Below are 115343 nucleotides of genomic sequence, written 5' to 3'. Positions count from 1 at the left end.
TCGCATCAGTGTCTTGCACAACCAAGCCCACACCTAAATAACTAGGTAATCGCATCAAAATATCACGTTTTAAATCAAGGTTAAGCAACTCATTTTCAATATGGTAGTGCCCCATCCCAGCATCAATATCAATATGCGACTCTGATAAATATTGCTCAGTTGTAATGGTGTCACCCGTTAATCGTGGATGATCCTTAGCTGCAATCACCACATAATATTGCTCAAACAGTTTTTGTTGATAAAAACCGCTTTCCAAATGTGGTAAAAACCCCAATGCTAAATCAATTTCACCATTCGCCATTTGATAACTGGTTTCAGTGGTAATCGGGCGTACATTCAGACGTATTTGTGGCGCGTGTTTTTTTAGATATTGGCTGATTTTAGGCAATAAAACCAAATGCGAAACATCGGTCATGGCCAAAGTAAATTGTTGATCTGAAATGGCTTGATCAAAATTAATCGTAAAATTATTAATGGCTTCGACTTTACTCAAGGCTTCGCTAACTAAAGGAAATAATTGACGCGATAACTCCGTAGGCACCATTTCATTGCCGATACGTAAAAATAAGGGGTCGTTATAATGCTGTCGTATTTTATTTAAAATATTACTGACTGTAGGCTGACTCATCTGCAAGTGTTCAGCAGCTTGTGACACATTTTTGTACTTATAAACATGAAAAAAAATGCTAAGAAGTTTACAGTCCAATTCAAACACGAAAGATTTAATCCCTAATTAAATATTGCAAGTTATGCTGTGCATCATCTGCTGAATTATACAAAAAGCCAATAACGAAATATTACTTTTATTGCAGATGAAACGCCAGTTTAGCCTGCTCAGTTGCATTTGGCTTTTCAACACTCCAATCCGTCCGCATAATAGACACAGCTCGAATTTGGATATCAACATGCTTCAAGGAAAAAAACTGGTTTGTTTTGATTTAGATGGCACACTTATCGACTCTGTTGGCGTGTGGAATCAGGTCGACGCAGATTTGATTCAACAGTTAACTGGACAAACCATCCAACTGGGTTTAATTCAACGTGAACGTGACATTCAGCTGCAATTATTTAAAAATACACCAGACCCTTACTTAATGTACTGTAACTATCTAAAAGATACTTACAGCATTGAACAGCACACAGCAGATCAAATCAAACAGCAACGATATGCCATTTCACAGCATTTTTTAGAACATATCATCTTGCTTAAACCACATGCAGCGTTATTTGTTCAACAGCTTATTCAGCAAGGCATTCAGGTGGCAATTACCACCACGACCAGCCTGCAAAATATTTATCGATATCAAAAAAATATCAACATTTATCCAAAGCTGCATTTTGAAAATAGTTTTGATCTGATCCTGACCCGTGAAAGTGTCAAAAATATTAAGCCGCATCCTGAAGTCTATTTACAGGCGATTGAACATTTTGCAGTTCGACCTGAAGAATGTTTAATTTTTGAAGATTCACTCATTGGTGTAGAAGCTGCAAATGCAGCAGGCATTGAAGTGGTTGCCGTGTATGATGCATATTCAGAGCACGAAATTGAGCAAATCAAAAATAAAGCGGATTATTTTATCCATGATTTCTCTTCGGTTCTGAACTAAGTTAAAGTAAATAAGCGTTCGCTTAAAAGTTAAAAAGCAGCCCAACTTAGAGGCTGCTTTTGATATTTTTGCATCAATAGATAATTGATCTATTTTACTTTTTTATAAATGGATCCAGACCCGACTAAATTTCCCGTTTTTTCGTCAATCGCAAATTCAACAGCACCTGTCCCAGAGTTTACAGCCAGTAACCCAGATTCAGCGACAGATGCAGGTACAGGATTTTTCTTTTCAGATTTACCACTTTTTTTATCTTTTAAAGTATTGGTAATGAAATAGTTTTCACCATTTTTACTAATAATCAACGCATTTTCAAGTTGCGGATCTACTGCGGTATTTTGCCATGTTCCAGCATAATCAGGCGCTGGACTTTGTTTACATGCAGTGAGGAGAACTGCGAACAACATCGCAGAAAATAATTGAATCTTTTTCAAAATACTGACCTTCTTTGTCAATGAGTTTTGCATTATAGAAAGCCTTGAAGAGAACTTAAGACCGTTCATGTTGTGCAAAAGTTGCAAACCAAGTCCTGCTGTTTTTCTTTTGTCATGTTTTGAAACATTTGTAGTCTTTCATAATAAATAAGCCCACTTGATCGTGGGCTTATTTAAATATTTTCAATCTTTAGATTTATACGATTTGACGCATTGAACCGGTTTCTTCAAAAGTGGCATGCCAAGACAAAGCCTCTTTTAAAATATGCGGCGTTTGACCACCAAGCTCACATGCGCGTTCAAAGTAGCTCAACAATGCTGCGCGATAATCTGGATGTGCGCAGATTTCAATGACTTTACGTGCACGCTCACGTGGTGAAAGACCACGTAAATCTGCCAAGCCCTGCTCTGTAACCACGATGTCAACGTCGTGGTCAGTGTGGTCGGTATGACTCACCATTGGCACGACAGATGAAATCGCACCGCCTTTTGCAATCGACTTGGTTACAAAAATGGCAATGTGCGCATGACGAGTAAAATCTCCTGAACCACCGATACCGTTCATCATTTTGGTACCCGTCACATGGGTCGAATTTACGTTTCCGTAAATATCAAACTCAAGCGCAGTATTAATCGCAATAATGCCTAAACGTCGAATGATTTCAGGGTTATTGGATAGCTCTTGTGGACGTAACACAATTTTGTCTTTGTACTGATCAAAATTGTTCATCACGTGCTGTGCACAAGGCTCAGATAACGTCATTGAACAGCCTGAGGCAAATTTCATTTTTCCAGAATCAATTAGCTGGAAAGTACAGTCTTGTAGTACTTCTGAATACATTTCCAAATCATGGAAATTAGAATGCTCGAAACCAGCAAATACAGCATTGGCAATCGAACCCACACCTGACTGTAGCGGGCCTAAATTTTCAGGCAAACGCCCTGCTGCTACTTCACCTTCAAAGAAATCAATCAGGTGCTGAGCAATCGCTAGGGTTTCAGCATCAGGTTCATCCATTTTAAACTGGGTATCTGGCAGATCATTCAACACAATAGCTGAAATCTTATCGGGGCTGACATTGATCCCAATCGTACCAATACGTTCACCGACCTGAGTCAGTGGAATTGGCCCACGGTTTGGTCGCGCTTTCGGCACATAAATATCATGTACACCTTCAAGCACTGGGTTAATCGTATTATCAATTTCAATAATCACATGATCTGCCATTTCAATGAAATTGGCTGAGTTACCACATGAACCTGTCGGAATAACTTGACCATCTTCTGTAATTGCAGTCGCTGCAATAACGGCCACATTAATGCGCGGTAAATTATGATGACGAATATTATCGGCCATTTCAGACAAGTGTTGGTCAATATACATGACCTCGCCAGCGTTAATGGCTTTACGTAAACCAGGATCTGCCTGATACGGATAACGACGTTCTATCGCATGCGCCGCATTGAGGCGACCATCGATACTATTTCCTAAACTAGCACCCGTTGCCAACGTGATACGAAGAGGATGTGAAACTGCATGATCTGCAAGTGCCAATGGAACCGTCTTTGCCTCACCTGCACCACCAAAACCACTTAAACCAACCACTGAACCATCTTGAATTAACTCAATCGCTTTTTCAGCAGACATTACTTTGTCGCGAAGGGAGAGTAAGCGAATGCGATCTAAACCATTCATAATTAAATCTCAAAAAATAAATATCTCAAAATAAACATCTTTTTTCGCCATCCCAGCGAACTGAGATAGCGTTTGTTATTGCTTATCTAAAAACGTACTTATCTAAAAGCTTACTTATATAAATTGAGGCAAATTAAATCAGTTCAACCGCAATTGCAGTTGCTTCACCGCCACCAATACACAGTGCTGCGACACCTTTTTTACCGCCAGTGCGTTTTAAGGCATGAATCAGCGTCACAATAATACGTGAACCAGATGAACCTAGTGGGTGACCAAGTGAGCAAGCACCACCATGAATGTTCACTTTTGCTTCATCTAAGTTAAATCCATCAATCGCCAGCATTGTAACCATGGCAAATGCTTCATTGACTTCCCACAGGTCAACTTCTTGTGCATCCCAACCGGCTTGTGCAAGTACTTTCTCAATAGCACCGACTGGAGCAATCGTGAACTCTGACGGATGCTGTGAATTTGTAGCATAAGCAACGACTTTCGCCAGTGGCGTTAAACCACGTGCTTGAGCCGTTTCTTCTGATGTAACCACCAAAGCTGATGCACCGTCAGAAATTGAGCTGGCATTGGCAGCTGTGATCGTGCCGTCTTTTTTGAATGCAGGACGCAGTGTTGGGATTTTTTCAGGCTTAGCACTTAATGGCTGTTCATCTGTGTCAACAACGACGTCACCTTTACGGCTTTTAACAGTAACTGGCACGATTTCATTTTTGAAGAAACCGCCTTGAATCGCTGCAACGGCTTTATTGAGTGAGTTGATGGCAAAAGCATCTTGCTGTTCACGGGTATAGCCTTTTTTATCTGCCATATCTTGTGCCAGAATACCCATCGATAAACCTGTCTCAGCATCTTCTAAGCCTTCTTGGAACATGTGGTCTGTGGTTTTACCATGACCCATACGATAGCCTGAACGCGCTTTTTCAAGTAAATATGGCGCATTTGACATCGATTCCATACCACCAGCAACCACAATATTAGCAGAACCAGCTTTAATCGCATCGGCTGCTTGCATCACCGCCTTCATGCCTGAACCACAAATTTTATTAATTGTGGTGGCACCCGTTGTATCTGGTAAACCTGCTTGACGCATCGCTTGGCGTGCAGGACCTTGTTTAAGACCAGCCGGTAATACACAGCCAAAAATAACTTCGTCAATATCTGTAGGTTCTAAACCTGCACGTGCAACAACAGCTTGAATCGCTGCAGCACCTAAGTCTGGGGCTGTACAAGATGAAAGTGAACCCTGAAAACCACCCATCGCTGTACGTACGCCATCTACAATTACAATCATTTCTTATTTCATCCTGTTTTAAATCTTTTAACCCCAAGGAACCATGACTGGTTCCTCAGATTTTCCATCTTAATGTTTTTCACAGTGGTTTCGATGAAACTTTAAGATTGAGCGGTGAAGTATTCTTCAGATAGCTGCATGATAAGTTCAGAACCTGCTTTAATGCGTTGAGCACGGGCAGCAAGGTCAGGTAGAACTTTCTCAACATAGAAATCTGCGAGTACCAGTTTGTTTTGGAAGAAGCTCTCTGGTTTTGCAGCCGCAGCTTTGCTAATACGTGCAAACATATAAACAAAGCTGAGTAAACCAACTGCATGCAGATAATCGACTGCAACCGAACTGCTAAAGTCTGGTGTAGTTTTAGATTGTTCAATAATGAATTGCGTTAATGCTTCAACTTCGTCAGAAACTTGCAATGCTGCAGATTTAACTTTTGAATCTGCCATGGTTGCAGCAAAATCACGAATTTCAGTAATGTATTCGGCAATAAATGCACCATTACATTTCGTGGTTTTGCGTCCAATTAAATCAATCGCTTGTACGCCATTTGTGCCTTCGTAAATCTGTGAAATACGTAAGTCACGAATGCATTGCTCCATACCCCATTCACGGATATAGCCATGACCACCAAAGCACATTTGCGCTTCTAAAGTAGCTTGTAGGGCTGTATCTGTTAGGTAGGCTTTTGCAATAGGTGTCAATAAAGCCACGCGGTCATTGGCTTTTTTCACAGCAGCTTCGTCAGTTGAATATTTTGTAATATCCAGTTGCTGGCCAACATACACAGCAAATGCACGAGATGCTTCGTTGTTGGCGCGTACATTCAACAACATACGACGTACATCACCATGTACTAAAATAGAGTCTGCTGGTTTTTCAGGAGATTTCACACCTGTCGCAGAACGACCTTGTAGACGATCAGTCGCATACTGTGCAGCATTTTGGTAAGCAAATTCTGCAGCGCCAATCCCTTGGATACCCATCGATAAACGTTCATAGTTCATCATGACAAACATCGCCGCAAGACCTTCGTTTTCTTTACCAACGATATAACCTTTGGCACCATCAAAGTTCATAACACACGTTGCAGAACCTTTAATACCCATCTTGTGTTCAATTGAACCCGCTGAAACAGCATTACGTTCACCGACTGAGCCATCGGCATTGACATGGAATTTTGGAACGATAAACAATGAAATACCACGTGAACCCGCAGGTGCATTTGGCGTTTTTGCTAACACAAGATGGATGATGTTTTCACACAGATCATGTTCACCACTGGTGATGAAAATTTTCGTGCCTGTAATGTTAAATGAACCATCTTCATTCGGCTCTGCTTTGGTTTTAATGATCCCCAAATCAGTCCCTGAATGTGGTTCAGTTAAACACATAGTGCCTGACCATTCACCCGTATAAAATTTTGGAAGATAGGTTTCTTTTTGCTCTTGCGAAGCACGGTCATTAATCGCCATACCTGCACCCACAGTCAGTAGTGGATACAACATAAATGATGGATTGGTACTCCAAATCATTTCGTCAGCAAGTACTGTCAACATTTTCGGCATGTTTTGGCCGCCCCATTCTTCAGAAGCGCCTAAACCAACCCAACCACCTTCAGCGAATTGTTTAAAAGCGTCTTTAAACCCTGTAGGCGTAGTAACAACACCATTACTAAACTGCGCACCACCTTCTTCATCTGCAGTACGGTTCAAGTCTAGAATAACGTTTTTAGAAAACTTAGCCATTTCTTCTAAAATGGCATTTGCAGTCGCCATATCAATATGAGCTAAGTTTTCATTTGACTGCCAGAACTCATCTGCATTGAATACATCATTTAAGATGAAGTCCATGTCCTTTAACGGCGCATTGTATATTGGCATTGTACTTTCCTTTTCTACAGGCTTTGTCAGCGTCTTTGACAAAGTACTTTTTTAAAGTTGCACGCTCCCGCACAAAATCATCAAATCAATTTTGTGTGGATTTTTTAAAGATCTGTTTTTTCAGATAGATATCTAAAATGGATATAGATAACGTGTTTTTACCGACAAGTGGAAAATAACCACCTGATATTTTGAGCAGCATTATTTTATTACAATTAAATAAATTTATTGAATTGACTAAATTTATAATTGGTAATTGATTAAAACCAAACATAATAGTACCTATAATCATGTTTAATTTAGGTTGTATTAATAACATAACAACCAAGACCGTTTTGTTAAATGCTGCTTTTGTTGTAAAAGCGAAAAGACAATAAATTAAAAAAAATAAAAATGGAATTTTATTTCAAAAAAATGACCTCAAGGGTTCAGTTTTATTGACATTAATTTTATGCTATGAATTCTATATGTTTTACGCACTCTACTAATGTGTTTATTTTTAAACCAATTTATGTAATATTTGAGACCATAGTGGAATGTAAGATTCACAAGATTTAGCTTAAGCTAGGCTTGTTCACCCTCAAGATGTTTATGGAACAGTTATCATGAGTTCAGTACGCCAACAAAATTTTATCCTTCGCAAGGAAAAAATTTTAGCCATGGCAGAAACCCTGCTATTAGATAATAATCAAGACATCACCTTAAGTGAGTTAGCTTGTGAACTAGATATTGCCAAAGGCACGATTTATAAACATTTTAAAAGTAAAAACCAATTATATTTAGAACTGATTATCTTAAATGAAAAACGATTATTAGAAATTTCAAAAAAATATAATCATGATATTAAAACTTATGTTTCACAATATATGCTTTATAATATGTTGAATTCTAACAGAACTATATTATTACATGTCATTGAAGAACGCTTAACCAATAATGAACGTAAATTAAAAGAGTTATTTGAAGAGCTCTATCGTGTTCGTGAAGAACGTATTATTGAAATTAAGGACATGACCAGTGATTATCTAAAATCACTTGAAAGCGCAATGTCGATACGTGATTATTTATCTTATATTTGGACGGTCACTTATGGTGCATCCCTACTCCTCAATTCAACGCATTATCAAAAATCAATCGGTTCACGTGAACGCTTAATCAAGCTATATATTAATCAGGCGCTGATGACGCCAGATAAAATTTCAGCCGTATAGAATTGATTTATAAATAAAAAAGCCGAACAATTGTTCGGCTTTTTTTTCATTAAACAATATCTAGGTTATGCAATCACAGGTGGGAAGCCATCTTCGGTTAAAGCGCTAATCAATTGCTCTGCACTGGCACTAGATTCAACGTCAACTAATTTTGTAGCTACATCAATAGTGACCGTTGCATTTTCGTCTAAGTCTTTAATCGTTGCTGTTACGCTACGGGCACAACCACCGCATGTCATATTATCAATACGAAATTTCATGATATTCATCCTTCTTTTCTAATAACAACACTATAAACCTTGCCGCGATTGTAAGGTCAAGCGGATTTAAATCTTTGCTGTATGGCAGCACTCAGCCATGCCCGTTTCGATTTGATTTAAAATCGTACAATCGGCTTGATCATTACCGGCACAGCCATCGACGGACTGTTGCAAGATCTCAACCATGGCCTGTAAGTCTGCGATTTTTTGATTTAAGGTCTGGATATGTTTTAACGCCAATGCTTTAACTTCTACACTTTGCCGACTTTGATTTTTCCAAAGCCCAAGTAAATCTTTCATTTGTTCAGAAGAAAAACCTAAATCACGCGCATGTCTTAAGAAACTCAAGGTTTTAATATCGGCTTCCGAGTAAACTCGATAGCCGGCATCGGTGCGCTGCGCATTATTTAACAGCCCAATCGATTCATAATAGCGGATCATTTTTGCAGAAATGCCCGATGCTTTCGCTGCTTGTCCAATATTCATCTCAAGACTCCTGAAAAACTGGCCCTTTAAATGCTTTTAAACGCAAGGCATTTGACACAACAAACACCGATGAAAGTGCCATTGCACCTGCGGCGAACATAGGTGAAAGCAATATGCCAAAGAATGGATATAACACACCTGCAGCGACAGGAATCAATGCTGCATTGTAAATAAATGCCCAAAATAGGTTTTGGCGAATATTATTCATCGTCGCAGTACTCAGTGCGATCGCTGTCGGTACCATTTGTAAATTACCCGACATAAGCACAACGTCCGCGGCCTCTATCGCCACATCTGTCCCTGTACCAATAGCCATGCCGACATCTGCTTGCGCAAGTGCAGGCGCATCATTAATGCCATCGCCGACAAAACAAACAACACCATGTTCTTTTTGCAATTGTTGTACAGATTGCACTTTTTGGTCTGGCATTACTTCAGCGATCACATGATCAATTTTCAACTGTCGTGCTATGGCAGTTGCAGTATGTCGGTTGTCGCCTGTAATCATGGCCACTTTCAGTCCTAAATCATGCAAAGCTTGAATGGCTGTAAAGGTTGTGGCTTTGATCGGGTCGGCTACAGCCACAATGGCAGCAAGCTGTTGATCGATCGATACATAGAGCGGGGTTTTCCCTTCATTTCCCATGCGTTCTGCAAGTACTGAAAAGATTTGTGTATCTAAACCAAGTTTATGCATCAAATGATCTGCACCGATAAAAATGCTTTGTCCTTCAACAACGGCCTGAATCCCAGCACCAGTCACGGAATCAAAATGCTCAACCTCTAAAAGTTGCACTTGCATCTCTTTTGCAGCTTGAACAATGGCATATGCAATCGGATGCTCAGATTTCTGCTCTACAGAGACCAATAACTGAAATACGCGATCTTTATCAAAATCTTCAGTGACTTCAAAATCAGTTAATTTCGGTTTACCTTCCGTCAATGTCCCTGTTTTATCGACTGCAACCACTTGCGTATTTTTGAGTTGTTGTAAGGCTTCACCTTTACGGAACAAAACTCCAAGTTCTGCACCTCGCCCTGTACCGACCATAATAGATGTTGGCGTTGCCAAACCCATTGCACATGGACATGCGATGATCAGAACTGCTACAGCATTGACTAAGGCATAGGTTAAACTCGGTTCAGGTCCTACAACATACCAAACTAAAAAGGTGATCAAGGCCAACGCCATCACCACCGGTACAAACCATAACGTGACTTTATCCACCAAAGCTTGAATCGGTAATTTTGAACCCTGAGCTTGTTCGACCATATGGATAATTTGTGCCAAAACAGAATCTTGACCTACCGCAGTGGCTTGTATTTTCAATGCCCCATTTTGGTTAATGGTTCCGCCGACAACTTGATCACCGGCTTTTTTCTCGACAGGAATTGGCTCTCCACTGATCATGGATTCATCAATATAACTGTTCCCAGACACTACAGCACCATCGACTGGGCAACGTTCACCAGGCCGAATTTCAATCAACATACCTGTTTTAACATCACTAATCGGCAAATCTATATAGCTACCAGATTGCTCTACACGTGCTGTTTTGGGTTGCATACCGACTAAGTATTGAATAGCTTGCGATGTTTTACCTTTGGCTTTCGCCTCCATAAAACGACCCAAAAGAATCAACGCCACAATTACTGCGGCTGCTTCAAAGTACACATGAACCGTACCTTGCGGTAATAATTGCGGAGCAAATGTTGCAACACAAGAAAAACTATAAGCAGATAAAGTCCCGACTGCGACCAAAGAATTCATATCCGGGGCAAGTCGCGCAAGTGCTGGTATGCCGTGCTGATAAAAGCGTCTTCCGGGTAGGATTAACACCAAAGTGGTTAATATAAACTGAATATACCAACTATTTTGTGTCCCTAAATTATGCGCAATAAAATGATGAAACGCTGGAATCATGTGTGATCCCATCTCCAAGATAAAAACAGGAACAGCGAGTACCAATGCGATGATTAAATCACGTTTGAGTAACCGAGCCTCATCGGCTTTTTTTTCTGCCATTGTCGGTTGTTGCTGCGTAGCAATGCTAGCACTGTATCCCGCTTTTTTAACTGCCGCGATCAATTCTTGTGTTTTTGAAGCGGGAGCCTGAACAAAAGCTTTTTCACTGGCTAAATTTACAGTTGCTTTACTAACACCGTCTACAGCGTTTAAAGCTTTTTCGACTCGTGCTACACATGAAGCACAGGTCATACCGTCAATATTTAATTCAATATTAGGCTGTGCAATATGAAAACCTGCTTTTTCTACGGACTTCGCCAATGCAGAATTTTCAACAGATGCCAATGCCGTAATCGTGGCTTTTTCAGTTGCCAAATTCACTTTTGCATCAATGACCTCTGGAACTGTCTTTAAGGCTTTTTCAACACGTGCAACACACGATGCGCAAGTCATCCCTTCAATTTCAAGTTCAAGCTGCTTTTGTGCAACGCCAAAACCGGCCTTTTCAACGGCCTGAATCACCGCCGGATAATCCACACTTTTATCACTCTGAACATGTGCTGTTTCAGTGGCTAAATTCACTTGAGCATCAGTGATGCCATCGACTTTTTTTAAGGCTTTTTCCACCCGTGCCACACAAGAAGCACAGGTCATCCCTTCAATAGCAAGTGTGCCATCAAAAAGTTTGTGTTCTGTCGAATCTGTCATGGCAACATCCCAATCATATGTGCTTGTTTTAGGCTATAGCTTAAACTTTACCACAATGGGAAGGTCAAGTTTTTCTGACTCACAGCAAGGCTTTTTTTTACGATATAAAAAATTGCGAATATTCAAAAATATAATCAATAATATTGAATAATCATTATTCAATTAGTTTGTTTTTCTGATATTAAAACTACACCTTTCCTCATTATTCAGTAAGATAAAGATTCGTGACCACCAAACGAATTACTCTCTTTCGCATGTACAAACTGTCGAACATTTGCTTTAACTGCGCATATTTGTGTGCTTTTTTATTTTTAATTTTAAGTTGGAGTCTAGATCATATTGATGTTTGGGTCACTCAAGTGGTTATCCCTGCTGTCACGATATGCATACTCTTAGGCTTCCTGTTTAAATACATCGCTCGAAAGTTAGGACATGAACCGCCTAAACGAAAAATAAAACAACAGAATGCCAAAAACGATGATCAAGACGCGGCTTAAGACACTTATAAATAACAAAATCATCAATAAAAAAGCCCATTCAATTGAACGGGCTTTTTTTCATGTCAGACCTATTAGTCAGCACTAATATCTTCAAATAAAACTGAAGAAAGGTAACGTTCACCACCATCCGGTAAAATGACCACAATGGTTTTGCCTGCATTCTCAGGACGTGCAGCAAGTTTTGCCGCCGCAGCCATAGCAGCACCGCTAGAGATACCCACTAAAATACCGTCATGAGTAGCCGTTTTACGCGCCCACTCAATTGCTTCAGCACTTTCAATACCGATCACTTCATCAACAAGGTCTAGATCTAAGTTACCCGGAATAAAGTTAGCGCCAATCCCCTGAATTTTATGCGGCCCAGGAGTCAGTGTTTCGCCTTTTTTCGCTTGGGCGATAATCGGAGATTCAGCCGGTTCTACCGCAACAGAATAAAGCGGCTGATTTTTCACTTTTTCAAAATAACTTGAAATGCCAGAAATCGTACCACCTGTACCTACACCCGATACTAAAATATCCACTTTACCACCAGTTGCTTCCCAAATTTCTGGGCCAGTAGTCAATTCATGAATTTTAGGGTTTGCAGGGTTTTCAAACTGTTGTGGTAAATAATACGTTTCAGGATGTTCGGCAACGAGGCGCTGTGCTTCTTCGACTGCACCTTTCATGCCTTTAGCAGGTTCAGTCAATACGAGATTTGCACCAAAAGATTTCAACACCTTACGGCGTTCGATACTCATACTTGCTGGCATGGTTAATGTAATTGCATAACCTTTCGCTGCTGCAACAAATGCCAAAGCAATGCCTGTATTGCCACTTGTAGGTTCTACAATATGCATACCCGGTTTTAATAAACCTTTTTCTTCTGCATCTGCAATGAGAGCTGCACCTACACGACATTTCACTGAAAATGCTGGGTTACGGCTTTCAACTTTAGCCAAGACCGTTGCTTCTGACTGAATCGCACGATTAATACGAACTAAAGGTGTATTACCAATCGCTTCAGCGTTATTACTATATACTGCGATACCTAAATTACTCGTTGCTGGAAAAGCTGAATCTGTTGTCATGACTATTTATCCCTTGTGTATTTATTGAATACGATCTTTAGATGATACAATTATTTTCAAAGTGTGCATGATTTTTTAAGCTAATGTCTTATATTTATGTGCATTTTGTGAAAGCTTGCACTAAAATCAAGCAATAAATTTAACTGATTAACTAAATTTAAACTTATAAAAATTAATGATATTTGATTTCATAAAAAACCATAGAAATTGTCTTATTTATTCAATGTATTAAGCCGTGATATCCGTATACTTGAGCTGTTGTTAATCGTATGGACATATCCAATGAATACCGATCTGGAAATCACTACTATGCGTGATTCTGCCGAATTAGTCGTGGGCGTTTTAAAGTCGCTGGCAAATACGGATCGTCTACTAATTTTATGTCATCTAGCACAGCAAGAATTGAATGTGTCTCAGATTGAAGAAATCACTGATATTAAACAGCCAACCCTCTCACAACAACTGATGATGTTACGCAAAAGTGATGTTGTGACCACGCGTCGTGATGGAAAGCAAATTTATTATTCAATTAAAGATGCAAATTTAGTTCAAGTTCTCAATACTCTTTACCAATTGTATTGCAACCAATCTTATAAATAACACTCAGTTATTTTAAAATTTCAAGCCAGACATGCTGTTCTTGCACCACTATAGATGAATTATCGCAATGGACAGCAATTCAATACCTTAATTTACCCTCCACACTTCTTTTAAATATCAATAATTATTTCGAATATCCTAAGCTTTAAATCAGCTCATACTTTTCATTAATTCATTTAGAATGATGGTTTCTTATATATCCCACAAATGTACTGCAATATTGTACGGTCAAATTTATTGCACAAGACTTCTTAGCATTTTTTGTGCATAATATATATGAAATTGTGATTTAGATAAGTTTATGTCAGATTTAAAACCTCATTTCTTACAGAAATTTCCAGCTTGGCAGTGGTTACAGCACTACAGCCCCGTGAAATTTAAATCTGATGTACTTGCTTCGCTGATCGTGATTGCCATGTTAGTCCCTCAAGGTATGGCGTATTCCATGCTTGCAGGTTTACCTCCAATCATGGGTTTATATGCCAGTATTTTACCGATGATTGTCTACGCCCTCATTGGTGGAAGTTCAACCTTATCGATTGGCCCTGTGGCAATCATTTCGATGATGACTTTCGCCACGCTCAATCCGCTATTTGAAGTTGGTTCGCCTGTTTATATTGAAGCAGCGACACTTTTGGCCTTAATGGTCGGCCTGATTTCTCTGCTGCTAGGTGTACTACGTTTTGGTTTTTTAATTCAGCTGATCAGTCATCCTGTCATTAAAAGCTTCATTATTGCCTCGGCTCTGCTCATTGCGCTCGGTCAGTTTAAGTTTCTCGTCGATGTCCCGCTAAAAGCCAACAACATCCCTGAGTTTGTTTTAAGTCTGTGGGAATACCTGAGTTTAACTCACTTTGCTTCACTCATCTTTGGTGTGCTGGCCATACTGTTTTTAATCTATGTACCAAAAATGTTGGCCACTCAATCAATTCAATCTCGATTCGGCTCTACTGCCTTTCTAAGTAAAGCACTTCCATTGATACTAGTGGTGATCTCAATTGCATCGGTGATGTTATTTGACCTGCAAAATGTCGGCATTAAAACCGTCGGTGAAATTCCTTCAGGATTTCCACCCTTAAGCTTTCCACATTGGAACTGGGAACTGGTACAAACCTTACTGCCCGGTGCAACAATGATTGCCATGATCAGTTTTGTTGAGTCACTGTCTATTGCCCAAGCCACTGCCTTACAACAACGAAGCCAACTCAACAGTAACCAAGAGTTGGTCGCTCTAGGTTTAGCCAATCTAAGCGCTGGGGTTAGCTCTGCCTTTCCAGTGACGGGTAGCTTATCTCGTACAGTGGTTAATGCAGATGCAGGTGCAAAAACCCCGATGGCAGGTGTGTTATCGTCATTGCTGATTATCGTTGTCAGTCTCTACTTCACTGGTTTTTTCCAAGACTTACCTTTAGTGATCTTGGCGGCCACAATTATTGTTTCCATTTGGAAATTAGTCGACTTTAAACCTTTTGTGGATACATGGCGTTATTCAAAAGCTGATGGTATAGCGATGTGGGTGACCTTTTTCGGTGTGGTGTGTATCGACATTTCTACAGGTCTCATTATTGGCATTATTTCTACCTTTATTCTGTTGTTATGGCGCATCAGTCGTCCACATATTGCGGTGATCGGTTTAGTCGAGGGCACACAGCACTTCCGCAATGTACAGCGCCATCATGTCTATACCGCACCACATATTCTCTCGCTCCGTATAGATGAAAATATCTCGTTTTTAAATGCCAATACGCTTAAAGGTTTCCTGATTAATGAAGTCAGTGAAAATATTGACCTAGAACATGTTGTTATCAACTGCTCAAGCGTCAGTTCAATTGACCTCAGTGCCTTAGAAATGTTGGAAGATTTAAATGCTGAATTATCAAAATTAGATATTCGACTGCATTTTTCCGAGGTCAAAGGCCCTGTCATGGACAAATTGCAGCACTCAAAACTACTCACGCATTTGAGTGGTCAAATTTTTCTCACCCACTATCAAGCCGTTACAGAGCTTGCGACAGCCAGTTCTGAGTACCAAATTTAAAGGCCTATTAGCTCACTGTTTAATCAATGCGAATTTGATAAACAGTGAGTTTTGAAGGGTTTACATTTTAATACACAAAAATAGATTATAAAAAACAAAGGTTTATTTTTAAATTAAATTATTTTTTAAGCATTCCACATTTTCGTATAAAATACAGGGCTAATTTTCATCATTTTGTCATTGTAATTCTGACAAGGCTCTCCTATGTTTTCAGCATTTACACGCTTGAGTTTAGTAACCCGAATTATTATCGCCATTATTTTAGGTGTATTGGTTGCTGTTGTTGCTCCAGGCGTTGCACCCTATTTAAGTTTGCTTGGTGATTTATTCATTAAGGCATTAAAATCCGTAGCACCGATACTGGTCTTTGTACTTGTGCTGTCATCCATTGCAAATTTCAAAGTGGGTAGCAGTAATGCATATATTAAACCAATTATATTGATGTACGCTATTGGTATGTTCCTTGCTGCTTTAAGTTCAGTAGTAGCAAGCCTTTTATTCCCTAGTACATTAATTCTTGATGTTGCTGCAGAAAACCTTGTGCCGCCAGGCAGTCTTGCTGAAATATTGAAAAACTTATTATTAAGTTTTGTCGCAAACCCTGTTACAGCAATTTCTGAAGCAAATTTCATTGGTATTTTGGCTTGGGCTGTTGCCTTAGGTATTGCATTTCGTCATGCATCAGAGAACACCAAAGTCTTTTTATCTGACGCTGCTGATGCAGTGAATAAAGTGATCCGTTTAGTGATTAACTTTGCACCTATTGGTATCTTCGGTTTGGTTGCTGTTACATTTGCCGACTCAGGTCTAAAAACGCTTGTTAGTTATGCGCACTTACTTGCGGTATTACTCGGTACCATGTTCTTTGTAGCTTTGGTCATTAACCCACTAATGGTGGCATTTATGACTCGCTCAAACCCGTTCCCATTGGTTTTCCAATGTCTACGTGAAAGTGGTATCACTGCATTCTTTACACGTAGTTCCGCTGCAAACATTCCAGTTAACTTAGACCTTGCAAAGCGTCTTGGTGTACCAGAGTCAACTGCAAGCGTAGCGATTCCTTTAGGTGCAACTGTCAATATGGCAGGTGCATCGGTCACAATTACAGTCCTCACACTAGCAGCAGTTCATACTTTGGGCATTTCTGTTGATTTCAGCACAATGTTGATTTTATCAGTCGTTGCTACCGTTTCTGCATGTGGTGCTTCAGGTGTTGCTGGTGGTTCATTGCTGCTTATTCCAGTGGCTTGTGGCCTGTTTGGTATTTCAAGTGATATCGCGATGCAAGTTGTAGCCATTGGTATGGTTATTAGCGTTCTCCAAGATTCAACTGAAACCGCTTTAAACTCTTCGACTGACGTATTATTTACAGCTGCAGTAGACCGTGGTTTAAGATAATATCCTGATATTGGGTACTTTTTAAGGCGAGGCCATGCCTTTACAGACTTTACCGCTTTGGATACAACTGGGTGCTTTTTTCCTCGCAGTGAATGCAGGAATGATTAATGTACTTGGACTGGTGACCATCTTGCACCAGTCAGTATCTCACATGACCGGTAATGTCAGTATGTTAGCCATGGCCTTCATTGCATGGCAGCCAAATACGATTATTTATTTGATTTTAGTCTTACTCTGTTATGTGATTGGCTCATTTTATAGTGGGCTTATTCTTGGAAATAGTCACTTTAGCTTAACCAGACGTTATGGCGTCCCATTAAGCTTGGTGGCTTTTTTTATTGTCCTGTGTTGGCTACTATTGCCCTATTTTCCACGTTACGCTTTGCTTTGGGCATGTGTGGCTATGGGTATACAAAATGCAATGGTTAGCCACTATAAAGGTACCATTATTCGTACCACACACCTTTCTGGTGTTTTGACGGACTTAGGTTTGGCTTTGGGTTATAAAGCCCGTGGACTTCCGGTTGAGTCTAAACGTGTGGTCTTACATTTATTAATTTTGGCGGGATTTATCGTTGGTGGCATACTTGCCAGTTGGCTTTATCCTTATTTAAAATTAAACGCATTCCTGATTCCTGCCGCACTCAGTTCAGTCATGAGCGCAGTATATTGGATCATCTATTTTCATTATCGACATATACACGATTAGTTGGAACGTATTATGGTTAAAAATGCATTACAGGCGCAACTGCTTAAAGCAGGTCTGGTCGATAATAAAAAGGCAAAAAAATTGTCTAAACAAGCCGTACATGAAAAACGTACTGGTGAAAGTAAAGATGCTGAAATCAAGGCGAAAATTGAGCAAGATCAGCAGCAGAAAATGGCCAAAGATCATGCTTTAGAGCAAGATCGTAAAGCAGTTTTGCAAGAAAAAGAATTAAAAGCTGCCATCATGCAAATGATTAATCAGCATAAAATTCGTGATACCGATGGCGAATCGACCTATCAATTTATCGATGATGCCAAAATCAAAAAGCTTTATATCAATCAGCAAATTTATAATGCCCTTGTTGCTGGCAGTCTTGTTATTGCACGGGAAAATAGCAACTATGCTTTTTTACCAAAAGAATTAGCCGACCGTATTAATGCGAAAATGGAAGGCTTTATTATTGTGAATAATTCTGAAGTGAATGAGCAAACCACGGATGAAGAAGATCCATATGCAGCTTATGTAATTCCTGATGATTTAATGTGGTAAGCATTTCATATCGCTAATGAAGCTCCTAATTAGGGGGCTTTTTTTAGCTCAACATTTATTTATTTTAGTTCATCAATTAGGTTATACCTTCAAAAAATCATTTTTAGCACAAAATAAGTAACATTATGGACTATACATGTCGTAACTCCGTAAAGTTTACGAGTATAAAATTGCTTATATAATCATCATAATTACAATAGTTTGATCATTAAGCCTTTCATTTACTTCAATAAGAGTAGGATAATTTTGGAAAAATTTCAGTTCATTAAAAATATTCAAGATTGGTCAGATCAATACCCTTGGTTAGAAATGCTGACATCGCTCAGTCTCATTATTATTTTTGCCATCATTGCAAATTTTATCGCCAAGCAAATCGTGGTGCGTGGAATTCGTAAGCTCGTTTCTAAAATGGCCTTTAGCCATAGTCAAATTTTGTCAGAACATAGTGTGATTAAACGCTTTGCTAACATTGTTCCAGCAATTGTGATCTTAAATGGCATAACCACAGTCCCACATTTATCTGTGAAATTTATTTCAATCGTTCAGATGGCTTGTCAGGCTTTTATCTTCTTGACCATTGCTTTGGCAATTTCTGAATTACTGAATATTTTTAATCTGATTTACCAACGTAATCCAAAATCTAGAAACAAACCGATTAAAGGCTATTTGCAGTTGGTCAAATTGATTATTTTTTTGGTCTGTGGCCTGATGATTTTAGGTACTTTCTTGAAAAAAGATGTATTTACATTACTCGCAGGCTTTGGTGCTATGGCGGCCGTGCTCATGTTGGTTTTTCAGAACACCATTTTGTCACTGGTGGCTTCGGTACAAATTTCTTCTTATGACATGGTGCGAATTGGTGACTGGATTGAGATGCCGTCGCTTAATGCAGATGGCGATGTCATTGATATGTCATTACATACCATTACCGTGCAGAACTTTGATAAGACTTTTACCACGATTCCAACCAATAAACTGGTGACTGACACCTTTAAAAACTGGCGTGGTATGGCTCAGTCAGGTGTTCGTCGTATCAAACGCTCACTTTATATTGATCAAAGCTCTATTCATTTCATGACACAGGATGAGCAAAACAAACTCAAAGAATTTTTATTGCTAGATCAATATCTTGATCATAAGCATGAAGAGCTTGTTCAGTTTAATCAGCAACTCTCAAATCAATCGAAATATAATCAGCGCCGTTTAACCAATCTTGGGACCTTTCGTGCCTATGTAGAATTCTACTTACAACAGCATTCAGGCATTGCCCAACACCAAACGATTTTGGTACGTCAGTTACAACCCACGAGTGAAGGCATACCTTTAGAGATTTATGCTTTTAGTAAAACAATAGCATGGAAAGATTATGAAGCGATTCAATCTGATATCTTTGACCATCTGATTGCAATCACACCCGAGTTTGGACTTAAAATCTATCAAGCCCCTTCTAGTGCCGATTTTAAAGCCCTCGTTCAACCAAATGCCGATAAAAGCTAAGAGCTAAACTTTCCTCTCCCCATGTATATTCAAAGAAGAAATTCTGCAAATTTAAAAAGTCACAATGGCTTTTGAATATACATGGGGCTATCGGTTACCCCCCCTCTACTTCCGCAATTACTTTAGATCATGCGATATAAGGAATAAAAGCGAATCAGATAAATGCGCTAATCGCTCGATTCCTTAAAAATATAATTCATCCGAAACAACTAAATATAATTAAAAAATCAGAACAAATACTATACAAATGTAGACAATTTTAGATACTATTTGTTAACAGTTGCATAAAAACGCTTCTAAAATAGGAGCTTGGTCATGGAAGGCCCCAAGAAACCTTCTCAGAAATCAGTTAAAAACGAATCACAATTACTCATAGAATCGATGAATCGCACTTCTGCCAAACATACGCTCATACAGGCAGAAGCATGTGATTTAGAGAATCGTGTCCGTATTGAGCGTGCTTTATCCGACCCGATTGCACGTATTCCAACACAGTTTAAAAATGCTTATTACAAATTTTTGTACTACAACCAAAAAGACTATTTAAAGCAGGTCAACTACTTCGCCCAATTGGCATTTTTAATCTATTTTTGGGCAGATCGCTATGTGCTGCCAGACGTAGAAATGCTTTCAGGTGTGATTCGTATCATTGCTATTATTGGTGCATTTAGCCTGAACTATGTTCTGTTTAAATATATCAAACAGATTAAATTGCTGGATTTGATTTTGCCACTCGCCACTTGCCTTTCAGCAATTCTCTGGTTTGAGATATTACTTCAGTCGAAAAATGAACTGGTTCATAGCTATCAATATGCCGCCATTATTTTGATCGTATTGGGTAATTTAAGTATTCATGTGCATTTTCGCCCTTCGATCATCACCTCTGCCATGATCACGGCAGCGATCCTTTTTGGCGCATGGCGCATTAATGATTTTGGTGATTTTACAATATTTTTATTGGTGTACGTTCCTGTGCTGCTGTTCAGTATGTATATCTGCTGGAACTCTACGCTCAACTCTCGTAAAACGTTTCTAAGAGCGCTGCTAGATGACTGGAACTTTCATACCCTGCGCAAAATTGCCCATACGGATGAATTAACCCAGTTAAGCAATCGTCGCCAATTTGTACATGCTGCAAATAAAAAAATCCAAGAAACCCCAATGACGGTCTGTACCAGTCTTTTGATTTTTGATGTCGATCATTTTAAAGCGATTAATGATCAATACGGACATGATGTAGGCGATCAAGTGTTATGCCAAATTGCTGAAATTGCACGGAAAGAAATGCGTTTTTACGATATATTGGCGCGTTTCGGGGGTGAAGAATTTATTGTACTTTTGCCTTATACCGCCCCAGAAGATGCATTAAAAATTGCTGAACGGTTAAGACATAAAATGGAACAACATCAATTTCATATGGATGGTCAATTGGTGAAATTTTCGATCTCCATTGGTGTTTCCAAAATTGACCCTGATCACGCCAAACTTGATCAGTTAATTAAACAGGCCGATATTGCTCTATACGAAGCAAAACGCCAAGGTCGTAATCGGGTTGTACATTTTAATTCTATGAACTTTTGCAGCCAAACTTTTAAGTAAATAAACAAATCAAAATGGAGAAAAACCAGCGAATCCATTACACTCAGAGCTGAAGAAAGAAAGATTAATTACAGTAAAATCTCAGGTTATCTGCATGCTTAAATGGTTTGAAAATTTAGTTGACGCTTATCCTGAACAGGACTTGAATAAACCATTGCCGACAAAATTTTTCCCCTTTGTATGGCAAGCTGCGACTGGCGTAAAAAAATACCTATTGTTATTGGTACTCTGTACAGCTGGTGTAGCGAGTTTTGAAGCATTGCTTTATTCCAAAATTGGCGATTTAGTCAATTGGATCAGTAAGTCTCAACCTGAAACCTTTTTACAGCAGCACCAGACCAATCTGACCATTTTGAGCTTTATTTTATTGGCAAATATCTTCTTTTCTTGCCTTCAAACCATTATTAAACATCAGATTCTATATAGCACCTTTCCAATGCGCCTACGTTGGAGATTTCATAACTTATTACTGAAACAAAGTTTAGATTTCTTCCACAACGACTTTGCAGGTCGTTTATCTGCCAAAGTCATGCAAACTTCACTGGCTGTACGTGAGTTTTGGATTATTCTTGGTGACATGTTGGCCTATGTCTTCATTTACCTGATTTCGATCACCGTGATTTTAGGTGCTATATCGCCACTGTTGATTGTTCCATTATTACTTTGGCTGGCTTTATTTATTGGTTCTGCATGCTATTTCATCCCCAAATTAAGCAAAATTTCAAATGAACAAGCCAATGCACGCGCAGTAATGACTGGTCGTGTCACCGATGCCTACACCAATATTCAAACGGTGAAATTGTTTGCCCATGCAGGCCGTGAAAGCCAATATGCCAAAGCCTCAATGAAAGAATTTATGGTGACGGTGTATAAGCAAATGCGACTTGCTGCAAAATACAACATCGCGACGAATTTGCTGATCATTGTTTTATATGGTGGCGTACTTGGAACAGCCGTTTGGCTCTGGATGGATGGTCAAGCTGAGCTTGGGGTCATTGCAGCAGCGACCGCCATGATTTTAAAACTCAGTAGTATTTCCGAGTTTATGATGTGGCAAACGTCTGCCCTTTTTGAAAATGTCGGGACAATTCAAGATGGGATGAAAACTATGGGCCGCCCAATTCATATTCAAGATAAAGCTGATGCAACCGACTTAAAAGTACAGCAAGGCGAAATTAAATTTGAAGATGTCAGTTTTGCTTATAATGATAAAAAGGTCATCAATCAATTTAATTTAACCATTCGACCAGGTGAAAAAATCGGTATAGTCGGGCGTTCAGGTGCCGGAAAATCGACATTAATTCAACTTTTACTCCACTTTTACGATATCAACCATGGTCGTATTTCGATTGATGGCCAAAATATAGAAGATATTACCCAAGATAGCTTGAGAAAAAATATTGCTTTGGTGACCCAAGACACCTCGTTATTGCATCGCACGGTTGAAGAAAATATTAAATATGGCCGTCCGAATGCGACTGATGAAGAAATGTATGATGCAGTACGCAAAGCGAAAGCTGATGAATTCATTCCTCAATTGATTGATTTACGTGGTCAACGTGGCTATGACGCATTTGTTGGTGAACGTGGTGTTAAATTATCTGGCGGTCAGCGTCAACGTATTGCAATTGCTCGAGTATTTTTAAAAGACGCACCAATTTTAATTTTAGATGAAGCCACAAGTGCGCTCGATTCAGAAGTCGAAGCTGCGATTCAATCGAGTTTAGATGATTTGATGCAAGGCAAAACTGTGATTGCCATTGCGCATCGACTTTCAACCATTGCGCAAATGGATCGATTGATTGTCTTGGATCAAGGACGTATTGCTGAGCAAGGCACCCATGAAGAGCTTGTCGCTTTGAATGGTATTTATGCACACTTGTGGCAGCGTCAAACCGGTGGCTTTTTAATAGAACAACATAAAGTAGAATCAAAGGAAGATGAAAATGCTGTATCTGGAAGACCTTAAAGTTGGTGATCACTTTAGCAGTCGTGAATATGAAATGACTGTTGAAGAAATAAAAAAATTTGCCATCGCTTATGATCCTCAGGAATTTCATACAGATGAAGTCAAAGCCCAACAACACCCGATCTTTCAAGGGCTAGCGGCAAGTGGTTGGCATACTGCTGCTGTAACAATGCGCTTATGGACTGAATGTTTCCCTGTGGCTTATGGCTTAATTGGCTCAGAGTCAAGTCTGCGTTGGCCGCGCCCAACACGTCCGGGGGATAAAATTCGTGTAGAAGTTGAAATATCAGCAATTACTCCATCGAAAAGTAAGACAGACCGCGGCATTGTGACCTATGTTACGCAAGCGCTCAATCAGCACAATGACGTTCTGTATATGTCTACGACCAAAATTGTGGTCTTTTCCAAAGATTTTAAACCGAATTAATCCTTAACGGCCTACTTTACAACGCTAAGGTAGGCCGCTATAAATAGTTGAGCCTAGTCAGTTTGTCCAACAATTTTTGTGGGATACAACACAGAATCATGCCAATATAAGCTTGAACAGAAGAAAAACCCGCATTGCAACGGAACGCTATGAAAACAATTAATTCCCGTCAGGATCAGGGTATTCCCGGAGTATATGGATTGCTCCTATTAGATGTGGTCTCTCGATGGGGCTACACTGCAGAGACATTATTTAGTCCCTTCGGATTAAACAGCGAACAATTGGCTGAACCAGATTTCCGTATTCCAACACCGATCGCCAATCAATTGGTAGAGCACGCACTACGTTTAACTGGTGAGCCAACATTAGGTTTTCATTTAGGCAACCAAATGCGCATCTCGATTCATGGTTTTATTGGCTATGCCATCATGACGGCGAAGGACATAACCGATGCCTTAGTCTTGGCAAACCGTTTTATTCAGTTACGCATGCCCTTTTTACAGCTTTTTTTCTCGACATTTGGAACCAAAGCTACTGTTCAACTACAAACCGACGTTACGATTGAGCCTTTACGTACCGAAATTTCAATTGCCTTAATTTTTGGCATGATCAGCATGGGCAAAGCAATTACCGGTGTGGATTATTCTGCTGGTGAAATTGATTTTGATTTTCCTCAACCTGAAGGTTTTGAGCGGTTTATTGCCAAATATCCAAGGCACCAATTTAGATTTGATCAGCCACATCTCTTACTTAGTTTTGATAAGCAATATTTAACCAATAAATTGGTCCATGCAGACCCGATTGCTAGTCAAATTGCGATTAACCAATGTGAAGCTGAACTCTCCGCTTTGGGCGAACGTCACCGTATTGCCATGCGCGTTCGTGATATTTTAACCAACTCCGAACAGCACTATCTAAGTATCGAAAGTGTTGCTGAACGGCTACACATGTCCGATCGAACTCTTAAACGCCAACTTGCTGCCGAAGGGACTTCATTTTCAACATTGGTTGACGAAGTTCGCTACCGTCATGCTACTTCGCTCCTGTCACGAACTGATTTTACCTTAGAGCAAATTGCTGATGAATTGGGCTATAGCGATGTCGCCAATTTTAGCCGTGCTTTTAAGCGTTGGAGTGGTCGTAGCCCAAGCAATTGGCGTAAAGATCCGTACTTATAAGTCTTTTGTTTTACCTAAAAAGCATGTATAACTCATGCCAAAAATGAATTTAATGGATTTAAGGAGTTATCAATGAATCATCCTTCAGATTTAAAGTACGCAAGTACACATGAATGGGTGCGAATTGAAGGTGACCTTGTTGTTACAGGCATTTCCGATCATGCACAAGACGCATTGGGTGATTTAGTTTATGTTGAAGCACCAGATGTTGGTCAACATATCACTGCTGGCGAACAAGCAGGTGTGGTTGAGTCGGTAAAAACCGCTTCTGATATTCATGCACCGGTTTCTGGTGTGGTTGTTGAAGTCAATCCAGACCTTGAAGATGATCCAGATTTTGTAAACGATGCGCCTTATAGCAAAGGCTGGATTTATAAAATTAAACCAGACAATATGGCTGATGTAGATGCTTTATTGACCAGTGAACAATATGAAGCTGGCCTGTAAATATTTCTAATATCTAAAAAAATCAGCCCTGAGGCTGATTTTTTATTTCAATATGATGGCTGAATTGGCTTATATACTATTTGCATGAATATGCAGCTTATATTTCTTCAGAAGCTTCGGTACTTTCGGGTTCTTCTTTCTTTTCTTCAACCATACTAAAAGATTGTGCTGCCGATGAAGTACCATTTGCACGTGAACTTTTCAGTTTAATTTGCAAACGTAATTCATTGGTTGAATCGGCATTTCTTAAGGCCTCTTCATAAGAAATTGCGCCGTCATTATATAAATCAAATAAAGCTTGGTCGAAAGTTTGCATCCCAAGTTCACGAGATTTAGCCATGATCGCTTTTAATTCATGAAACTCACCTTTCAAAATCAAATCTGAAATAAGCGGCGTGTTTAACATGATTTCAACGGCTGCACGGCGTCCTTTACCATCTTTAGTCCGGATTAAACGCTGCGAAACAATCGCTTTCATATTGCTCGATAGATCCATAAGCAATTGATTTCTTCGCTCTTCTGGGAAAAAGTTAATGATTCGATCTAGGGTTTGATTGGCATTATTTGAATGTAGCGTACCTAAACATAAATGCCCTGTTTCAGCAAAGGCAATCGCATGTTCCATCGTCTCGGTGTCACGAATTTCACCGATTAAAATCACATCTGGCGCTTGTCGTAGTGTATTTTTTAAGGCGTTATGCCACGAATGACTATCTACACCAACTTCACGATGCGTAATCATGGATTTTTTATGTTTATGGACATATTCCACTGGGTCTTCAACAGTGATGATATGGCCTGCACTATTTTCATTTCGATAATCAATCAGCGCCGCTAAAGAGGTTGATTTCCCCGAACCTGTACCGCCAACCACTAAAACCAAACCACGTTTTTCCATAATCACGTGCTTAAGCGAAGCCGGTAATTTAAGCTTTTCAAAATTTGGAATTTCTGCGGTAATGGTACGAATGACCATACCTACATGTAACTGTTGCTGAAATACATTGACACGAAAACGCGAAACGTTTGGCACACTAATCGCAAAGTTACATTCTAATTCTTTCTCAAATTCTTTGCGCTGCTTCTCATTCATCAAACTATAGGCAAAAAGCTTTGTTTTCTCAGCATCAAGCGCTTGCTGCCCAAAGGGTTTCATCATGCCTTGATGTTTAATACTTGGTGGAAAATCTGCCGTAATAAATAAATCAGAACCACCATATTCAACCACTTTTGTTAACATGTGGAACATAAAACGGCGTGCTTCTTCCAACAATTCAGCAGTGTACATCAACTTCCCCAATATAAAATTTCAAACACCCAAGCACAGATTTTGATTATTTCTGGCGCTGTATTGGGCTTAGACATTATTGTGCATAAAAAGTGTGACTCACTCAAACATAAAATACTGAATTATCAGTATATATTTTAAAATATAAGCTATATTTTAATTTTTATATCACAGTAAACAACAAAGGATTTTTCAAAATAAAAGCCTTAGAACAATCAATGTTCTAAGGCTTTGGGCTAAATCAATTCAGACTGAGTATGCTCTGGATTGTTAAGCACTACGTTTGATTTGTGATGCACGAAGTTCATTCGCAACCTGTTGAATCAAATCAATGGTTTTGTCCCAACCTAAGCATCCATCTGTTACAGACTGACCATAAGTCATGTCACAACTAATTTTTTGATTACCATCCACTAAATGACTTTCTAACATCACACCACGCACTTGGGTATGCTCACGCTCTGCTACAATTGTACGTAATACTTCAGGTTGCTTCATTGGGTCTTTATGGCTATTGCCATGACTACAATCGATCACTAAAGCTGGTAAATCGCCTTTTACTTTTCTGCGAATTTTGTCTATTTCAGCCAAACTATAATTTGGACCTGTATTTGAGCCACGTAAAATTAAATGTGCTTGCGGGTTACCAACAGATTCTAAAATACACGGTAAGCCAGTTTGACTCATACCTAAAAACTGGTGTGGATGCGAAGCAGATTGAATGGCATCTAAAGCAATTTGGATTGAGCCATCTGTTCCGTTTTTGAAACCAATACTGTATGGCATATGACTCGAGATTTCACGATGAATTTGTGATTCGCTGGTACGCGCACCGATTGCACCCCAAGCCAAAAGGTCATCAAAATAACCCGTCGCCATTGGGCTTAAAATTTCAGAGGCAATTGGCAAACCCATTTCAATAATTTGTAAGTACAGCTCACGTGATTTTTCTAAGCCCAACTGCATATTAGATGAACCATTTAAACTTGGGTCATACATATAGCCTTTCCAGCCCACTGTAGTACGTGGTTTCTCAATGTATGCGCGCATCACAAGAAAAATTTGATCTGAAACCTGTGCCTGTAATTGTTTTAATTTTTCAGCATATTCCAACGCAGCAATCGGATCATGGATTGAACATGGACCTGTAATAATCATTAGACGCGGGTCTTGACCCGTCAAAATATTTTGAATAGTTGCACGATGTGCAGCAATTTGTTCTGCAGCATGAACTGATAAAGGTAATTGTTGTTTCAGTTGATGTGGCAAGCTCAAAAGCGTTTCTTTTGGCTGTGTAGATTTCTGAATTTCTGAATTTTGAGTTTTTTGTAAAGCTGTATTTAGCGCATTCATTGGTTCTATTCCTTTGGACTGTACGTATAAACAGTCCGATCTTTTATCTGAGCGTTATGGGACTTTGGGACTTCAAGGCTTTAGACATAGAATGACTAAAGTAAAACCAATAACCGTTGCTAAAATATGAATTATTTACTGTAAACATGAGATTTCTCCAAAAATATTATAAAAATCAAGACATAAAAAAACCTGATCAGGGTTGCCGATCAGGTATAAACTTGGTGGGCAACCTTTTTCATGCCCGAACGCGTTCAGGCAATTATCTAAACTGCCAGAAGTAATAATATGCGTTTGAGATTAAAGGTTGCTTTAACATCTTGATTTCATCAAAAAGTATCTGTCTGAAAATTAAAATACGCTGTATTCATCGGTTTGACAATAGTTTTTTGCTATTTTGTTGTATTAAATAACTCTGCTGTCAATAATTGCGACCTATTTTTAAAATTTGATGTATTGATTAATAAATAAACATTTATTAGACTGCACAACATTAGGCTGTTTAAAGCTTTTTTCCATTTATTTTTAATTCGAGTATTTGCCAATGAAGTAAGCCCTGTTTTTTTCATCATCAAATCCATTTTTTTGATGTGCAAACACATGGCTAATGACTTCGACTGCATTTTCTCAAATATTGTCTTTTTATAGAATAAAATTAGTTATTTGTATTGCGCATCTTTGCTATCGCAAGGTGCATCTATGACTCAAACGGCTTGTACAATTTCCAAATTAAGCTTGGAATTTCCATCCAAAACACTTTTTAAAAACCTGAAATTTAACCTCAATCAACAACAACTTTCGGCATGTGTTGGTCGCAATGGTTTAGGAAAATCCTGCATCCTTAAAATCTTACATGAGCAAAATCTGAAAGATCTCCCCTATGAAGGTGAAATTTCATGGAATGTACCACATGCCTATTTATCACAATTTTCTCGACTAGAAGCTGACACGATTGCTTCTGCACTCGGTGTTGAAGATTTATATGACTCATTTCAACGTATCGAAATAGGCAATGCCAGTTTTGAAGACTTTGAGCTGACTGAAAACCAATGGCACCGTCCTGCACTATGGCAGCAACAACTTAAGCAGGCTTCACTTCCAACAGATTTAAATTTCCCAGTCGCTCAGCTGAGTGAAGGTCAAAAAACCAAATTGGCTTTGTGTGCATTATTTTTAAAAACTGACCATTATTTACTTTTGGATGAGCCAAGTAACCATTTAGATGCATCCTCACATTTCTGGCTCATTGATCGCTTAAAAAACCATCCTGCGGGTGCATTCGTCGTCAGTCATGATCGAGGATTGCTGCAACATGTAGAGCATATCTATGCTTTAAATGAGTTTGGACTCAGTCATGTTACTGGAAACTATGAAGACTACGTTCAACAAAATGATCTGCAAAATAAAGCCTTACAGCGTAATGCTTTACAGCAGCAGCGTGAGTTAAAACAACTCAAATTACAACAACACGAAACACAGATGAAAGCGCAAAAACGAGAACAACAAGGGCGTGTCCTACGCAAGTCAAGCACCCAAGCCAAAGTGTTACTCGATTTTAAAAAGGAACAAGCCGGTCAAAGCCTCGCTTCAGTTCAAACGCAACAGCAGAAGCAATTGGAAGAAAAGAGATCTCAACTGATTCAGTCACAGCAACAACTTGAGCATGTCAAAGAGCAGCAATTCGTTTTTCAACATCACGCTGAAAAAACAGGAGAAATCTTAAGAGTTAAACATTTTCATCGCAAAACATCTCAGCACCAGCCTTTCGACTTGGCCTTACAGGCAGGTGAAAAAATTCATTTAAAAGGAAAAAATGGTATTGGTAAATCTACATTTCTAAAGTATCTGAGTCAGGTCACATCACAGTCTAGCCATGAATTATTTTTGTCTGTGCATACCCTGTATTTAGACCAAAACTTGAGTGATTTATCACCAGAACTGAGTGTTTTGGATAATTTGGCAAAGTTTAATCCTGAGGTTTCATCAACGGAATGGCGTAATCAACTCGGTCAACTTAGAATCCGTGGTCAAAAAGCGGAACTGCCATTTCACTGTTTAAGTGGTGGTGAGCGTTTAAAAGTGACCTTGTTGGGCTTAAATTATTTAACACCGAATATTGAGCTTTTATTGTTAGATGAACCTGAAAATCACTTAGATATAGAGTCTAGAATGTTATTGGCTCAAGCCATTCAGCATTATACAGGTGTGGTGATCCTCGTTTCACATGATGCATATTTTGTAGAATCTTGTGGCATTCAGAATAGCGTGCAATTAGTTGAATAACTCTCGCTCGCTAGATATATCTAAAAAAGCCAAAGTAGATGAACGCTACTTTGGCGAATTTAATGCTTTAGAAATCATCCATTGGAAGCATTAAGGGCAATATTGCTAAACAATACTGCATTTTAACACCCGATTTTCTTCATGATTTTTTGTTTAAGGCGCTGCTGAAGTGAAGCTGAACGTTCCTTAAGCTCGGCACGCCAGTCATTTGGCACTGAACATTTCGCGAGTCGAACCCAAACGCTGGCAAACTGTTTGATAAAACTGGCTTCGTTGTAGTGAATACCATATTCCTCACAGAGTGCTTTAATTTTAGGTGCGGCTTCTGCATAGCGGTTTGCAGGCATATCTGGGAATAAATGGTGTTCAATTTGGTGACTCAAATTACCACTGAGTATATGCAACCATTGTGTTCCACTAAAATTACTTGAGCCACGAATTTGACGGAGATACCACTCTGCTCGAGTTTCATTTTCGGTATTATCCATCTCAAAGTTTTCCGCATCTTCTGTAAAATGGCCATTAAAGATGACAGCGGAAGCCCATAAGCTACGAATCACGTTGGCTACAGCATTTCCTGCAAATACCGGAATCGCATTGGGACCTGCAATAAGCGGGAAAAACACATAATCTTTAATCACTTGGCGCTTAATTTTCTGACGTACATCGGCCGCTTCATGCCATACATCTTTCCAAGTTTTGGTTTTATACGCAATAACATCTTCTAAATGTAAACGTTGAATGCCGACATACCACTCAAAGAAAACCATGAGTTGGGCAGCCAGTGGAATATTGAAAAGAAAACGTGGCTCCCACTTTTGCGATTCACTCACACGAATTAAGCCATAGCCGACATCATGGTCCATACCGACAATATTGGTATAGGTGTGATGCACATAGTTATGGGTATATTTCCAGTCTTGACCTGTGGCAATGGTATCCCAATCATAATTAGCACCATTTAAACTCGGGTCATTTAACCAATCAAACTGACCATGCATCACATTATGACCGAGTTCCATGTTCTCTACGATTTTAGAAATACCCAATAAACCCGTACTCATTAACCAAACTGGTGGAATCCAACCTGCAAACATCAACATGCCACGAGAAGCAATCTCGCTATAACGGACAAAATTGCGAATTTTATAAATATACGCTGCATCTTTTTCACCTACACTCTGCATGATTTCACGTCGAATTTGCTCAACTTTTTCGCCAAATTCAGCAGTTTGTTCTGGTGATAAATAACGTGACTTACTATTCGGACGAATATATATCGATTGATTCATGTTGATGCCCCTGATTTGTTTTTATGCGGCTTGGATTAGAGTTGAATACGTACAGGTGAAATGGCCTGAGAGACACATAACTTGATTTGCGTGTTATTCGCATGATCAATTGCGCCAGTAAGTAAGTTTTTCACTGAACCCTGCAATTTCGTACACGAACAAGTATTACAAATGCCCATCCGACAGCCGTGCGCAGGTTTTAAACCAGCTTTTTCAGCACTTTCCAGTAAATTACCCTCTGCCAAAAAATCTTGCTGGGCTACACTAAAAGTGACAGGTTGAGCAGGTACTGAATCATCAGCAATCATCTGAAAATATTCAGTATTTAAATACTCTGAAAGCTTGAATTCACGATACAGTTGTTCAATGCTTTGCATCATTGGCGCTGCACCACAGGCATAGCAATCTCGCTTTTTAAAATCGGGCACCATGTGATTTAGCACCTCTGGTGAGATATGCAATTTGGTTTTCAGCGTATTAATCCCATGTAAATGTGCATGGTTAGATTGCTTCGCCAGTTGAATCAATTCATCCAAATAAGCATCATCTCGATTGAAATAAATCAGGTCAACCGTACGCCCAAGCTGAATTGCTTGTTTAAACAAAGCCATGATTGAGGTAATGCCACTACCAGAAGCAAGCAGTAAAATTGGTCGATCCGAATTTAGCTTTAGGCCAAACTCACCTTGCGGTTGCGATAATTCAACAACCTCACCTGTTTTTAATTGCGTCAGACAGTTGGACACTTTGCCTTGTTGTTTGACTGCGATTACTACATGACCAGATGTATTGATTTCGACGATGCTATAGCTACGTTGATGCCGTACACCATCCTTTACAACTGTCACCAGAACACATTGGCCTGGTCGATAATTTTCTGCTTTAAAGTTGTGATTCGCTAAAAAACTCAGTTCATAAAACCCGATTCCCACACAACGTGATTTAACCAATTGTGCTTTTACACGTTTGTAGGCCCAAATTGCATCAAATTTTTCTGTAATAAAATCAATAAAATCTTCCCGAATCCACTCAGGCTTGTAACTTGTAGTTGTCATTTTTTGCCTCGGATAATGCATTAATATACATTTGTTTTTAAATTATGCTTACCTTATGTTTAGTGCTAATTTCCCACCATGTGAATTCGGGACAAAATCTATCATTTGGCATTTTTATCATTTTATGTCTAACAATCTGTCACTTTTTGCAAATCCTAATTTGAAGTTTTGATTTGTTATAACGACACAAAAAAAAAACTAGGCCAAAGCCTAGTTTTTAAAACAGTGAAAATTAACGCATTAATATTTAAATGATTAGTCGTTTAATCAAAAATATTTAAATCAATATTAGTCTTCAAAATGTACAACAGAGCGAATTGATTTACCTTCATGCATTAAATCAAAGGCTTCATTGATTTTATCCAGCCCCATAGTATGGGTCACGAATGGTTCAAGTTTGATCTCACCTGACATGGCCTCTTCTACCATACCCGGTAATTGTGAACGACCTTTAACACCACCGAAAGCAGTGCCTTTCCAAGTACGACCAGTAACCAATTGGAATGGGCGCGTTGAAATTTCTTGACCTGCACCAGCTACACCAATAATCACAGATTGGCCCCAACCACGGTGAGCACATTCCAAAGCAGAGCGCATCACATTGGTATTGCCAATACATTCAAATGAATGGTCGACGCCCCAGCCGGTCATTTCTATAATTACTTCTTGAACTGGACGATCATAATCTTTTGGATTAACAAAATCTGTAGCGCCAAATTCTTCAGCCAGTTTGAATTTGTCAGGATTGGTATCTACCGCAATGATACGACCTGCTTTGGCTTTTTTAGCACCTTGTACCACAGCCAAACCAATTCCGCCTAAACCAAAGACTGCAACTGAGTCACCTTCCTGAACTTTAGCGGTATTTTTAACTGCACCAAGGCCTGTTGTTACGCCGCAACCCAACAAACACACATGCTCATGGTTCGCTTCAGGGTTAATTTTTGCCAAAGACACTTCTGCTACCACAGTATATTCAGAGAATGTTGAACAGCCCATATAGTGATAAATCGGCTGACCATTATAAGAAAAACGTGTTGTGCCATCAGGCATTAAACCTTTCCCTTGTGTTGCTCGTACAGATACACAAAGATTTGTTTTACCCGATTTACAGAATAAACATTCACCACATTCTGCGGTATAAAGCGGAATTACATGATCACCCGGTTGCACTGAAGTCACACCTTCACCGACTTCAACCACAACACCTGCACCTTCATGCCCTAAAATTGCTGGAAATACGCCTTCAGGATCATCACCCGACAATGTAAATGCATCTGTATGACACACACCTGTATGGCTAATTTTGACTAAAACCTCACCTGCTTTAGGTGGTGCCACATCAATTTCAACAATTTCTAAAGGCTGACCCGGTCCAAAAGCAACGGCTGCACGTGATTTCATGTCTAAAAACATCCTGTATGGCTTATATTAACAGATGAGTTACAGTAACCTCTTTTTAAGCCTAGATACAACCTTAAAACATGATGTTATGATGAATTTTTCAAGGAATGATTAATGCGATTCGAATGATACAATTACGTGAAATAAGTTGTACTGTCGGTTTAACTGTTTCGATCAGCCTATTAACTGGATGCAGCTTACCTAGCAATCAGTCAAAAAAAGATGTCCCTATACAATCACATGCAGAAAAATGGATTACGTCTGCTACGGATTTAGAAAAATTAGAACAAAAACAAACGGCTTATTTAGCATTAGATGATGCCTTCTTAAGCATTGCTTCTCGCCTACATTTGATTCGAAATGCAAAATACACCATCGATTTGCAATATTATATTTGGGAAAATGATGCTATTGGGCATCTGATGTTTCAAGAATTACTGCATGCCGCTGACCGCGGAGTAAAAGTAAGGCTACTAATTGATGATCAAAACGGGACGAAACTCGATCCGACCTTACAATCCCTTTCAGCTCATCCCAACATTTCAATCAAACTATTTAATCCCTATAAATTCAGAAAATTACGTGTCATTGATTATGCATTTCGCTTAAAGCATATTAACCATCGTATGCATAATAAATTAATTATTGCTGATGGTTTTATGGGCGTAACTGGCGGTCGTAACATCAGTAATGAATATTTTGATGCCAGTGAAAGTTTTCAATTTACAGATTTGGACATCCTTTTCTATGGGGAAGCCATTCAGCAAGCCAATCAGGTGTTTTTGAACTTTTGGAATGATGATTTAAGTTATTCTGTTCAGCAATGGATTGGTGCAGGTACAAAAGAAGACTTAAATCAATTAAGACAAACGTACCAAGAAAACTCTACAACGTTGACTAAAGATCAACAGCGCATTAACTATGCACAGCAACAACTGGCGGCTCAGCTTAAACTAAGACCGGTGAATTGGGCCGAAGCACATTTCATTGCGGATAGTCCGAATAAAATTCGTGGTGAGGCTAAAGAGCAAGAATTAATTTATAACCAATTTTCTACTTTGATGGGACAGCCCAAAGAACGCATGGAATTGGTTTCGGCTTATTTTGTTCCTACGCAACAAGGCACTGACTTTCTGACGGGTCTTGCAGGTAAAAATGTAGAAGTCCGTGTGTTAACCAATTCATTTTTAGCCAATGACGTCGCTGTCGTTCATGCGTTTTATCAGAAATATCGCAAAGACTTACTCGAAAATGGCGTGAAACTATATGAATTTAAACCTTATATAGAGCGTTCAAAACGCACATGGTATGAGGTCATAACTGGAAATATCATCCCCGCAAAAGGCAAAAATGCCTCTAGTTTGCATGCAAAATTTTTCGATATCGACGGAATGGTGTTTATTGGATCATTTAACTTTGATCCACGTTCCGCAAATTTAAATTCGGAAGTTGGCCTTGTCGTTAAGTCTGATCGATTACAAAACGATATTTCTGCCGCATTAAACCAATATTTACCGCAAATTGCGTATGAATTAAAATTGGATAAAAATGGCGAAATCATTTGGTTAGAGCATAAAAAAAATGGAATAATTAAAACCTATACTCATGAACCAGAAACAACAAGATTCCAACGATTTAGTATAAAAGCAGTGTCATACCTCCCGATTGAATGGATGATGTAATGACAATGTACTGCTAATTGGTTAAGTTTTTTCTCATCGATAAGATCTAATAGGAACGATTTAAGCAGTTTCAAGCAACTCAATAATGCTCTTGTTCAGTCTCGTTCATATGAGTGCTGGCTTTTGAAAATAACCAAACCATTGACTTCACCAATGAATTCCACACGCCCATAATTGGCTGCTTTCAGCGCTGCTAAATGTTCCTCAACTGACATATACAACTCATGATTTTGCTGAGCATGTGGTGCATATAAATGATCACATACAAAATACACGCCTTGTGTATTTAACAACCTTTTTACATTCCGATGAAACTCTGCTGCATACGCCTTATGTCTCAATTCATGTAAAGCTTGATGAATAACAATCACATCAAAGGTGCTGTTTTGATTAAACTGAAGTGATTCTTCCCAAGCAGATTGTTTGAAATTCCCAGTTATAAAATTGCATTTTAAGCGTTGCGCTGCACTTAGTTTTCCTTTTGCCAAGTCATGCATAGCTTCGGAAAAATCAAATGCTGTGTAATCTATATTTGGACAATGATTGATTAAAAACTCAGCCAAATAGCCTGGGCCTGAACCGAGTTCAAGCACGTGCGCATTCGGGTTTAAAGCCAAAATAGAGTCGACATACATTTGAAAGATGTCATAACGCCACGGACATTTAAGATTGACTTCAGTCAGCAGCCCATTGTTTAGCTTCGATTGGATCTTTTAAGTCTATGGGGCTGTGCACATCATTTATGTGAATATTATTTTCGCAATTCATTTTCTTAGACTTAATTTAGATAGATTGAATGCTATTTATACATAAAATATCTCAATAAAAGCAAAGGTTTTACTCACACTTGATGATGCTTTAACATCCACCTCTTATTTTGTTTTATCTCCTCCTAAAGTTTTCTAATGCAATTTTTTGATTTAAGCCGCCAATTTAATTTAAGTGATATTTTAACGCCTTTTACGACACTTCCTGAACTTGGTCATCAAGAATGGTTTTTGTCGAAAGTTCGGGTTGAGCATGACTGCTTATCTGACAATGACATGATTGAAGGCCAAGCTGTGCTTAAATCTAATCACAATATCCAAATTGAGTTGGAATGGTTAATTCAAGATACAGGTCATGAATTACAGCTTTTATTTAAAGGCATTGAAACTGCAGCTAGCGAAGAAACTTTGGTGATCGTGAAAGGCGCACAAATTGTAGATGATGCAAACAAAAAAGTTTCATCTCAGACACTGAGTTTATGGATCGATGGCACTTTACTACCTATGCTGCCGAATATTCGCAAAGAAATTAAAGCGCGTTTAAACCTTTGGGATTATGTTGAATATGATGTCTAAGGAATTGATGTTTATCCATAAGATGCCACCTTTTAATCATTGAATGTTTGCCTGTTTAAATGAGACATAAATTTCAAGGTATCTCACAATAACGCAAACTTCCCTAAAGTAATCCTATATCTTTAAATAAGCTTTGATAGGCTTCGGCTTTTTTTTCCAGTGCTAGTGGATAAGCTCTAGATGATGATGGCATACGGTATAAAGTCAAATCTCTGCCTGCAAATTCGGTATGAACAGCATGCCCAATGTGTGGTTTTTCCGTATTTTCTGGCATAGAGAGCATTAAAGTATCAGTCGCTTTGTCTCCTGTCGTCATAATACTATGGCAATTAGGCATCTGCGTAAGAAGCTTCGCAATATCGGTTTGCTGATGGATCTGTAAAAACTTGTCTGACGCATTGCCTTTCAAACGAATCACTTGATAGGCCGTATCAAAAATGCCTATGCCTATTTCATTTAAAAAATCTCGAATGAGCTGTTCTTTAAAAGTTTTGCTCTCTAGATTGAGAAAATGATTTTTATCCTGAAAAAAACATAGGCCAAAGATTTTCCACATGTCATTTTGAAAATTTGGATAATAAAAATCCATTTTCCAGCGTGTTTTGGGTGGCGGAAAACTCCCTAGCATCAATAGTTTCCCATTTGATGGCAAAAATGGTGCTAAAGGATGCGTTTCGATTTGCGGATTCGCGTCGGAAATGTCTTTGCTCATATAAATTTAACTTCGCCCAGTGGTTGAATCATAAAATGTCTATGAAAATTGTTCAGTGATTTGTTTCGCTATTTTTTCAGCCCATAACTGATAAATTTCTTTACTCGGGTGAAAGCCATCTTTGGCCATTTGTAAGTTTTTCTCACGATATTCTTGTAAATCGTATTCAATTAACCGCATATTCGCTTGAGTGTTAACATAATTTTTTAACAGCGCATTCATCTTTTGTGAATATTGTCCAAACAACCATGACAATGGAAACGGTAAAGCTGGAAACGCATCCATTGGTGGCACACCTGAAATGATCAATAGCTGTGGATGAAACTTTTCCTCGACAGCTTGATATAAGCGCTGCTGGAGCTTCAACCACTGGTCTGGCTGTTTTAATGTTGTAACATCATTAACACCAACAGAACTGATCACGACATCAAAGTTCTGCTTTGCGACATTATCCAAAGCATTGATGATTTGCTGGCTGTTATTCCCCGTTGTGGCTTCAAGGCAAAAGTGAACTTGATAATCAGGCGATAAAATTTTAAGCAATTGTCCCAATAACGCATCCGACTGATGCTCGACGCCGACACCTGCTGCCGCTGAGTCACCAAGGATCAATACCGATAATGGCCGATTACCCTGACCAAGAATTCCACAACGCTCTCCAACTGGTTCTGCTAAACGTGGAGTATTTTTTTTCACACGGTAACCTTGGATCAGTAATGCAGGTAACAGCAGCAGTGTCGATACTTTGAGTAGCATAATATTTGGGTAATGAATTAAAGCTTGTCGACTGCATTATTTTAATTAGTTTAAAAAACAAAGCATTGACTCTATTGTTATTTTTCTACATTTTCTTTTTTTAAAAGCACCATTCTGCGGCATATTGCTAGTTTTTTATATTAATAATGATTATCATTTATCTGATTTCATTCTACCTATTTTATTATTTCAATGAAAAAACTTTCCCTACTTTTTTTGGCTTGTTCTATGAGCTTTGCTGTTTCTTCTGCTTTTGCCCAAACTCAAAACTTACCCGCTTTAACCGATACAACAGAAAAAAAACATTTCCCTTATGCTGCTGCATGTGAAGATGTCAAAGCGCAAAGCCAAATATTATTAAACCTACAACATCAGTTAAATCAAAATCCAAAACAACATGCTCAAATTCTTGAAGATTTTTGGAAGCGTGTAGAGCTTATAGGTACACCAATCATTGAAAACTATGATGAAAAACATGACCGTATAATTTTTTTATGGAAAGGTGCGCAGCATAATGTACGCCTTATTGGTGGGCCGAGTAATGACCATGAATGGTTAACACGCCTACCAAATACCGATATTTGGTTTAAAGAATCGATTATTGATCATCGTTATATTGGCAGTTATAGCTTTGCTGTCGACTTACCGAACTTAGAAGGTTATCTGTCAAATTATTGTCCGCATCTGAATCCTAAACTTAAAGAATCAAGAACGCAGCGTCGTGCTGTGATACAAGTACAACGCATCGATCCTTTCAACAAAAACACTTATCTCGCAAGTGATGACACATCAGGCTTACGTAATGAAAATTTTGTGGCGCTTAAAGATGCCCCGCCATTTATTGATCCAAAACAATATCCAAATGTAAAACAACCCCAATTACAAGAGTTTGTTCTACACAGCAAAATTTTGAATAACTCACGTAAAATCCAAATTTACCAATCTAAAGCCAAGAAAAATCAAAGCTATATCACCGCTATATTTTTTGATGGTCAGCAATATAACGAGTTGCTGAATGTTCCAAAGGCATTAGATATATTAGTTGAGCAAGGTCAACTGCCGCCAATTCAAGCCATTTTTGTTTCTCCACCGAATGATCAGGAACGACCTAAAGAATTAACACCCAATGCAAAATTTTCAGCATTTTTTAGTGATGAACTGATGCCTTGGATTCAAAAAAATGCACCTGCAAAAGTCGATTCGAAGAAAACGGTACTACTTGGGTCAAGTCTTGGCGGTTTAAGTTCAGCTTATTTAGCCTTAGAAAATCCAAATCAAATTAGTCACGTCGTACCTTTATCTGGATCATTTTGGTGGCAAAATGAAGCGACAGACCTCCCAAATGGCATGAGTAAAATCATTCGTGATAAAACCTCGCAACCTAAACAGCATTGGTTTATTACTGCCAATAGTTATGAAAGCTCACGCAATAATAATGAACTGAGTATTTTAGAGACTTCGCCTATTGTTGCAGCCGACTTAAAAAATAAAGGTCATGATGTACATTACAAATCGTATATAGGCGGACATTCCTACGCGGTATGGCAAGTTGCCTTGCAAGATGCACTCAAACATTTTTTTGCGCAAAAGTAGTTTATAAACGTTTAGATCATAAAAAAGCCCTCAATTGAGGGCTTTTTTTGAAGCTAGTACTGATTTAATTCCAGCGGTTTATGCGTTTAAAGGTTCCAAAATCATTGAAACGTACACCAACCTCACGCATGACTTGGTGTGCAGTTTTTGCGGTTAGATGACGAATATAAAACGGCTCTTTGACCACAAAATGGTGGATGGCATGGGTCGAACCAAAGTTAAAGCAAAATAATTGCATTGGGAACAACCACCACGGATTTAACACCTGAGTTTGTTTAATGACATCGCGTGGGTCAATATCACCATAATAATGCATATTTGAGCTGATAAATTGTAAGCAGAAAGAACGTATAAAGTTCGGAATAATCCAAATCACAGCTAAAAAATTAATCGTTGGAATTAATTTCACTAAATTGACTGACCAACTAATACTTTGTCCTAACATTGGAGCAATACCATTCACCACATGATAAATGACAAATACATACCAAATGCCGTAATAAACAAAACTTAAAGGGAAAAATCCAGTCAATTGAGAGAACAATGCCGTTTTACGTTCTTTTTCAGGTTGTTTTTCAATGAATGTCCTAATCATCTTGAACATTTGAAATGGGCGCAAATAAACCGTCATCAATTGATCGCTAATGACCAATATACGACGTAAACCCCACGGCATGCCATTACTAATGCCCCGTTCTTCCAAATCGTATTCTGAACCTGAATATTTATGGTGGTTGAGATGCAAACGACGACGTGCCCAAGGACTAATGGTATTCGGACGTGCTAACCACACCAAGGCTAACATGAGATGGTGAGCCCACGGCGTCTTTTTAAAGTACATATAATGAATCAGGTCATGTTCTAATTCATGTGTCAGTGAAGCAAACATCGCCACCAAAATCACACAAGCCCATGCCGGTAAAATGCCAACAGCAAACGCCCAAGCTGAACCCAACATTCCTAGTAGCGCAAAAATAAGGATGGCTGCGCCTATAAAGTTTTGATGTTTTAAAATGGGATATTGCTGACGTAAGTCTTCACCAGCTTTCGTTACGACAGTTCTGACTTTGTTAATTCGCTGTTGATCTGTCATATCGGAAGACATAGACATAGTACAAACCTAAAAATTAATGAACAGTTGTACATTAAAGCAAATTAAAAAAAAGGAAATCGCTATTTTGAGAACAAATCATCGTCTGTTCAAATATTCAACATTTTATTTATTTTCAATATCTTATTTATAAATAATCTGAGTATTTACTCCATTTTTCTTTGCAAAATCGGCTGCTTTTTATGTCTTTTCATCACAGGTTTTATGTATTCCTTTTTAACCTACAGAGGATGACGAATATCATTTGAGAATAATAAAGCCCCAAAATTGGAGCTTTATTATTGCATAAAGGTTTAACCCAATTTATTCACGATCTTCAACGGCAATACTTTCATCGCAAGACCTAAAGGCAACCAAGGCCATTGTGGTACATAAGCTTTAACTGGTGCTTTCTCAATGGCTTTTGCTAAAAGATGTGAACCAGTTTTTTCATCGACTTCAAATGGTAGTTTTTTCGCACCTTCATTGATCTCCGTACGAATATAACCAGGGAAAATAGTCGTCACTTTAATTGGGGTCTCAATCAGCTCTGCACGAATACCTTCAGCTAGAGCAGCAACACCTGCTTTACTTGCACCATAAGCCGTTAAATGTTTAGGCATACCACGCATAGCACTCATCGACGAAATCACCACCAAATGCCCTGCATTTTGGCTACGGAAAATTTCAACCGCAGCTTCGCATTGCGCCAAAGCAGAGATAAAGTTGGTTTCAACTGTCGCACGGTTAATTTCAAAATTACCTTTACCAATACGACGACCTTCACCGACACCTGCGTTGACAATAACACGGTCAATACTGCCAAAATCTGCTTTAAAGGCACGGAACACTTCAAACACTTGATCGTAATTTGTGACATCGAGGGTTTTCGCAATCACTTTGATGCCATATTGGCTTTCCAGTTCATTTTTTAGCGTTTCTAGACGCTCTAAACGACGTGCACAAATGGCTAAGTTGTAGCCTTTTTGTGCAAACTCGCGTGCCATTCCTGCACCAATCCCTGAGCTTGCACCTGTAATTAAAATTGTTTTAGCCATGATAATTCCTTTGTTTATCTTAGATCCAAGTCAATAAATTTGGATCAACTGCTTTTATAAAATGGTGTTCATTTAAACTGAGTAATTGCGGTTCATTTCCAACCAAACGCAGTGTTGTCATACTGGTATTGGCAATGGCCCAATTAAGTGCAAATGTTTTTTCAGGACTCAGCCCTAAAATTTTACCGACTGCAACGGAGATCACTCCACCTGAACTAAACACAACGGCATAACGCGGTTTGGTTTCAGCCAGTTGAGTGCATAACTTTTCTAGCGCTGTTTCGACTCGACTTTTAAAATGTGGCCAAGATTCATCATATTCATGATGAAATTCTCCGCCTGTCCAACGTTCAATGGCACCTTCAAAAATTTTAGATAAATAAGCACGCGGGTTTTCATGCTTAGATACATCTTCTTTTAATAAATGCGGTTGGTTAAAACGAGGTTCATATTGAGCAAAAACTTGCTGATGATTAAATTCATTCCACGCGTTATCTGTATCAACTTGTGCTTCTGGAAAGCATTCAGCCAATGCAAGATTGGCTGTTTGTTGATGACGTTGCATGGAGCCCGCAACCACATAAGGACTTTCTTTTAAAATACGGTCGAAATACTGTCCCAGCACCTTAGCCTGTAGCTCACCGTTGGGAGAAAGCTTGTCATAGCTTTCTGCACCAAAAGAAGCCTGACCGTGCCGAATTAAATATATCGTGGTCATTTCCCTAAAATATCCTTCATTTTTTCAATATATTTTTGTGCCACGTCATTGGCTTCAAGTTTTTGCAAACCAATAAGTTTTAATGCACGAATATGTAAAGCATGGATCACAATCCAAAAATCTTTAAATGCCGGATTATTGGTTTGTTTATGGTAGTAGCGGTAATAAATTTGCTGTGCAATTACTGCTAAACGGAAAATGCCGAACACTTCATAAAATGTCCAGTTGTCTGTTTGTAGACCAGTTTTTTCTAAGTAATATTCAACGACTTCTTTACGGCTAAACATACCTTTCAAGTTAGTCGGCTGTCGTCGAGTCGCTTTAAAAATTGCGTTATCGCCACTTTCAACCCAATACGCTAAAGCTGAACCTAAGTCCATCAGCGGATCGCCAAGCGTTGCCATTTCCCAATCCAATACACCAATCACTTGGGTAGGATCATTTGGATCTAATATCACGTTATCAAAACGCCAATCGTTATGAATTACACAGGTTTTAGAGTCAGCAGGAATATTGTCTTTGAGCCAATTACGGACATATTTAAAAGAAGGAACATTTAAGGTTTTGGCTTTTTCATAGCGTGCGTCCCAACCTTCCACTTGACGACGACAGTATCCGTCGCCCTTGCCTATTTTTTCTAAATCTGTGCCTTGGTATGGCACTTGATGCAGCTCAACGAGTTTATCAATCACATTGATGCATAATTCGCGAACTTGGCTTTCATCAAAATTTAATTCTTTGGGTAAGTTTGCACGTGGAATGATACCTTCTACGCGTTTCATTACATAGAAATCACAGCCAATCACTGATTCATCCTGACATAGTGCCACCATCTCAGGGAGTACAGGATAAAATTCAGATAATGCCTTCTGAACGTTATACTCACGTGCCATATCATGTGCAGACTTGGCTTTGGTGCCTTTCGGTGGACGACGTAAAATTAAATCAGCATTGTCGTATTTTAAGCGATAAGTCCAATTTGATGCACCACCTGAATATTGAGTGACTTCTACAGGCCCTTCTATTTCAACGCCATGTTCAATCAACCAATTTCCTACAGCACGTACATCCAGTTCTTCACCCTCACGAACTGAACCGCCTACATCGATCACTGACATGCTTTTCTTCCTAAATTTGAATCTATCATGATGATAAAAATATAATTTTCTATAGATTTATAGCATGGACAACTCGGGGTTGCCATGCCAAATATGTGACTACAACTTGTTTATTTTTTACGGCGGCTGCTATAACCGCGCTTTGCCAATTCTAATTTAGCAATCATACCTTTATGCACTTCATCAGGGCCATCAGCTAGACGTAGTGAACGTGCTTGCGCAAAGAAACCTGTGAGCGGTGTATCTCGAGAAACCCCAGCACCACCGTGAATTTGAATCGCCATATCGACAACTTTTTCTAAGACACTCGGCGCAACTACTTTAATTGCAGAAATCTCGGTTAATGCAGCCATATTCCCTAGAGTATCCATTTTATATGCTGCATAAAGGGTCAGTAAACGTGCCTGATCAATCGCAACACGTGCTTCTGCTACGCGTTCTAAATTGCCACCGAGTTTTAAAATTTCTTTACCAAAAGCAGTACGGCTCATACCGCGGTCAATCATCAGTTCTAGCGATTTTTCGGCAGCACCAATACAACGCATACAATGATGAATACGGCCTGGGCCTAAACGACCTTGTGCAATTTCAAAACCTTGACCAGCGCCGCCAATGAAGTTTGCAACAGGAACACGAACATTTGTGAAACTAATTTCACCATGTCCATGTGGCGCATCATAGTCGCCAAACACAGGTAACATACGTTCGATTTTGACTCCAGCAGTTTCAACAGGTACTAAAACCATAGAATGCTGATGATGACGGTCTTTGCTTTCATCTGGTGTATGCGCCATAAAAATAATGATTTTGGCATTAGGATCACCTAAACCTGAAGACCACCACTTACGGCCATTCAATACAATTTCGTCGCCTTCAACGACAGCCGTAGCTTCCATATTTGTGGCATCACTTGAAGCAACAGCAGGTTCTGTCATACAAAATACCGAACGGATTTTGCCGTCTAGTAATGGTGTTAACCATTGCTGCTTTTGTTCTTCGGTACCATAACGCCAAATCACTTCCATATTGCCGCTGTCTGGTGCATTGCAATTGAATACCGTGGGTGCAAGTAAACTACGACCTGAAAGTTCTGCGATGTGTGCATATTCTTGTACAGATAAGCCTTGCCCAAGTTCAGGACAAGGTAAGAACATATTCCATAAGCCTGCAGCTTTGGCTTTATCCTTTAAAACCTCTAACTGTGCTGGCCATTGCCATTTGGTCCAATCACCACCTTGGTTCAACTCATGAACTTCTGCCCAAAACTCAGTTTCTACAGGCTCAATTTCATCTTTAATAAATTTTTTTGTTCTTTCAATATAATCTTGTGCACGTGCTGAAAGTTCAAACATGACAACATCCTTTAAATATTATGTTCTTTACGCTTTACAACACCATAACCTGAAATCTAATATGAACAAAATGATTTAATTCAATAGATGAACATGAATAGTATTCATAAAAACACCGTCATCGATATGGGTGTGTTTCACCGTATGGATATCAATTTATATCCACTTTATATCGCGATTTATGAACAAAAAAGCATTTCAAAAGCTGCAAAAATTTTGTGTATTACTCAGTCTGCAGCGAGTCATGCACTTCAACGGTTAAGACAACATTTACAAGATGACTTATTTGTACGTGCTGGAGCAAAAATGCTTCCGACGCCATTTGCCGAGCAGATTTATCCTGTAATTAAAAATGCGCTTATTGCGATTCAAAGTATTTCTATCCAAAAACAACAATTTACTCCTTCAATGGTACAGAGCTTAAAAATCGCGGTACATGATGAAATTGAGCCGATCATTTTTCCCAAGTTAGTTGAACACTTTCAACAGCAGCAGTTTCAGATCCAATTTTCCAGTATTAAATTAGATCGTAAAACCATTGTGGCTGATCTAGCTGCACAGCAAATCGATTTTGCGATTGACCTTGAGCAAAACTTTGGTGAAAAAATAAATTTTCAAACCTTAGTTGAGGACCAATTCGTGGTTTGTAGTCAACATCCTAAGATGGATGAACATATTTACCTATCTGCTCCTCATATTGGGGTTTCTTCCCGACGTGCAGGTGTATTAGTTGAAGATATTTATTTAAATCGTAAAAAACACTCTAGAGAGATTTTTTTACGCTGTCAGCATTACTCTACTGCGCTACAAATTTTGGCACAGCAACCCAAGGCGATATTGACGATTCCACAAAATATTTTGACGCATTTACAGGTTGCTCCCGAACTGAATATTTTTGATGTACCTGTAAACTTGCCTAAAATTAAACTAGGGATGTATTGGCATAATGATTTGGAATTAAATTCGCGGCATGTTTTTTTGCGAAGCGAAATTTCTAAAATATTTGCTTAGGCTATTTTAATGAAATATCACTTTGCTTAGGCTATTTACATGGATGTAGATTGAATTTCGCGTGATGAAACTTGCTGTATATTTATAGATCAAATACTGATTATTTAGGGTATTTTTAACTGACCGTCGGTTTATTCGACAGCCATAAATCATGAGTTCTTATAAAATCTAAACTCCTGTTTTTATGCGATATGACTCGTTCATATCATTGTGTATGCTTTCAAATCTCTCCGCGAATTGGCTCATGGCTTTAGGTGCAGTACTGTGCCTGATCACAGTCTATGTTCTCTATAAAGTCACTATATTCTTAAAGGATTTTTTTCAACCTTTTAAGAAAGGAAAATCTTACCTCTGCCGTGTATCCGATATTAGTGATGGCGATACCCTCACCTGCTATCGGATGAATCTAAGACGTTCTAAAACCAAACTTCGCTTTGCTTATGTGGATGCGCCAGAATCGACACAAGCCTACGGTAAAGAGTCAGCCCGCCTGATCAAATCCATGGTTTATAAGAAATTTGTCCGCGTAAAAATAACTGATGTAGACCGTTATGGCCGCTGCGTTGGGGTTATTTATCGCTATCGTAAATGCATGAATGAAGAAATGGTAAAACGTGGTGCTGCGTGGGTGTACGAAGAATACATCCGTGACCAAAAGCATTTGCACTATATGATGAATTTACAAAGTAAAGCACGTAAACAAAAGAAAGGTTTGTGGAAAGCCAGTCGTCCAATGCGCCCTAAAGAGTATCGTAAATTACATAAATAACAGACCACATTACAGCATGGCTAAGGAATATTTGATGACTTAGCCATGTCTAATATTTGACCTTTTTTTACTTCGCTATACAATAATGCTGCCCTTTTGGGCATAGAAAATACATTAGATAATTAAAATTGGAATAATAATGACTGAACTTACTTCAAGCGAATTGAATCCGTTTCAACAAGATCAAAATATTCAGCCTCAAATTCAAAAAGCCGATCATCCCCTGTCTCCTGAGGGACGTTTTGGCCGCCTGTCTTATTTAGCGTGGCTATTTATCATTAGTATGATTTATACCTGCCTATTGGGCATCAGCGTCGCGCTAGGTCTTTTTGCATTTTTCAATTCAGCAGAACGTAGTATTGAAGCACTTTTTAATTCATTTTTAGGACTCAGTGCGATCGCTCTCATTGTCGCTTCCATTATTGCAATGTTTGTCGCAATGATCTGCATTACGATTCGTCGTTTACATGATCTAAATAAAAGCGGTTGGCTCTGTTTAATTTTTCTCATCCCACTGGTCGGAACCATCTTTAGCATTTATGTGATGGCTGCAAAAGGCACCGAAGGTGAAAATAAATATGGCATAAAACGTCCAACGGAACAAACAGAGAAAGTTATTGGGTCATTGTATCTAATCCTGATGATTGTTTATTTATTGGTCATGATCCCATTGATGTTCAATATGCAAAGTATGATGAACAATTTAGAACAAGCGCAATTACAAGAACAAGCGATGATGTCTGAAGGTGAACCTGAATTAACGGATGAACAACTTGCGGCTTATTTAGAGCAAGCTGAATCAGAAGGTGAAGAACTTGCTTATGCAGATGGTGAAAGTGTAGAAATTTCAGAAAATGCAGACAGCTCAGCAGAAGATGCTGCAATTGCTGCTGCAGAAGCTTCTGTAGAATAAACTCGCATTGTTTAAGTTATCAATTCAACGATATGCATTGAACGATAAGCTTTAAATGAAATGTTATACAAGAAAACCTGTGTGCGCGCAGGTTTTTTTATACCTGTTTTTTATGCTTTGAGTTGTTCACTTGAATTGAAAATAAATTAGGCGTACAGTTGCGATAATTTAGTTACCCTAGTTAACTATCATGAATACCTCATTAGGTTTCCGCTCTTCACTTCTGCGCTGTGCGCGTCTCATAAGTGATGAAACCAACACGATTTTATTGCCCTATCAATTGAACTATTCGCTTTGGCAAGTCATGTTTGTCATCCGTGAAAAAACCGCTTGTACATCTATTGAAATGGCTGAATATTTAAACGTATCCAAGCCATCCATCACTAAGCGTGTCAAAATTCTTGCGCAGATGGATATTTTGAGTCATGTACAAACTAACGATAAACGTCAAAAGAAAATGATGCTCAGCGAGACTGGACGTGAGTTATTTCAGCAATGTGCAAAAGACATAGATGCCTTTGAGCAGCGCCTGATCGCGCCATTAGCAAGCCAAGATATCCAACACTCCATTCAAATTTTACACCGTGTCATGCAAGAACTTGAACAAAACACTGTAGGTGATGATCATGCAAGATAACGCACCACTTTGGACTCGAAATTTTATTTTAGTCAGCGCCATTAACTTCCAATTGGTTTTAACCTTTTATCTCTTGGTTGTGGTGATCGTGGGCTATGCGGTGGCTGAATTGGGTGCGACTACAGCCCAAGCAGGTTTAGTTTCAGGCTTGTTCATTGTCGGCACATTGGTCGGGCGTTTATTGGTAGGCAAGTTCCTAGAACGCTTTGGACGTAAAACGACACTGATCGTTGGTTTAATTGGCTTTTTAATTTTTTCTGGTTTTTACTTCATTCAGTCTGGCGTCGGCATGTTGCTCTTCATACGCTTTATGCATGGCTTTATGATGGGTATGGCATCAACAGTGCTGGGTACCTTAATTGCCCAAATCTTACCAGCGACACGTCGCGGTGAAGGCATTGGCTACTACAGCATGAGTAGTACGTTAGGTACGGCTATTGGGCCATTTCTTGCAATTTGGATGATGTTACACATTGGTTATCACGCGATTTTTATCGTTTCTACGATTATCGCATTGAGCTGCCTATTGGTTGCCTTACTGATTCAAGTGCCCGATTTACCCAAAATCAATAAACCCCTCGATACTGTTGAAGCCGTCAAAAAACCAAGTTGGATTGCTCAATTTGTAGAGCCTAAAGCATTACCGATATCATTCATCATGCTTTTCGCTTCAATCTGCTATTCAGGCGTTTTGTCTTTCATTAACTTTTATGCCAAAGAAATCGATTTGGTTGAAACAGCCTCGTTTTTCTTTTTGATGTATGCCATTGCGATTTTAATTTCTCGCCCATTTACTGGCCCTTTGATGGATCGTAAAGGTGAAAATATTGTGATCTACCCTGCTTTTGTGATTATGGGCGTAGCATTGGTACTGCTCAGCATCACTCAGAGTTCATGGATGCTTTTACTTTGTGCCGGCTTACTTGGACTCGGTTATGGCAATATTCAGTCGGTCTGCCAAACAGTTGCCGTGAAAAGTGCACCGCTTGAACGTATGGGCTTTGCCACTTCGACTTTCTTTATCTTTTTGGATGCAGGCTTAGGCTTTGGACCATACTTTATCGGTAAATTGCTCGACCATATTGGTTACTCACAATTGTATTTGTATAGCGCATTTGCTGCCTTTGCATGTATGGGTGCCTACTACATTTTACATGGTCGTTATGCCGTTCGAACCGCTTAAACTGTATTTAAACATCAAATCGTCGGCTGAAACGTCGACGATATTCTAAGGGGCTCAGCCCAGTTTTTTTCTGAAATAACCGTCGAAATGAGCTTGGGTCACTATAGCCAACATCTCGCATAATCAGATCTAAAGCATGTCCCGTTTCTTCTAAACGCTTTCGTGCAGCTTCAATCCGTATCGATTGTAAGTATTGATTGGGAGGAATATCCAAAGCCGCTTTAAAATGTCGAATCAATGTCCTCGTTGTCACATTAAACTGCGCTGCAAGTTCATCTAAGACAATATTTTCATAATAATGCTGTTCTAACCAATCTTGAACTTTTTGCACCAAACCATCCTGATGCGGTTTAGATATTTTCAATAATGAATAAGACAACTGACTATCACGACGATAATCCAATACAAATGATTTTGCCGTATGGATTGCCGTTTCAAAACCATAAAAACGTTCTATTAGGTGTAGTCCCAAATCAAACCATGCTAAGCCGCCGCCTGCACAATAGATATTTTGATCATGGCTAATCAGCTGATCTGCATTCAGTTTCACCAAAGGATAGCGTTCACGAAACATTTGCTGAAAGCCCCAATGCGTCGTTGCCTGCTTACCATCTAAAAGCCCTGCTTCTGCCAGAAAAAAATTACCCGTACAATTTCCTGCGATCAGTCCGCTCTGCAATTGCCGAGTTTTTAATAACTCGATTAGTGCTGAATTTTGCGCTAAAACATCTAAGATCGGCGCGCCTATCGTTGGAACAATGATGATATCTGCATCTGTTATTTCAGAAAATGCTAAATCTGCATAAAGCTTGATGCCATTGATACATTGCACTGCTTGACCATGTTGTGAGGAAATTTTGACCTGAAATAGCCGCTGCACATTTTGTTTTTGAATCCGGTTCCAACTGACTCCCGCCATTGCAAATAGATCAACAACCCCTGTTATCGCAGAAGCCAAAGCACCATCAAATGCTAAAATTATGATTTTCTTCATTTAAATTTCAAATTATCAAAATGTCATTTTTGACTTATTAAGTGTCATTATTGACAATTCTATATCTAAAAATCAACTGCTAGGCTTAAGCCATAAAATTCGACCCGATTAGAGATTGATCAATGGCGCAGTTAATCAATGACAAAGATTTAAATTTTTTGCTATTTGACGTGTTTAAAGCGCAAGACTTAACGCATTACCCACGTTTTGCTGAGCATGATGCTGAAACCTTCAAAAGCATCCTAGAAACTGCACAAGGTATTGCTCAAGACTTTTTTGCACCCCATAACGCAACAGCCGATCAAAACGAACCTACGTTTGATGGTCAACAGGTTAAAACCATTGCTGAAGTCAAAACGGCATGGAAGCAATTTGCAGATGCCGGCTTGCTTTGTGCGCAGCATGATTATGATGCAGGCGGTATGCAACTTCCGACTTTGATCAACATGGCTGCAAATGCTTATTTCATGTCAGCAAATCCTTCATCAGTGGCTTATTCATTTCTAACCGCTGCGGCTGCAAATGTGATTCAAGCTTTCGGTACGACTGAACAAAAAGATAGGTTTGTACCGCATATGTTCAGTGGTCGCTTTGCAGGAACGATGGCTATGACTGAACCTGATGTGGGTTCATCTTTAGGTGATTTGACCACAAAAGCTATACCGCAAGCCGATGGTACCTACCTCATCAAAGGCCAAAAGATGTTTATTTCAGGGGGTGACCAAGACATCACTGAAAATATCGTGCATTTGGTCCTTGCTCGCATCCAAGATGCACCTCAGGGCGTAAAAGGTATATCTCTGTTTATTGTTCCGAAGTTTAAAACCCTGAGCGATGGTTCACTTGCAGGCGCCAATGACGTTCAACTGACTGGCTTATTACATAAAATGGGCTACAGAGGTACAACATCGACAGTACTGAGCTTTGGTGAAAAAGACCAATGTACAGGCTATCTGATTGGTGAAGCAGGTGCTGGTCTTAAATATATGTTTAAGATGATGAATGAAGCACGAGTCGGTGTCGGCTTAGGTGCAGCCATGATTGGATACCGTGGCTATTTAGAGTCACTCGAATATGCCAAAAACCGTCCACAAGGTCGCTTAGTATCAGATAAAAATCCTGCCTCAAAACCTGTCAATATTATTCAACATACAGATGTTAAACGGATGCTTTTGGCACAAAAATCCTATGTGGAAGGCGCACTCGCATTATGCCTATTTGCTGCACGATTAATTGATGAACATCAAGCCGCTAACAATGAAGACAGTGCGCTGTTATTAGATTTAATTATCCCTGTCGTCAAATCATTCCCTTCTGCCTATGGACCAAAAGCCAATGATTTAGCCATCCAAGTTTTAGGTGGTGCGGGCTATACCCGTGAATATCCACTTGAACAATGCTATCGCGACAATCGCTTAAATCCGATCCATGAAGGTACATTTGGGATTCAATCTTTGGATTTGTTGGGTCGTAAGCTTTGGCAGCACAACAGCAGAGGTTTGATGCTGTTATTACAACGTATGCAAAATACGATTGATCAAGCTCAACATCCAAAAACGGAAGCGCTTGCAGCGATTTTTTCAGGGCATTTAAACACGGTGAAGAAAACCACACAAAGTTTGGGACAAGTCCTCGCACAAGGTCGTGTCGATCAGGTACTGGGTAATTCTGCCTTGTATCTAGACATGATGGGCAAAGTCATCATTTCATGGCTATGGCTTGAAATGGCTAATCAAGCTCTTGTGAAATTTGAACATTCAGATTTAGCTGAAGATCAACAATTCTTAGCCGGTAAATTACAAGCCGCGCAATATTTTATCCGCTGGGAATTACCTGAAATAGAGCACCAAGCCAAGTTATTGCTAGAACTTGATGATACTTGCCTCAACATGCAAGAAAGTTGGTTCTAGTCACCCGTTTAGCTCAGTCCTCAATGGGCTAATCTGGACAAGGTTTTCACGGATGAAAATCTTGTCCAACCCTATCTATTCCAATAAAAACTGCTATAAAAAGAGGAACTTATTTTTCGTTCCTTTTTTATCAAAATTGAGTGCTATACGTTGCAATTATTGAAAGACTTTAAAACGAGCTGCATCATCCATATAACCTTTTTCTTTCGCTTCACCTTCCACTGAACCAAAAACCAATTGAGCACGAAGTTTCCAATGCGCAGGAATGTCCCATTCAGCATGCACTTGTTCATCCACAATTGGGTTGTAATGCTGTAGTGATGCGCCTAAACCTTCGGTGTGTAACGCAGTCCAAGTCGCAAATTGGGCAATGGCAGTTGAGTGTTCTGCCCAAATTGGAAAGTTTTCTGCATAAGATGGAAACTGTGCTTGTAGACCACTGACCACATCTAAATCTTCAAAGAACAAAACCGTACCTAAACCTGCTGCAAAACTTGCCATTTTCGCGATCGTCTTCGCAGCACTTTCTTCATCTTTTGCATAAGATTTTAATTTGTCAGCGACTAAACCCCAAAATTTTTCGCTTTCACCATTAAATAAAATAACAGCACGAGAAGATTGTGAATTAAATGAAGACGGGCTTTGTTTAATCGCTGTTTGGATCAAATCAGTTAAATATTCTGTGCTTAGGCTTACATTGTCCCCAATAGCATAAATAGTGCGACGTTTGCTTATCAGGTCAATAAACTGATTTGACATATAAAATGATCCTTTAGAATATAATGTGCAGATGAGTCAGAAACATTTGGAATGATAAGTATCGCGACTTTCCAAATGTTGGAATGCTTCTCTTGCTTGATGGGTCACTATGAAACAGTCACTTGTCGAAGTAAATCTGAAGTTCTGCTGTACATATAAAAAATCCTCCTAAGCGGAGGATTTTTCGACTAAAACCTTATGAAGTTTAGAATTTTGCTTCTAGCACATTCGCTGACACTTTGTTTTTCCAAAGCTCACGTAAAATCGGTAGATAGAATTTTTCACCTAGCTCGACCAACTCTGCATCAATCAAACCATGAACTTCGTGCATGAATAGATAATCCAGTTCAACAGTTTGTAATTTTGACTGTGCTTTTTTATATTCTTTGCGCTTTTGCTGTGCTTTTTTTACCAAGTTATCTGCATAAGCACGGTCTTTATATTGGGCAATAGCATTCAAACGTAGTTCAATTACGCCCCAACCACTGAGTAGTAATTTAAATTTTTCAAAATCTGTCGTTGTCGATTCCCAGCTCATTTCTTCTAGATTTTCATTTTCAGGCAAAACTGGTAGCAAAAGCTCCATAACACTTGGGAAAATCTTTTTAAAATTCAAAACAAATTTAACAGGATGCTCGCCCGGATAGTCTTTAAATTGAACGTTCTTTTGGACATCTGTCAAATAGATGGTGAGCATTAGGGGAAATCCTTAAATAAAACACTGTCTTGCAAATATTTATTCAAACAAATGTCAAATAGCAACGAAAACAGAAAAAGAAAGGCATTTTAACAAGTGTGCCAATGAATTCAAAGCCCAATCCAATGAATTGCTCGCTTAATCATCAGGCCTTTCTTCATTTTGTTCGTTCCCCTATTTTTAATAAATCGTCTGGTTTCTATACATACATTTCAAGATGAATATGAATCCAAAGAATCTGTATTAGGTAGGATCCAGCTGAAAAATAATTCAATCATATATCCAATAAAAAGAGAGGCTGAATATGAATCAGCCCCTCTTTTTATTTTCAAACACTCTAGATGAATGATCTCAAACCAATTTATTTGGTATTGGGTGAAACCATTTGCTCAGGACGAACCACTTCATCAAATTGCTCTGCAGTGACTAAACCGAGTTCTACCGCAACTTGCTTTAGAGTTTTACCTTCTTTATATGCAGTTTTAGCAACTTTTGCAGCATTTTCATAACCAATTACAGGGTTGAGCGCCGTAACTAACATTAATGAATCATGTAAGAAATGGTCGATTTTTTCACGGTTTGGCTCAATGCCTACTGCACAGTGGTCATTAAAGCTATTACATGCATCACCGAGGAGTTGAATAGATTGCAATAAGTTAAAGGCAATAACAGGCATAAACACGTTTAATTCAAAGTTACCCGATGCCCCCGCAACATTAATAGTTGTGTCATTTCCAAGTACTTGAGCAACCACCATTGTCATGGCTTCACTTTGAGTTGGATTGACCTTACCTGGCATGATGCTTGAGCCTGGCTCATTTTCTGGAATGCGTAGCTCACCAAAACCACAGCGTGGGCCACTGGCTAACCAGCGCACATCATTGGCGATTTTATTTAAACTTACAGCAAGTGTTTTTAATGCTCCTGATGCAAATACAGCAGCATCACGTCCTGCAAGTGCTTCAAATTTATTTGGCGCAGTGACGAATGGCAGACCCGTTTGTTTCGCAAGTTCTGCTGCTGCTTTTACAGCATATTCAGGATGTGCATTCAGACCTGTACCGACCGCTGTACCACCTAGTGGTAATTCATACAGTCCTTCTAAAGCTTGATTTAAACGCTTCAAACCATGATCTAGCTGTGAAACATAGCCGCTAAACTCTTGGCCTAATGTTAAAGGCGTTGCATCCTGTAAATGTGTACGGCCAATTTTAACAATATCTTTAAAATCGTTAGATTTTGCTTCTAAAGTATTACGCAGTTTCGTTACTGCAGGAATTAAAAGCTCATTGATTTGTAGACTTGCAGCCACATGAATTGCGGTTGGGAATGAATCGTTGGTCGATTGAGCACGATTGACATGATCATTGGGATGGACAGGTTTTTGTGAGCCCAACGGATTACCCAGTTTTTGATTGGCAATATTGGCAATTACCTCATTACAGTTCATGTTACTTTGCGTACCTGAACCCGTTTGCCAAACTACCAGTGGAAATTGTGCATCCCACTGCCCTGAGATCACTTCTTCGGCTGCATTGACGATATAACCAGAAAGTTCCTGAGGGATTTGACCCAATGCTGCGTTGGTGATCGCAGCTGATTTTTTCACGAGACCCATTGCACGAATCATTGGACGTGGTAAACGTTCACCACCAATTTTAAAGTTTTGCAAACTACGCTGTGTTTGTGCACCCCACATCGCATCGCTAGGTACTTCAACATCGCCCATTGTGTCATGTTCAATACGTGTTTGCATAAATGACCTCATATCCTTATCTATAAAACTTGAACGTCTGTGCAGAATCAAATTTTGCTGATAAATACAGTTTAGGTAACTTGCTTAGACTTGTAAATAATAACCATTATCAATTACAAGTGGTTTATTTGATAATCTTTATCGTGATTTTATAAAGAAAAATCATGCACGACGATTAAATTTACCGAAAACAAGACGAGTTAATTACCTCTTAATGTTTGTTGATAGAAACGCCATTCATCTTCTAGCATTTTCTTTAAATCTTGTTCAGGCTGCCAATCAAAAGTACTTTTCGCTTTCTGTGTACTTGCCCCAAGCTGGTCATATTCATGGCTTGGGTAAAAACTAGATTCGACCGTCTTAATCTCCGCCTGTGTCACTTCTGAAAGCGTATCCAACAGTTGCTGTATCGAAACCAATTCACCTGAAATATTAAAGGCCTCGCAAGTAAATTGTTGCTGCGACAACCATTGCAAACATTGCCACACCGCCTTACAGCAGTCGAGTACATGCAAGAAACTCCTTTCCACAGTACCATCTTCAGTTTTGGCTTGTTTGCGAAGTTCAATAAAGTCTCGTTGTAAAGCCCCGACTTGCATCGCTAGTGGTACGATATTTTTTGGCAATGGCGCTACAAACTCACCTAAAACTGCATGCTCGAAAGCACCTGCGACGTTTCCTAAACGCAAAATCGCAATTTTCCACTCATTATCAGTACGTGCCGTATCCCGTATAATTTCTTCCACCATTTGTTGAGATTTCACATAGGGATTTGGATAGGTAAAATTGATTTCTGTGTCTTCTGTTAATTCTGCCGACGACTGTCCATATACCGCTAAACTTGATAAATGGATCAGTGTTCGTACACCTGTTCGCTGCATAGCACGCAGCAAACTCATGATACAACTGACATTATCATTATAATATTCAAGTGGTTTAAGGACGGATTCTTCCAATGACTTAAAGCCTGCCGTATGAATGACAGCATCGACGGTATATTGTTCAAATACTTTATTGAGTGCGGGAGTATTGCGAATATCGAGTTTGACAAAAGGCACATACATGCCTGAAATAAATTCTAGTCGTTCAAGTGTTTGTAAATTTGCATTGGATAAATTATCCACAATAATGACTTCTTGACCTTGAGCCATTAAACTCAAGGCTATATGTGAGCCTATAAAGCCTAAACCACCAGTCACTAAAATCATTGTTTAGATACTCCTTATAGTTATCAAGCTTTTACAAATCTTTGGCATCATCTTGGTGTCGTCACCAACTTATCTACAGATCTAAATTTTGAAACTTCGCCTCAGCATTTTTCATGAGCCGAACAATCTGCAAGAGCATTCTTGTTTTATCTTACTGCTTTAGAATTTTGACTGTGTTGCAGTTATGGATATTAACTGTATTTGATTTACGACAAATGACCTCGCTAGCGATCCAATTTGAAGACATCACAATTATTCGTGGCATTTGAGTGAACGCGTTTAGAAGAAGATATTTAAAAATAGTCGCACGGCAAACATATTACACAGCAACAAAATATTAGAGATGATCTTATCGAATGAGCAAATTGAATTGAGCAGTCTGACTATTTTTGAGGTGGAGAAGCAGGATGTGAACGCCAGATGAATTATCAGAAATATTCATCTGGCAGGATGTTGGCAATGTAACTATAGCAGCAGCAAAAGTTTGAAATCGCAAATATCTAGCAAACTTAATTTAGCGGATATAGCCTTTTTTAATCATGGCTGAGAATAGAAACTCGTAAACTTTTAAGATCATGCTCACCAAATAAGACCCATATTTTCGCCATAAAGACAGTCCAACAAAATTCAGCAAAACCGCAATGATCAGCGCTCCCGCCATATCCATTGGATAATGCACACCTAAATAGACTCTCGACCACGCCACAAGAAAAGCGAAAGCTAGAAATACATAGCCGACAGCTTTTTGCTTTGAAAAAATATAAGAAAATGCAATCGTACTAAAAAACAGCATGTGATCACTCGGGAATGATCCATTCGGTGAATGTTCTATAATCGTGCGTCCAACATCCAAGACAAATGGTCTAGGATAGTAAAAGAAACTTGAAATCACTTGGCTGATTAGAAATGCGACAATTGTAAAAACAGTGGCTTTAACGATTTGTTTTTTAGTGTCAAAACTGCCTTTAAACCAAACCAAAAACATCAAAAGAATCACGATATAAAATAGATCATTGGCTATAAATATGGCAAAAGAAATAGTGAAATCTAAAGCATTGTCCGATGCATTGATTGAATTAAATAAACTTAAATTAAATTTCTCTATATTCATGAGATGGTTTAAAAAATGAAAAGATCATAACACTCTGTAAAATCAAAAATTGCGTTTTATTCATATAAAGATTTTTCAGTATGTAACCGCACAGTTTATTTATGAAAAAGTGATGGCTCGAGGCTGAATCCAAAATAAACCCAAGGTATACCTATAGCTATATTTGAAGAAAAATTGGCAATGACTTCGCTGCCTAAATAAGCAAAACTTTGCAAATATTCAGATCATTGAGTAAATCATTGTATACTAGCTTTTTCTTCTGAACTCAGAACAAACTGTCGATCTAGACCGTTTATTCATTTAGTGAATTTCGATGAGTACTTTATTACTAATTACCTCCTCACCTACTTCGATATTGGCTTGGCATGCTTTAGGTCTTGCACAAGCGTTGAAGCAAAAAGGCGAAAACTTTCGGGTTTTTTTCTATCAAGATGGTGTAAATGTGGCAAATGCTCTGCAATGGGTGCCAGATGATCAACGCAAACTCAGCAGTGAATGGCAAAAACTCGGCATTCGTTTACCTGTTTGCGTAAGTGCAGCGCTCGCACGTGGGATCACAGATCAGGAAAATGCACAGCGTCACAATATTCAGCAACATAATCTAGCTGAGCAATTTGAACTTGTAGGCCTAGGCGAACTTGCTGATGCCGTACAAGCTGCTGACCGTTTATTGCAATTCTAAGTATTTTGATTGCCGCGCATTTGTAGCATTGAAAAGGAAAATTACATGAAATCTGTACTGGTTGTTTTAACCCATGCAAATCTTGCAAGCTTACAAGTACATGAAAGTCTTTCTGCGACCATGGTGCTTGCAACCTTCGATTGTGACGTAAAAGTGTTGCTCAAAGATGCTGCGCTGAGCTTACTTCAAGCAGAACAAGAGTTTAGTCAGCTCAAGCATGCATTTAAACTCGCATCCAACATGGTTGATAGCTTTGAATTTTATGATCTCACCCCGATTTATATTGAACAAAAAAATTCACAGCATCCATTTGTGATCAACAGTGAACAAGAACTAGAGTTTGTTCAATTCAATACTGAATTAATTCAACAATTTGATCATGTGTTGTATTGGTAAAAGAGGAATGATGATGTCAAATTCTACGCTGTATTTAGTCCAAGCCAGCTATGCCAATACCCTACAGCACATCCAGCAGTTAGCCAGTTTAATCAATCCTGAAGATGCAATTATCTTGATGGGTGAAGCAGTCTTACATATTGCAGATGAACAAATTCAGCAATTTGGCACATGTTATGTACTTGAAAATGATGCTGAGATTTTAGGTAAGAGTATGAATTATAGTCATATGAAAGTAATCGACTATGCCGCTTTTGCTGATCTATGCCTTAGATTTAAAAGATGTATTTCACTCAAATAATTTGAGTAAAAGCGATCCATTTCTACAATCTTCTCTTTTGGAATGAATATGAATCTTGAATTAGACCAAGATGGCCATTTGGTGGATTACACTATTTGGAATGAAGCTGTTGCCCAAGAACTGGCTAAAAGTTTAGAGCTTGAGTTAAGCCCTTGGCATTTTGAAGTTTTACAAGCTGTACGACAGTTTTATCAACAGTTTGGTCACTCACCGGCAACTCGCCCACTCATTAAATTTTTAATGAAAACGGTGAGCGCTGATATTAATAATGCGGTGTTACAAGACAAATTTAACACGGGTTTGGTCGCTCGGCATTTAAGTCGTTTAGCGGGAATCCCTAAGCCTGCAAATTGTTTGTAATTTTAAAGCAATCTAAATACCGCTTAGGCTATTTTGGCTAAATAGATGCAAATCAGCATCTTGAAGAAAGCCATAAAACAGCTTAGGCAGGTTTTAATTGGTTGAGAGCGATGTAATAGGCTTGGGTAAATATCGGTTTGACCTGTTTGGCTTGGATCGGTTCAGCACAACATGAGCACACCAAAACCGGTTTAAATTTTTGCCCACATGCCTGATGGACATATTCAACAGGTGATCCTAAGCCCTGATCCATATATTGATCGGCCCAATGGGTCATAGCTAAAAGGATTGGATACAAGTCTAAGCCTTTTTGAGTCAGTCGATATTCAAAACGTTCCTGACGCTCGACATAAGCAACTTTGGTTAAAATACCTTCTTCAACCAAACGCTTTAATCGGTCAGATAACACATGACGCGTCACACCGAGATTTTGTTGAAAGTCATCAAAACGTCGAATGCCCATAAATGCATTACGGATAATCAACATGGTCCAACGATCCCCTAGCACTGAAAGTGCACGAGCGATTGAACACGGTTGTTGACCTATATCATCCCATTTCATTTTATGAACCATCAAAAATAACGACCGACACCCAATTTAATTCATGCCTGTTGATTTTGCAAAATCCTTTTCAATAATCTTTGATGTACAAATCGTAAAATCCACCATCGTTTCAACGCATTCATTTTATCTGCTTGATCTGTAAATGAACTAAAAATGTATTTTGTCTTTATTGTCCTCAATTATTTCTAGCCATGCACGCGTTGCGGGACTCATGGCAACAGTGGTATTCCAGGCCATACTGAGTTTCCAGTCTAGGTTTGGATTTTCTAATTCAGCCATATGGTATTTTGCCGCATCAAGTTGTTCACAATAAATTTTAGGCAGGAGTGCAATCCCGACATTTGAATCTACCATTTTGGCGATGAAGTCCCACTGGCTACTTTTACACACTACATTGGGCTCAAATCCGACGTAATTTGCCGCCTGTATAATGATGTCATTGAGTGTGAAAGTATCGTCATACAATAAAAAAGATTCTTCTTTTAATTCAATTAACGAAACGGTTTTTCGCTTACGCCACTGTGAGTTTTTTTTGGACAATAGACACAAAGGTGACTCCATCACTGGAATACCGCTCAACACCGGTTTCAAGTGACCCAAAATGATCCCGACATCGACCTGTTTTTTTAAAATGGCATTTTCAATACCCGTCGCCCCTACCTCAAAAAAGCTCAGTTCAATATTGGGGTATTTTTTATGAAACAGCGCAATTAACTGACTGAACAATACCGATGCCAATGGCGGTAAACCTAGAGTCAATTTACCTTGTTTTAAGGCGCGAACTTGGGTGACAGTATCAAGCATCCGTTGTTGTTCATTCAAAATCACTAAAGCATGCTGATAAATCTGCTCTCCCATATAGGTGAGCTGTGCTTCCCTTTTTCGACCTGCTTCTCCTTTATGAAATAAAGGCACGCCGATCTCGTCTTCTAACTGACGAATTAATTTGCTAATGGTCGGCTGAGTGACAAAAAGCGCTTCAGCTGCATGACTGAAACTCTGTTTTTGCACGATGGTCACAAAGACTTTTAAGCTTTTAATGTCCATTATTATTCCATTTAAGCATAATTAATAATTAATTATTCATAATTATACAGGGTATGCACTTTTAAAATAGCGTCATCTCCTATTCTGCTGTTGTCTCATGGATACGTTTCCACAATCTACTTCCAAATTTACCCAGTTTCTTAAAACTTTAGCGCAGCTAAGTTTATTGATATTGATCTGGTGGATTGGCTCTTGCATTCAATCTTGGTTTAACTTGCCGATCTCTGCTGGCGTGATTGGTTTATTGCTCCTTTTAGCCGCATTGTTGAGTGGTTTATTTAAAATGCAGTGGGTCAAACAAGGCTCAGAATTTATTTTGGCTGAACTGGTTCTATTCTTTATCCCCTGTGTAGTTGGATTAATTAAATATCAAGATTTATTACTCAGCTCTGGCTGGCAGTTAATTTTAGCCGTGGTACTGGGTACTGTCTGTGTCATGGTGTTTACAGCATTTACGGTTTATTGGGGCTTTAAACTCGAGGCAAAACTTAAAGCTAAACACCAAACTGCGACAGATCATGATGTCAACACAGCAGGAAAAACCTTATGAACGATTTTGGGTTGAACAGCATCTCTGTATTATTTTTCGTCCTGACCCTAATCGGTTATATTTTGGCGAAAAAGCTACATCGTAAGTTACCGTATATGGTTCTTTCCCCTGCACTATTCGTCCCGTTTGTGCTGATTATACTCATGCTTTGCTTTCATATTTCATATGACACCTATATGCAAGAAAGCCAATGGATTGTATGGATGCTCGGCCCTGCCACTGTGGCTTTTGCTATTCCCATCTATGAATATCGACAAATTATCCGTCAGCATGCGCTGAGCATTAGTTTAGGCATCGTGATTGGCATGTTAGCTGGGATTATTAGTGCTTTTTATTTGGCACAGTTGTTTCAGTTTGACCAAGAAACGTCTTATAGCTTAATGGCACGTTCCATTTCTACGCCCTTTGCCATGGAACTTACCTCGAATATTGGAGGTTCAGTAGAATTGGTGATTCTATTTACCATGATTACTGGGATTGCCGGCGTGGCTATGGCTGACCTAGTTTTGGCTGGGCTTAAATTGCATTCACGCTTTGCACAAGGTGCGGCTCTTGGCAATGCTGCACACGGATTTGGTACAAGTAAAGCATTATCACGTCATAAAGAAGAAGGTGTTGCAGCCTGCTTGAGCATGGTACTTGCTGGGGTCTTTATGGTATTGCTTGGGCCATCACTTATTCATTTGATTATTTATCTATTGGGATAAAAGAAAAGCCCAGTGCATTAGCTGGGCTTTTTAAATGATGATTTAAACTGTTTCATCTGTAAAACTATGCAGCTAAATAATGTAGTGCTATGACAAACGCTAAAAGACTCGACACCTCTGTGATTTCAATCGCAGCACCAATTGTATCTCCAGTCACACCACCTATACGCTGAATAAATTTCCATCGTAAATACAATAAAGTACAAATAAATGTAAGAATACTGACCACTCCAAGCCAGCTAAAATACAAACATGTACTTAGGCAGAGTATAAAGACCATATATGCCGACTTACGTGGAATAGTTTCTGCTATCGATGAGCCTAAGCCTTTTTCGCGAACATACTGAGTTGTTAAAAACAAAAATAAAGGGGCTAAACGACCCAAGACTGGAAATACAATTAATGCCAAATACATTTGCTGTTGTAGCAAAACATAAAGTGCCGACCATTTGAGTAAGCAAATCATGACGAGGCTCAAAACACCGATCGGCCCACATGCAGGGTCTTTCATGATGTTAAGTGTACGCTCGGCATCACCAAAGCCACCGACCCATGCATCTGCCGTATCGGCTAAACCATCTAGATGTAATCCACCTGTGAGCCAAATCCAGACTACAAGCAAAATACTAGTGAGTAAGACGATCGGCAGACTATGCAATGTAAAAGCAAGCAAGGCAAGAATGCAACCGATCAACAATCCCACCGCTGGATAAAACAGTAAAGATTGTCCATTTTGCTGTTTCGATGGCATCGCTTTAAGGTGAATCGGAAACGTCGTGAGAAACTGTAGAGCAATCCAAAAAGGTGTCATTCACTTTGCTCCAAAAGACGAATATTTGCACGATTTTGCACAATGAATGAATTTAATTGTCCCAATTCGCCAGTCATTTTTAATAAATTATCTAAGTGACTATGCTGTGCCATACATTTCAATAATTTAATCACGCCACCATGGGAAACCAATAAAACGCGGTGCCAATGATGCTGTTGAGCCTGCAAAACTAGCTCATCTAGACCGCTTAATATCCGATGTTGAAATTGCTGAAGACTTTCTGCATTCGGTGGCGTAAATGTACTGGGACTTTGCCAAAACTGTGCGAGTAACTCTGGGGTGTTTTCATAGATATGCTTGGTTGATACCGCTTCCCAGTCGCCAAAATGCATTTCTTGAAACTTCGCATTTTCAAACATTGGACATTTAAGTTGTTGAGACAAATCTAAAGCAAATAAACGGCAGCGCTGTAAGTCAGAAGTGATGATGACATCCCAGCTCGCTAAACCGTGTGTATGTATGACGTTCAATACATCATCTATGGTCTGCTGCATCTGCTGCCAACCTTTTTGCGTCAAAGCATCATCTGTAGAGCCACGTAAGGTATGGCTCAGTTCAGTCTCACCATGACGCAATATATCTAAACGGAAATGTTCCATTTAAACTTTTTCACCAATCACAGCAGCTTGTGCAAAAGTCGCCATGTTGTTATGTAAACGACATGCCAAACGAATTAAACCCAAGGCCGCACCGGCACCGCTGCCTTCACCTAAACGTAAATTCAACTTTAAGAGTGGATCAGCTTCAAGGGCTTGAAGTAAACGTTGGTGCCCATATTCAGCCGATTGATGACCAAAAAGCATCCATTCACGTACAGCAGGATTTAAACGAACAGCGACCAAGGCAGAAACCGTACTAATAAATCCATCCACCACCATTGCCAGACCCAATTGCGCACAGCGAATGTACGCTCCAACCATCGCGGCAATTTCCAAACCACCTACGGCACATAGGGCTTTAAAGACATCTTGTCCGACATAGTCGTGATGTAAAGCCAAGGCCTGATCAATCACTTGTTTCTTATGTGCCAATTGTTCAGCACGAATACCTGTACCAACACCTGTCAATTTTTCGGCCGGCTCATTAAATAAAAAACATGCAACAGCAGAAGCAGAACAGGTATTGCCAATGCCCATTTCCCCTGCGACATAAATTGATGCACCTGCAGAGATAGCATCTTCAACACTTTTACGGCCGAGATTCATCGCTTCAATACATTGTGATTCGCTCATCGCAACAGTTTTAGCAAAATTTGCTGTACCCGCTGCAATACAGTAGCGCTCTACCCCTGCATATTCATAGGCTTCACCTACCGAACCACAGTCAATCACTTGTAGTTTGGCTTGATACTCACGTGCAATGACACTAATACATGCACCACCGGTCGTGAAGTTTTGTAGCATTTGGCGTGTGACAGCTTGAGGATAGGCCGAAATATTTTCTTCCATCACGCCATGATCACCTGCAAAGATGGTGATCCATGGGAAATCGATATTGGGCTGATCTGTGTTTTGTAATGATGCAAGTTGCACCGCTACATTTTCAAGTTCTGAAAGTGAGCCCGTAGGTTTAGTTAGCTGTAACTGGTGTTTTACCGCCTGTTGCTTAGCTTCGATACTCGGATTTTGACAGGGTTCTTGCCACCAGTTCATGCTTTATCTCCTTTTAAGATCATTGGAAAACCTGCAACACAAAACACCACATGGCCAGCAATTTGACCAATTTGTTGATGTAAGCGCCCAGATTCATCGACGAATTTTCGACTGATTTGTCCCATAGGAACAACGCCCAGTCCAGTTTCGTTACTGACTAAAATAATGTCTGACTTTAATGTCGGTAGCACCGTAAGTAATTTTTGGCATTGTTGCTGTTGAAAGTCTGCTTGTTCATGCAGCAATAAATTACTCATCCACAGCGTTAAACAATCGATAAGAATGGTTTGATGCGCTTGGTCTATTTCAAATAAGCGGTCGGCTAAATACAAAGGCTCTTCAATCAGCCTCCAATGCTCTGGGCGGTCGGCTTGATGATGCTGAATTCGCTCCTGCATTTCCTCATCATAGGCTTGTGCTGTAGCCACATAGATGACGGCTTGAGCACTTTCTTTGGCTTTTTGTTCTGCAAGTCGGCTCTTACCTGAACGTGCCCCACCCAAAATGAAATGAATCATGACTGTGCCATCTCTATATTTTGTCTAAACTGATGTTGATAATAAGGACTTAATATCCCTTGTAGTACTTGAGCCTGATAATGACCAAAAGTCAGTTGCTCGCTTTCAAAATCAAAGCTGTGCTGTTCAATTTGTTGGATTCTTTCAAAAATATCATCGCTATTCCATGCCTGTTTATACAAGCCCAATGTGATATGCGGACAATATTCGATTGGTGCAATTTCATTCGAACTTAAATTAAAAGCTTGACGTAGATGCTCTAACTTACGCTCTAAATCCACAATTTCAATGAACAACGCGCTTTGAAAGCTATTGATCTGACCTGTACGTAACCGAATATTAGATAGCGATAACTGTCGAAGTTGTTGTTGGTGCAGTGCCAATTCATCTGCTGAGAAATTATCATTCCATCGTTGTTCAGAATGATCGATTAATTGGGTTTTATTTAACTCTTCAATAAAGCCACAAATAAACACGGTGATATGAAATTGGCGCGTATTCGGTGTGTATAAAAGATCTGAAAACTGCACTCGAAGTGCTGTGAGATATGCCAATAATTCAGGATTCTGTATTTCTAGATACCACAAAGCATAGTGCTGACGACCTTGATGCCAATCGGGATAATCCTGATTGAGCGTCGGTACGACTTGCATTGAGGGTTTTAAAAACACAAATAAATCACTTTAAATTTAATCTGCTTTATTAAAGCATGAATCAAAACAGACTTTGCCCAATTTTGATTTAGTAATATTCATTTAAAGCTGAAATTCCTTCATCTAAAGCTTCTGTGTAAGAAAAAAATGCCGAGTCATACTCAGCATTTTGATTCAATATACATTGCGCACAGATAAGCATTATATTTTAGGCAAATTACGCAGTATCTTTCTGATCTTGCGTTACAGCATGGTTTTTCAAAGATGTAAACGGCTTTGTGGACTGATCAGAAAAATGCTGCAATTGCGTCATTACATTGGCCTCAATCTGTTCAATACGTTCCAGTTGTTCAAGCTCGTTGGTCTTTTTCAGTTCTGAAAATTGCAGCCGGATAAAGTTGATAGCCTGATCCATCGAACATTGATTTACACTCACGGCATACATCAAACCATAGACAATCCCTTGTTGTAGATGTGTTGTCTCCAGTCCATATTTCACATTGGTCGCCAACGAGCCCAACACTCGTTCATTAATTGCAAGTTTACGTAAAGGATCTCGTGCCACACGCGCACATGGGTCTTTATACGCATGTTCACAAGAGTTTATAAAGCTTTCTGCCAGTCGTGTTAAATCAAAAGCACGATTAGGTAAGCATCGTGCTAAACCAGCCTGCACCTCGTCAATGAGTTCATGCATAAATTGATCAACACGATGATCTGCAAGTGCCACACCTATGGTTTGATGATTGAACAGTGCAGATTGCCAAGCCAACATGGCATGTACGCCATTCCATAAGCGATTTTTGATTAGCTGAATATCTTCAATATGATCGACCAAAATCATTTGACGCATTTTTTCTAACAAAGGACTGTTATTTTCTACATAGATCGGCATGTCAGATTCTGCGTTAAATAAAATTAAATCCATGCTTTGCAATATATGACTTGGGTGGAAATTTCGGCGCATATCCTCAACATATAAAGTGGCTTGACGTTCCTGATCAGGATTTAATTTCGTCGCATCTTCTAAGTCTAATTGAGCATCCACTTCAACTTCATCTAATTGAAATTGTTTGAAAATATTATATTTTATACGGAGCTGACGATATAAGTTTTGGTCACTTAACTTTGATACCATGCGGTTGACCACGGTGTCGCAAAAATAGTGCTGTTGCATGATTTTCTCAGCAACGATCGCCCCTGCAAGCTCAGTTAAAGCCTGTTTTAAATGTGTCATTAATAAATGTTTTGCTCCGACTTTGTTCAAAATGATCAGCATCGTTAGAGGTTCGATGGCTTTCTCATCATGTGCAATATGTCGTGCATACAGGCCTTGTGCAATGGTTTTGGCCTCTTCTGCAATCGCTTTTTCAGGCAAACAGATGGCAACCAAACTTGACTCTGTGTACATCTCTTGCATCTGCTGAATATTTTCAGCATCAATGACTGCCATGTTTTCAATGCGTTCGTCATAAGACAATTGACCATAGCGAATACAATAGGTACCAAATGCATTGACCGCAGAGCGATATAAAGGGTTACGAGTCGATGCATAAATTTTTTTCGGGCGAGTATAACCATCCCAATGCGACAAAATTTGTGCTAAATAACCACCACCAATCGCCCCAAAACCATGAATACCGACTGTGAGTTGATTGAGTGTTTGTGGAAAAGCCTCTTGCACATGCGGCATCTCTAAATGCGCAGTGAACGGGTCAAGTTCCGTCAAACAGTCATACATACATTCATAATAATATTTGGCTTTGGACAGCATGTTTTGATTGGGCGATTTAATATCTTTAAACAGTACGGTAATACCGCCAGCGTCAAAGGCCGAAGTCACACCATTTTCCGAGTCTTCAAACATCAAACAATCAGCAGGATTTAAATTCAGCTTTGCGGCAGCACGCATAAATATTTCAGGATGTGGCTTACCATTTTCAACTTCATCACCGCAAACCAAGACATCAAAGAACTTATACACATTGGCATTGATGAGATATTCTTCTGCGATTGCTCGGCGACTCGATGTTGCTACGGCCATCCGTAGTCCTGACTTGCGTAAGCGTTCTAATACTTGAACCAAGCCTTTTTTGATCGGTACACCAAACTGGCGAACATGCTCCAGTTCTAATTCATCTGCGCGTTTGCGAATATCTGCGTATGGAATGTTTTCATCATATTCGGCTTGGGCCAATCGATGCGCGCTTTGTGCACTTAGCCCCAAACAATTCATCAGATATGATTCGGAAAACTCAACACCGGTCAATTCAAGAGATGCCTGTTTCAATGTTTGAAACCGTAAACGTTCAGTATCAAACATTGTTCCATCCATATCAAAAATGGCGCCCAGAACCAAATCATTATTAAATTTAAGCATTTAACCTCCGTTATTTTTTATGTGAAAAGAATAACGGAGAAAACTATTGATTCAGTACTTTGAGAATTAATGAAACAATTGTGATTATTTTTTAATCAAAGTGCTTGCTTTAAACATCTATTTTGTAAAATCAATCACCGATCAAGTAACATCATGTAATCAAAACCCACTATTGTCAGGATAGTCCTATCTTCACACCGACCTATTGAAGTAAGTATACAAGTCTCTGCATATTTCACTCAGTTACTCGCTTCACGGTTTGAATTTTGGTTTGAAATAAAAAGAATACGATTAAACCAAGCATCACTAAAAATAAAAAATAATACGGAAATTCTTTGTGCCACTGGTATAAACCCGTACTAATCAATGGCCCAACAACAAAGCTCAAAGCCTGAGTGGCTGTACACCAACTTGCCACCTTGGTCTGTAACGCACTGGGCGCCGTTTGCGCTGCACCCGTTGTAAATGCAGGGATTAAACATGCAACCGATATACCATATAAAAGATATGTAGCTTGAAATATCCGTAATTCATTGGTGAAAACCGAAATCAGCAAGGCTGCTACCATGCTAAACAGCCCAACCCACAGTAAGCGATATACGGACCAATTTAAATACTTAGAAATCAGCGTTTGCATAACCACCAAAGCGATACCCACGACGAGAGAACACTCTGCAAAATGCACTGCGCCTTCTGCAGCAGTCATATTAAAGCGGTCTTGTATATAAAACCCGGCCGTTAAATTTACGGTCACGATGGCAAGATAGAGACTGAATCCCAACATTAACCATGGATAGCATTGCTGAATGCTCAAATCCGTAGATTGTATCTCATCCTTAGCTGTCACTGGCTTTTCAACACTATGCTGTTCGGTATGTCGGTCAAAGCTGAACACCAAGACCACAGAAATCAACGCTAAAATAATGATTGCAGCCCAAAGCGGCGTCATGATTCCACCAAAACCCAGTAGCAAAGTTGTTAGAAATGGCCCTATGATTACGCCTGCACTGTTTAATGCGCCAAATTTTGACATCGCTTGTGAACGCTGCTGCTCATTGCTAAATCGGGTCATCACATAAGTTTGCAAGGCAATCTGTGGCATCGCCATAAATACCCCAGTGGCTGCACGTGAAAGCATTAGTAAACTAAACAACAGCAACATCCCTATCTGAACAGAAAGGCCATACATCAACACTGCAGTAAATAGCCCCCATGTCACAGCCATGCCCACAAAACCGATACTCAAGAGTTGATAAATCGAAAACTTGGATTGATTTTTTGAAATGTAAATCGCACCGATAGCCATCAGCAGCGCACCGACGGAAACCATTGCTCCGCCTTGTAGTTCAGAAAGCTTTAACTCTCGAACCAATGGCGCCAACAGCGGCAATATCATCGAGAAACTTGCACCATTGGCAAGACTGGCAGCAATAAACAGTTTGTTATTTCGATCCATTATTTTTGTTATCCATTTTTAATGGCTACGTTATAAACAATAGAGGTGACTTAAGCCACCTCTATTTTGTAAGTCACGATACCGTGCTTTAAACCTGATTCAGGATTTAAATTAGTATTTCACCGTATAACTTAAACCGTAGGTGCGACCTTGAGCCGCTAGGCTAGAAATTGGGCCATAGACAGTTTCAACCGACTGGCTGTATACCGACTTATAATCCGTATTCCACACGTTGTATACACCAAAGCCCACATTACCCGGTCCTACTTTTGCATTGGCAATCACGTCCATCGTTGCAAAGCCTTTAATTGCCGCTGCTGGAGCAGATCCATATTTCACAGCGTCTTTTTGGGCTTTGTCAGTACCGCCAATCGCTAAAGCTTGAACACGTAGGCTCATGTCATTATCAAATTGCCACTCTGAAAATGCTGTACCTTTTAAAGGTGCTACACGAATAGCATCCAACTCTTGCCAGTCACCTTGGGTATTTTTAAATTGGCCCGTGGTATATGCAACTGTGCCCCCAACTGTCCAATTCGGTTGAACTTCATAACTGGCATTGGCTTCGACACCATAGATACGTTCATCGGTATCAATAACATCAATGGTGTAATTCGGCGCACCAAATTTCAGGCTTTTATCTGAGTCATTATAAAAAGCCGTCACTCCTGCATTTAAACCACCGGCATTTTGTACACGCCAACCGAGTTCATAGTTATTGACTTTAATCGGGTCAATGGTTTGGCTATTAATCACAGAATTTGCAGGCACATCACGCAGCATACGTTGCACATCGGGCAAGTTTGAACCTTGTGAGAAATTAGCAAACACTTGCTGTGCATCTGTTAAGTGATACACCGCGCCAACATTAAACAGCGTTGCATCATGTTTTACTTTACCGCCATTCAGCGTTTTCGCCACATAACCTGGGGTTAAATCTGCAGTAATGGCTTCCATATAAGGCACAGATGAATCGACATCACTCTCTACCCGCTCATGGCGAATGCCGGCCTGTAAGCCAAGACGGTCGGTTAATTCATATTGCGCTTGGGCAAATACGCCAAGTTTTTCTGTTTCAACATCTGGGCCAAAGGCATAATAGTTAAACGGCTGATAACTCAGACCATTACTTTGAATAAATGTAGCACTGTCATACATTTGGATATTTTGTTGATCTTTTTCATTTTCATAGTCCACACCATAGGTTAGCCCCAGTTCACGACCATTTAAGTTAAGATCTTTTTGTAGAGCAACACGCGCGCCTAAAACATCGATATCGGTTTCTGACTGATACACCAAGAAGAGTTCAGGTGCCATTTGACGTGCAGATGGGAACCACCGTGCTTTTTCATTTCGATAATAGGTTTCAGCATTTAGACGGTGGCCTAAAATATCTTGATTTTCATATTGTGCGTTGACGCTATAACGTTCAGTTTGTGGTTGTTCGGCAAGTTGTAAGCCTTTTACCGCATTTAAAGACAACGGCAGCTTGCCACCCACGGGCTGTGAGCGCAGCGCATTTAAATTTGGACCATAGTCAGGTCCATAATCACTATCTTGCTCATCATTATAATATTGCGCACCGAAACTCAGCGTTTGACCATCGGCAATTTTCCAACTGACACGACCATTTAGATCTAAGGTGTCGGTATCTTGACGGTCTGTTTGCGCAATCTCAGGCCCAATACGATTGCCATGGCTATCTTGTATTTCACCACGTTTGGTATAGCTAGCACCTAAAGTTCCGCGTAAATTGCCTTGATTAAAGTTCATGGTTTGAGCAGCTTCATAAGCTAACGCATCGGACTTAAAGTTATTACCAGAAGTGACACCGACTTTTGTTTCAAAACTCAGCGGCTCAGGTCCACCTCGTTTGGTGATGATATTGATAATACCGCCTGTCGCACCTGAACCATAAATACTACTTGCACCTGAGACCACTTCAATTCGTTCAATCATCGACGGGCTAATACTCGCTAGTTGTCGAGATCCATCACGATATCCCGTTTGCGGCACACCATCGATCATGTATTGCACCACACGTCCACGCATGGTCATCCCATAGTTAGACGTTGTACCACTCGATGGAGTCAGTGATGGCACCAATAAACCGACAATATCGGCTGTGCTTTTACCTGCATTGGCTTGTTTTTCAATTTCTTCTTTAGGAATGCTATACACCGTACCCGCAATATCGGCAATGCTTTTCGCAGAACGGGTTGCCGTCACAACAATCGGTGCCATTTTAGTAGCTTCTGTAGTTTGTGTTTCAACTGCTGTATTTTGTGCAGTGTCTGTCGTGACGTCTTGCGCATAAAGCTGAGTGCAAATTGCTAAGCTGAGACAAGTCAGTTGCATCGGTAGAGCTAAACGTTTCATATTCTTTTCCATTTCTTAGAGTTCCGATTGAGTCGGAAGAGTTTGAGTTTTTAAATTTTGTGTTTTTAAAACAATGCGTTGACTAAGTAAGACACTGATTACTGAGCCGATTGCCAATACCAAGTAAAAATGTCCATAGCCTAATGATTTTGCGAGAAAACCTGAAAATGCGCCGCCAATGAAGTACACAAGCAATTCAAAGCAAACTAATATAGTGAAATCGGTACCCGCCTGTTCTTTAGAACTGGTCTGCATGAAATAAGCATAGAGTGATGTCATGGCGATATAACGAATGGCTAGCATCAACACGACAAATACACCTAAAAGCAGATGCCATTGATTCAACCATCCCAATACAACGGCTGCCCCAATGACGGCATATAGCAATGTACGTAACCATCCTGCCCAGACCAACAATTGCGTCGCTTTGATTTTTTTCAGCAATACAGCTGCACTAACAGCTGCAATCAGGCCGACACCGGCACCGACCACAGACATCAACACCCCGATCTGAGACAGTGACCATTTTTGATCGATCAACATGGGATTTAGCATTGCCATAGCGGGTGCTTCCACCACGCGATAACAAACAATGAGCAGCAAGGCCCAACGAATCTCAGGTCGTTTAAACGCTTGTCGTAGGCTTGGTTTGGCTTTGGCAAGTTGAGTTTCTGGTTCTTCTTGAATAAAAAACACAGCAAACATGGTTAAAAATGTCAGCAGCGCTAAAGTTGTGAGCGCTGACTGCCAACCCCAATATTGGTAAATCCATAAAGTCGCAGCGCCACCGAGCATACTACCGACGGCCACCCCAATACTTTGTGCCATACTGCCCAGACGGTAATTGCCTTCGGTAAATTTCTCTACGGTATAACCATCAATCGCAATATCTTGCGTTGCCGCAAACGTTGAAATCCATAAACCAACAATGACAAATAAAGTCAGCCCATAAGAAAACTGCGTAAAGGCTAAAACCAGTACCCCCAGTACCAATGCGATTTGCGTAAACAACAGCCATGTTTTACGTTTACCGAGTTTTTTGACATAGAGCTGATCGATCCAAGGCGCCCAAAAAAACTTGAATGCCCATGGAATGTAAAGCAGCGATAACATGCCAATCCAACGTAAATCTACCCCTTGATGTCGTAAAATGGCAGGCAAAGCTACATTGTAAAAATACAAAGGTAATGCATGTGCTAAGTACAAAATGATCACGACGCTCAAACTCAGGACTGAAATTTGAGATGGTGAAATTGCATGATTTAATTTTCTTGAGTGTTGTTGCATATCCACCTCTGCACTGCCCATTGCAGCGCATCAGACTGTTCTAATGAAACGTAATAAGGTACACGCCACGCTGCATGCAGTGCGGGTGTGTTTAAACGTTTGAAGTCATCTGGATCTTGCGCAATACGCACCAGACCCAAACAATATTGAAAAAAGAGATGTTTAAACTTCTTGTACCAAACGGCCTGTATTTGCCGATATTCTTCAGGAAAAGTTGTTCCCCCAGCCGTTTGCATAACCAAAACAAAGGGCTGACTTTTCAGAAAAAAGCGCTCAACTTGAGTCAACCATTGTTCAAACTCTTCCACTGAAACATGCGCTGAAAAGCGCATGTCCAGTATGTGCATGTGGGTGCAGCGATAACTCATGACACCGCCTTAGCTAGTTGCTGATGCTGAAATGCCTTGGAGTCTTTTAAGTAATGACCGAATTTTGCATAAAAAGTTTCTCTAAAGCAGTAATACAACATGGCAGTCTTTTCAGGCATTGGGATTAGGCGCTGCGCTTCATAGCACATGTCTTCAACTACGACGGCATAAGGCTTCACACTATGATCAGGCTCTCCCACAATCTTGGCTGAGGCGGCATTTTCAAAGATATAAAAACTCAATAAACGCATGACGGGACGTAAATAGCCTTTACCAAAAACGGACTTTTCACCAAATAACAAATGCCAACCTAGATCTAGCTCGTCACCGTCGTAGTACAAACCTAATCGATCCCGTTTTCCCTCGTAAATCTCTGTGTAGCCCACATCTTTACCGTTTACCCCTACGATCAAAATTCGGTGATGATCATCTGCCAGCATTTTTTCGTAATACACTTTTAGTTCAGTTTCTGACTTATTGAGTTGCCACTGTGGAATCACATGCGGTTCATGCATCCATTTATGAACCAAAGCCATATCTTCTGGATATTGCATTTGTCGTAAGTAGTATTGCGTCTCATTCTCATAGTATTCATAAAAATCAGGTAGTTGTCGTGATAACGTTGTCATGATGTCGTCCTTTAAATTTATTTAATCTTTTCTGTTCTTAGCTCAAAAATCTGCTTATGACGCAATACGGTTGGTTGTCGTTTTCTGTTCGGCGGTATGCTGTTGTTTCGCCCACTGATTTAAAGTGCTTGGACTCACAGGATTTGCAATTGGATCTAAAAATACAGGTACTGGTCGTTCTGCTTCGTCGTTATAACTGGTGGTAAACAGCCGAACGCGGTTCAGACAAATTTTCTCGAAATTTGGACGGAACATACTGAATTTTTCAATACGATCTGCCAATTCAGGATGTGCTTGATGAAATTCGTCGATCACGCTGGAGATGGTTTGCCAAAACTCAAGTTCTGTATGCTCTGGATAATCTTCAAGGAAGACATTACAGATATAGCGGTAATGCACCATGAATAAACCTGTAAAGATAAAGTGACTAAGTTCTTCAGCAGGATGGCGCAGTAAAATTTGCCCTTCGGGTGGTAAATTTTCGAGTTCTGGAAAATCTTCATCAACTAAATTGACATCATCAATAAAGTCCTTCAGCACCATTTTTTTCGGTAAGCCATTTTCATGGATCAACATGGTGTTTTCACCGTGCGGAGAAAACGCTAAACCATATTTGTATAAGCAAATCAGTAGTGGTGTTACGCAGACTTCAGCAAAACGCTTCAGCCATTGCAAAGGCGTCAAACCTGAAGCCTGAATCAACACGGATAAAATAGATTGACCGTTTATGTCTCGATGTAACAATGCGGCTTGGGAAAGTGCCATCTCATGTTCACCAATACATGGCTCTACACTTTCACGCCATAAGCACCCAAACAATTCTTTAAATTGGTAAGGCGCACCGTCTATCTGATCAAAACATGGCTGTTGCAAAGTTAAACTTGCAACTTCACCCAAAAATGCTACCTGTGTTTTTTGCAGGTCTACATCATGATATTGAATGTCCTTCAGCCAAGCGGTCACCGCAGGTGCAGCTAAATTTCGTTTTGAAGGCAAACCTCGATAGACCGCCGTATTAAAGATACTGACAGGTAACTTCACATAATGACGTTCAGGATGACTGGTATTGCATAAGGTACGAATGGATTGCATTGGCACATAGTCATCTTGTCCAATGTCCAGCTCTACAATGCGCTGATCGACGATTTCATTGGCATAGGTGGGGATTAACCACTGATGCCATTGCCACGCATGTACAGGAATAAAGAAATACTCAGCAGCATCTAAGGCATTGTCCGCTAATTGCTGTTGAAAATCGTGTAATTGCGCAGAATTCAATTCATGGCGATATAAGCTTTGCGCATCCCAAGCCTCGGTAGAACGAAACTTAGCTAAATCACGATGAACAGCTAACCACAGAACTTTAACCGTTGGAGAAATCTCTGGTGCTGAGCTTAAATAATCATCATAGCCAAAGCCCATACGGCCTTTACTCATAATAAGCCATGGGTGTCCACGTAACATGCCTTCAATTTGATAGTGTGGCGCTGACAAGACAGCATGACTCAGCAATCTTTGCTCATCAAAAACATGGGCTTCTGCTAACCATGTATTGTTCATTTCTTTAATCAAATAGGCCTTGGTAAATGGTTTCACCTCAGCTTGATTTGAAAAAGCACGAATAAATTCATGCAGATTCCATGCAGGCTCTGTTGTCGATTCACTTAAATCTCGAACACTCCCTTCAACAATATGCCAATGCCCAAGCAGAAACTGAGTCGCTTCAAATTGATACGTTTTGTCATCTAGTTTAAGTTGCCAAGTGTTATTTTCCACTGGCTGAATCTGAATAATTTCTTCATATAAAAATTCAGCAATCGCCATTTCAATCAGTCTTTGCCCTGCACGGCGCCACTGCGTTTGATCTATCTTTAATTTTGCAAATGTCATTATAATTCCTCGAGTTTAACCGTATTCTGTTCTTGCTTATTCGGCATGGTCGTATTGCGGTTCATTGCATAGTTGGCAATGGTTTTTTTAACGGATAAAGGTCTTTGGATATTGGTTGGCGCTGATTTCTTCAAAATGCCCATACTGTGCATTTCAGCATTATCACTGGGTGAAAAATGTTGGAAACTTTGAGCTTGATCACTCAAATCGTATAAGTTAAAACCCAATAATTGATTGGCAATGACTGCTGCACGGTGAGCACCCAACCCTAAATCAGGAGTCCCGACACCGTGGCTGTGCATTTCCTGATTTTGAACAAAAATTTCACCGACAGCGTCATGCTGTACGCGGTAGTCCTGACTAATTTTCCAGCGACCGAATTCATCACACTGAATCAGCGGTTTTAGATATTTGAGATATTGCCACTCTGGACTGTGATATCCCGTTGAAGCCACGACAAAGTCCGCATCTAGATAGAATTGTTCTGCCGTGACTTTATGCTGAAACTGCAAACGGACGCCCGCACTATGCGGCTCGGCAGCAACCAAACTCACCTGAGCATGTAAATGCGTCTGTTGAATATTTTGACCAATACTCCGGTGATACAGTTTTTGGTAAATATCACGGATGGTTTTTGCACTGATGCCCTTATATAACAAACCTTGTTGTTTCAGTTGTTCGGCTTTATTTTCAGGACTTAGTTGATAAAAATGCGTAGTATAATCCGGACTAAAATGCTCCAATCCAAGTGGTGCATATTCCATTGGGAAAAACCCATTTGAGCGTGTCAGCCAATGCAATTTAAACTGCGCTGTTGTGGTTTGATCCTGCAAATATTGACGATCAAACAGATCCATAAAGACTTCGGCCGAAGACTGGCCTGATCCCAGTACAACCACATTCCCTTTCAAGTGATTTAACGCTGCATTGCAATAATTTGCAGAATGTAAGCAACGCTCTGGATATTGCTGTTGAATGTCTTTTAGACACTGTGGTAAATGCGGAATATTGCCCGAACCAATGACCAAATTTCGGCATTGATAACGTCTAAAACGTCCATCTTGTTCAACCATGACTTCAAAGCCTTGCTCTTGGGCATAAATGGCTTTTACGGTTGATTGATATTGAATATGCTCTAGTTGGTCTGCAACCCACTGACAATAATGATTATATTCACGTCTAGGAATCTGAGCTTGTTCTAAAAAATAGAATTTGTATAAACGCTGCTGCGACTTTAAGTAATTTAAAAAACTAAAAGGACTGGTTGGATCGACCATGGAAACTAGATCGGCCATAAACGGCACTTGCAGTACTGTATTGGGCAATTGCATACCCGCATGCCAGTCGAACTGTGGTTTCTTTTCAAAAAATTGATACTGCAAATGATTTTGCTTATGTAGCAAACTCGCCAAACTGAGGTTAAATGGCCCTAAGCCTATCCCAATAAAATCAAGCATATTGCACATCCTTCTGTTCCACACATAAAGGATTTGGCAACTGTATATAAACCGATTGCTGATCGACTGGGGCAATCAATTCATCCAGCTCATACAAGCGTGTCAACAGATTGCCCTTATACGGCAAGGTCGGCTGATACAGTAATGAATGAATCAATGAACTTTCTGGATAAGCCTGATGCAAGGCCAACAGTTCATTTTGCAATATCGATATCAACACTTGTTCTGTGACATATCCAGTTGCACCAATTGCATTGATGATGCCGAATAAAGTATTACCAAAGAAATAATAGCTAAAGCGCTCATCGACAAAGGCTTTGGAACCCACGGCATGCGCTTTTTCTTGCAACTCTGGAAACGCGGTTAAAACTTCACCTGCAAGTTCTTCAATATAGTAAAAGCCTTGATTGTCGCGCAGCCATAGATATTTAGGCATTGCATGTTCAAGCTCAAGTAAAACATTTTGCTGATGTGATTCAAAAGCCATTCCGTATTGATGGTACAAATACATCAGTGGTTTCAGACTAATTGCCAAAAATTGTTTAAACCAATTGATCGCAATAGCGCTTTGATCAAGTTCAGGTTGTTGTTTTGCTATTTGTTCAAATAAGGCATTAAAACGGTTTTTCGGCTGTGCAGGATGATCTTGGCATAATGATGCAATACAACTCACCTGCTGCTTTTCACTAAAAGGCTGATCACGGAAGATGCAAATAGTTTCTTCGACGATTTCATCATCTATGCTCAATGCCATCCAAGCAGGATCATTCACCGCTTTGAGCGTTGGGCATTGTTTTAAAATACGTTCACCGAGACTTGAATGCCAAAGTCGATGGGTCATTTCACCACGGTGGCATTCTTTGGCAAGATTAACTCGGATTGAATTGGTGATCATTACAGATAGTGATGGTTTCAACATCCACGGCGCTGCAAAACTTGCCATAGTGCGTACCGAAGTTGTTGGTGAAAATGCCCAACCTTTCTCGCCAAAATCGATAATTTTTAATTTGGTTTTTAAGTTTTTAAACCATGCTTTTGACTGTAAATAACGTGCTTGCCAAGGATGCAAAGGCAATAACTTATAATGTGAATAGGCATTCAGTAGTGCTTGATCAGTTTCTGATAAATGCCATTGCAATTCGCTTTTCAATTGCGCTGATACAGCTTGATCTAAAGCTGAACCTTCTTGAATATATTCTGGAGCTACCAACCAATAATGCAGTTGGCTTAGACCTTTGGCTTCTGGCGAATACCTTTCCCAATCTTCATGCACAAAACCGACCCGACTTTTCGGTGCAGGATGCATGCTGTGCCCTAAAATTAAAGCTTGTTCCGATTCAATGAAACTTTGTTCCGCTTGGACTAAAGCCTCAAAATCATGTTCACGTAGTGTCAAAAATTGAGTAAGCGCTTCACGACTTTCGATCCAACGCTCCAATAATGATGAAGCATCCAGTGTATGACCTGACTCTTGTACGAGCTGTTCAAGTAATAAGCTCGCGATCGCGGTGATACTAAATAACTGTTTCTGTCCTTTATTAAAAACGTATGGGATATCTGCAAGACGATGTCTACCAACAAGGCTGACATAAGATAGTGGTACAAATAACTGTGATTGTATGCAATCTAAAGGGATGCATAACAACGTCAAGCCTTGGCTAAACGTCAATTGTGATGAATTCTGTTGATACTTTTCCAGTAAAATACCTTTACCGGTTTCTTGTGAGTATGCATTGACAAGATGCTGCATCGCCAAGCGATTAGCAAGCTCTTTCATCTGACCATATCCTCTATTTTTAAGCTTTTCCAAGCTTTGTCATGTAATTATGTTTCTTTAACTGTGCAAATAATGCTTAGTACGCTGGCCAGCGTGAAACCATGTTAATGATAATCATTATTGTTAATAATTGCATTTTTGTGAAAATTTGCTACAGGATTGCAAATTTGGTCTTATCTCTATGTATTTAAAAATTAATTTTTTTAATATGAACTTTTCTGTTTTTATTTATACAATTTTCTGAAATGGAACTAAATGATAATTTTCTCATTTAGCATTGAACAAATAAATCATATTGCTTATTTTTTAGCCAAATTATCACATTGTGCAACTTAAACTAAAAACCCATGTCTTTTACATGGGTTTTTATATTCTGCTTTTAACCAAGCTTTTATTTAAATCAAGGAACGAAATGTGCAGTTAAATTTTAATCATTGAAGACTTTACTAACACCATACTGGCCATACATCCTTATTGCCAATTAGCATGTATTTCATAACAAACACCTACTGATTTCTGCTCTTTATCTTCTATTCAGACTGGTTATACAGCATGAATTATGTACTCCAACGATTTGGTTGAAATCAATCAATTGATTTAACAACCCAATCCAAAAATTTGTGCTTATCAAAAAAGTCTGGCGCAGCATTCGCAAATATACTTTTTTCTCTGTTATTAAAGATTCCTTTGTAATAAAAAGACCTATCTGCGGTAAATTTTGACTCATCCCCTTCATGCAATTCTCTAAAGAAGATCGATAACTGCATAAATCGACTTTTAGAAGCTAAACCATGTTTTTCTAATACAAAATTATAGATTTGCTCAATAATCGCTTTAGTATTTGAATAAGGCATTTTGTTGTCTCTTTATTAGATCGCTCTTTCAAATTACAGCTTTTAAATTAAAATACAACTGTTTTAGTCTGATTTTAAATACCTATTTTTTATAGGTATTTTTACATTTAAATATAATTAAGCACTGTTAATGAATTAACCTCTAACATGAAGTTTTACTAAATTCTACTTCTGCGACTACATACATTTTCGTTATTCAAAGCTAAAACGGAAATAACAAAAAAGCCCACCTGTTTCCAGATGAGCTTATAACTACTTCCAATGGTTGGATACAGATAAAAAGAAAGCACCACTTGGAAGTTGCAATATCACTTTACCAGAGCCAAAATTACATCTCGTTAAGGTTGAATTAACATTAGGATACGCAGTGAAACCAGCAGATAGTGTGGGATACGTAACCCGTATTCCGCCATATAAGAAATATACTTTTTAACTAAATTCAGCAGCTAAGCGTGTAAACTAATGAAACAAATAATATTTCCATTATTACTATCAATCCTTCCACTTTCAGCTTGTGGTAATTCAAGTGAAATAGCCCCTCCTGCACAAAGTTCAGCAACTAGAGTTGATGCTGAGCTTTCTCCAGAAAGTAAAGAAATCATCAATGAATATAATCAGATACTAATTCAATCTCAAAGTGTGTTGGACCCTCAAAAAACCAATCAAAAGCTCAAAAAAATTCTACCTAAAATTTCTAAAATTAACTCAGAGAATGAACGAAATAACCTTTTACTAAACATCAATATACGTCTTGGCAATTATGAAGAAGCCCTTGCTATTACAAATAGAATTTTAGAAAAAAAAGAAACAACCAATATGAAAAATTTTCAATGTTTACTCATTGAAGTTTTAAACAAACCAAAAAAGGATATTGAAGACTGTTATTTATACAATGCTAATTTATATAAAAAACAGTTAGATAAAATGCCCCAAAATGATCCATATTACGATCAAACAGAATGGGCTTACTATGCGAGTTTACTTCATACAGGTAAAACAGAATATAAATCTAAATTAAAGCAGCTTGTGGACTCAAAAAAATCTCCAGAAGACAAAGCAATTTATGAGTCGCTCTATGAAATAGAAACTATTCCTGACGGTAGAAAATCTATCTTAAATAATTACAAATTCCAAATGTAATGCAAAAAAACCAGCCCATGGTTGGTTTACAACATTATTAATATATATGCAAAGCTGCCAACCCTCATTTCACGTCAAATCTGGCATCAATTTCTGCGCGCTCGGTATTTCTCATATCAATTCAAGAAGCACCATAAATGTACCTACTAATAATCAAATTTAGCCTACAATCCTAAATTTAGTACCCTGTATATCGAATATAAAAAGCTGCACCATGTCCAATAAATCCGTGACACTTGATGCGTCATCAAGCAAAAAGCCGCTCAATGCGGCTTCTGTTATTTTATAGATTATAAGTGGGAGGTATTCCCTCTAAATTCACTTAAATTTAAGTAGTCATAAACAGTAATTAAACATCAATCACATCAGCAAAGTTTGCGCCCAAAACTTTTGCTAAATCTTCGGGTTTTAAACCAATATCCAAACCACGCTTACCGCCACTCACATAGATTTTAGCTAAGTGCTGTGCAGAAGCATCGATCACAGTTTTTAAGCGTTTTTTCTGTCCAACTGGACTAATACCACCAACCAAATAACCGGTTAAACGCTCTGCATCTTTTGGGTCAGCCATTTTGAGTTTTTTACAGCCAAATGCTGTGGCTACTTTTTTCAAATTTAGCTGATATTCAACTGGCAATACGGCAACAAAGTAATTTTTATCGTCCGTAACCATCAAGGTTTTAAAGACTTCTTCGACCGTTAAACCAAGTTTTTCCGCAGCTTCCAAACCAAAACTTTTTGCTTCTGGGTCATGGTCATATTCATGAATTGTAAAGTCGATTTTATTAGATTTTAAGAGTTTACATGCAGGTGTCATTGCTTTTTCGTCATTCCATTCGGACAACTAAGAAAACTCGATTATAAGCCTATTCTCGAAAGACCGGCGAAGACTTTTATATTTTTCATGAAAACGACTTGTGTAATAAGTTTGAGTTAAATACATTTAAACAAAGCAAAAATTTTAAAAAATATGACAACGCTGACTCAAGACCTCATCCAATTATTATCTGTAGTACCCAAAGATCAGGGCTACTTTTTAGCGCAAAGTAAACCTCTGTTTGGTGACCATATTTTTGGTGGACAATTACTTGCTCAGAGCATAGTCAGTGCATCCTTTACCTGCACACTCCCACTCCACTCTTTACATGCCAACTTTATTTCTGCGGGTCTTGCAAATCATCCCGTATTATTTAAAGTCGAAAATTTACGTGATAGCCATAGTTTTTCTACACGACAAGTGACCGCCATACAGCATGGCAAACCAATATATATGGTGATGTTGTCCTATATGAAAAACGAAACGGGTATGGAGTATCAAATACCTGAACCAGATCTGATCCAACAGTTTCCACCAAGTATGCTCAAAGAAGAGCAATTCTATAAAGCGCAAATCCAATCATCTATTTCACCTGAATATCTATCCACATTTTTACAGCCTTTTCAGCTTATATCTAAACCAATTGAATACGTGCTGACAGATTTGCCACCGTCCGGTCAAGCTTCTGTCTTAAATCAAAATCAATATGCAGAATATTTAAAACTCCATGATGCCTTAAATGCCCAATTTGACCAACTTCATATACATCAGGCCATTGCAGCATACTATTCAGACTATAATTTATATTCTGCGGCGCTCAAAACACATGGTTTAAATTATCTGTCTCCTGAACTCTTCGCAACTAGCCTTGATCATTCGATGTATTTTCATCATACCTTTCGGGTGGATGATTGGATTTTCTATGACATGAATACCACCCGAACCTCCCAATCACGTGGGCTTAGTCATGGGCAAATGTGGCAAGATGGAAAATTAGTCGCAAGTACTACACAAGAAAATTTAATGCGTTATAAAGGCGAATCGTGAGGCCTGTGACAATCTTTAACATTCAAATTCTTGTTAAGTTAAGCATCAAGCGTATAAAATTCATGCAAATCATACCGCTATAACAATAATATGCCTTCGATCTACCAACTTAAACCTGCATTTCAAAACCTGCTTCGACCTTTGGTTAAATCACTTCATCATCTTGGTATTACAGCAAATCAAGTAACACTACTAGCAATGTTCATTTCGCTAGCTGTGGCATTTTTTATTTATATCTATTTCTCTCACAACGGTATTGGCATTTTACTGTTGATTTTCCCCGTGTGGATGCTTATTCGAATGGGCTTCAATGCCATAGATGGCATGCTGGCACGTGAGTTCAACCAACAATCCAAACTCGGTGCTTTTTATAATGAATTATGTGATGTGATTTCTGACTCAGCACTCTATTTTAGTTTAATTTGTTTTGCTTTTATTCAAGCCGAACTGCTAATTTTGACCTGTTTTCTCGCCATAATTGCTGAATATACAGGTGTGATGGCGCCATTAGTGGGTCAAGAACGTCGCTACGATGGTCCAATGGGAAAAAGTGACCGTGCTTTTGTATTTAGCATCATCTGTATCGTGATCGTGACTTCTTCTATATTTAACTTCGGTTTAAATACATTGTCTCTTATTTGCAATAGTATTTTGATTATTATCATCTTTTTATTACTTATCACGATTTATAACCGCATTAAAAATAGCATTATCAACCCACAATAAATTTCAGTTTAGATCGTCAGTCGATTTATTATTTTGAGAACAACACAATGTATAACAATACTCAGCATACCTTTACGAGCCATGATGGAACATTCTTGTTTTATCAACATTGGGAAAATAGCAGTTTAAAAAGCAACCGTAAGAAAAAAGCGGTGATCTTATTTCATCGTGGCCATGAACATTCGGGACGAATGGCGCATTTGGTCAATGAATTGAATTTGCCTGATTTTGATTTTTTCGCTTGGGATGCGCGAGGTCACGGCAATACCCCAGATGAACGTGGTGATGCTCCTAGTTTTTCCGCATGCGTTCAAGACATTCAATATTTTGTTCAGCATATTGAACAGACTTACCAAATCCGATCAGAAAATATAGCAATTGTAGCTCAAAGCGTTGGCGCTGTTTTAGCCGCGACATGGGTGCATGATTATGCCCCTAAAATCCGTGCTTTATGCCTTGCCTCGCCTGCATTTGACATCAAACTCTATGTGCCTTTTGCAAAACCCGGCTTAACACTCCTCAACAAATTCGCTGGCAACTTTTTTATTAATAGTTATGTCAAAGCCAAAATGCTGACGCACGATACTGCACGTGCACAGAGTTATGACACTGACCCGAAAATCGCTCGGGCCATATCGGTCCGTATGCTGCTGGGGCTATATGCAGCCTCAGATCGAATCGTTAAAGATGCACAAAATATTTTTGTTCCTACACAGGTTTTATGTTCGGGATCTGACTACGTGGTGCATCAAAAACCCCAATTGGCGTTTTATCAAAAACTCCCTCATCCAATGAAGGAATTTCACGTCTTAGATGGTTTTTATCATGATACCTTGGGTGAAAAACATCGCAAAATCGCCACAGATAAAATCCATCGCTTTATTCAACAATGTTTTAAACAACCCTATTCCGCACCTAAACTTTTAGATGCCGATAAAATTGGCCCGAGCTGTGCTGTAGCAGAAACCTTAAGTTCAACGCTTCCAAAACATTCTTTAAAACATGCATTTTGGAGCTTAACCAAACAAAATCTTAAAATTGGTAGTCTCTTTTCCAAGGGTTTAAAAATTGGTGAAGAGACAGGATATGACTCCGGCAGTACCTTAGATTTTGTCTACAGAGATAAATCAGAAAGCCAAAATGCACTGGGTAAAATCATCGATCGACAATATTTAAATGCGATTGGTTGGCGTGGTATTCGCGTTAGAAAACAAAATATTGAAGCGCTATTAACGAAATATGCTTCTAAGTTAAATGATGCCCAACACGCGGTACGGATTATGGATATTGCTGCAGGCCATGGCCGATATATTTTAGATGCTGTACAAAAACTACCTCAACAGCCTGAATCCATCTTGCTTAGAGACTATAGCTCGATCAATGTACAAGCGGGTCAAGCAATGATTGAGCAAAGAGGTTTAAGCCAGATTGCCAAATTTGTAGAAGCGGATGCATTTGATACCACTTCTTTAGCCAGTGTTGAACCTAAACCCACTCTAGCCGTGGTCTCAGGTTTATACGAATTATTTAGTGATAATGATTTACTTAGACAGTCCTTATCAGGCTTGAGTCAGGCCATTGAGAAAGATGGTTATCTCATCTACACAGGTCAAATTTGGCATCCGCAACAAGAGTTTATCGCCCGTGCCCTGACCTCACATCGCCAAGGAGATGCATGGGTCATGCGTTTGCGCTCACAAGCAGAAATGGATGCCTTGGTTGAGCAAGCCGGTTTCAAGAAAGTCGATCAAGTCATTGATGAGTTTGGTATTTTCACAGTTTCCGTTGCACAAAAAATTTAAGCTTGGATGGTCAATCTTATGCATAAACTGGATACGGATACAGGAACTTGGAAATACGGCCTACTGTGTTTGGCATTTCTGGCACCTTTTTTCTTCTTAAGTTATGGTTTTGCCAACCAATACGCTGCGGGTTTAGCGTCTGTACCTGTTATCGTCTTTGAATGGGAAAAATATATTCCACTTTGGCCATGGAGTATTGTGCCTTATTGGTCGATTGATCTGTTCTATGGTTTGTCTTTATTACTTTGTTGGAATAAGTTTGAATTAAAACAACATGTATTGCGACTATTCTCAGCACAAATCATTTCAATCAGCTGCTTTTTACTTTTCCCATTACGCTTTAGCTTTGAACGCCCCGAACTCACAGGTTTTTTCGGGTTGTGGTTTGATGTCTTGATGGGTTTTGATAAACCGTTCAATCAAGCACCCTCTCTGCACATTGTACTACTGGTGATACTTTGGGATTTTTACCGTCGGCATAGCACAGGCAAGCTAAAATATCTGGTAGATGGTTGGTCCTTTTTGATCGGTCTCTCGGTTCTAACCACTTGGCAGCACCATTTTATAGATATCCCAACGGGTTTATTGGTCGGTGCCTTATGTTTATGGCTATTCCCAATGTCTGGCTCTGCGCCATGGGCTAAAAATATACAGAGTCGTCTAAGCTTAAAGCACATTAAAATCGGCATCCTTTATCTGTTTGCTGCCTTATTGTGTAGCGCAATCGCACATGCAAAAGGTTGGTGGCTTTGGCTGCTCTATCCTGCAAGCAGTCTGCTTTTAGTTTCGTTTGCATATTTATTCAATCGACCGCATTTTTTTCAAAAACTCAGTCATGGTGATATGACCATTGCTGCAAAAATGCTATTCGCGCCCTACTTTGTATTTGCTTGGATCAATAGCCGAATCTGGACCTATCGCCATCCTGAAGATTCTAAAATCATCAAAATCAATCAGAGTTATATTTATTTAGGTCGCTATCCGTCCAAACAGGTCATGCAACAATATGATGCTTTACTCGATTGTTGCGCAGAATTGCCCACTTATCCAAAGTGCTCTTATGCCCAAAACTTGAGTTTAGACCTAATTCCTTTACAGGCCAATCAGCTACATAATGCTGTAGAGTCTTTAGAACTATTCTTGAAATCTAATAACAATGATGAAGCACAAAACATCTTGGTCTTCTGTGCTTTGGGATATTCACGAAGTAGTGCTGTAGTTGCCGCATTATTATTGAAACAACATCCTGAATATTCAGTCGAAGATGTTTTACGAATTATTCGCCATAACCGTCCTTGGGTTGTGCTTAAAACACCGCAAATAAAACATTTAAATACTTATCGTTTAAAACTTAAAGGACTTGCACCATGAATTTACAACTTGTGGTGCTATCAAAGTTGTTACAATCCACCACTGGATTGCTCATTTCAGCTTATGTAGCAGCGATCCTCACGCTCTCGCTCATCATCCAGTTTGGCAATGTGATGCTATTCGATTTGCTATATGTATTGATTTGTCTAGTTTTGCTCGGAATACAGCATTATTTAAGCTTGAGAATCAAATTTGATTCGGCACTTTTAGCCACTGTCGCTGAATGCAGCCAAACCCAAAGCCTTGAACAAACCACCAAAGAGCTGGACTTAAGTTTAATTAACCTAAAATTAATGTCTACAAATAAATGTGGCCGCGCCTGGGAACTACGTGAGTTAGGTTGTCTGGCTTTATTTAAATGGCAGATCTTTGTGCTTTGCTTGCAATACATCGCATTCATCTGCATATTTTTACTGTATAAATAATTCACAATAATTTGAAGCTATGCCAAATCCATTAGACACTTCAGGGAATGCTCACTCACCAATGAAAGGTAATTTTTTAAGCCGTTCAATTGCTCGCTATATTGCCTTTCTCACTCGTCGTGGTGCGCGGCTGCTCACGGGCGCGCGGAGTCTATGGGTCGGGTGCAAACCGGTTATGAAACAGCGTATTTATTATGCAAATCATAATAGCCATATCGACTTTATTTTGCTTTGGTCATCACTGCCGACAGATCTCAGACGAAAGACGCGTCCTGTAGCTGCTTCGGATTATTGGTTAAAAGATGGCTTTCGACGTTTTCTCATTCAAGACACGTTTACTGGCGTCACTATTCAGCGAAATCGAGAGCAAAATCAAGATCCATTAGAACCGATCAAAACCGTATTAGCTCAAGGTGACTCGATTATTTTCTTTCCTGAGGGTACTCGAAATTTAAATGATGACGTTGAATTATTAGCCTTTAAAAGCGGCTTATTTCATCTCAAAAATCAATTTCCTGATGTTGAAATCGTGCCTGTGTGGATCTCAAATTTAAAACGTGTCATGCCTAAAGGCGCGCTTATACCATTACCTCTTTTGTCTACCGTTATTTTTGGTAAGCCTTTAGAAGCCCATAATGAACAGAGTAAAACCGAGTTTTTAAACTACGCTCAGGATGAATTACTCAAATTAAAAGCATTGGAGTATCAATAATGGAATTCACCAATGCACAAATGACCTATGTATTGTTCGGTATCTTTGCAGTTATTTTGATTATTGCCTCAACCATTGGATCAATACTAAAATTTAAAGCGGGTTATGCACCAGCACCGGTCATCGACAATTTAAATGCGCGGATCAATGCATGGTGGGTCATGTTGTTGGTACTTGGTGTAGCAATTTCATTAGGCAAAATTGCCTTTGTGATCCTGTTTGCGTTGATTTCACTCTTTGCTTTACGTGAATTTATCAGTTTACTCCCAACCCGTCGCGGTGATTATCTTCCGTTGCTGATCGCTTTTTATTTTGTCATCCCTTACCAGTATTACTTGGTGTATATCGACTGGTACGGGCTATATTCTATTTTTATTCCGCTGTATGTATTTCTTCTTATCCCTATCGCTACACTCAAAGCCGAAGATACCACGCGATTTTTAGAGCGCAGTTCAAAAATTCAATGGGGTCTGATGATCAGCGTATTCTGTATTTCGCATGTGCCTGCGCTATTAAATCTTAAACTTCCCGGATTTGAAGGTGAAAAAATTTGGCTAGCGATCTGGCTGATCATGGTGGTACAAGCCTCCGATGTCTTACAATATGTCTGTGGCAAGCTATTTGGAAAACATAAAGTCGCACCGATACTTTCACCATCTAAGACCGTTGAAGGATTAATCGGAGGCATTGCTTTAGCCACTGCACTAGGTGTTGCTATGTCATGGCTTACACCCTTTAGCTATCTACAGGCTGCATGTATTGGTTTTATTGTTTGTATATTCGGTTTCTTTGGTGGTCTTGTCATGTCAGCCATTAAACGCGATCGTGGTGTAAAAGATTGGGGACAACTCATCCAAGGCCATGGTGGCATGCTCGACCGAATTGATTCAATCTGCTTTTCTGCACCGATTTTTTTCCACATTTTGCGCTATTGGTGGTCTTAAGAAGTGACTAAGTTTCAAATAGAAAATTTGGGATTTTAAATGATGTTACGCATGTAGAATTAATTTCACATTTTAAAAATGATTTTTAAGTCAATGCGACGGTGTCTTACATCTAAGGATTGAATAAAGGTATTAGCCTTCGGCTGGAGATACTCTTACGAAACGTTGTTTCTCATTCGGCAAAATGAGAAGCGAAGCTTCGAAAGGAAACCATCTTGCGGTGCAATGCACCTCACCGACAAAACTCGTTCACTAACGTCTAATTATTCAAAGAATCGCAGAAACATTTTTGATTACAATAAGTCTTGTCTCAAACAATTTCGGATGACGTTACCGTGTATCGTTCTTTTATTTGAATCAATGTGCGCTTCTGATGTTACTGTGTAGCATCGGTTAATAATACGCACAATAAAAAAATCCCAAGCAAACAAGCTTGGGATTCTTCTCATCAGGTATTCGATTTAAACGACTGAAATTGCAAACTTTTTAAAAATACTTGCACGACGTTTAGGATGAATATTGGCTTTAGTTAAATCACCTTGATAGTGATCATAGACCCGTTTATCCATCATCTTAAACCAAATCGATGGGACTAAAGCAGGTATTAGCATAGTGGCATAGCCGCTAGGCAACTCTGGCGCTTCATCAAAATGTCTTAATGCCTGAAAAGGGCGAGTCGGATATGCATGATGGTCTGAATGTCGCTGTAATTGATACAAAAATAGATTGGTCACAATATTATTGTTATTCCAACTATGTTCAGGCATGGTTCGCGCATAACTTCCATCCGTTTTTTGCTCACGCTTCAGGCCATAATGTTCAATATAATTAATAATTTCAAAAAGGCTGATTCCATAAAAGGCCTGTGTAACTAAATACGGTGTCACGCCTTTACCAAACATTTTCAGCATCGAGGCATGAAAACCTGCACTCATCGCCCAACCATGAAACAGTTCATTGTCCTTCGAAAAGAAACTTAAACCTTTACGTTTTAAGCGTTGTTTCTCAATCTGCACCGCCGATTTAATTCCACCAAATACCGTGCGTGGCCAAAACTCATAAAAGGTTTCACCCATTTTTGAAGATGCAGGATCTTCAGGCGTTGCCGCACGTTTATGGTGCCCATAAGGATGTTCAATGCGGAAATGGCTATAGCCCAAAGGCGCGAGCGTCGCATGTGCCCAATAATGGTCTTTTTTATGTGGTCGATGGCAGAGTTCATGTGCTGTATTTACGCCAACACCATTGATGGCACCCATCGAAATCCCAAGTAGAAGTTGATCTAATAATGAAACATCTTTACGGGTAACCACATAGCCTGCAAAAGCATTCGCTGCCATTTGCAGTGGAATAAATAGTTTGACGATCCGATCATAATAGGGATCATTCACTAAAACTTTGATGTCATCATCTGTCGGGTTATTGGCATCATCACCGATCAGTGCATCCAGTGCAGGAATAATGACATGCAGTAGAAGCGGCCCGCCCATGGCAAATAGTTTTTTTGTCGGTTTTGGACCAAAATGATAACCCGCCAAGATCCCCATACCAATGACTGGTAAACCTGGACTCAATAGCCAACCATAACGTTTTTTATCTAAAACACTACCAATTTTGCTTTCTAACTGAGCGAGCTGCTGTTCATTTAATTTTACTGGTGCATTCATGCGCTAGACTTCCCTAATTACTTCTTCTGTGTTTATATTCGTAAAATATGGGCAGCCAGAACAGTTTTAAGCGTCCAAAAAAACTATGCGATCGTCTTTGGCATTTAAGGATAAATGTTGACCTTTAAACACATAGTGACCATCTATAAATAGAAAATTAATATGAGTAAATATTTGAAATATGGATGCTTTAAGTAAAATTTTTGATGATATTCATCTCCACCGATCTGAATATATTTATTTGAGATCAAAGCATCCTTGGGCTTTTCATTTTCAAGATCACAATGCCATGGTTGCGTATGTAGTGATTCAAGGTCAGTGTGTTGTACATATAGATCAAGAGCAGGTTTTGCTTGAAGCTGGCGATCTTTGCCTTATTCCGTCAGGGCAAAACCACCACTGCAAATCTATACAGTCCGATGTCTTGGTTGAATCAATAAACATCACACCACTGTTTCAAGAGCAACGAAATAAAACCATTGAATTAAATTCTGCCGAATCTCATGAAGCAGAGGAATTATTTGTACTCGCGATCCGTGGGCATGTCGACAGCATTATGGCAAAGCCCTTAGTGAATGCACTCCCCACGCTGTTACATACACCACATATCATGAGCAGTACCGCACCTGAATGGTTGCAAATTGGCTTACATTTTCTGGCCGTTGAAGCGCATCAGATCCGTCCAGGCCGCGACAAAATTTTGGATCATTTGGTGAGTATTTTATTTATCGAATGTGTACGTGATTATATTGCGGCTTTGTCAGATTCGAGCAGTTGGTTGCATGCCTTAAGTCATCCTGAATTATCCAACGCTTTGGCAGCGATTCACGAACAACCACAGCATGCATGGACCGTCGAAAGCTTGGCAGAACAATGTTGCATGTCACGTTCTAAATTTGCCAGTTTATTCACTCAAATGCTCAGTGAATCTCCACTCGCCTATTTGCAGCAACATCGTTTGCGACTGGCGACACAGCACTTACAAATGGGGCAACTGACTATTCAGCAAATTGCCCATCGTATCGGTTACTCATCTGAAACGGCATTTAGCCAAACTTTTAAAAAGTTTTATGATCTAACACCGAGCCAGTATCGACAGCAGCATCAACTCGCAAAAACTGAGTCACCTTAAAGGTTTAATCTAAAAGCTTTAAAATCGCTTCCACAGGGTTTTCACTGTTACCTGAAAGCAGTTGTTTATGCATGGTGATGTGCTGCATCACTTGAATTTGCGATTTTTCAACATCCATCAAGCTTTCAATTTCTGCTGCTAATTTTTCAGGCGTTGCATCATGTTGGATGAGTTCCTGAATCACCTTTTTGCCCGCAATAATATTTGGCAATGAATAATACGGAATTTTGATCAGCAATTTCACCACATGATAGGTCAGCCAATTTAACTTATAAAAGGTCACCATTGGGCGGTGTAAAAGCATCGCTTCTAAAGTCGCTGTACCCGAAGCCAAAGCGACAATATTCGATGCGTTCATCACCTGACGGCCAATTTTAGATTCGGTATCGGTGTTTTCCATCAAGCGAACTTTGGCTTGTAATGCTTCAGGGTACTGCTTGAGCAACAATTCAATTTGCTGTTTACGTGCATCATTAATTGCAGGAATCAGGAACACATAGTCTGGATGCTGCTCCGTCAAAATCTGTGCGGCAGACAGTACCAAAGGCCCCAAACGCTCAATTTCACCGCGACGGCTGCCCGGAAGTAATGCAATATGTTTTTGATGCTCATCTAAGCCTAACTCGTGTTTAGCCGCAAAGAGTGGATTATCTAAAGGCAACTGACTTGCCAATGGGTGTCCGACAAATGCAGCCGGAACTTGCCATTTTTGAAAAAATGCTTTTTCGAAAGGAAATAAACAAAGGACTAAATCGATACTCGCCTTGATGCCATGCACACGGCCTTGTCGCCATGCCCACACTGAAGGGCTGACATATTGCACTGTTTTAATTGGTAGCAGTTTTTGCTTCATGCTCTTAGATAAACGCAAATTAAAATCCGGTGCATCTATCCCTACAAAAACATCGACAGGGTTTTCAGTCCATTTTTCAACCAGACCATCACGTACAGCAAAGAGTTTTTTAATATCTTTTAAGACTTCAACAATCCCCATCACCGATAAAATATCCATCGGATAATAGCTGTTAAAGCCTTCTGCAATCATTTGCGGACCACCAATGCCTTCAAATTCCGCATCGATCCCTTGCTCTCGAAAACTACGGATAAGCTTGGCGCCTAATGTATCCCCGGATACTTCCCCAACCACGATGCCAATTTTAAGTTTCCGATTTTGCAAAAGTCTGTCCTTTTAACTTAATGTTCTTTAGTTATAGATTCTATACGAGTCCTTCACAAAGTTAATAGATTTCCTGAAAAAAGCTGCACAGCTTTAATTCACCATTTTAGAAATATTCCTCACTGCTGCTTAGCTACTAACTTACGAAATAGCACTGCGGTTTTAAAACCCGTGCTTTCCGCAAGTTTATCAACTGAATAATCTGTCAATTCGAGCAATTCAGCCCCACATCGCAGTCTTTCATTATTTAACCATGTGACAATTGGTAGCCCTGTCGCATGTTTAAAATGTCTAGTTAGTGTCCTTCTACTCATATTCGAATAATGGCGAAACCTTATCTTTTTAAATTTTGCAGGAATGGACTTTAAGTTCACAGTCGCCTATATCGATAAATAACAAATTGAAGATTAGGAATATAAAATCTACGGTGCGTTTTAGACATTGGATATCTATTTTCAGATCGTCACTCCTTTATATTCTTAATACATGATTTCACTGCTGCATAATCTCTATTTTAACTATTAACTACTTGAGAAAACCGTAATCAATAACTTAGCTTATTTAAAATCCTTTATTTTCCAAATTAAAACCACTCTTTATCTATTTTTTTCACAAGCAAATCACTAATCGAGACAACGACTTATATCAATTAGTCATAAGATATGCACGTTTTTTGATATTTGGCATTCAGCGATGGTCGGTCCTTTAGAGTTCATTCTGGCAGGTGTAATTGTAGGTTTCTGCGTAGGTATTACCGGCGTTGGCGGTGGTTCATTGATGACCCCGATCCTGATCAGCCTGTATAAAATTGAACCCCATATTGCGATCGGCACAGACCTACTATATGCCGCAATTTCAAAATTTTGTGGTTCTTTAGTTCATGCACGTAAAATGAATATTGTATGGACCATTGTTATTTGGCTTGCAGTCGGCAGTATCCCTGCGTCTTTTGCGACCCATTGGGTACTGGAAAACTATCTGAGCCAATCGACACATTACAAAACGGTATTAACCATGTTTTTGGGTTTTATGCTGACGATTACTGGGATCTCAATTATTTTCCGTGGTCATATCGAAAAATTCTTTAATAAATTTCGAAAAACTGATCAGTTAGATGATATGAGTGCGGATCTTGAACGTATCAATTTCCAAGCTAAAAATAAGCGTGCATATATCATCATCATGGGGATTATTTTAGGCGTATTCGTTACCCTATCGTCTGTTGGTGCAGGTGCCTTCGGTATTATGGCTTTGGTACTTATGTTCCCGAACTTACCGATGATTCGTATTATCGGCTCTGACGTCGTACATGCCGTGCTTCTTACACTGGTTGCAGGCTTGGGTCATATGAGCTCAGGTAATGTCGATTTTCATTTATTGGGTTGGTTATTGGTGGGTTCTATTCCCGCGATTGTGGTCGGAACTTTAATCAGCTCACGTTTACCTGAAAAAGTCATTCGTAAAGTCTTAGGCATTACCTTGTTTGTTTTAGGCATGAATTTCATCATTAATCCAGTAAAATCAAAACCTGTCGAAAAACCAACAACTGCAATGTTGATCGCACCGACGGTGAATAGTCAGCAGGTTTAAATTAACTGCCCGATTCATCACTTTTTTTTCAGAGACTTATTGATCTTTTTTATAACATTTGAATGCTATATTCATGTTATATTCGGCTCACGAAACAACCTTTTGTATAATCAAACCAGTGACGGCAATGAATACTTTACAGTCAAATTCTATTACCCAAAACGACATTGATGACGTGAATGTAAAAAGCATTCAGCCTCTTGTTACTCCTGCAGAACTAAAAAAAGAGCTACCTCTGACTGAAACTGCCTATCAAACAGTCCTTAAGGGCCGTGAAACTGTACGTAATATTTTAGATGGAAATGACAAACGTCTTTTTGTTGTCATTGGTCCATGTTCAATTCACGACACAGTCGCTGCACATGATTATGCTGACCGTTTAAAAGTTTTAAGTGATAAAATACAAGATACAATTTATGTCGTGATGCGTGTGTATTTTGAAAAACCACGTACCACTGTTGGTTGGAAAGGTCTAATTAATGACCCTGACATGAACGACTCATTCAACATCGAAAAAGGCTTACGTATTGGCCGTAAACTTTTACTAGAATTGAATGAGAAAGGTTTGCCTTGTGCAACTGAAGCACTCGATCCAAACTCACCACAGTACTACCAAGATCTTATCTCTTGGTCAGCGATTGGTGCGCGTACCACTGAAAGCCAAACACATCGTGAAATGTCTTCTGGCCTGTCTTCACCTGTGGGCTTTAAAAATGGTACAGATGGCGGTTTAACCGTTGCGACCAATGCCATGCAATCTGTTAAACATGGTCATAGCTTCTTGGGCTTAAGCGACCAAGGTCAAGTTTCTGTTATTCGTACCAGTGGTAACCCTTATGCACACGTTGTACTCCGTGGCGGTAACGGTAAACCAAACTACGACGCAGGTTCTGTTGCAGATGCAGAGGCGGCATTAGCCAAAGCAAAAGTTAGTGGCAAAATCATGATTGATACCAGTCATGCAAACTCAAACAAAGACCCGTACCTACAACCCCTTGTTCTGAAAAATATTACTGAACAAATCCTTGACGGAAACAAGTCAATCGTGGGTATTATGGTTGAAAGTCACTTAAAAGGTGGTCGTCAGGATATTCCTGCCAACCTCTGTGACCTCGAATATGGTAAATCAGTGACTGATGGCTGTATCGATTGGGATACGACTGAAAAAGTCTTGTTAGAGATGCATGAAGCACTTAAAGACGTGTTACCGACACGCTAAGTGAATGAAAAACGCCATCTTCGAGATGGCGTTTTACTTTGAAGGATTATTTGTCAGATGAATGAAATCGAAAATGCGTTAAGTCACATTGAAAACTTCCAATATATACATGAACACTTATTAACGTCAGGACAACCATCTCCTTCTGAGCTTCAAACGATCAAAGAATATGGTGTTTCAACAGTTATCAATTTAGCATTGACTGATGCATCCAATCATATCGAGCATGAAGACCGCATTTGCCTAGATCTAGGCCTGAACTATATCCAAGTTCCAATCTCTTGGGATACCCCTTCAGATGATCAATGCCTTTTAGTACTCGATATGATTGACCATTTGGTTCAAGGGCAAACGGTTTGGCTACACTGTGCGAAAAACTTCCGTGTAAGCAGTTTGATGTATTTATATCGTCAATACTATATGGATGTTGATATGCCAAAGGCTCAAGATTTGATGCATCAAATTTGGGAACCCAATGAAACATGGACAGGTTTAATCCATGCTGTTGCCTTACAACTTCAAGGCCGTAAAGCAACTCAAGATTTACAACATGCACTGATCCATCCAGATCATTTTGCGTGAGAAATCAGTACTGTTGCAGTAGAAAGAATACCTTCTTGGCGACCAGTAAACCCTAATTTTTCGGTGGTGGTCGCTTTGATGCTAATTTGTGTAACTTCAACATCCATAACATCTGCGATACTTTGACGCATTTCTAAATTATGTTTTGCTAGTTTAGGGCGCTCACAAGCCACGGTAATATCAGCATTATTAAGTACATATCCACGATCTAAAATCAGTTGGTAGACGTGTTTTAAAAGTACTCGACTATCGGCACCTTTAAATTTTGGATCTGTATCTGGAAAATGCTGACCAATATCTCCAAGTGCCAAAGCACCTAATAATGCATCACAAAGCGCGTGCAATACCACATCACCATCTGAATGTGCTTTGAGTCCATGTGTATGTGGAATTTGAACACCAGCAAGCGTTACAAAGTCACCTTCTTCAAATGCATGCACATCCATGCCCTGACCGATACGAATTTGAGCTATCATGCTTGAGTTCCTTGAGAAAATAATGATTGAAATCTTGTATTCACGCTTTCTATTTCGCTATAGTGTGGGCAAGCGCAACATAGTGAAAGTATAAGCGATCATGCTGTTGAAAACAGAAATAAATATCATCAAAAAATTCGGACTGGTTCTGCTCATAGGTTCTGGCCTAGCGACGTTTACGCATGCAGAAAAGATAGACTGTGATCATGCCAATACTCAGGCAAAAAAAAATTACTGTTCTGACGGTTTTGAAGAACAGCGTGAAAAGTTAGATGGGCTTTTTTTAACAGCGCAGTTAATTACCGATGCCCCAATACGCTTACTGATAGATACGCAAAAATTATGGTACAGTCGTGTTCAGCAATGCAAAAACTTGGAGTGTTTTAAACAACAATTTGAGCTTCGCCATGAAGATTTGAATATTTATACCTCGATGAACCAAAGTTTAACGCAGCATTATCTGAAATTTGAAAATGGTCATTTTGCGACATCACCTGTACATTTAAAGGTACATCAACTGGGCAAAGACAGCATCAAAATAGAAGGCATTGCCTATCGTAATCCGAACAATCGAGTTGAAACACAAACCATTCCATTTTTAGCTTACACAACACCCGAACAAAAAAATCAAATCACCGATAATGAACACGACTGCAAATATCAGTTCAATTACAGTAAAGCCTTACTCTCAGTAAAAACTGAACAAAAAGGCTGTGAACGTTTTGCAGGGATTTATCGCTTATATGATTAAGATCAAATTCGAATGACTTAGAAACATCAAAAAAGCCTCAACATTGAGGCTTTTTTGATGTCTACAATATGTCAGTTAAATCGGATGTGTTTGCTGCACTTGCTGGCTAATCATCGCAGCTGTTGCCGCAGATAAGGTCCATCCAAGGTGACCATGCCCTGTATTATAGAAAATATGATCTCGCTTACCAGCATGTACCACAGGCATCATATTGGGCATCATTGGTCGTAAACCCGCCCACGGCACCACATGTTCTGTTGATAGATTAAAATTACGATTCGACCAATCAATTAAAGGCTGAATGCGATCGGCACGAATATCTCGGTTATAGCCATTAAACTCTGCCGTACCTGCAACACGGAGTCGATTTGCACCTAAGCGTGAAGTCACAATTTTGGCACTTTCATCCAACAGACTTACCCAAGGCGCATTGGCCTGACTTTGTTCATCATTTAAATTAATGGTGATTGAATATCCTTTGACTGGATACACATTTACGCGATCACCGAGTTTATGTGCAAGTTCATAACTACCTACGCCACCACAGACCACCACAGCATCTGCTTCAAGTATGGTATCAGCATCAGGATGTTCCATATTTTCATCACTGGCTTTTAACTGAACATTGACACCTTTTGCATGATGTTCAAAGTCAGTCACCTCAAAACCCCACATATATTTCACTTCAAAGCGTTCTGTTGCTTTAGCAAGCTGCGTCGTAAATTTATGGATGTCGCCCGTGGCATCCCCCGGACAATAAAAACCACCATAGTATTCACCTGTCAGACTAGGCTCGATATCACGGATTTCAGCTAATGTCACAGGATGACGCTCTAAGCCACCCTCACAGAGCATATTATTAACTTGAGTCGCCACCTCATAATCATGTTGATTATGAAAGAAATGTAAAATGCCGCGTTTTTCTAAATCAAACTGTAAGTTTTCATGCTCAGCAATTTCAAATAAACGCTGACGTGCCATCAATGCGAGACGGACGGTTTCGTGAGTATTTTCACGATAATCTTTAATATGTCCCATAAACTCAAAAAGCCATGAATATTTATGAAGATTAAAACTTGGATTTAATAGTAATGGCGCGGTTTTTTGTGACATCCATTTGATGCCTTTCACCACCGTTGCTTTTTGATTCCAGACTTCAGCATTACATGCTGATAATTGACCACCATTGGCAAAAGAAGTTTCCATTGCAGGATAAAGATGTTTATCGACCACGGTGACACGATAGCCGAGTAATCCGAGTTCGTAAGCTGTCGTTACCCCAGTAATACCTGCACCAATCACAACAATATGACACATATAGGCTCCTTGGAAATTATATTTCCTATGCTCGCCCCATCTGTCATTGGTACCTGAGAGCTTTGGTTCCTTGCGAAGCAATGTGAACCTTCCCCTTCGGTGAGTAGATCCGGCCTACTTCTCTCCAGATTTTTTATATGATTACAGTCCTTTTGCCTGAGAGTTTCCTGGGGGAACTTGCTCCTTCGGCGAGCACAATCTGTGCTTCTCTCCTGCAATCATCCTTTCGTTTTTTATTTCGCATTCTTATTGATATTGCCTTAGTTAGATATGAGCAATATTTGTACCAAATCTCAAGTCCTATTTGGGTCAATATTGTTAAATATTATTTTTATATCGATTTAAGTTGTTAGGTTATAAATTTAAAATCATTTTTCCTACACCTAAATACTTCATCTTTAAAATAAAGGTTTAAAATATTAAATGAAATTTATAACTAGAAAGATTGAAGCTTTATGTCGGATTCTACGCTTTTCTCTCGCTTTGCATCTGTGATCAAAACACATTCTATTGAAGAATTAACCCAAAGTGATTTACTCCTTCTTAAGACTCTGGGGCCTGTTCAAAGTTTTTATGCACCATTCGAGGCCATAAATCATGATGCAAAAGTGGTCATCGTCGGCATCTGCCCAGGCCAACAACAATGGCGTAATTCATTAATCGCAGCGAAGGACGGCTTAGAACAGCAATTATCTGAGGAAAACATTCTTAAACTTGCCAAGAATAGTGGCGCTTTTAGCGGCCCTATTCGTAAAAATTTAACTCAACTGCTAGATCATATTGGATTACACAATCAATTAGGCATACAGACCACTGCTGAGCTATTTAGCAATCATCAAGATATAGTGCAAATGTGCTCGGTTTTACAGCAATGCATTTTGGTCAATGGAAAAAATTATGCTGGCTCAACACCCGCAATGCTAAAAAATGAATTATTAAAACAACATATTGATGATTATTTTATTCCTATGGTCCAACAGCTTCCTAACGCAATTTATATCCCGCTAGGCAAAGGTGTAGATGAGGTTTTAAATTATGTAAGCAGCTTAGGCTATTTAAATGATCAACAGATTTTAGCTGGACTTCCCCATCCATCAGGTGCAAATGCCGAACGGATCAAATATTTTTTAGGTGAAAAACCACGTGAACAATTATCTCGACAAACCAATCCCGAGCAGATTGATAACGCGAAATCACAGATTTTGCTTAAGATATCTAAATTTCTATGAAGTTCGCTTAACATCACTGAAAAATATTATTTATTTGAATATCAACCACTTATATCAAAGCAGTGCTCGAACAAAACTAGAAAAGTGTGATGTATTTTACTTTTTTGTTTTTCTGTGTGAATATGCGCCAAAATAAATATTGCTCATAAAAATAACACTAACATGGAACAACACATGAAAAATTATTTAGTTCTAGGATTTACACTCCTACTACTCACAGGTTGTATTACCGTACCTAAAAATAAACCTGAAACAAGAACCTTGAAGCTAAATGGTGTGAATACCGTTGAAAACAGCAAAGTGATCCAACGAACCATTACTCGGGGTCAGTTACTATGTGAAGCTGGGCAAAAATGTCCTGAACTTGCAATTGATTGGCAAAAAAACAAAGGTGAGTATGCACTTTCACTGCATTCTTATGATCAACAGCAGCTTGATATGAGTGAAATATCTTTTGTGATTGACGGCAAAGTTTTGTCTTATCCTGCAATTGGTCAAACAAATTATCGTCGCTTAGATAATTCAAATGTGATTGATTCTTCTAATACCGTGATGATCCCAGATGCTGTGCTTAAACAATTTCGGGACGCAAAAAATATTGCTGTGATAATGAATACCAACCAAGGTGAAATCGCACACTATATGTTAAAAAACCAAAAATCTTCAGATGCCTATCGACTATTTTTACGTGCTTATTCTTAAGCTCAAATAGTCTAAAATAAAAATACCAAAAGTTAGTGTATGTTTTCTTTTGGGATTTTTTATTCATCTCGCTTTATAAATTGATCAAATACATCACATGATCTTTATTTTATTCGTTTAATTAATTGTTTAATTGTCAGTTCATATATCGGTTGACCCACCTCTAGATGAAGAGGATAGGCTTGATTTTCATCTGTTATGTTATAGCCACGTCGTTGATAATATTTTATTAATTCTAAACGCCGATCAATCACATACATCACAAATTCTTCAACATTTGGTTCCATCAACATCGCTTGTTGTTCTGCAAATTGCAATAATTTTTTCCAAAGCCCTAAGGTTGCTCATTTGGATGAATTGCAAAATGACCAATTTCACAGCTCATACCCTGCATTTGAATACCAATACACCCCATGATCTGAGTATTTTACGATTCCATCACATATAGATGAAAATCCTTTTTTTGTAAGAGTTGACTGAGTTGAGAGACATTTATTCGATTTCCTCGAACAATATGATGTTCCGTGGTCCAGCTCTTGGGATGATTCTCTCGATAGGCTGTATTCATTAAGCTTTCGAGCTGCTGAATATCATCAAGTAAAGCATGTCTTATATTCATATTTTTTATCTATTTATTTTCATAGGCCTATTTTACTGAAATAAAAAAACCAGACAATTGTCTGGTTTTTTTAAAGCAATGTGCTCATCAGTGTGACTTACTAACGCTATTCACCAACAGCATCGGAACAAAAAGCAGTGCTTTGTTATTTATCCTCTGTGACTCGCTAACGTTACTCACCAAATCGCGTTCGGAACAAAGCAGCGCTTTGTTATTTATCCACTGTGACTTGCTAAAGCTATTCACTAACCGCGTTCGAAACAAAGCAACGCTTTGTTATTTATCCACTGTGACTCGCTAACGCTACTCACCAACCGCGTTCGAAACAATACAGCGCTTTGTTATTTAGCCTCTGTGACTCGCTAACGCTACTCACCAACCGCGTTCGGAACAAAGCAGCGCTTTGTTTCCTCACTTGGGTTCAATTGGGGCAAATGGAGCGACAACATCCGCATTTTGTGCACGGTTACGCATGAAGTGATCCATAAGCACAATTGCCAACATCGCCTCTGCAATTGGTGTCGCGCGAACACCAACACAAGGATCATGGCGACCTTTGGTCAACACATCAGTATCTTCACGATTAATCGTAATGGTTTTACCCGGCGTAGTAATGGATGCTGTTGGTTTTAAAGCAATCGCAACACGAATGTCCTGACCACTCGAAATACCGCCCAAAATGCCGCCAGCATGGTTTGCCAAGAAACCATCCGTAGTTAACTCATCACGGGTTTCATGACCAAACTGCTCGGCAACACCAAAGCCATCACCAATTTCAACACCTTTTACAGCGTTGATGGACATCATAGCATGTGCAATATCTGCATCTAAACGATCAAATACAGGCTCGCCCCAACCAACTGGCACTTGCGTCGCAATAATTTCCAGTTTTGCGCCACAGCTCGTTCCTTGTTCACGAAGTGAAGTTACGAGAGCCTCAAAACGTGGGACAGCATCTGCATCACCACAGAAAAATGGGTTATTCGGAACTTCATTCCAGTCCAATTTCTGTGCTTTTTCGGTACCAATTTGGGTTACATGACCACGAATTTCGATGCCAAATTTCTCAAACAAGTATTTTTTAGCAATCGCCCCCGCAGCAACACGCATCGCAGTTTCACGAGCACTCGAGCGACCACCACCACGATAATCACGGAAACCATACTTATGTGTATACGTATAGTCTGCATGACCCGGACGGAAGGTTTGCGCAATGTTGCCATAATCTTTTGATTTTTGATCTGTGTTACGGATCAAAAGACCAATCGATGTACCGGTTGTTTTGCCTTCAAATACGCCTGAAATAATTTCAACTTCATCGGGTTCTTTACGCTGAGTCGCAAACTTAGATGTGCCCGGCTTACGACGATCCAGATCCTTTTGCAAATCGGCTTCAGTCAGTTCAATACCCGGTGGAACCCCATCCACAATGGCCATCAGACCAACGCCATGAGATTCACCACAAGTCGTTACACGGAAGAGTTGCCCTATACTATTACCTGCCATGTCAAACGACTCCTTATGCTTGAACAGATTGAATGAATAAATCTCGGTATTCGCGGCATTGAGCAGCAGTCAATGCAAAGATACCTGTACCGCCTTTTTGGAACTGTAACCAATAAAAATCAACGGTATTGAAGTTTTGACGCATTGCCCATTCTGAGTTACCCACTTCGATCACAATTAAGCCATCTTCAGTCAGGTAATCTGCAGCTTGTGCCAACATTTTACGGACAAGATCCAAACCATCTTGACCCGCAGCAAGCGCCATTTCAGGTTCATGGTGGAATTCTTCTGGTAAATCTGCCATGTCTTCAGCATCCACATACGGTGGATTCGACACGATTAAATCATATTGATTCTCTGCTGGAATTTTGGCGAATAAATCAGACTCAAGTAAAGCCACTTGATATTGTTTATTGTGGTGTTCACAGTTAATTTGTGCCACTTCAAGCGCATCTTTAGATAAATCTGTTGCATCAACTTCAGCGTCTGGGAATGCATATGCTAAAGCAATCGCGATACAACCCGAACCCGTACACATATCTAAAATGCGCTGAGGAGTTTTTGGATTGGCATTTTCAGGTAGATTATTAACTGCAGCACCCATTTCGCCATTTTCACCTAAGCAATATGGCGCAAAACGGTTTTCAATTAACTCTGCAATTGGAGAACGTGGAATCAGTACACGTTCATCGACATAAAATGGCTTACCAAAGAAATACGACAAGTTAAGTAAATAAGACGTCGGAACTTTTTCATTAATACGACGTTCTAATAATGTTAAAAATTCTGCAACTTCACTTGGCAATAATTTCGCATCTAAGATTTCCGCATCTGCATTCCAATCTAGAGATAACGTTTGTAAAACCAATGCTGAGCTTTCAGCAAAATAGTCTTCTGTACCTTGTCCTAAGTGGGCATCATATTGACGTAAAGCTGTTACCCCAAAGCGGATATAATCACGAATTGTAGATAGGTTTTCAGCTGCTTCCTGTAAATGTTCAGGGCTAATAGTCGGTCGATCCACTTAAGGCGTCTCCAGTTCATAATTTTTTAAACGCCCTATGATACCTTGTTTTAATGCTATTTATAATAAAAATACGGCATTATTCACCGCTTGAAAGCATTTCATAACCGTATATATGAGGTCTGATACATTCGCTGAAATGAAATGTGTACTTTATGCCTTTCTTCAGCATTCTATAAAACCTAATAGATAAAAATTACGAATAAAAACCAATTCAAGCTCAAATGTTTAGCAATTTGTACTTGATCCCAAGCTTTAATTTTATAAAATCATCCCCATACAAACAGTTAAATTTTAAATGCGGAGCTCCAATGAGCTATAAGCACAATAACCTCATGGCTATGCGTCAGAGCTATTGGGAAGACACTCAGTCTTTAAATGTGCAAACTGAAAAGGCATTTTTTCAGCAACTACTGATCGAACATCAAGTTTTCCCTGATGCGAGTCTAGAAAACGCACGTACCCTATTTTTTAGCTTACCGAGCATTATTATTGTCAAAGGTTATGCTGCCGGATTTAAAGACGAATCTGTCCAACATCTCATTCATCAACATATTGAAGAACATAAAGCCGCATTGATGCAAAACGATACGGTAAAAATCAAATATCGTTTATAGTTTTCTTTCCAATGTACCTGTCTACGCGGCATCTTGGTTAAGTTTGCAAATGCTTACTGCATATTCAGTAAGTTGAACTATTTTAATACGTTAAGAAACGTTAAAATTAGCTACAATGTATTTTTCTGCGAATTGCTGATTAAAGGATTTAATTTACATGTCAGATCAGAACGATAAGCTCAAACACTTGAAAACGTCTTCTATGGATCGACGCTTATCTATCGCAAAGGCATCGCTACTTGCGGGAACTCGTTGGGCAGCATCAAACGCTACTTCTATTTTTTCGAGTGAAGAAGAAAAAGAGAAAAAGCGTAAAAAAGCCATGAAAGATCAGGCTGAATATCTCGTCGCAGAAATTGGTAAATTAAAAGGTTCGATTGTAAAAATTGGCCAAATGATGGCGTTGTATGGTGAACATTTTCTGCCTGAAGAAATCACCCAAGCCCTCAACACCTTGAACAATCAAACAGTTGCATTGGCATGGCCAGCCATTAAAGTCCAATTACAAAATCAACTTGGCTCAAAACTTGATGATCTCGTGATTGATCATGAGCCACTTGGTACAGCTTCTTTGGCACAAGTTCACCGTGCAAAACGTAAATCTGATGGTTTAGAACTGGTTTTAAAAATCCAGTATCCGGGTGTGGCAGATGCAATCGATTCGGATATGAATCTATTCAAAAACATGCTCAAACTGACACGAATGGTTCCTCAAACCCGTGAATTTGATCAGTGGTTTGATGAAGTTCGTGAAATGATGCATCGTGAAGTAAATTATAAAATCGAAGCAGATACCACTCGCCGTTTTGCTGCACGCTTAAAAGAAGACCCACGCTATATCGTGCCGCAAATCATTGAAGGTTATTCAACACCTCAAGTGCTGTGTATGACCTTTGAACGTGGTGTGCCGATTAATAGCCCTGTAATGCTATCACTTCCTCAAGAGCGCCGTAATGCCTTAGGTGAAGCATCACTTGAAATTGCCGTACGCGAAATTTTTGAATGGGGTGAAATGCAAACCGACCCTAACTTCGGAAACTATTTGGTCCGTTTAGGCAATGGTGCGGATGTGCCAGATAAAATTGTTCTCCTCGACTTTGGTGCGATCCGTCAGTTCGATGAGCATCTATTAGGCGTTGCGCGTAATTTGATTACCGCGGGTTACCATCACAGCTCTGAGCAAATGGTCAAAGCGATGACAGGTTATGAGTTCTTTGATGGTATTCCACAAAGTATTAAACCTGATATGGCTAAAGTCTTTTTGTTAGCGACAGAGGCATTTAGTAGCACTGAAAATAACCCAAACATCCCTGCTGGTGTTATGGACGAACAACAACGCTATGACTGGAAAAAAAGCCAATTACATAGCCGTGTGATGCAACAAGCGTCAAAATCGATGGCATCTCGCTACTTCTCAGTTCCACCTAAAGAGTTTATGTTTATCAGCCGTAAATTTATCGGTGCATATACCTTTATGACCGTCATTGAAGCAAAAACCAATGTTCGTCGTATGATTCAAAAATATCAATAATCATTCAATACAGACCTTAAAACTTGGCTGACTCAAATGTCAGCCAAGTCAATTTTAAAATAAAAATCCTTTTAAGCCTTTTTACTTTTCTATTCTTAATTAATCATTTAGCTATCGAATCCCACCTAATCTCGCCGTTTATCTTTGACTATCATGCATGTCATTTATGACATGGTTTTTCTATCTTTGGCATGTCAGCATTAAATAAGAACAACGCAAATGGAAAACAACAATGACCAATATGGTAAACAAGGCTCAAGGATTTGGGCTCTCACTTTTAACTAAAATTGCCGGAAGTGATCTACTCGATCAGTTTAAACTGCGCAAATTTGTTGAAAAATCTTTGTATCAAAGCTCAAAAGCTGGTTTTAAAACCCTGAGCCAGACACAAAAAGCATTTCAGACCAACAAAGGTGTGCAAAAGCAACGTTTGCCAAATCAACAAAAATCATTATTTGATTTAAACCTGACTGAAGAACAGCAAATGACTGCTGATGCGATGCAGCAGTTTGCCACAGAAGTCTTGTATCCACTTGCTCATCAAGCCGATCAAGAGGAAACATTTCCAGAAGTGTTATGGCAACATATCCAAGATCTAGGTCTAAATTATTATGCCTTACCTGAAGATTTGGGTGGCGTCGCGGCAGAAAAAAATATCATTAGCAATATCTTAATTGCTGAACAATTGGCTGAAGGTGACTTTAGTTTAACAGCAGGTTTACTGTCGACATTTAGCTGTATCAATGCCATCACCCAATGGGGTTCAGAATCTGTTCAAGCAACCTACTTAGCGGCATTTGCAGATGATTCAGCCCTACGTGCAAGCTTTGCAGTTCAAGAGGCAACGGCGGCATTTAATCCTTATCAACTTAAAACTCAGGCGATTGCAGATGGCCAGCAGTATAAAATCAGTGGAGAGAAAACCTTAGTCCTTTTAGGTGAACAGGCAGATGTGCTCTTGGTGAGTGCCATGCTCAATGGGCAGCCTGAAGTTTTTATTGTGCAACGTGACCAGAGCATTAGCGCTAAAAAAACACCAGCTATGGGTTTAAAAGCAACTGAAACGGTAACTTTAAAATTTGATCAGACCCCTGCCCAACGCTTAGGCGATCAAGATTTCAATTACACCTCATTTATCGATCTTGGCAATTTAATGTGGTGTGCCATGGCTGTTGGTACCGCAACTGCAGTCAAAAAATATTGCATTGAATATGCAAACGAGCGTACAGCTTTTGGGGAGCCAATTTCGCACCGTCAAAGTGTGGCTTTTATGATTGCAGATATGGCAATCGAAATTGATGCCATGCATATGCTCATCCTCAATGCAGCAAGTCTAGCCGAAGCCGGCAAACCATTTCATCGTGAAGCCTATTTAGCCCGCGTGCTATGTGCTGAAAAGTCGATGAAAATTGGGACCGATGGCGTGCAAATATTAGGTGGTCACGGCTTTACCAAAGAACATCCCGTAGAACGTTGGTATCGAGACTTACGTGCCACAGCGATTCTTCAGTCTGGCTTACATGCTTAATTCAGCAAAATAAAAACAAGGAAATGTCCATGAACTTACAAAATCCGAAAAAATTTAAATTGCTGATCGACCAAGCCCATGAAGTTGCTTTAAATGTTCTACGTCCTATTTCACGTAAATATGACAAAGCCGAACATGCCTATCCGAAAGAATTAGATATGTTATCTTCCCTCGTCGACGGTATGAATGATGGCGGTGATGGCATGAATGCAGGTGCCGACGTCAATAAACGTGGCGACACAGACACAGGAAATAAAAACGGTGTCAATATGTCGACAGCACTCAGTATCATCGAGATGTGCTATGGAGATACAGGCCTGTTGCTCAGTATGCCTCGCCAAGGGCTTGGCAACTCAGCTATTGCAGCAGTAGCTAATGATGAACAACTAGAACGCTTAAAAGGAACTTGGGCCGCTATGGCCATTACAGAACCCAATTGCGGCTCTGATTCAGCAGCAATTCGGACAACAGCGACGAAAGATGGCGATGAATACATCCTCAATGGTGAAAAAATCTTTGTCACCTCGGGCGAACGTGCTGATTCAGTAGTTGTTTGGGCAACACTAGATAAAAAATTAGGTCGAGCAGCGATTAAATCCTTTGTTGTTGAAAAAGGTACACCAGGAATGACTGTAGAACGCCTAGAACATAAATTGGGTATTAAAGCTTCTGATACTGCTGCCATTAGTTTTGTAGATTGTCGTGTCCCTGCTGCAAACTTATTAGGCAATGCTGAAATTGATGTAGCAAAGGGTTTTGCTGGGGTTATGGAAACTTTTGATAATACTCGCCCACTCGTTGCTGCGATGGCTATAGGCTGTGCAAAGGCATCTTTAGAGCGAATTAAAGAAATCTTTAAAGATGAATTAGACGAACAGTATTCAACACCCATCTTACAAAGTTCGAATATTGCTGCACAAATCTACCGTATGGAAGCAGACTGGGAAGCAGCACGTCTACTCATGCTCAAAGCCGCATGGATGGCCGACAACAAAAAACCTAACTCACGTGAAGCATCCATCGCTAAAGCAAAAGCAGGCCGTGTAGGTAATGAAATCACATTAAAATGTGTAGAGCTCGCAGCTGCAGTTGGTTATAACGAAGATGAATTATTGGAAAAATGGGCACGTGATTCAAAAATCCTTGATATATTTGAAGGAACACAGCAAATTCAACAATTAATCGTTGCACGACGTGAACTGGGTAAAAGTTCAAGCGAATTAAAATAATTACTTTGCTTGAGCAATTTGAAACTTAAAGATGGATTTTTATATAGGATCAGTCTATAAAACAATCCATCTTTTTGTTTTTCGATGATTATGTTTCAGATCCGACCACTTCAACTTGAAGACAATGCAAGCATTGCCAATGTCATTCGCACAGTTTCCAAAGAATTTGGATTAGCACCTGAATCAGGATTTGCCGTTGCAGATCCAATTTTAGATGATTTATATCACGTCTATGCGCAAGCAAATGCACAATATTGGGTTATTGAAAATCAACACGGTACAATTTTAGGTGGTGGCGGCCTTTCTCCTTTAGCTGGAGATTCAAGCATTTTAGAAATCCAAAAAATGTATTTTATGCCTGAATTACGTGGTCATGGCTTAGCCAAAGATATTTTAGAACTTTGTTTTCAATTCGCCAAAAATCATAATTTTAAAGCGTGTTATTTAGAAACTACACATACACTTGGACAAGCGGTAAAACTCTATGAAAAAGTAGGATTTCAACACTTACAAGCTCCCATGGGCAATACAGGTCATAGCCAAGCATGCGAAATTTGGATGCTTAAAACACTTTAAATTATTCTTAGATTCCATTCATACCTCTGAAAAAAGTTATAGCTTTTTCAAATAGGGATATTTCATGAGTGGATATTCTAGTTTTTTATAACTAAAGTTCTCGGGATTTGAATGTCCCCACAATCTTAATAAGTACCATGTCAAGAGAGAAATACTGACACAAGTAATGCTATCTGTTTTTCTCTCTTCACTTAGACAATCATGTAATTTGAGTACATTCCCATCAATTTTTACAATTACACTGTATAGAGCAACTTAAGAAAATATTGACCTCTAAGTCTCCAATTCATACTATCGCTTAAAGAAATTACACTTAGCCATGATTATTTTAAAGTGAACATAAATGCAGAATGTACTGAATAAAACTCGCCTTTCAACTCGTCTTTCGTCGCTCCTAAGCGCACACAGCTTAAAGTTTTCAACTGTTATTATATCTGTAACCCTGATTTCTGGATGCTCATCACTCGGTGGTGGCTCTGTAGAAAAACGTGCCATTAAACTTTCATCAGGGATACAAAAGGCCTATTCAGTCAATCCTGAAACTGCAAATCGAGTGTCCCCCTACATTGTGCAAACTGCTGATCAATATAACTTAGATCCTTTACTACTGGCTGCTGTTATTCGCCAAGAATCAACTTTCCGCCCTTATGTCAGTTCACCTGCAGGTGCTGTCGGTTTAACTCAGGTGATGCCACGTTATTGGCAAGCAACATGCCCTGGGGATTTATATGACGAATTCACCAATATTAATTGTGGGTCATTTATTTTAACTAAATATAAAAATGCCGCTGGCAGCATGCCAAAAGCTTTAGCCTACTATAATGTCGGACCTACCGCTTATAACACCAATCGAAAAATGAAAAAACAAGGCAAACGTTATGCAAAACAAGTGAAACAACATCGAAATAATTTAAAAAGTGCATTGTAATAAAGTACAGTTCAATCCTATTGACCTAGGATTGAACTTTTAACATACATCACAAATATTTGAATTTAATAGACTTATATCACAAATATAGATTTTGGAATAATATTATATAATGTATTTTAATGAGCAATAAACAAACAAACAGCACAGATATTTAATACTTATTTCATCTTATACAATCGTTTTTGTATATTAAATTAATGAAATAATACATTAAATCTATTAATAAAAAAACTCTTATAAAACAACAACCTTAATTGAATTTCATATACAACAATTCTATAAAAGGTTTAAATATTCTACACAATCCTACAACTATTAGCAGCCAAGAATCGTTTAAAGACCATTTTTACTTTATTTATTATTAACAATAATCAACCAGCTGATTTTTTTAGCATTGTTTATTCATTATTTTTAGCTAATATCATATAGGTCAGTAAAACTATATTACTGATTAACATATAATTTATTGGGGTTAATAATGGCCAAATTATCTTTAAACGCTTTAACAGACATTGACGGTTTTATTGCTGCAGCTTTGGTTGACAGCGAAAGTGGCCTTGCTATGGCGACACAAGGCAATAACGACATCGATTTAGAATTAGCTGCTGCTGGTAATACTGAAGTTGTACGCTCAAAGCGTAAAGTTGCCAAAGCGTTGAATTTAAATGACTCTATTGAAGACATTCTAATTACTCTGGGTAAACAATATCACTTAATCCGCCCACTCGACTCAAATGAAGCATTATTTCTTTACCTTGTATTAGACCGTAGTAAATCAAACCTTGCTATGGCTCGCCATGAACTTAAACATTTCGAAAAAGAATTAGATTTTTCTTAATTTAAAGTTGGGTTATTTCACCAGAAATAACCCAGTTTTTCTGGACCATTTCGTGAATAGCACATTATATATTTCTGTCTTTGGCTTAAATCTAAATGTTATCAATGACATTAAATCTATTATTTCAAATAAGCTATCTGAAACTTTTACTATTCATTGGACAAACATTGCAGATTCAAAACTCCAAGTCCTATTAATCAATGATGACTTTATCGACCTGCCGAATATAAATAAAATAAGGCACGAAGCTTTAATCATACTTAAACTTAAAAAAAATGAATTGAAAGCAAATCAAATCGAACACGATACCCTGTTTTTACCCCTAACAAATACCAATCAATTTGAGCATTGGTTAGAGCATTCAGTTGCGTTAAGGTTCCGAGACATTAATCCTGTAAATGTGTCCAATCCTATTGTTGTTCAAGACACAAAACCTAAATTAAATGCACTCCAGATCTCACAGGCTTTTAAAGATTTAAATAAACATCAACGTCAACTATTGCTTTTAGATCAAAAACCAATCGCACTCATTGATAACTTAAGCAATGAGTTTTGGATAGAACAAAATATACAAATCACACAAAATTCTGAAATCACACTCATTCCAGCAGATACAAATACAGTTGTTGCTTTTAAATATGGGTTGGAATCAATAAATTTACAGCATGGATTATGGCAATTTGTTTGGGATTACGTAGATGGTACTCCCCCCAATTACACAAGCCACTATAAACTTTTGCATTGGCCACAGCCTATACATTGTGCTGAGCGACAATCACTATTGAAAATATCCGCTTTTTTTATGGAAGGTAGTTCTACTCAATATATTGCTGAACAAATACATTTAAGCCAAAACTTTATTAATCGTTATTTATTTGCATGCCACATAGCTCAAATCATAGAAGAGATACCGGCCATGGCGAGTGTATATCATAGCCAAAAAACAGCTCAAGAATCTTCAAATCCACTACAGAGTTTTTTCCGTAGTCTTCGAAAAAAATTAGGAATCTAAAATTTCATTATGATTTTACAGCAATACAAGATCGTATTTGCCGGAACGATGGGTGCCGGAAAAACCACTGCTATTCAAAGTATTTCTGATATTCCTGTACTGAGTACAGAAGCGCTTAATACTGATCAAAATGCGCATCAAAAAATGTTGACTACTGTTGGAATCGATTACGGTGAACTTACTCTCGCCGATGGTACTAAACTTGGTTTATATGGTACACCTGGCCAAGAAAGATTTAACTTTATATGGAATACCATTTGTAACGGCGCGATTGGTACAATTATTTTGATTGATCATACACATGACCATCCAATTCAGCAGCTGAATGATTATTTAAATTATTTTTCTGAAAATAATGAAAACATCATCATCGCCATTACACATTTAGACAGTACGCAGTATAAATCCACCAAACTTTATAAAGAATGGCAGGATTCACAACAGATACATCACCCCATTTTTTATATCGATGCTAGAAATAAAAAAGACATTCTTTTTATTCTAGAAGCACTTATTGCAAAAGCCGAAGTTCAACTTTCAATCTAATGAAGATATTATGAATACAGCAATTCGTACAACACGTTCAGCACCACTACAGCTTATTAAACAAGCACATAAACTCATGAAGGAGTTAATTTCTGATGTGTCCGGTGTTGAATATATGATGTTATGTTCAACTGATGGTTTTGAATTAAAATCTATAGAAAAGAAAAATATTGAAAATTCTGGAAAACTTGCAGCTGTAAGCAGTTCAATCTTAGCAATGGTTCAAGCTTTTACTAACGAAATTAATTTAATTGGTTGTAGAACCCTTACATTAGATGCTGAAAATGGTAAAGCATTACTCACAGCGATCTCTCACCCTCAACACCCCATGATATTAGTTGTCTTGACATCAAAAAATGTATTATTAGGGCAATTATTATATTCTTTAAAAAGAGTGAGTAATGAACTAAGCGAATATCAACTGTCAAATACATTCACCTAGTCCAATTCAATTTATTTCATCGATTCACGCATTTTATCTTCATCAAAATATTGTGCAAATGATGCAATACGTTTTTCAACAACTGGATTTTTCATCAGGTTCTCAGCTGCACGATTCCCCAATAGTTCAAATGCTTTACCCAAAGCATTTGTTCCTTCATTTTCTGTAACAGCTTTGATTTCAGCATTACAACGTTTAGTAAATAAATCTTGAAATAAATTTGCCATATTTTTATCAATCTTTTGCATCTCAGCGGACGTCACTTTACTATACTTAGAAATTTCTGGATGTGCTGAAAATGCCAAATAGATCCAAGCCGTTAAGTTCTGACTCTCTTCTTCTGAAATTTTATTTACCAAACATTCACTTAGTTTATCCTGATACACACCAGCTGTAGTATTTAAAGAAACAAATGCAAATAAAACTATAGTTAATAATTTTTTTAAAAACATCTTAAATACCCTATATATTATTAATGAAACAAACGATTTTATTATATTGATTTATTACACATTTTCATTAGCAAAAGATTTTAAAATGATATAGATGGATTGAGCATTTTAATTTTATTTTCTTTAAATATCTCTCGTTTTCCTATTTTGTGCTTTTGCTTTTCTTCCTATTTCCCTTTCCCTCACGCATAAAAAAACACCCCCTGAGATATCAGGGGGTGTTTTCGAATAATGAGCTGGCGATGACTTACTCTCACATGGGTAACCCCACACTACCATCAGCGCTAAGAGGTTTCACTTCTGAGTTCGGGAAGGGATCAGGTGGTTCACTCTTGCTATTGTCGCCAGC

General features: G+C 39.1%; 110 protein-coding genes, 1 rRNA gene, 1 pseudogene and 1 riboswitch (1 of these 113 running past the window's edge). Of the genes and pseudogenes, 54 read left to right on the top strand and 58 right to left on the bottom strand.

Annotation, left to right across the window (positions count from 1 at the left end; translation table 11 throughout):
- On the bottom strand, positions 1 to 715 hold the 5' portion of the coding sequence (locus FTV50_RS04450; protein WP_078190935.1) for a LysR substrate-binding domain-containing protein. 179 nt of this gene lie to the left of the window's left edge; 715 of the gene's 894 nt are visible here — the first part of the coding sequence; the start codon lies at positions 713 to 715; its stop codon lies beyond the left edge, outside the window.
- 190 nt (positions 716 to 905) lie between these two features.
- Here FTV50_RS04450 and FTV50_RS04445 point away from each other — a divergent pair, with 190 nt between their 5' ends.
- Entirely contained in the window at positions 906 to 1607 is a 702-nt protein-coding gene (locus FTV50_RS04445) for an HAD family phosphatase (protein ID WP_180023639.1), read from the top strand.
- 89 nt (positions 1608 to 1696) lie between these two features.
- Here the strand turns inward: FTV50_RS04445 and FTV50_RS04440 are convergent, their stop codons facing one another.
- From FTV50_RS04440 to FTV50_RS04425, 4 genes are all read right to left on the bottom strand, one after another.
- Positions 1697 to 2014 carry a hypothetical protein gene (locus FTV50_RS04440; RefSeq protein ID WP_372491152.1) on the bottom strand — a complete coding sequence of 106 codons (318 nt, stop codon included), beginning with the start codon at positions 2012 to 2014 and terminating at the stop codon, positions 1697 to 1699.
- 223 nt (positions 2015 to 2237) lie between these two features.
- The gene (locus tag FTV50_RS04435; RefSeq protein ID WP_171319206.1) at positions 2238 to 3737 is read right to left on the bottom strand and encodes a succinate CoA transferase; all 1500 of its coding nucleotides are present in this window, start codon (positions 3735 to 3737) and stop codon (positions 2238 to 2240) included.
- A 133-nt stretch (positions 3738 to 3870) separates the two neighbouring features.
- Positions 3871 to 5040: a thiolase family protein gene (locus FTV50_RS04430; RefSeq protein WP_078193795.1), complete on the bottom strand. Its 1170-nt coding sequence runs from the start codon at positions 5038 to 5040 to the stop codon at positions 3871 to 3873.
- Positions 5041 to 5141: 101 nt separating this feature from the next.
- Entirely contained in the window at positions 5142 to 6920 is a 1779-nt protein-coding gene (locus FTV50_RS04425; protein WP_078193796.1) for an acyl-CoA dehydrogenase C-terminal domain-containing protein, read from the bottom strand.
- 605 nt (positions 6921 to 7525) lie between these two features.
- On the opposite strand from FTV50_RS04425, the gene FTV50_RS04420 reads away from it, so the two are divergent.
- Positions 7526 to 8131 (top strand): TetR/AcrR family transcriptional regulator, encoded by a 606-nt coding sequence (locus tag FTV50_RS04420; protein ID WP_078190941.1) that lies wholly within the window; start codon positions 7526 to 7528, stop codon positions 8129 to 8131.
- Between the two features lie 65 nt (positions 8132 to 8196).
- On the opposite strand, the gene FTV50_RS04415 is transcribed toward FTV50_RS04420, so the two are convergent.
- The 5 genes and pseudogenes from FTV50_RS04415 to cysK form a co-directional block, all read right to left on the bottom strand.
- Positions 8197 to 8391 (bottom strand): heavy-metal-associated domain-containing protein, encoded by a 195-nt coding sequence (locus FTV50_RS04415; RefSeq protein WP_078190942.1) that lies wholly within the window; start codon positions 8389 to 8391, stop codon positions 8197 to 8199.
- Positions 8392 to 8457: 66 nt separating this feature from the next.
- Positions 8458 to 8877 (bottom strand): Cu(I)-responsive transcriptional regulator, encoded by a 420-nt coding sequence (gene cueR / locus FTV50_RS04410; protein ID WP_111884371.1) that lies wholly within the window; start codon positions 8875 to 8877, stop codon positions 8458 to 8460.
- A 1-nt stretch (position 8878) separates the two neighbouring features.
- Positions 8879 to 11365 carry a copper-translocating P-type ATPase gene (locus FTV50_RS04405; RefSeq protein WP_373683676.1) on the bottom strand — a complete coding sequence of 829 codons (2487 nt, stop codon included), beginning with the start codon at positions 11363 to 11365 and terminating at the stop codon, positions 8879 to 8881.
- A 24-nt stretch (positions 11366 to 11389) separates the two neighbouring features.
- Positions 11390 to 11497, bottom strand: a pseudogene (locus FTV50_RS16850) (cation transporter); the annotation flags it as partial.
- Positions 11498 to 12122: 625 nt separating this feature from the next.
- Positions 12123 to 13121, bottom strand: coding sequence for a cysteine synthase A (cysK, locus tag FTV50_RS04400; RefSeq protein ID WP_111884368.1), 999 nt, complete (start codon positions 13119 to 13121; stop codon positions 12123 to 12125).
- Between the two features lie 282 nt (positions 13122 to 13403).
- Between cysK and FTV50_RS04395 the strand changes: the two genes are divergently transcribed.
- The 11 genes from FTV50_RS04395 (at position 13404) to gcvH (ending at position 25532) form a co-directional block, all read left to right on the top strand.
- On the top strand, positions 13404 to 13721 hold the full coding sequence (locus FTV50_RS04395; RefSeq protein ID WP_078193801.1) for a helix-turn-helix transcriptional regulator: 318 nt from the start codon (positions 13404 to 13406) through the stop codon (positions 13719 to 13721).
- A 301-nt stretch (positions 13722 to 14022) separates the two neighbouring features.
- A complete protein-coding gene (locus FTV50_RS04390) occupies positions 14023 to 15759 on the top strand; it encodes a SulP family inorganic anion transporter (protein WP_180023637.1) in 1737 nt (578 codons plus the stop codon).
- A gap of 204 nt (positions 15760 to 15963) precedes the next feature.
- Entirely contained in the window at positions 15964 to 17157 is a 1194-nt protein-coding gene (gene sstT, locus FTV50_RS04385; RefSeq protein ID WP_078193803.1) for a serine/threonine transporter SstT, read from the top strand.
- A gap of 34 nt (positions 17158 to 17191) precedes the next feature.
- On the top strand, positions 17192 to 17866 hold the full coding sequence (locus FTV50_RS04380; RefSeq protein ID WP_180023636.1) for a YoaK family protein: 675 nt from the start codon (positions 17192 to 17194) through the stop codon (positions 17864 to 17866).
- A gap of 12 nt (positions 17867 to 17878) precedes the next feature.
- The gene (locus tag FTV50_RS04375; protein ID WP_168377529.1) at positions 17879 to 18415 is read left to right on the top strand and encodes a DUF2058 domain-containing protein; all 537 of its coding nucleotides are present in this window, start codon (positions 17879 to 17881) and stop codon (positions 18413 to 18415) included.
- Between the two features lie 246 nt (positions 18416 to 18661).
- Entirely contained in the window at positions 18662 to 19912 is a 1251-nt protein-coding gene (locus FTV50_RS04370; protein WP_180023635.1) for a mechanosensitive ion channel family protein, read from the top strand.
- 315 nt (positions 19913 to 20227) lie between these two features.
- Positions 20228 to 21511 carry a sensor domain-containing diguanylate cyclase gene (locus FTV50_RS04365; RefSeq protein ID WP_257223852.1) on the top strand — a complete coding sequence of 428 codons (1284 nt, stop codon included), beginning with the start codon at positions 20228 to 20230 and terminating at the stop codon, positions 21509 to 21511.
- A gap of 94 nt (positions 21512 to 21605) precedes the next feature.
- Entirely contained in the window at positions 21606 to 23480 is a 1875-nt protein-coding gene (locus FTV50_RS04360) for an ABC transporter ATP-binding protein (protein WP_180023634.1), read from the top strand.
- On the top strand, positions 23458 to 23907 hold the full coding sequence (locus FTV50_RS04355; protein WP_180023633.1) for a MaoC family dehydratase: 450 nt from the start codon (positions 23458 to 23460) through the stop codon (positions 23905 to 23907). Before FTV50_RS04360 ends, FTV50_RS04355 begins: the two co-directional genes overlap by 23 nt.
- 149 nt (positions 23908 to 24056) lie before the next feature.
- Complete coding sequence (locus FTV50_RS04350; protein WP_078190954.1) at positions 24057 to 25085, top strand: AraC family transcriptional regulator; 1029 nt, start codon at positions 24057 to 24059, stop codon at positions 25083 to 25085.
- Between the two features lie 72 nt (positions 25086 to 25157).
- Positions 25158 to 25532 (top strand): glycine cleavage system protein GcvH, encoded by a 375-nt coding sequence (gcvH, locus tag FTV50_RS04345; RefSeq protein ID WP_078193810.1) that lies wholly within the window; start codon positions 25158 to 25160, stop codon positions 25530 to 25532.
- A 97-nt stretch (positions 25533 to 25629) separates the two neighbouring features.
- Here gcvH and FTV50_RS04340 read toward each other — a convergent pair whose 3' ends face one another.
- Together FTV50_RS04340 and FTV50_RS04335 are read right to left on the bottom strand one after the other, a co-directional pair.
- A complete protein-coding gene (locus FTV50_RS04340; protein WP_180023632.1) occupies positions 25630 to 26820 on the bottom strand; it encodes a PilT/PilU family type 4a pilus ATPase in 1191 nt (396 codons plus the stop codon).
- Positions 26821 to 27090: 270 nt separating this feature from the next.
- On the bottom strand, positions 27091 to 28173 hold the full coding sequence (locus tag FTV50_RS04335; RefSeq protein WP_180023631.1) for a 3-deoxy-7-phosphoheptulonate synthase: 1083 nt from the start codon (positions 28171 to 28173) through the stop codon (positions 27091 to 27093).
- 699 nt (positions 28174 to 28872) lie between these two features.
- Between FTV50_RS04335 and FTV50_RS04330 the strand changes: the two genes are divergently transcribed.
- Positions 28873 to 30456 carry an ATP-binding cassette domain-containing protein gene (locus FTV50_RS04330; protein ID WP_180023630.1) on the top strand — a complete coding sequence of 528 codons (1584 nt, stop codon included), beginning with the start codon at positions 28873 to 28875 and terminating at the stop codon, positions 30454 to 30456.
- A gap of 122 nt (positions 30457 to 30578) precedes the next feature.
- On the opposite strand, the gene FTV50_RS04325 is transcribed toward FTV50_RS04330, so the two are convergent.
- The 3 genes from FTV50_RS04325 to FTV50_RS04315 form a co-directional block, all read right to left on the bottom strand.
- Positions 30579 to 31748 carry an acyl-CoA desaturase gene (locus FTV50_RS04325; protein ID WP_180023629.1) on the bottom strand — a complete coding sequence of 390 codons (1170 nt, stop codon included), beginning with the start codon at positions 31746 to 31748 and terminating at the stop codon, positions 30579 to 30581.
- A gap of 35 nt (positions 31749 to 31783) precedes the next feature.
- Positions 31784 to 32803 carry a flavin reductase family protein gene (locus FTV50_RS04320; RefSeq protein ID WP_180023628.1) on the bottom strand — a complete coding sequence of 340 codons (1020 nt, stop codon included), beginning with the start codon at positions 32801 to 32803 and terminating at the stop codon, positions 31784 to 31786.
- 288 nt (positions 32804 to 33091) lie between these two features.
- The gene (locus tag FTV50_RS04315) at positions 33092 to 34207 is read right to left on the bottom strand and encodes an S-(hydroxymethyl)glutathione dehydrogenase/class III alcohol dehydrogenase (RefSeq protein ID WP_180023627.1); all 1116 of its coding nucleotides are present in this window, start codon (positions 34205 to 34207) and stop codon (positions 33092 to 33094) included.
- A gap of 125 nt (positions 34208 to 34332) precedes the next feature.
- Here FTV50_RS04315 and FTV50_RS04310 point away from each other — a divergent pair, with 125 nt between their 5' ends.
- Entirely contained in the window at positions 34333 to 35889 is a 1557-nt protein-coding gene (locus FTV50_RS04310; protein ID WP_180023626.1) for a phospholipase D family protein, read from the top strand.
- 95 nt (positions 35890 to 35984) lie between these two features.
- Here the strand turns inward: FTV50_RS04310 and FTV50_RS04305 are convergent, their stop codons facing one another.
- A complete protein-coding gene (locus FTV50_RS04305) occupies positions 35985 to 36524 on the bottom strand; it encodes a class I SAM-dependent methyltransferase (protein ID WP_306785632.1) in 540 nt (179 codons plus the stop codon).
- Positions 36525 to 36794: 270 nt separating this feature from the next.
- Between FTV50_RS04305 and FTV50_RS04300 the strand changes: the two genes are divergently transcribed.
- The gene (locus FTV50_RS04300; RefSeq protein WP_180023625.1) at positions 36795 to 37232 is read left to right on the top strand and encodes a hypothetical protein; all 438 of its coding nucleotides are present in this window, start codon (positions 36795 to 36797) and stop codon (positions 37230 to 37232) included.
- 103 nt (positions 37233 to 37335) lie between these two features.
- Here FTV50_RS04300 and FTV50_RS04295 read toward each other — a convergent pair whose 3' ends face one another.
- Positions 37336 to 37944: a uracil-DNA glycosylase family protein gene (locus FTV50_RS04295; protein WP_180023624.1), complete on the bottom strand. Its 609-nt coding sequence runs from the start codon at positions 37942 to 37944 to the stop codon at positions 37336 to 37338.
- A 39-nt stretch (positions 37945 to 37983) separates the two neighbouring features.
- Positions 37984 to 38700, bottom strand: coding sequence for an SGNH/GDSL hydrolase family protein (locus tag FTV50_RS04290; protein WP_180023623.1), 717 nt, complete (start codon positions 38698 to 38700; stop codon positions 37984 to 37986).
- Between the two features lie 228 nt (positions 38701 to 38928).
- On the opposite strand from FTV50_RS04290, the gene FTV50_RS04285 reads away from it, so the two are divergent.
- Positions 38929 to 40293, top strand: a complete 1365-nt coding sequence (locus FTV50_RS04285) for an alpha/beta hydrolase-fold protein (RefSeq protein ID WP_180023622.1) — start codon at positions 38929 to 38931, stop codon at positions 40291 to 40293.
- A 64-nt stretch (positions 40294 to 40357) separates the two neighbouring features.
- Here FTV50_RS04285 and FTV50_RS04280 read toward each other — a convergent pair whose 3' ends face one another.
- The 5 genes from FTV50_RS04280 to FTV50_RS04260 form a co-directional block, all read right to left on the bottom strand.
- Entirely contained in the window at positions 40358 to 41404 is a 1047-nt protein-coding gene (locus FTV50_RS04280) for a fatty acid desaturase (RefSeq protein ID WP_180023621.1), read from the bottom strand.
- A 293-nt stretch (positions 41405 to 41697) separates the two neighbouring features.
- Positions 41698 to 42441, bottom strand: coding sequence for an SDR family oxidoreductase (locus FTV50_RS04275; protein WP_180023620.1), 744 nt, complete (start codon positions 42439 to 42441; stop codon positions 41698 to 41700).
- Positions 42442 to 42460: 19 nt separating this feature from the next.
- Positions 42461 to 43159 carry a histidine phosphatase family protein gene (locus tag FTV50_RS04270; RefSeq protein ID WP_078193820.1) on the bottom strand — a complete coding sequence of 233 codons (699 nt, stop codon included), beginning with the start codon at positions 43157 to 43159 and terminating at the stop codon, positions 42461 to 42463.
- Positions 43156 to 44277 (bottom strand): phosphotransferase family protein, encoded by a 1122-nt coding sequence (locus tag FTV50_RS04265; protein ID WP_180023619.1) that lies wholly within the window; start codon positions 44275 to 44277, stop codon positions 43156 to 43158. Before FTV50_RS04265 ends, FTV50_RS04270 begins: the two co-directional genes overlap by 4 nt.
- A gap of 110 nt (positions 44278 to 44387) precedes the next feature.
- The gene (locus FTV50_RS04260) at positions 44388 to 45629 is read right to left on the bottom strand and encodes an acyl-CoA dehydrogenase family protein (protein ID WP_180003722.1); all 1242 of its coding nucleotides are present in this window, start codon (positions 45627 to 45629) and stop codon (positions 44388 to 44390) included.
- Positions 45630 to 45722: 93 nt separating this feature from the next.
- Here FTV50_RS04260 and FTV50_RS04255 point away from each other — a divergent pair, with 93 nt between their 5' ends.
- The 5 genes from FTV50_RS04255 to FTV50_RS04235 all read left to right on the top strand — a co-directional run bounded on the left by FTV50_RS04255 (position 45723) and on the right by FTV50_RS04235 (position 50142).
- Positions 45723 to 46640 (top strand): LysR family transcriptional regulator, encoded by a 918-nt coding sequence (locus FTV50_RS04255; protein ID WP_180023618.1) that lies wholly within the window; start codon positions 45723 to 45725, stop codon positions 46638 to 46640.
- Between the two features lie 214 nt (positions 46641 to 46854).
- The gene (locus FTV50_RS04250; protein ID WP_078193824.1) at positions 46855 to 47409 is read left to right on the top strand and encodes a thermonuclease family protein; all 555 of its coding nucleotides are present in this window, start codon (positions 46855 to 46857) and stop codon (positions 47407 to 47409) included.
- Between the two features lie 139 nt (positions 47410 to 47548).
- On the top strand, positions 47549 to 48322 hold the full coding sequence (locus tag FTV50_RS04245; RefSeq protein ID WP_180023617.1) for a DUF805 domain-containing protein: 774 nt from the start codon (positions 47549 to 47551) through the stop codon (positions 48320 to 48322).
- Positions 48323 to 48512: 190 nt separating this feature from the next.
- Positions 48513 to 48959, top strand: a complete 447-nt coding sequence (locus FTV50_RS04240; RefSeq protein ID WP_180023616.1) for a MarR family winged helix-turn-helix transcriptional regulator — start codon at positions 48513 to 48515, stop codon at positions 48957 to 48959.
- Positions 48943 to 50142 (top strand): MFS transporter, encoded by a 1200-nt coding sequence (locus FTV50_RS04235; RefSeq protein WP_373423555.1) that lies wholly within the window; start codon positions 48943 to 48945, stop codon positions 50140 to 50142. Before FTV50_RS04240 ends, FTV50_RS04235 begins: the two co-directional genes overlap by 17 nt.
- Before the next feature lie 7 nt (positions 50143 to 50149).
- On the opposite strand, the gene FTV50_RS04230 is transcribed toward FTV50_RS04235, so the two are convergent.
- Entirely contained in the window at positions 50150 to 51136 is a 987-nt protein-coding gene (locus FTV50_RS04230; protein WP_180023614.1) for a GlxA family transcriptional regulator, read from the bottom strand.
- 122 nt (positions 51137 to 51258) lie between these two features.
- Between FTV50_RS04230 and FTV50_RS04225 the strand changes: the two genes are divergently transcribed.
- The gene (locus FTV50_RS04225) at positions 51259 to 53046 is read left to right on the top strand and encodes an acyl-CoA dehydrogenase (protein WP_180023613.1); all 1788 of its coding nucleotides are present in this window, start codon (positions 51259 to 51261) and stop codon (positions 53044 to 53046) included.
- 156 nt (positions 53047 to 53202) lie between these two features.
- On the opposite strand, the gene FTV50_RS04220 is transcribed toward FTV50_RS04225, so the two are convergent.
- From FTV50_RS04220 to FTV50_RS04200, 5 genes are all read right to left on the bottom strand, one after another.
- The gene (locus FTV50_RS04220) at positions 53203 to 53805 is read right to left on the bottom strand and encodes a nitroreductase family protein (RefSeq protein ID WP_180023612.1); all 603 of its coding nucleotides are present in this window, start codon (positions 53803 to 53805) and stop codon (positions 53203 to 53205) included.
- A 205-nt stretch (positions 53806 to 54010) separates the two neighbouring features.
- A complete protein-coding gene (locus FTV50_RS04215) occupies positions 54011 to 54502 on the bottom strand; it encodes a hypothetical protein (RefSeq protein WP_180023611.1) in 492 nt (163 codons plus the stop codon).
- Between the two features lie 361 nt (positions 54503 to 54863).
- Positions 54864 to 56258: a class II fumarate hydratase gene (fumC, locus tag FTV50_RS04210; protein WP_078193830.1), complete on the bottom strand. Its 1395-nt coding sequence runs from the start codon at positions 56256 to 56258 to the stop codon at positions 54864 to 54866.
- A 200-nt stretch (positions 56259 to 56458) separates the two neighbouring features.
- Complete coding sequence (locus tag FTV50_RS04205; RefSeq protein ID WP_180023610.1) at positions 56459 to 57466, bottom strand: SDR family NAD(P)-dependent oxidoreductase; 1008 nt, start codon at positions 57464 to 57466, stop codon at positions 56459 to 56461.
- Positions 57467 to 57980: 514 nt separating this feature from the next.
- A complete protein-coding gene (locus tag FTV50_RS04200) occupies positions 57981 to 58577 on the bottom strand; it encodes a phosphatase PAP2 family protein (protein WP_180023609.1) in 597 nt (198 codons plus the stop codon).
- A gap of 313 nt (positions 58578 to 58890) precedes the next feature.
- Between FTV50_RS04200 and tusD the strand changes: the two genes are divergently transcribed.
- Genes tusD through FTV50_RS04180 form a run of 4 tightly spaced genes read left to right on the top strand, consistent with a single transcriptional unit; the run spans position 58891 to position 60316 of the window.
- Entirely contained in the window at positions 58891 to 59259 is a 369-nt protein-coding gene (gene tusD, locus FTV50_RS04195; RefSeq protein WP_078190984.1) for a sulfurtransferase complex subunit TusD, read from the top strand.
- Positions 59260 to 59304: 45 nt separating this feature from the next.
- A complete protein-coding gene (locus FTV50_RS04190) occupies positions 59305 to 59655 on the top strand; it encodes a hypothetical protein (RefSeq protein ID WP_180023608.1) in 351 nt (116 codons plus the stop codon).
- A 13-nt stretch (positions 59656 to 59668) separates the two neighbouring features.
- The gene (locus tag FTV50_RS04185) at positions 59669 to 59956 is read left to right on the top strand and encodes a DsrH/TusB family sulfur metabolism protein (protein WP_078190986.1); all 288 of its coding nucleotides are present in this window, start codon (positions 59669 to 59671) and stop codon (positions 59954 to 59956) included.
- 48 nt (positions 59957 to 60004) lie between these two features.
- Positions 60005 to 60316 carry a TusE/DsrC/DsvC family sulfur relay protein gene (locus FTV50_RS04180; protein ID WP_111884335.1) on the top strand — a complete coding sequence of 104 codons (312 nt, stop codon included), beginning with the start codon at positions 60005 to 60007 and terminating at the stop codon, positions 60314 to 60316.
- A gap of 82 nt (positions 60317 to 60398) precedes the next feature.
- On the opposite strand, the gene FTV50_RS04175 is transcribed toward FTV50_RS04180, so the two are convergent.
- The gene (locus tag FTV50_RS04175) at positions 60399 to 60878 is read right to left on the bottom strand and encodes a helix-turn-helix domain-containing protein (RefSeq protein ID WP_078191046.1); all 480 of its coding nucleotides are present in this window, start codon (positions 60876 to 60878) and stop codon (positions 60399 to 60401) included.
- A gap of 150 nt (positions 60879 to 61028) precedes the next feature.
- The gene (locus tag FTV50_RS04170) at positions 61029 to 61928 is read right to left on the bottom strand and encodes a LysR family transcriptional regulator (RefSeq protein WP_180011413.1); all 900 of its coding nucleotides are present in this window, start codon (positions 61926 to 61928) and stop codon (positions 61029 to 61031) included.
- A 97-nt stretch (positions 61929 to 62025) separates the two neighbouring features.
- Between FTV50_RS04170 and FTV50_RS04165 the strand changes: the two genes are divergently transcribed.
- Both FTV50_RS04165 and FTV50_RS04160 read left to right on the top strand, forming a co-directional pair.
- Positions 62026 to 62478, top strand: a complete 453-nt coding sequence (locus tag FTV50_RS04165) for a CidA/LrgA family protein (protein ID WP_180023607.1) — start codon at positions 62026 to 62028, stop codon at positions 62476 to 62478.
- A complete protein-coding gene (locus FTV50_RS04160) occupies positions 62475 to 63185 on the top strand; it encodes an LrgB family protein (protein WP_180023606.1) in 711 nt (236 codons plus the stop codon). Before FTV50_RS04165 ends, FTV50_RS04160 begins: the two co-directional genes overlap by 4 nt.
- Before the next feature lie 64 nt (positions 63186 to 63249).
- Here FTV50_RS04160 and FTV50_RS04155 read toward each other — a convergent pair whose 3' ends face one another.
- The 15 genes from FTV50_RS04155 to FTV50_RS04085 all read right to left on the bottom strand — a co-directional run bounded on the left by FTV50_RS04155 (position 63250) and on the right by FTV50_RS04085 (position 81317).
- Positions 63250 to 63996: an adenosylcobinamide-GDP ribazoletransferase gene (locus FTV50_RS04155; protein WP_180023605.1), complete on the bottom strand. Its 747-nt coding sequence runs from the start codon at positions 63994 to 63996 to the stop codon at positions 63250 to 63252.
- The gene (locus tag FTV50_RS04150) at positions 63993 to 64616 is read right to left on the bottom strand and encodes a histidine phosphatase family protein (RefSeq protein WP_180023604.1); all 624 of its coding nucleotides are present in this window, start codon (positions 64614 to 64616) and stop codon (positions 63993 to 63995) included. Before FTV50_RS04150 ends, FTV50_RS04155 begins: the two co-directional genes overlap by 4 nt.
- The gene (gene cobT / locus FTV50_RS04145; RefSeq protein ID WP_180023603.1) at positions 64617 to 65669 is read right to left on the bottom strand and encodes a nicotinate-nucleotide--dimethylbenzimidazole phosphoribosyltransferase; all 1053 of its coding nucleotides are present in this window, start codon (positions 65667 to 65669) and stop codon (positions 64617 to 64619) included.
- Positions 65666 to 66187 (bottom strand): bifunctional adenosylcobinamide kinase/adenosylcobinamide-phosphate guanylyltransferase, encoded by a 522-nt coding sequence (gene cobU / locus FTV50_RS04140; protein WP_180023602.1) that lies wholly within the window; start codon positions 66185 to 66187, stop codon positions 65666 to 65668. Before cobU ends, cobT begins: the two co-directional genes overlap by 4 nt.
- Complete coding sequence (locus FTV50_RS04135; RefSeq protein WP_373683671.1) at positions 66184 to 66858, bottom strand: 2'-5' RNA ligase family protein; 675 nt, start codon at positions 66856 to 66858, stop codon at positions 66184 to 66186. The genes cobU and FTV50_RS04135 overlap by 4 nt, the downstream gene beginning before the upstream one ends.
- Before the next feature lie 199 nt (positions 66859 to 67057).
- Positions 67058 to 69220, bottom strand: a complete 2163-nt coding sequence (gene mtlD, locus FTV50_RS04130) for a bifunctional mannitol-1-phosphate dehydrogenase/phosphatase (protein ID WP_180023601.1) — start codon at positions 69218 to 69220, stop codon at positions 67058 to 67060.
- Positions 69221 to 69455: 235 nt separating this feature from the next.
- Positions 69456 to 70676, bottom strand: a complete 1221-nt coding sequence (locus FTV50_RS04125) for an MFS transporter (RefSeq protein ID WP_180023600.1) — start codon at positions 70674 to 70676, stop codon at positions 69456 to 69458.
- A gap of 111 nt (positions 70677 to 70787) precedes the next feature.
- Complete coding sequence (locus FTV50_RS04120) at positions 70788 to 73055, bottom strand: TonB-dependent receptor (protein ID WP_180023599.1); 2268 nt, start codon at positions 73053 to 73055, stop codon at positions 70788 to 70790.
- 15 nt (positions 73056 to 73070) lie between these two features.
- Positions 73071 to 74342, bottom strand: coding sequence for an MFS transporter (locus FTV50_RS04115; protein WP_257223869.1), 1272 nt, complete (start codon positions 74340 to 74342; stop codon positions 73071 to 73073).
- Positions 74318 to 74710 carry a hypothetical protein gene (locus FTV50_RS04110; protein ID WP_180023597.1) on the bottom strand — a complete coding sequence of 131 codons (393 nt, stop codon included), beginning with the start codon at positions 74708 to 74710 and terminating at the stop codon, positions 74318 to 74320. Before FTV50_RS04110 ends, FTV50_RS04115 begins: the two co-directional genes overlap by 25 nt.
- Entirely contained in the window at positions 74707 to 75339 is a 633-nt protein-coding gene (locus FTV50_RS04105; RefSeq protein WP_180023596.1) for a GNAT family N-acetyltransferase, read from the bottom strand. The genes FTV50_RS04110 and FTV50_RS04105 overlap by 4 nt, the downstream gene beginning before the upstream one ends.
- A 54-nt stretch (positions 75340 to 75393) precedes the next feature.
- Positions 75394 to 77229, bottom strand: coding sequence for an IucA/IucC family siderophore biosynthesis protein (locus tag FTV50_RS04100; protein ID WP_180023595.1), 1836 nt, complete (start codon positions 77227 to 77229; stop codon positions 75394 to 75396).
- Positions 77229 to 78686, bottom strand: a complete 1458-nt coding sequence (locus tag FTV50_RS04095; RefSeq protein WP_180023594.1) for a lysine N(6)-hydroxylase/L-ornithine N(5)-oxygenase family protein — start codon at positions 78684 to 78686, stop codon at positions 77229 to 77231. The genes FTV50_RS04100 and FTV50_RS04095 overlap by 1 nt, the downstream gene beginning before the upstream one ends.
- Positions 78679 to 80463 carry an IucA/IucC family siderophore biosynthesis protein gene (locus FTV50_RS04090; RefSeq protein ID WP_180023593.1) on the bottom strand — a complete coding sequence of 595 codons (1785 nt, stop codon included), beginning with the start codon at positions 80461 to 80463 and terminating at the stop codon, positions 78679 to 78681. The genes FTV50_RS04095 and FTV50_RS04090 overlap by 8 nt, the downstream gene beginning before the upstream one ends.
- A 584-nt stretch (positions 80464 to 81047) precedes the next feature.
- Positions 81048 to 81317 carry a hypothetical protein gene (locus FTV50_RS04085; protein WP_180023592.1) on the bottom strand — a complete coding sequence of 90 codons (270 nt, stop codon included), beginning with the start codon at positions 81315 to 81317 and terminating at the stop codon, positions 81048 to 81050.
- 462 nt (positions 81318 to 81779) lie between these two features.
- On the opposite strand from FTV50_RS04085, the gene FTV50_RS04080 reads away from it, so the two are divergent.
- Positions 81780 to 82457, top strand: a complete 678-nt coding sequence (locus FTV50_RS04080; RefSeq protein ID WP_180023591.1) for a hypothetical protein — start codon at positions 81780 to 81782, stop codon at positions 82455 to 82457.
- 349 nt (positions 82458 to 82806) lie between these two features.
- On the opposite strand, the gene ybaK is transcribed toward FTV50_RS04080, so the two are convergent.
- Positions 82807 to 83274: a Cys-tRNA(Pro) deacylase gene (gene ybaK, locus FTV50_RS04075; RefSeq protein WP_180023982.1), complete on the bottom strand. Its 468-nt coding sequence runs from the start codon at positions 83272 to 83274 to the stop codon at positions 82807 to 82809.
- 153 nt (positions 83275 to 83427) lie between these two features.
- Between ybaK and FTV50_RS04070 the strand changes: the two genes are divergently transcribed.
- The 7 genes from FTV50_RS04070 to FTV50_RS04040 all read left to right on the top strand — a co-directional run bounded on the left by FTV50_RS04070 (position 83428) and on the right by FTV50_RS04040 (position 90301).
- A complete protein-coding gene (locus FTV50_RS04070) occupies positions 83428 to 84321 on the top strand; it encodes an acyl-CoA thioesterase II (RefSeq protein WP_180023590.1) in 894 nt (297 codons plus the stop codon).
- A gap of 90 nt (positions 84322 to 84411) precedes the next feature.
- Positions 84412 to 85047, top strand: coding sequence for a CDP-alcohol phosphatidyltransferase family protein (locus tag FTV50_RS04065; protein ID WP_180023589.1), 636 nt, complete (start codon positions 84412 to 84414; stop codon positions 85045 to 85047).
- Between the two features lie 47 nt (positions 85048 to 85094).
- Positions 85095 to 86849, top strand: a complete 1755-nt coding sequence (locus tag FTV50_RS04060) for a bifunctional alpha/beta hydrolase/class I SAM-dependent methyltransferase (RefSeq protein ID WP_180023588.1) — start codon at positions 85095 to 85097, stop codon at positions 86847 to 86849.
- An 18-nt stretch (positions 86850 to 86867) separates the two neighbouring features.
- Entirely contained in the window at positions 86868 to 88220 is a 1353-nt protein-coding gene (locus FTV50_RS04055; protein WP_078193855.1) for a phosphatase PAP2 family protein, read from the top strand.
- The gene (locus FTV50_RS04050) at positions 88217 to 88645 is read left to right on the top strand and encodes a hypothetical protein (protein ID WP_180023587.1); all 429 of its coding nucleotides are present in this window, start codon (positions 88217 to 88219) and stop codon (positions 88643 to 88645) included. Before FTV50_RS04055 ends, FTV50_RS04050 begins: the two co-directional genes overlap by 4 nt.
- A 61-nt stretch (positions 88646 to 88706) precedes the next feature.
- Positions 88707 to 89357 (top strand): 1-acyl-sn-glycerol-3-phosphate acyltransferase, encoded by a 651-nt coding sequence (locus tag FTV50_RS04045; protein WP_180023981.1) that lies wholly within the window; start codon positions 88707 to 88709, stop codon positions 89355 to 89357.
- The gene (locus tag FTV50_RS04040; protein ID WP_078191012.1) at positions 89357 to 90301 is read left to right on the top strand and encodes a phosphatidate cytidylyltransferase; all 945 of its coding nucleotides are present in this window, start codon (positions 89357 to 89359) and stop codon (positions 90299 to 90301) included. The genes FTV50_RS04045 and FTV50_RS04040 overlap by 1 nt, the downstream gene beginning before the upstream one ends.
- Positions 90302 to 90762: 461 nt before the next feature.
- Here the strand turns inward: FTV50_RS04040 and FTV50_RS04035 are convergent, their stop codons facing one another.
- The gene (locus FTV50_RS04035) at positions 90763 to 91968 is read right to left on the bottom strand and encodes an alkane 1-monooxygenase (protein ID WP_180023586.1); all 1206 of its coding nucleotides are present in this window, start codon (positions 91966 to 91968) and stop codon (positions 90763 to 90765) included.
- A gap of 181 nt (positions 91969 to 92149) precedes the next feature.
- Here FTV50_RS04035 and FTV50_RS04030 point away from each other — a divergent pair, with 181 nt between their 5' ends.
- Positions 92150 to 93100, top strand: coding sequence for an AraC family transcriptional regulator (locus FTV50_RS04030; protein ID WP_180023585.1), 951 nt, complete (start codon positions 92150 to 92152; stop codon positions 93098 to 93100).
- A gap of 4 nt (positions 93101 to 93104) precedes the next feature.
- On the opposite strand, the gene lpxB is transcribed toward FTV50_RS04030, so the two are convergent.
- Both lpxB and FTV50_RS16845 read right to left on the bottom strand, forming a co-directional pair.
- Positions 93105 to 94277 (bottom strand): lipid-A-disaccharide synthase, encoded by a 1173-nt coding sequence (gene lpxB, locus FTV50_RS04025; protein WP_180023584.1) that lies wholly within the window; start codon positions 94275 to 94277, stop codon positions 93105 to 93107.
- A 119-nt stretch (positions 94278 to 94396) separates the two neighbouring features.
- Positions 94397 to 94591, bottom strand: a complete 195-nt coding sequence (locus FTV50_RS16845; protein ID WP_180023583.1) for a helix-turn-helix domain-containing protein — start codon at positions 94589 to 94591, stop codon at positions 94397 to 94399.
- 379 nt (positions 94592 to 94970) lie between these two features.
- Between FTV50_RS16845 and FTV50_RS04015 the strand changes: the two genes are divergently transcribed.
- The 3 genes from FTV50_RS04015 to FTV50_RS04005 all read left to right on the top strand — a co-directional run bounded on the left by FTV50_RS04015 (position 94971) and on the right by FTV50_RS04005 (position 97668).
- The gene (locus FTV50_RS04015) at positions 94971 to 95867 is read left to right on the top strand and encodes a sulfite exporter TauE/SafE family protein (protein ID WP_078193863.1); all 897 of its coding nucleotides are present in this window, start codon (positions 94971 to 94973) and stop codon (positions 95865 to 95867) included.
- Between the two features lie 127 nt (positions 95868 to 95994).
- A complete protein-coding gene (locus tag FTV50_RS04010; protein WP_143221612.1) occupies positions 95995 to 97086 on the top strand; it encodes a 3-deoxy-7-phosphoheptulonate synthase in 1092 nt (363 codons plus the stop codon).
- Between the two features lie 57 nt (positions 97087 to 97143).
- A complete protein-coding gene (locus tag FTV50_RS04005; RefSeq protein ID WP_078191020.1) occupies positions 97144 to 97668 on the top strand; it encodes a protein tyrosine phosphatase family protein in 525 nt (174 codons plus the stop codon).
- On the opposite strand, the gene ispF is transcribed toward FTV50_RS04005, so the two are convergent.
- Positions 97656 to 98144 carry a 2-C-methyl-D-erythritol 2,4-cyclodiphosphate synthase gene (gene ispF / locus FTV50_RS04000; protein ID WP_168378679.1) on the bottom strand — a complete coding sequence of 163 codons (489 nt, stop codon included), beginning with the start codon at positions 98142 to 98144 and terminating at the stop codon, positions 97656 to 97658. The two genes, FTV50_RS04005 and ispF, sit on opposite strands and share 13 nt — an antisense overlap.
- A 100-nt stretch (positions 98145 to 98244) precedes the next feature.
- Here ispF and FTV50_RS03995 point away from each other — a divergent pair, with 100 nt between their 5' ends.
- Positions 98245 to 98895 carry a hypothetical protein gene (locus tag FTV50_RS03995; protein WP_180023582.1) on the top strand — a complete coding sequence of 217 codons (651 nt, stop codon included), beginning with the start codon at positions 98245 to 98247 and terminating at the stop codon, positions 98893 to 98895.
- A 75-nt stretch (positions 98896 to 98970) separates the two neighbouring features.
- On the opposite strand, the gene FTV50_RS03990 is transcribed toward FTV50_RS03995, so the two are convergent.
- Positions 98971 to 100212: a D-amino acid dehydrogenase gene (locus tag FTV50_RS03990; RefSeq protein ID WP_180023581.1), complete on the bottom strand. Its 1242-nt coding sequence runs from the start codon at positions 100210 to 100212 to the stop codon at positions 98971 to 98973.
- 134 nt (positions 100213 to 100346) lie between these two features.
- A riboswitch (glycine riboswitch) is annotated at positions 100347 to 100437 on the bottom strand.
- Between the two features lie 230 nt (positions 100438 to 100667).
- Here FTV50_RS03990 and FTV50_RS03985 point away from each other — a divergent pair.
- Positions 100668 to 101441 (top strand): hypothetical protein, encoded by a 774-nt coding sequence (locus FTV50_RS03985; protein ID WP_180023580.1) that lies wholly within the window; start codon positions 100668 to 100670, stop codon positions 101439 to 101441.
- A gap of 174 nt (positions 101442 to 101615) precedes the next feature.
- Positions 101616 to 102143 carry a hypothetical protein gene (locus tag FTV50_RS03980; protein ID WP_180023579.1) on the top strand — a complete coding sequence of 176 codons (528 nt, stop codon included), beginning with the start codon at positions 101616 to 101618 and terminating at the stop codon, positions 102141 to 102143.
- Between the two features lie 104 nt (positions 102144 to 102247).
- Here the strand turns inward: FTV50_RS03980 and FTV50_RS03975 are convergent, their stop codons facing one another.
- The 4 genes from FTV50_RS03975 to prmB all read right to left on the bottom strand — a co-directional run bounded on the left by FTV50_RS03975 (position 102248) and on the right by prmB (position 105292).
- Positions 102248 to 102460, bottom strand: a complete 213-nt coding sequence (locus FTV50_RS03975) for a hypothetical protein (RefSeq protein ID WP_180023578.1) — start codon at positions 102458 to 102460, stop codon at positions 102248 to 102250.
- Between the two features lie 110 nt (positions 102461 to 102570).
- Positions 102571 to 102762 carry a hypothetical protein gene (locus FTV50_RS03970; protein WP_180023577.1) on the bottom strand — a complete coding sequence of 64 codons (192 nt, stop codon included), beginning with the start codon at positions 102760 to 102762 and terminating at the stop codon, positions 102571 to 102573.
- A 411-nt stretch (positions 102763 to 103173) separates the two neighbouring features.
- Positions 103174 to 104268, bottom strand: coding sequence for a chorismate synthase (gene aroC / locus FTV50_RS03965; protein ID WP_180009499.1), 1095 nt, complete (start codon positions 104266 to 104268; stop codon positions 103174 to 103176).
- Positions 104269 to 104281: 13 nt separating this feature from the next.
- Positions 104282 to 105292, bottom strand: a complete 1011-nt coding sequence (gene prmB / locus FTV50_RS03960; protein WP_180023576.1) for a 50S ribosomal protein L3 N(5)-glutamine methyltransferase — start codon at positions 105290 to 105292, stop codon at positions 104282 to 104284.
- 311 nt (positions 105293 to 105603) lie between these two features.
- On the opposite strand from prmB, the gene FTV50_RS03955 reads away from it, so the two are divergent.
- The 10 genes from FTV50_RS03955 (at position 105604) to FTV50_RS03910 (ending at position 114542) form a co-directional block, all read left to right on the top strand.
- Positions 105604 to 105909 (top strand): hypothetical protein, encoded by a 306-nt coding sequence (locus FTV50_RS03955; RefSeq protein WP_078191029.1) that lies wholly within the window; start codon positions 105604 to 105606, stop codon positions 105907 to 105909.
- A gap of 157 nt (positions 105910 to 106066) precedes the next feature.
- Positions 106067 to 107440, top strand: coding sequence for an AarF/ABC1/UbiB kinase family protein (locus FTV50_RS03950; RefSeq protein WP_180005577.1), 1374 nt, complete (start codon positions 106067 to 106069; stop codon positions 107438 to 107440).
- A gap of 241 nt (positions 107441 to 107681) precedes the next feature.
- The gene (locus FTV50_RS03945; protein ID WP_180023980.1) at positions 107682 to 108968 is read left to right on the top strand and encodes an acyl-CoA dehydrogenase family protein; all 1287 of its coding nucleotides are present in this window, start codon (positions 107682 to 107684) and stop codon (positions 108966 to 108968) included.
- Between the two features lie 29 nt (positions 108969 to 108997).
- On the top strand, positions 108998 to 110197 hold the full coding sequence (locus FTV50_RS03940; RefSeq protein ID WP_180023575.1) for an acyl-CoA dehydrogenase family protein: 1200 nt from the start codon (positions 108998 to 109000) through the stop codon (positions 110195 to 110197).
- 90 nt (positions 110198 to 110287) lie between these two features.
- Positions 110288 to 110773 carry a GNAT family N-acetyltransferase gene (locus FTV50_RS03935; protein ID WP_180023979.1) on the top strand — a complete coding sequence of 162 codons (486 nt, stop codon included), beginning with the start codon at positions 110288 to 110290 and terminating at the stop codon, positions 110771 to 110773.
- A 343-nt stretch (positions 110774 to 111116) separates the two neighbouring features.
- Complete coding sequence (locus FTV50_RS03930) at positions 111117 to 111701, top strand: lytic transglycosylase domain-containing protein (protein WP_180023574.1); 585 nt, start codon at positions 111117 to 111119, stop codon at positions 111699 to 111701.
- A gap of 481 nt (positions 111702 to 112182) precedes the next feature.
- Positions 112183 to 112542: a hypothetical protein gene (locus tag FTV50_RS03925; RefSeq protein WP_078193877.1), complete on the top strand. Its 360-nt coding sequence runs from the start codon at positions 112183 to 112185 to the stop codon at positions 112540 to 112542.
- 52 nt (positions 112543 to 112594) lie between these two features.
- Positions 112595 to 113554, top strand: coding sequence for a hypothetical protein (locus FTV50_RS03920; protein ID WP_180023573.1), 960 nt, complete (start codon positions 112595 to 112597; stop codon positions 113552 to 113554).
- 9 nt (positions 113555 to 113563) lie between these two features.
- Entirely contained in the window at positions 113564 to 114100 is a 537-nt protein-coding gene (locus FTV50_RS03915) for an ATP/GTP-binding protein (protein WP_078193879.1), read from the top strand.
- A gap of 10 nt (positions 114101 to 114110) precedes the next feature.
- Entirely contained in the window at positions 114111 to 114542 is a 432-nt protein-coding gene (locus FTV50_RS03910; protein WP_180023572.1) for a roadblock/LC7 domain-containing protein, read from the top strand.
- An 11-nt stretch (positions 114543 to 114553) separates the two neighbouring features.
- On the opposite strand, the gene FTV50_RS03905 is transcribed toward FTV50_RS03910, so the two are convergent.
- Positions 114554 to 114994, bottom strand: a complete 441-nt coding sequence (locus FTV50_RS03905) for a hypothetical protein (protein ID WP_180023571.1) — start codon at positions 114992 to 114994, stop codon at positions 114554 to 114556.
- A gap of 234 nt (positions 114995 to 115228) precedes the next feature.
- Positions 115229 to 115343 (bottom strand): 5S ribosomal RNA (gene rrf, locus FTV50_RS03900).

Source organism: Acinetobacter sp. YH1901134 (assembly GCF_013416965.1).
GTDB lineage: Bacteria > Pseudomonadota > Gammaproteobacteria > Pseudomonadales > Moraxellaceae > Acinetobacter > Acinetobacter amyesii.
Note: the sequence above shows the minus strand (reverse complement) of the source record. Positions and strands in the feature narration are given on the sequence as shown.

What these genes read in the sequence shown, in the direction of transcription:
- FTV50_RS04445 (WP_180023639.1), top strand. Translation starts at nt 906, where the DNA reads ATGCTTCAAGGAAAAAAACTGGTTTGTTTTGATTTAGATGGCACACTT.
- FTV50_RS04440 (WP_372491152.1), bottom strand. Translation starts at nt 2,014, where the DNA reads ATGTTGTTCGCAGTTCTCCTCACTGCATGTAAACAAAGTCCAGCGCCT.
- FTV50_RS04435 (WP_171319206.1), bottom strand. Translation starts at nt 3,737, where the DNA reads ATGAATGGTTTAGATCGCATTCGCTTACTCTCCCTTCGCGACAAAGTA.
- FTV50_RS04430 (WP_078193795.1), bottom strand. Translation starts at nt 5,040, where the DNA reads ATGATTGTAATTGTAGATGGCGTACGTACAGCGATGGGTGGTTTTCAG.
- FTV50_RS04425 (WP_078193796.1), bottom strand. Translation starts at nt 6,920, where the DNA reads ATGCCAATATACAATGCGCCGTTAAAGGACATGGACTTCATCTTAAAT.
- FTV50_RS04420 (WP_078190941.1), top strand. Translation starts at nt 7,526, where the DNA reads ATGAGTTCAGTACGCCAACAAAATTTTATCCTTCGCAAGGAAAAAATT.
- FTV50_RS04415 (WP_078190942.1), bottom strand. Translation starts at nt 8,391, where the DNA reads ATGAAATTTCGTATTGATAATATGACATGCGGTGGTTGTGCCCGTAGC.
- cueR (WP_111884371.1), bottom strand. Translation starts at nt 8,877, where the DNA reads ATGAATATTGGACAAGCAGCGAAAGCATCGGGCATTTCTGCAAAAATG.
- cysK (WP_111884368.1), bottom strand. Translation starts at nt 13,121, where the DNA reads ATGACAACAGATTCAGCTTTTCCAGCAACGAGTAATTTAGGTATCGCA.
- FTV50_RS04395 (WP_078193801.1), top strand. Translation starts at nt 13,404, where the DNA reads ATGAATACCGATCTGGAAATCACTACTATGCGTGATTCTGCCGAATTA.
- FTV50_RS04390 (WP_180023637.1), top strand. Translation starts at nt 14,023, where the DNA reads ATGTCAGATTTAAAACCTCATTTCTTACAGAAATTTCCAGCTTGGCAG.
- sstT (WP_078193803.1), top strand. Translation starts at nt 15,964, where the DNA reads ATGTTTTCAGCATTTACACGCTTGAGTTTAGTAACCCGAATTATTATC.
- FTV50_RS04380 (WP_180023636.1), top strand. Translation starts at nt 17,192, where the DNA reads ATGCCTTTACAGACTTTACCGCTTTGGATACAACTGGGTGCTTTTTTC.
- FTV50_RS04375 (WP_168377529.1), top strand. Translation starts at nt 17,879, where the DNA reads ATGGTTAAAAATGCATTACAGGCGCAACTGCTTAAAGCAGGTCTGGTC.
- FTV50_RS04365 (WP_257223852.1), top strand. Translation starts at nt 20,228, where the DNA reads ATGGAAGGCCCCAAGAAACCTTCTCAGAAATCAGTTAAAAACGAATCA.
- FTV50_RS04360 (WP_180023634.1), top strand. Translation starts at nt 21,606, where the DNA reads ATGCTTAAATGGTTTGAAAATTTAGTTGACGCTTATCCTGAACAGGAC.
- FTV50_RS04355 (WP_180023633.1), top strand. Translation starts at nt 23,458, where the DNA reads ATGCTGTATCTGGAAGACCTTAAAGTTGGTGATCACTTTAGCAGTCGT.
- FTV50_RS04350 (WP_078190954.1), top strand. Translation starts at nt 24,057, where the DNA reads ATGAAAACAATTAATTCCCGTCAGGATCAGGGTATTCCCGGAGTATAT.
- gcvH (WP_078193810.1), top strand. Translation starts at nt 25,158, where the DNA reads ATGAATCATCCTTCAGATTTAAAGTACGCAAGTACACATGAATGGGTG.
- FTV50_RS04340 (WP_180023632.1), bottom strand. Translation starts at nt 26,820, where the DNA reads ATGTACACTGCTGAATTGTTGGAAGAAGCACGCCGTTTTATGTTCCAC.
- FTV50_RS04335 (WP_180023631.1), bottom strand. Translation starts at nt 28,173, where the DNA reads ATGAATGCGCTAAATACAGCTTTACAAAAAACTCAAAATTCAGAAATT.
- FTV50_RS04330 (WP_180023630.1), top strand. Translation starts at nt 28,873, where the DNA reads ATGACTCAAACGGCTTGTACAATTTCCAAATTAAGCTTGGAATTTCCA.
- FTV50_RS04325 (WP_180023629.1), bottom strand. Translation starts at nt 31,748, where the DNA reads ATGAATCAATCGATATATATTCGTCCGAATAGTAAGTCACGTTATTTA.
- FTV50_RS04320 (WP_180023628.1), bottom strand. Translation starts at nt 32,803, where the DNA reads ATGACAACTACAAGTTACAAGCCTGAGTGGATTCGGGAAGATTTTATT.
- FTV50_RS04315 (WP_180023627.1), bottom strand. Translation starts at nt 34,207, where the DNA reads ATGAAATCACGTGCAGCCGTTGCTTTTGGACCGGGTCAGCCTTTAGAA.
- FTV50_RS04310 (WP_180023626.1), top strand. Translation starts at nt 34,333, where the DNA reads ATGATACAATTACGTGAAATAAGTTGTACTGTCGGTTTAACTGTTTCG.
- FTV50_RS04305 (WP_306785632.1), bottom strand. Translation starts at nt 36,524, where the DNA reads ATGTATGTCGACTCTATTTTGGCTTTAAACCCGAATGCGCACGTGCTT.
- FTV50_RS04300 (WP_180023625.1), top strand. Translation starts at nt 36,795, where the DNA reads ATGCAATTTTTTGATTTAAGCCGCCAATTTAATTTAAGTGATATTTTA.
- FTV50_RS04295 (WP_180023624.1), bottom strand. Translation starts at nt 37,944, where the DNA reads ATGAGCAAAGACATTTCCGACGCGAATCCGCAAATCGAAACGCATCCT.
- FTV50_RS04290 (WP_180023623.1), bottom strand. Translation starts at nt 38,700, where the DNA reads ATGCTACTCAAAGTATCGACACTGCTGCTGTTACCTGCATTACTGATC.
- FTV50_RS04285 (WP_180023622.1), top strand. Translation starts at nt 38,929, where the DNA reads ATGAGCTTTGCTGTTTCTTCTGCTTTTGCCCAAACTCAAAACTTACCC.
- FTV50_RS04280 (WP_180023621.1), bottom strand. Translation starts at nt 41,404, where the DNA reads ATGTCTATGTCTTCCGATATGACAGATCAACAGCGAATTAACAAAGTC.
- FTV50_RS04275 (WP_180023620.1), bottom strand. Translation starts at nt 42,441, where the DNA reads ATGGCTAAAACAATTTTAATTACAGGTGCAAGCTCAGGGATTGGTGCA.
- FTV50_RS04270 (WP_078193820.1), bottom strand. Translation starts at nt 43,159, where the DNA reads ATGACCACGATATATTTAATTCGGCACGGTCAGGCTTCTTTTGGTGCA.
- FTV50_RS04265 (WP_180023619.1), bottom strand. Translation starts at nt 44,277, where the DNA reads ATGTCAGTGATCGATGTAGGCGGTTCAGTTCGTGAGGGTGAAGAACTG.
- FTV50_RS04260 (WP_180003722.1), bottom strand. Translation starts at nt 45,629, where the DNA reads ATGTTTGAACTTTCAGCACGTGCACAAGATTATATTGAAAGAACAAAA.
- FTV50_RS04255 (WP_180023618.1), top strand. Translation starts at nt 45,723, where the DNA reads ATGAATAGTATTCATAAAAACACCGTCATCGATATGGGTGTGTTTCAC.
- FTV50_RS04250 (WP_078193824.1), top strand. Translation starts at nt 46,855, where the DNA reads ATGCTTTCAAATCTCTCCGCGAATTGGCTCATGGCTTTAGGTGCAGTA.
- FTV50_RS04245 (WP_180023617.1), top strand. Translation starts at nt 47,549, where the DNA reads ATGACTGAACTTACTTCAAGCGAATTGAATCCGTTTCAACAAGATCAA.
- FTV50_RS04240 (WP_180023616.1), top strand. Translation starts at nt 48,513, where the DNA reads ATGAATACCTCATTAGGTTTCCGCTCTTCACTTCTGCGCTGTGCGCGT.
- FTV50_RS04235 (WP_373423555.1), top strand. Translation starts at nt 48,943, where the DNA reads ATGATCATGCAAGATAACGCACCACTTTGGACTCGAAATTTTATTTTA.
- FTV50_RS04230 (WP_180023614.1), bottom strand. Translation starts at nt 51,136, where the DNA reads ATGAAGAAAATCATAATTTTAGCATTTGATGGTGCTTTGGCTTCTGCG.
- FTV50_RS04225 (WP_180023613.1), top strand. Translation starts at nt 51,259, where the DNA reads ATGGCGCAGTTAATCAATGACAAAGATTTAAATTTTTTGCTATTTGAC.
- FTV50_RS04220 (WP_180023612.1), bottom strand. Translation starts at nt 53,805, where the DNA reads ATGTCAAATCAGTTTATTGACCTGATAAGCAAACGTCGCACTATTTAT.
- FTV50_RS04215 (WP_180023611.1), bottom strand. Translation starts at nt 54,502, where the DNA reads ATGCTCACCATCTATTTGACAGATGTCCAAAAGAACGTTCAATTTAAA.
- fumC (WP_078193830.1), bottom strand. Translation starts at nt 56,258, where the DNA reads ATGCAAACACGTATTGAACATGACACAATGGGCGATGTTGAAGTACCT.
- FTV50_RS04205 (WP_180023610.1), bottom strand. Translation starts at nt 57,466, where the DNA reads ATGATTTTAGTGACTGGTGGTTTAGGCTTTATAGGCTCACATATAGCC.
- FTV50_RS04200 (WP_180023609.1), bottom strand. Translation starts at nt 58,577, where the DNA reads ATGAATATAGAGAAATTTAATTTAAGTTTATTTAATTCAATCAATGCA.
- tusD (WP_078190984.1), top strand. Translation starts at nt 58,891, where the DNA reads ATGAGTACTTTATTACTAATTACCTCCTCACCTACTTCGATATTGGCT.
- FTV50_RS04190 (WP_180023608.1), top strand. Translation starts at nt 59,305, where the DNA reads ATGAAATCTGTACTGGTTGTTTTAACCCATGCAAATCTTGCAAGCTTA.
- FTV50_RS04185 (WP_078190986.1), top strand. Translation starts at nt 59,669, where the DNA reads ATGTCAAATTCTACGCTGTATTTAGTCCAAGCCAGCTATGCCAATACC.
- FTV50_RS04180 (WP_111884335.1), top strand. Translation starts at nt 60,005, where the DNA reads ATGAATCTTGAATTAGACCAAGATGGCCATTTGGTGGATTACACTATT.
- FTV50_RS04175 (WP_078191046.1), bottom strand. Translation starts at nt 60,878, where the DNA reads ATGAAATGGGATGATATAGGTCAACAACCGTGTTCAATCGCTCGTGCA.
- FTV50_RS04170 (WP_180011413.1), bottom strand. Translation starts at nt 61,928, where the DNA reads ATGGACATTAAAAGCTTAAAAGTCTTTGTGACCATCGTGCAAAAACAG.
- FTV50_RS04165 (WP_180023607.1), top strand. Translation starts at nt 62,026, where the DNA reads ATGGATACGTTTCCACAATCTACTTCCAAATTTACCCAGTTTCTTAAA.
- FTV50_RS04160 (WP_180023606.1), top strand. Translation starts at nt 62,475, where the DNA reads ATGAACGATTTTGGGTTGAACAGCATCTCTGTATTATTTTTCGTCCTG.
- FTV50_RS04155 (WP_180023605.1), bottom strand. Translation starts at nt 63,996, where the DNA reads ATGACACCTTTTTGGATTGCTCTACAGTTTCTCACGACGTTTCCGATT.
- FTV50_RS04150 (WP_180023604.1), bottom strand. Translation starts at nt 64,616, where the DNA reads ATGGAACATTTCCGTTTAGATATATTGCGTCATGGTGAGACTGAACTG.
- cobT (WP_180023603.1), bottom strand. Translation starts at nt 65,669, where the DNA reads ATGAACTGGTGGCAAGAACCCTGTCAAAATCCGAGTATCGAAGCTAAG.
- cobU (WP_180023602.1), bottom strand. Translation starts at nt 66,187, where the DNA reads ATGATTCATTTCATTTTGGGTGGGGCACGTTCAGGTAAGAGCCGACTT.
- mtlD (WP_180023601.1), bottom strand. Translation starts at nt 69,220, where the DNA reads ATGCTTAAATTTAATAATGATTTGGTTCTGGGCGCCATTTTTGATATG.
- FTV50_RS04125 (WP_180023600.1), bottom strand. Translation starts at nt 70,676, where the DNA reads ATGGATCGAAATAACAAACTGTTTATTGCTGCCAGTCTTGCCAATGGT.
- FTV50_RS04120 (WP_180023599.1), bottom strand. Translation starts at nt 73,055, where the DNA reads ATGAAACGTTTAGCTCTACCGATGCAACTGACTTGTCTCAGCTTAGCA.
- FTV50_RS04115 (WP_257223869.1), bottom strand. Translation starts at nt 74,342, where the DNA reads ATGCAACAACACTCAAGAAAATTAAATCATGCAATTTCACCATCTCAA.
- FTV50_RS04110 (WP_180023597.1), bottom strand. Translation starts at nt 74,710, where the DNA reads ATGAGTTATCGCTGCACCCACATGCACATACTGGACATGCGCTTTTCA.
- FTV50_RS04105 (WP_180023596.1), bottom strand. Translation starts at nt 75,339, where the DNA reads ATGACAACGTTATCACGACAACTACCTGATTTTTATGAATACTATGAG.
- FTV50_RS04100 (WP_180023595.1), bottom strand. Translation starts at nt 77,229, where the DNA reads ATGACATTTGCAAAATTAAAGATAGATCAAACGCAGTGGCGCCGTGCA.
- FTV50_RS04095 (WP_180023594.1), bottom strand. Translation starts at nt 78,686, where the DNA reads ATGCTTGATTTTATTGGGATAGGCTTAGGGCCATTTAACCTCAGTTTG.
- FTV50_RS04090 (WP_180023593.1), bottom strand. Translation starts at nt 80,463, where the DNA reads ATGAAAGAGCTTGCTAATCGCTTGGCGATGCAGCATCTTGTCAATGCA.
- FTV50_RS04085 (WP_180023592.1), bottom strand. Translation starts at nt 81,317, where the DNA reads ATGCCTTATTCAAATACTAAAGCGATTATTGAGCAAATCTATAATTTT.
- FTV50_RS04080 (WP_180023591.1), top strand. Translation starts at nt 81,780, where the DNA reads ATGAAACAAATAATATTTCCATTATTACTATCAATCCTTCCACTTTCA.
- ybaK (WP_180023982.1), bottom strand. Translation starts at nt 83,274, where the DNA reads ATGACACCTGCATGTAAACTCTTAAAATCTAATAAAATCGACTTTACA.
- FTV50_RS04070 (WP_180023590.1), top strand. Translation starts at nt 83,428, where the DNA reads ATGACAACGCTGACTCAAGACCTCATCCAATTATTATCTGTAGTACCC.
- FTV50_RS04065 (WP_180023589.1), top strand. Translation starts at nt 84,412, where the DNA reads ATGCCTTCGATCTACCAACTTAAACCTGCATTTCAAAACCTGCTTCGA.
- FTV50_RS04060 (WP_180023588.1), top strand. Translation starts at nt 85,095, where the DNA reads ATGTATAACAATACTCAGCATACCTTTACGAGCCATGATGGAACATTC.
- FTV50_RS04055 (WP_078193855.1), top strand. Translation starts at nt 86,868, where the DNA reads ATGCATAAACTGGATACGGATACAGGAACTTGGAAATACGGCCTACTG.
- FTV50_RS04050 (WP_180023587.1), top strand. Translation starts at nt 88,217, where the DNA reads ATGAATTTACAACTTGTGGTGCTATCAAAGTTGTTACAATCCACCACT.
- FTV50_RS04045 (WP_180023981.1), top strand. Translation starts at nt 88,707, where the DNA reads ATGAAAGGTAATTTTTTAAGCCGTTCAATTGCTCGCTATATTGCCTTT.
- FTV50_RS04040 (WP_078191012.1), top strand. Translation starts at nt 89,357, where the DNA reads ATGGAATTCACCAATGCACAAATGACCTATGTATTGTTCGGTATCTTT.
- FTV50_RS04035 (WP_180023586.1), bottom strand. Translation starts at nt 91,968, where the DNA reads ATGAATGCACCAGTAAAATTAAATGAACAGCAGCTCGCTCAGTTAGAA.
- FTV50_RS04030 (WP_180023585.1), top strand. Translation starts at nt 92,150, where the DNA reads ATGGATGCTTTAAGTAAAATTTTTGATGATATTCATCTCCACCGATCT.
- FTV50_RS16845 (WP_180023583.1), bottom strand. Translation starts at nt 94,591, where the DNA reads ATGAGTAGAAGGACACTAACTAGACATTTTAAACATGCGACAGGGCTA.
- FTV50_RS04015 (WP_078193863.1), top strand. Translation starts at nt 94,971, where the DNA reads ATGGTCGGTCCTTTAGAGTTCATTCTGGCAGGTGTAATTGTAGGTTTC.
- FTV50_RS04010 (WP_143221612.1), top strand. Translation starts at nt 95,995, where the DNA reads ATGAATACTTTACAGTCAAATTCTATTACCCAAAACGACATTGATGAC.
- FTV50_RS04005 (WP_078191020.1), top strand. Translation starts at nt 97,144, where the DNA reads ATGAATGAAATCGAAAATGCGTTAAGTCACATTGAAAACTTCCAATAT.
- ispF (WP_168378679.1), bottom strand. Translation starts at nt 98,144, where the DNA reads ATGATAGCTCAAATTCGTATCGGTCAGGGCATGGATGTGCATGCATTT.
- FTV50_RS03995 (WP_180023582.1), top strand. Translation starts at nt 98,245, where the DNA reads ATGCTGTTGAAAACAGAAATAAATATCATCAAAAAATTCGGACTGGTT.
- FTV50_RS03990 (WP_180023581.1), bottom strand. Translation starts at nt 100,212, where the DNA reads ATGTGTCATATTGTTGTGATTGGTGCAGGTATTACTGGGGTAACGACA.
- FTV50_RS03985 (WP_180023580.1), top strand. Translation starts at nt 100,668, where the DNA reads ATGTCGGATTCTACGCTTTTCTCTCGCTTTGCATCTGTGATCAAAACA.
- FTV50_RS03980 (WP_180023579.1), top strand. Translation starts at nt 101,616, where the DNA reads ATGAAAAATTATTTAGTTCTAGGATTTACACTCCTACTACTCACAGGT.
- FTV50_RS03970 (WP_180023577.1), bottom strand. Translation starts at nt 102,762, where the DNA reads ATGAATATAAGACATGCTTTACTTGATGATATTCAGCAGCTCGAAAGC.
- aroC (WP_180009499.1), bottom strand. Translation starts at nt 104,268, where the DNA reads ATGGCAGGTAATAGTATAGGGCAACTCTTCCGTGTAACGACTTGTGGT.
- FTV50_RS03955 (WP_078191029.1), top strand. Translation starts at nt 105,604, where the DNA reads ATGAGCTATAAGCACAATAACCTCATGGCTATGCGTCAGAGCTATTGG.
- FTV50_RS03950 (WP_180005577.1), top strand. Translation starts at nt 106,067, where the DNA reads ATGTCAGATCAGAACGATAAGCTCAAACACTTGAAAACGTCTTCTATG.
- FTV50_RS03945 (WP_180023980.1), top strand. Translation starts at nt 107,682, where the DNA reads ATGGTAAACAAGGCTCAAGGATTTGGGCTCTCACTTTTAACTAAAATT.
- FTV50_RS03940 (WP_180023575.1), top strand. Translation starts at nt 108,998, where the DNA reads ATGAACTTACAAAATCCGAAAAAATTTAAATTGCTGATCGACCAAGCC.
- FTV50_RS03935 (WP_180023979.1), top strand. Translation starts at nt 110,288, where the DNA reads ATGTTTCAGATCCGACCACTTCAACTTGAAGACAATGCAAGCATTGCC.
- FTV50_RS03930 (WP_180023574.1), top strand. Translation starts at nt 111,117, where the DNA reads ATGCAGAATGTACTGAATAAAACTCGCCTTTCAACTCGTCTTTCGTCG.
- FTV50_RS03925 (WP_078193877.1), top strand. Translation starts at nt 112,183, where the DNA reads ATGGCCAAATTATCTTTAAACGCTTTAACAGACATTGACGGTTTTATT.
- FTV50_RS03915 (WP_078193879.1), top strand. Translation starts at nt 113,564, where the DNA reads ATGATTTTACAGCAATACAAGATCGTATTTGCCGGAACGATGGGTGCC.
- FTV50_RS03910 (WP_180023572.1), top strand. Translation starts at nt 114,111, where the DNA reads ATGAATACAGCAATTCGTACAACACGTTCAGCACCACTACAGCTTATT.
- FTV50_RS03905 (WP_180023571.1), bottom strand. Translation starts at nt 114,994, where the DNA reads ATGTTTTTAAAAAAATTATTAACTATAGTTTTATTTGCATTTGTTTCT.